The sequence below is a fragment of the Mesomycoplasma dispar genome (genome assembly GCF_000941075.1).
In the GTDB taxonomy this organism is placed as follows: Bacteria; Bacillota_I; Bacilli_A; order Mycoplasmatales; family Metamycoplasmataceae; genus Mesomycoplasma; species Mesomycoplasma dispar.
The window spans coordinates 57,672-173,014 of sequence record NZ_CP007229.1 but is presented as its reverse complement, the minus strand read 5'-3'; the positions used below and the strand labels follow the sequence as shown (position 1 = coordinate 173,014).

The window sequence follows — 115,343 nt, the reverse complement described above, 5'->3', positions numbered from 1 at the left end:
GTATTTTAAAATTAATGATATTTATTTCTCGGTTCAAAGTATCAACGAATATCCTTTTAACCTTCCGCTTGGTTGGGCAGCACAACTTTTTTCGACAAATAGCAGTGTAATTTGGCATCTCAATCGACTAACAACAGCTGAAAAAGAAAATAGTTTCAATAAAGGTGCAAAAAATTTAGAATCAAACCTTAGCGACCAACGAAATGTTGTCCAAAAAACAAAAGCAGAAACAGAACGTGCTGCACTTGAAGAAATAATTAACATCGCTGGTTCATCGCGAGAGGAAATTTTTTATTCAACTTTTATCTTTTTAAATACAGGTGAGACAAAAACCGAACTAAAAGAGATTGAAAGTAAAAATCGGAACAACCTAAGAAACATTGGGGCAACAATTAATCCTTTAAAATACCGTCAATTGCAGGGTTTTGCATCAATTTTCTTTCGTTTTAGCAACTTTTTAAAAGAAGAAATTGAAATGCCAGCTAGCAACATCGCTTTTGGAATTCCGTTTACATCACGAAATTTCAATGACGGAAATTATAATGCGATCGGTATTAGTAAAACTGATTATACTCCAGTTTTCTTTGATATTTTTCTACAAAATCAAGACCGAAAAAATTCAAACTGTTTTATTTTAGGGACATCAGGCGCTGGAAAATCGACGATGACTAAAAAATTGTTAACTTACAATAAAGCAATCGGCAATTCCGTGATAGTTTTGGATCCACAAAATGAGTATTGAAAAATTGGTGATAATTTAGACGCAAATAGTATTAATTTTGGTGGTGGAGTTTTGACAATTTTCAATCCTTTGCAGATTCAAAAAGTTTTTAACCCCCAATCAAAACAGGATGAAAATGAAAACTTTAATAACGCAGAAACAATTGCTCTCCATCTTCAAAATTTAGAAAAATTTTTTGGAATTTTACTTCCTAATTTAGAACATAAAATGCTGATGTCGATTATTGAAACCGTTAATGAAATGTATAAAAATCGCGATTTTTATACATTTTTTGAAGATGTTTGCCTTTTAGAACCAGATAAATTTCCCACTATCACTGATTTAATCGAAAATTATGAAGCAATGAATTTGGACTATATCACTGATTTTGAAAAAACAATCGTTTTATCAACTTTGCGCTATGAATTTAACGAATATGGAAAATTAAATCGACTTTTTAATGGCCATAGCAACAATTTGGACATCAGTCACGGACTTGTAATTTTTAATGTTTCGACACTAATGCACCTTGAAAAACGAATTTATCAATCGGCATTTTTCCTTGTTTTGTCATTTATTGAAGGAAAAATTGCAACTAACTTTTATAAAGATCAAAAAATTGTGCTAGTTGTTGACGAAGCGCACCGTTTTATTGATGAATCAAATACAATTGCTCTTGATTTTTTATTTAAAATTGCAAAAACTATCCGTAAATACAATGGTTCTTTAATAATTACAACACAAAATCCAGGAGATTTTGCAATTAGCGGTGAAGCTGCAAGAAAATCAGAAGCAATTATTGAAAATTGTCAGTATGCTTTCTTTTTTAACTTGAAAAGTAACGACATCGAGAAAGTAGATAAACTTTTTTCTTCATCAGGCGGACTTACAAAAGAAGAAAAAAAATTTATTGCTCTTGCCCAAATTGGTGAATTTATTTTTTCAGCCAACTTAAATGATCGATATATTTGTTCTGGTTATTTCAACAAAATTGAGAAAAAATTATTTTTTGACAAAGGAGATAAATCAAACAAGGAGGAAAATTAATGAAAAGAAAAATGCCATTTTTTTTAATAACAACAATGGTGCCGATACATTTTCTTTCAATGGGATTTCAAAATAATGATTATTTTGAAATCCACAAATCAGCAAATCAAATAACAAAATCAAAATTTGCAAATTTTACAACAGTTATTGAAAACTTTGAGGTTGAGAGACAAACTGATTCGGTTTATTTTGAGTGATTTAAAAACCAAAAAAATGAAGTTCGGAAACTGGAGTCCTATTGGTTTGATAAAGAAATTACAAAAAAAGTATACCATCCAGGCGCTAAACCCGAAATTAATACGGAAAATTATGCCTTTGAATATTGTAAAAACTTGGAAAATTGTCGAAATTGACAATTTTATTGAGAGGAAAAAAAATTCAGGCATTGAAAAGAAGAAACAATTTTCAGTGTTTATGGCGAGTATGATAATTCAGTTTTTGATAAAATTTCCCTAAAAATTGGTTCAAAAAGTCAAAATAACTTTGATGTCACAAAAAGTTTGAACCAATATGCAAAAGAAAAAATTAGTGAACTTGAAAAAAATACAGGTGCAAAAAATTTTAAGATTTCAAATTTAATTTATCGAATTGGTTTCGAAATTACCGATGATAAAATTAAAAACTTTACTATAAATTTACAGTTTAACTACAATTACCAAAAACCAGTCTTAAACTCCAATGTTGAACTTACAGAATATTTAGAAAATTTAAGACAAAAATTTAACAGCGAAGTTCTTAAAAATAATAAAATTATATTGGAAACTAATGATAAAAATGAAAAAGACTATGAAATACGTAACTTTTCATTAAATCAAGGATCAGAAACGCTTGAAAAAATTAAGGAAAAAGCAAAAGAGTTATCAGAAAAATTATTTACAAAATTTAATAACCAAAAAAAATATAATTCATCATTACAATTTAACGTTACAAGTGATACAACAATTGAATTTTTCTTAAATTTTCAACATCCACAAGACAAAAATTACTACAATTTTATTCTAAATCAAAATGTTAATATTAATTTTTCTCCTGAAAAACACAGTAATAAGGACGAATTTTGAAAGAGACTAATAGTAATTCCAGGTCAAATTTACGATCAAAACATTTATGAACCAAAAACTGATGAACCCATTAAAATTCAAACAGAAAAAAAAGAAAATGAAGAAAAAAAGGAAAATATCCGCTATATTTACGGTGGAAAGTGGGAATATCACGATAAAATCAAACTGAATTTCTTTGCAGATGAAAATGAGAATGAAATTTTATACGTAAACGGCAAGCCAATCGATGTTTTAGATCTCAATTTTAACTATGTGCTTGAAGATTTGAGACTAGATAGAAAAAATGAAAAAAATGCAATAAATAACTATAAAATTGAAATAAAAAAATTTGAAAAAAGTGACAAAACACAGGATAATTCTAAATTAATTGCCGTTTATGAAATCGAATTTGTGATTAAATCAGCAAACTCAATAATGGACATCAAGTGATTTGCTTGAGATCCTAAAAATAATAAGGAGCAACAAAAATTAATTGAACCATACTTGAAAGACGCAAATGGTAACCTAATTTACGATCATTTTGGAACTAAAATTAAAAATCCAAAATTTGATCCGTTAATTGATCCCGAAACTGGAACTAAAAAACAAATTTTATGAGTTTCTACTGGGAATAAATTGGATTCGCTGCCAGAAAATAGCAATTTTGCACAACTTCCAAACGAAATTTCACGCCTAAATTTAGGGCTAAAAAGCAATATTGGGTTTATCGCTGAAGGAAGTGTTAGCGGAAAAGGAGCGAATATAACTTTAAATTCTTTAATCGAAAATAAAGAGACTTGATCAAATAGGTATCAAATTAACTCAAATAATAACGAAAATTTCGAAATTTTAAGTAAAAATAGCAAAAAATTTGAAAAATTTGACATTACTAACAGCACAAACAAATACTTTTCGAATTCAGGAATTTGACTTTTTAGTTCGCAATTTGACAAAGGACTTTCTTCGTATAAGATTGTTTCCATTGGAGAAAATTCAAGTTCACAACTTTTTAGTGATATTTTCCCAAATAAATCAATTATTCCATTTTGAGAATCAAAGCCAGGACAAATACTAGCGCAAAGTTTGCTTTCCAAAAAAATGTCTTGAAATGACATTAAAAAACTTTCGTATGAACAAATTTTACTTTATTGACGAAATTTTATCGAAAAATTAGTAAAAAAACAATCATTTAGCAAAATTAACTCTAAACTCGACACAGGTTATTTAATTAAAAATCGTATAATTTCTGCAATAAAAAGAAGAAAAATAGCCAAAAACAGTGAAAATTTAAGAAACACAAGCGTTGACAATGATGCAAGGAATCAAACGGGAAAAACTGATGAAATTTTAGAAATTAACCCTGAAATGAAAGTTGATTTATTAAAAATAATCCTTAATGAGAATGAAAAAATTAATGAAAACCAACTAAAAATTGAAAATGTCGTGAAAAATCACGATGGAACTTTTAATTTTGATGTAAATATAACCAATAAAAAACAAAAAAAACTTAAATTTACAAATATAAAAGTTGAGAAAGAAAATGGCGATGAATCAAAAACAAAAATTAATTTTGATATTGAAAAAATTAATTTGCCAGGCAATGAACATTTTGATAATTTTTCTGAAATAATTAATCATTTATCAACCCAAAAAGATGCAGACAAAGTTGATATTGTTTTAGAAAAAGAAAATGATAAAATTTTTGCAAATTTTAAAATAAAAAATCAGTATAAAAATAAATATTTTGTAGAAAAACCGTTTATTTTACTAAAAAAACTGCCAGAAGCTAGTTTGATTTTTGAAGATCACAAAAATATTTTCGAAGAACTTGATCTTGATAGAATAAATTTAGCAGGAATTTTACACATAGAAAAAGCAAAAAAATTCATTCTAGATGAAATTGACAAAAGTTGAAAAAAAATTAAATATAGATTTAATTTTGATTTTGTAATCGATAACTTTGATGAAACTGTTGAAAAAATTATTAAAAATGTTGAGGAAAACGACCAAATTCCACATAAAGTTTGAAATTTAGAATTAAGAGTTAAAGCAGAATCAACTAAAAATTTTTATGGTTCAAAAGTAATTAAACTAGTTAATATTATTGGAAGTTTAACTGAACCAAAAATTCAAAACTTAAACCAAATTCGAGCGACACAGTTTAACTTTTCTGTTTCAAAACACAGCAATAATTTAGAAAAAGCATTAAAAGAGCACGTATATAACTTGCTTTTACCAGAAGAAATTGACGCTAAAAAATATCTTTACCTTAAAAATTTAGAACAAATTGCACATAATTTTCGACTAAATCCTAATTTAGACCGAGCAACATTAATTTTAGAACCTGGAACGTCGCAATTAAACGGTAAAAAAGAACTTACTGTTTTTAATTCAGATTTTTCACCATTAGGTAATTTAAATGTTTCTAACTTAAATCCAAGTGATAATTCAAAAAATATTTTTAAAAAAGAAACAACTTGATACTGATTAATTCCACTAATTATTTTTATGACACTAGGAGTTTTATTTCTTGGATTTTGAATTTACAATAAATTTATCGCTAAATTCAAACATTAAAGCATAGAAAGCACAGGTTAGAACAAGGAAAAATAAAGAAATTTACTAAACTTAAAAGGATTTCTTTACATAAACAAATAAACAAAAAATGACCAATTAAATGGTAAGTTAGTATAGGAAAATGAGACACATCATTATTTTTAATTATTTTTAAAACAAATTTTTATTATTTTTTATTCTCCAAAATTGTGAAAATTTTTTTGAGCACCAAATTGTTCAAAATGAGAGTTTGGACTCAAATATGAAAGGCAACTTTGCACTCTAGTTTTATTGTATCATTTAACAAATGAGCTGATTTTTTGATGGGCATCTTCAAGGTTTTCAAAAATTTTACCCTCAACATTCAAGTATTCTCTTTGTAAAATAGCATAAAAGTATTCAATCGGGCGGTTTGCAAGCGCGTTTCCTTTTGGCGACATTGATTGTTGAATGTTGTTTTCTTTTAAAAATTGAGCAAATCGGTGGTTAGCATATTCAACTCCATGATCTGAATGGAAAAATTTAGGTGTAATTTTGTGTTTTTTGATTGTTTCTTTTACTAATTTTATTGTTTCTTCTGAAAATCTAGTCTTGGAAATTGAAAAATTTAGCAAATAATTAGATTTTGTTTCAATTATTGAATGCAAAAAATAAAAATCATCGCCAATTCTTATAAATTTAATATCAGCAAATCATTTTTCACCAAAATTTTTAGATTCAAATTGTCCTTTGATATGATCTTCGGCTCAAATCCGCGAAAATTTAGCTTCTTTTGGCGCATTTTTACCTTGTTTTTTGTAAGCAATCGATTTTATCCCTAAATGTTCATAGTGTTTTTGAAAAACATATGTGCTTATATTATTTCCTTGATTTTTGTATACATTATACAAATTATCTCGACCTTTTACTTTTCTGTTAAAATTAAAACTTTCAAGAATTCAATCAAGTAATTCTTTACTGTATACCATTTCTTTTGGTGATTTTTTCACCTTTATTTTGCGATAAATCGATGTGCGATTAATTTTTAAAACACTGCAAAGTCTTGTTGAATTTTCGATTTGATCCTTATCTTTTTCTGCTTCTTGTTTTCGCTTTTTAAGTTCGTCCATTACAATTGCAGGATCAATCCCGTATCTTCTAAGGACGTTTTCCATTATTTCTTGATAAATTCCGCGGTCATTTTCCGAAAGATCGTTAATTGTGTATTGTTTTTTTGACTTACGTGGTGATTTATTTTTACCACGTGTGTTAATTAATCCGTTCATGCCATAATTATAATACTTTTTTTGTCAGTTTCGAATTAAATTATTCGCATATGTCTGTAAAAAACCCTCTTTTTGCGATTTTTTATTAACTGATTTATTTTTATAAATTTCACGAAACTCGTTTGCAAAATGTATAGTCGCACTTTTGAATCCTTGCGATTCAGCGATTTTGATATATTTGATTTTTTCATTAATTGAAAATTTATTTTGTTTCATAAAAAAAACACACCTCTCTTGGTGTGTCTCATTTTTTTCTACTAATTTATGACCAATTAAATGGTCTTTTTATTTATTTGTTATTGCTGTACCGTTTTATACAGTTGTTTTTGTATGTTTATTAACAAATAAATCTAATCTTGAAATTTTTCGAGAAGCTTTGTTTTTGTGAAAAACGCCTTTTGATTTAGCTTTTGCAATTTCTTTATGAGCTTTTGCCACTAGTTCAGATTGATTTTCTGAATTTGTAGTTACTGCAATTTTTGCTTTTTTTATTGCAGTTTTTACACGAGATTTAATTGCATTATTTCTCACTCTTGCTTTTTGCATTTTTGTAATTGATTTAATTTTTGACTTTATATTTGCCATATCTTTTTCCTTAAAAATTTCTTTATTTATATTTTAATTTACAATTTTGTTGAAAAACGCTAGGAAAATTATACCATAAAAGGTATCATTTTTACATAAAAAGTGGTTTTTCTAACCCTAACCAAACACAAAAAAACAAAAATTTATTTGCTAAATTAGTATTCTACTTTAAAAATCATTTTTCTAATTGTGCCGATTTCACCAGTATATTTTGGCAAGTGAGCATCGCCTGGTAGAAAAATTAAAAATTCGCCTTTTAATGGTTTGATTAAATTACGTACCGAATCTTTTCTGTAAAGTGCAACATCATCTTTTTCTGAATAATCGCTAACTTTATTGACTAATTTTTCCGAAAAATCAAAAAAATACTGTTCTTTTTCTTCAACAACTATATGAACATCAGCATATCTTTTATGATATTCATAAAGTGCGTTTGTATCATCAAAACTTGTAACATCAATATGAATTACAAATATTTTATCACCGTCAATTTCTGTTTTACCAACAGGAATTTTGGTTAAATCATTTTCTCTTAAAAAAACTGCCAATTTAGCAAAATTTTTGTTTAAAAATGAATATTTTTCAAAATTTACCAACTTATCATAAATCACTTTTCACCAACTTTTTATAAAAATTTATTATAAATTTTATCAAAAAAAACAAATTTAGCAAATAAAACACTTTTTATTCATTATTTTAATTTTTACTGCTAAATAATGTAAAAATTAAAAAAAACACTGTAATTTATATTATAATTTTTTCTAGTAAACAATATTTTTGAAGGAATAACTATGAAAAGTGGAAACAAAAATTCTTTTTTATCAAGAAAAATTCTCAAAATAACAACATTAACTTTTGCCCCATTTAGTGTTTTTTCAACACTTGTTGCAGCAAGTTGTACTCAAATTAACAGTGAAAATTCGTTATTATCAAAAGTTAATTATTTAGCCATCGGCGATGCAGCAGCAACAGGGATGAGCGAAGAAACTTATCGTGATTTTCAAGGTAAAATGGATGAAGCGGGCAATTTAAGCGGGCAATCCTATCCAGCATTTTTTGCTCATTTTCTTCAGAAACTGAATAAAAATTCGTTAGTTTCCTATGATAATTTAGCAGTGAATGGCACAAGTGTTCAAAATTGACTTTATCTTATTAACCCTAAAAAATATCCAAAAGGTAAATTGTCACAAACATTTCTTAATTCTAATTTAACTAAAAATGATAAATTTAATGAAATTGGTGCAGTTTTTGGCGAACTTGAAAATCAATCATTTCCTAATTTTATTCAAAAAATAAAAAAAGCTAATCTTTTAACTGTATCTCTCGGTTTTGATGAAATTTTTTTTACTATAATGAAAAAAATTTCAATTGTACCATCAAATTTACCTAACATACCTGATGACTTAAAAAAATTGTTAGATCAACACAAAAAAAATATTGAACAAACTGACTCTGTCAAGACAAAAAAAGATTTTAAAGATGAAATAGACGAAAAAATTTCTGAATTAAAAGAAGATTTTGATAATCTAATTAAAGAATTGAAGTCTATAAATTCGCAATTAAAAATAAATTTAATAGGTATTTATTTTTCTCCAAGTTCGTCTATCACAAAATTTTTAAGGTATGTTTTACATAATGATTTCAAATTAGATCTTGATTTTTTTGATAAAAATATTGACAAAACCAATTCAGCAATTAGGGAAATCGCCCTTAAAAATAATGTAAATTATGTTGATGTCTACGATAAAAGTCTCTGAAATGAAAAGGATAGTAAATTTTCAGCAACTAAATTAGGCGTCTATCCAAAACTTAAAGGGCAGAAAAAAATTGCTCACCAACTTCTTTTAAAATTAGCACTCGACCAAAATGAAAATAACAAAAATATAGATGAATTTAAGAAAACAAGCAACTTTAATGATATAGTTGATGGAAAATTAACTTATAAAAACATAATTGATATTAGTCACTTCGCAAAATCCAATCAAGAGTTACTAGAAAAATTAAACCAAGGTGAAAAAACCGCTGAATTCATAGACAAAAATTCTAATTTTGAAAAAGAGCAAGAAGAAAAAATCAAGGATAGCAAATTAACACCAACAGAATTATTTAAAAATTTTATTAGCTCCGATTTTTCTAGTGATATTGATATTAGCAAACTTTTTGGAAATGATCCTTTTTTTAGCCAACTTTTTTCCAACATACCCGATTCTAATTCTAAAACATTTTTGGAGAAAATAAATTTTATAGCAGAGATTTTAAAACCATTGTTTAAAAACAAGGAAACAAACTTTTTTGACGAAATTTTTAAATCATTTTTCGAATTTATTGAATCAATAACCAAACCTGGAAAAGAAGATAAAATCAGCTTGCTCACATTTTCTTTCGAAATTTTGAAAAAGTTTTCCACACTTTTTGTCCCACAAATTGGTGATAAAATTAAAGAAGCGCTAAAACATTTTGAACAGATTTCTAGTAAACCAAAGCAAACTGATGAAAAAAAGGCGAAACTAGCGAAAAAATAAATAGAGATAAATAATAAAACCGTAATTTACAGTATTTTTTACGCTTTTTTTAGGATTTTAGCAATTTTTGCTAAAAGTATAATTTTTTGCTACTTTTGAATAATATAGTCTAATATCCAAATCTTTTTATCATTTTAGGATCATTAAATCATTTTTTTGCAACTGATACTCGATTAATTAGCACGACTTTTTTACCAAAAATTTCTTCAAGTTCTTTACGTGCATCAGTGCCAATTTTACCAAGAACCGAACCTTCTTTACCAACAACAATTGGTAAATGCGACTTTCTGGCGACATAAATTGTTGCTTCAATTCTGACAAAACGGCTATCAGATTCATCAAAACTATCAATTACAACAGCACATTGATGGGGAATTTCGTCTTCGAGATTTAAAAGTATCTGTTTTCTAATGATTTCTTTAGCAAAAAAGCGGGAACTTTGATCAGTGACGTCTAAATTGTTAAAAAAATGATTCGAAGGGTAAGCGAATTTTTCGATTTCTGTTAATAAATCAGTGCGAAAATCGTCTGAATTGGTTGAGTAAGGTAAAATTTTTTCAAAATTTAGTTCCTTAAAATTTTTTTCTTGGCTCTCAAAGTTTAGATCATCGTTTGCTAAGTCAGTTTTTGTGATTATTGCGATTTTATTAGTGTTTTTTGAAACTTTTTCGGCTAATTGCTTTGTATTTTCATCGATTTTTTCATTAACTGGGTGCAAAAAAAGTACTAAATCAATCCCTTCAAGTGTTGAATTGATTGCAAAATTTAGCGAATTACTAAGATTGTTGATCCGATTGTGAAAGCCAGGAGTGTCGACAAAAACAATTTGGAGATTGCCTTTATTGTAAATTGCATTGATTGCATCGCGGGTAGTTTGTGATTTTAAACTTACAATTGAGACTGGAAATTGCACAATTGAATTGATAAGCGAAGATTTACCAACATTGGGGAGCCCAATAATGGCAACAAAGCAGGTTTTTGTATTATCCATAAATTTATTACAAGAAATCCTTTTTGAATTGGTGTGGTAAAAGTTCTTCTAATTTTTTCTCAATAAATTCTGATTTTGAATTGTAAAGAAAAATATTAACATCTTCTGAAAAAAATTCAACAAAAACTTGCAAACACTGGCCGCAAGGAACAATAAATTTTTCAGATTTTGGACTATAAATGTGAATTTCTTTGAAACTTTCTGGTTTAGCACCATTGGCAATTGCCTGAAAAATTGCAGTTCTTTCGGCGCAAATTCCTGCTGGAAAAACTGCATTTTCAACATTAACACCTTGAAATGATTCATTCAAGTTTGTTACTAAAATTGCGGCAACAGCAAAACTTGAATAAGGACAGTAAGCATTTTTGCTTAATTTATCCAATTTTGAAAAAAAATCTTTCATTAACGAGAAATTCCTAAAATTACTAAAATATCTTCAACTTTTTCGTGCATACGCTTATTTGCCTGTTCATCTTGATGGTCAAAACCGAGCAAATGATAGATACTATGAACAAAAAGGTAAGAAAACTCGCGTTCTTCTGAATGTCCATATTCATCTGCCTGTTTTAATATTTTCGTTGGTGTCATAAAAATTTCGCCTAAAAAATGAAAGCTGGAATCACTGTCATTGACAAAAAAATTGCTTGGGAAGGATAGAACATCAGGAATATAGTCTTGCTTTTTAAACTCAAGCGCTAATTTTTGTGCTTTTTGTTCAGTAATTAACATTAAATCTAAATTAATTTCACCTACCAGATTTTCTTTTTCAACTAAAAGTTTAAAAATTTTTCTAAACAACTTTAAATACTTAAATTTAATTTTGCTTTGATTTAGAAAATTAATTGTCGCTTTCATTTAATATAATTTTACTCCTATTTTATAAAAAGATCAAAAAAATTTCCATTATCTTTTAAAAAAAGGACAGCAGGTATTTGTGTTTTAGGCTTTAACAAAAGAGACTTTGTAAATTCAATGATAAATTCGTTTTGTTTTGTGTTGGTAATTTTAACAAGTTCAAGTCTAACATTTCGATCCTGAAATTGAAATTGTGCAAAAGAATCTTTGTTTAGCAAATAGTAAATATCTGAATTTATTTTTGCAAAAGTTTTATGTTTTTCATCGATTTCAAGAACAAAATTAATTGTTTTATATGTTTTTATTTGAAAAAAATAGTAAAGACTAAATCCCATTAAAATCAATAAAATTACGCTAATTAATACTGAAATTTTACTGTTTTGATATATTTTTGATGTCAAGAATCTCTCCTTCCTGATTTACAAACCTTTTTGAATGTGAAATTTCAATAAAAATAGCATTTTTTTGATAATTTACAATAACTTTTTTTAGAAATTCAAAATTTTTTTCATCAATGTTTTCAAAAGCCTCATCAAGCAAAATCAGGTCATAATTTTGTGTTAATAATTGTAAAAGCGCTATTATTTGTTTTTGACCACTTGAAAAATTTGACCCGTTGTTAACAAACTTTGTATCAAGTGAAATTTGCCACTCATAGAGCATTTCTTGAATGTCAAAACGCTGAAAATTGTTTATCAAATTCTGTATTTTTTCAGGATTCTCATTTGTGACAAAAGAAAGAACTGAAATACTCGGAAAATAATTTTGTGATTTTATGTAACAAATTCTTTTCCTTAATTCATTTTGATTATAATATTTCAAATCAAGATTATTAATCAAAAACTCACCATTATAAACAATATCTTGATTTAAAAGTCTCAAAAAAGTGGACTTTCCACTACCATTTTTCCCAATTATACGTAAATTTTGGTTAATTTGCATTTTGTCAATATAAAAAAGTGTCTTATTTTTATAGTAACTCACACTCAAATCTTTTAATTTAATATCAGAAATTTTCTGATGGTATTTGCCATTAACTTCCTTATCGACATTCAGAACAAAATTCAATAACTCTAATTCCTTTAAAAATATCGGCAAATTGGTAACAATATCAACAAAAGAGGAAAGTGGATTAATAAAAAAACTAAAAAAACTTAAAAAAAGCAGTAGTTCCCCTATCGATAATTTTTTATCAAAAATTCAAAAAGATGAAACAAAAACAATTAAAATTGGTGAAATTGAAAAAATAAAATTATTAAAACTTGATAAATAATTTTCTTTTTTCCAAATATTAAATTCTGTTTTTTTGTAACGATAATATTTTTCATCAAATTGTCGTTTTAAATTTTTATACACATCATCACGCTTTAAATTTTCAATGGAAAAAATTAAATCGTTACTTGTTGACAGACTATTTAGTTGATCTTCCATTAAAAATCTGTGATTTTTTGTAATATTTTTACGAACAAATATGCTAACAAAAAGATAAACAACACTAATTGCTATAATTAAGCCAAAAATTTTAACATCGATTCATATAAGAATGAAAAATGAAATCAAAAAAGTGATTAGTTCGTTAAAAATGTGGTAATAAAAACTGGCAGAAAAACTGGCAAAACTAGGAATTAAATTAATCCTTCGAATATAATCGTGATTATCTAGCTTTAAAAGTTGAAAATTTTCCCCAGTTTTTAGAGCGTTAAAAAATCGGTCAAAAATTTCTTTTTCAATTTTAAGTTCGATTTTATGAATATAAGTTTTTTTAAAAACATCCTGTAAAACACGTCAAAAAGCAATTCAAATAAAGAAAACACAGACTTTTACTACAAGAGACATTTCCGTTTGTGGAAAAACCTTGTCGATAATTGTCTTCATAAATAAAGACGAAACAAAATTGCTAACCGCTGTTATGAAAAATAAGAAAAGTAAATATCAATTACTTTTTGCTTCAAGGAAAAATCATCAATTATTTCAAGATTTGTCTTTTCCTTTTGATTTTTTATATTCAAAATCCTTTTGTGCAAAAATCACAACATTTTGAAAGATTTTTTCCATTGTTGCCGTACTAATTTTCATCCTCCCTTTTAGCGGATCGATAATTTCAAATTTTCTTTTTGTGATTTTTGTTAACAAAACATAATGGTTCAAATCGCCAGTTTTAATTAAAATGATAGTCGGTTTTCCAAGATTTAGAGTTTTTAAACTTTCAAATGAGCCTCCATATGAATCAAGAATAATTCCAAAATCCTTTGCTAAACGCTCCAAATTAGCAATATTTATCCCATCATGTGAATAAAAAGCCTTTGTTTTTAAAGTATTTATTGAAATCTTTTTATCATAAAAATGATGATAAATTGATTGGAGAACCGCTAACCCACAATCCCTTAAATCTTTTTGCAAAAATACTTTCATTATCTGTTGAAAATTAATGTAAAATTAGTAAAATTATAAAAAAAGAGAAAAAATTAGGAAATTTGAAAGTGAAAGTATGAAAGAATTTAAATTTAAACGAATTTTTTTAATTGTTACAGACTCGCTCGGGATCGGTGATGATGGTCATCAAAAATTTTTTAACGATGTTGGAGCAAATACTTTATTTTGCGTCTCAAAAACAGGAGAACTAAACATTCCTTTTTGAAAAAAAATGGGAATTGGTAATGTTGCCAAAATTGAAAATTTTGGCAAAAAAAACAAAGAACCACTCGCTTATGTTTCAAAAATAATCGTTAAATCAAGAGCAAAAGACACACTTGCTGGCCACCTTGAAATGATGGGGATCGAAACTACAAATCCTAGTCCCAATTTTGACAACGGTTTTCCCGAAGAATTAATCAAAGAACTAGAAAAAGTCTTTGATAATCGGCAAATTATTGGAAATAAATCGATTAGTGGAACTGTTATTCTTTCTGAATTAGGTCAAAAATCCATCGATGAGGGTAAAATAATTGTTTATACTTCGCCAGATTCAACTTTACAAATTTGTGGGCATGAGGAAAAATTAGGACTTGAAAATCTTTACCGTTATGCAAAGGCGGCAAGAAAAATTTGCAGTTCAAAACCAGAATGAAATGTTGCGCGTGTGATCGCTCGCCCTTATGTTGGTGAAAACGGAAATTTTACCCGCACTTTTAACCGGCATGATTATGCAAATATTCCGCCAAAGTCAATTCTTGATCGTTTACAAAATGCCGGAATTGAAACAATTGGTATTGGAAAAATCGCTGACATTTTTTCAAATCAAGGTCTTGATAAAATTTTTGGACCTAACAGCGATGAAAATAATATGGATATTGCGATTGAAATCGCAACTAAAGCAACAAAAAATCAATTTATTTTTGTAAATTTAGTTGAATTTGACTCAAGTTATGGCCATCGACGTGATGTTATGGGATATTGTCAAAATTTGAATAGTTTTGACATCAAATTAGCTAAATTAGTGAATGCTTTAAAAGAAAATGATTTATTAATAATTTCATCTGATCACGGAAATGACCCTTGTTTTCCAGGCACAAATCATACTCGCGAAGCATTGCCGCTTACAATTTTCTCAAAAAAATTTATCTCAAAAACAAAATTTTTGAAAAACCCAATTTCATCGCTTGCAACAATTGGAAATTTAATTGCTAAAAATTTTGGGGTTGAAATGTCAGAAATTGGTGAAGATATTTTCGATGTTCTGGAATAATTATGGCTAAAATATGCTTATATCATTAAGTTTTTACAAGTAAATCTTATTTTTCAAGGAAAAATTAACTTCTAGAAACTGTCAATGGAAAAAATTCTGGAAGTTAAAGTAAAAAAATACCACATAAATTTTTTTAGATAATTAAAATCTAAAAAATCAAGGTTTTATTTGTAAACATTTGTAAAAAAATTTAGGAAATAACGAATTTTTCTTTGTTTATTAATTTATAATTAATAATTTAAAATGTCAAAATTGAAAAATATGCTAAAATTACCATATTTATAAATATGCATATGAAAGCACTTTAATTTTTACAGCATATAAGATTTGTTTCGTTTGTTTTACTTGAATTTTTAATTCATACAATATGAACGAGTAATTTTATTTGATAAAAATGGGTTAAAAATGAATGAACCAGATAAAAAAAATTTTACTGATAAAAAAAATAGTCATAAAAATACTGATGACGAAAAACCAAATTTTACCGATCAGCAATTGGAAACTTATGAAGAAAAAAAGCAGAAATTTACCGCTGATGAGGATTCAGTAAAAAACAACTTTGAAAATAAAGGTCAAAATGGTTCTGAAGCAAAACAAATCGATGATGAATCTTATAATGAAATTGAATTTGAATTAGATCAGGAACAAATTGCTGATCAAAAAACAAATAAAAAAAGGGCTAAATCAGAAAAAAAACCAGAAGCTGAAACTATTAAATTCTTTAAAAAACCTAATAAATACGCAAGAAGAAACACGCTAAACTACAAAAAAAAAGATGAATCACAAAAAAATATTGATTTAAGCGATCCTGATGGCGAAAAGGAAGTTGAATACCAAAGTTTGACAAAACAGCGCATTAGAAGAATGGCGAATGTTTCCATTATTTACAGTTGACAACTTTTTGATGAAAATATTGATATTGATGAGGTAAAAGAAAAATACTTTGAACTATCAATTGAACAGTTAAAATTGCTTAATTTTATACAAAAAAATTATACTTTTTTGAAAAAAATTATTAGTTTGCAACTAAAATCAAACTGAAGTTGAGAAAGAATTCTGCCACTAATTCGGTCAATTTTACTAGTTGGAGCAGCTGAATTATTTTTTATTCCGCCACGAATTGTTTTTAACGAGGCGATTGAGATAACAAAAATTTTTAGCGTTGCAGGTGATAATGAATTTTGTTTTGTAAATGCTGTTTTGCAAAAAATATACGATTATTATGAAACAAAAAATCTTCTTAGAAATTAAGAACAAACGTGAAATTAAAAGATATATCAAATTTGAAATAAAATATTGAAAATATCGTCATTTATTAAGAAAAAAGTTTAAATTTTTGTTCTACTATTTGTCTAAAATTCTTGAAGTTAATATTTCAAATCAAAGATGTGCAACTCTTGATTTAATGTTAATTAGCAAGATTGAAAGAATGGAAAATTGAATTTTCAGTATGAATCAATTTTTAAGTGGAAATTTATTTATAAATTTCCAAGTTTACAAAAATTTGGCAATTTTTTTGTTCTATAGTTGAAAAATTCACCTACAAAGATTCAAATTTAAACGAAAATTAGTAGATTACGAGGACAAACGGCGTGATGCTTTTAATTCATTATCAATCGAATGAATTAAAGTTGATCCAAAGTTCAACACTAAAATTATTGAAATTTTAAGGAGATGGAAATAAATGAACTTGCTTAATAAGGTTTTAAAAATGGGTTTTGAAAAGGCAGAATCTCTAATTCGTACTGGATATGTAAAAATTAATAACCAAACCTGTTATATCCCAAGTCAAAAAATTTCAAACTTAGATCATATTAGTGTTAATGAAAAATTTCCTTATGTTTCACGCGGTGCTCTAAAATTACTTTCAGCTTATGAGAATTTTGATCTTGACTTCGAAGACAAAATTATTTTGGACATCGGTTCATCAAAAGGGGGGTTTACTCAAATTTGCCTTGAAAAGGGGGCGAAAAAAATTTATGCACTCGATTCAGGAACTAATCAACTTGACTATTCATTAAGAATTAACCCTAAAATTTCAGTTAAAGAAAAAACAAACATTAGACACGTTGACAAAGATTTTTTTGATGAACAAATTGATATAATTGTTTGCGATGTTTCCTTTATTAGTCTTAAAAAAGTTTTGGAGGTGGTAAAAAATCTTTTAAATGAAGGTAAAATTTTCGTTTGTCTGTTAAAACCACAATTCGAAGCTAGTTCAAAATATGTAAAAAAAGGTGGGGTTGTCCCAAAAGAATATCACAAATTTTTAATTGATCGAGTTGTTGAATCTGCTAGTCCAAATTTTGAACTAAAAAATTTAATGGAATCACCAATTAGAGGTTTAAAATCAAAAAATATTGAATATTTTTTGCATTTTGTTAGAAAAAATGGATAATTTTAAGAAATTTTTCCCGTTTGCAAATAAAGTTACTTATTTGGATTCTGCAGCAATGATGCAAAAACCTCTTTCTGTTGTTGAAAAAATTAATGAATTTTATCTAAATTTTGCAGTTAATACTCACTCACAAAATTCAAAAATAAGTTATGAAAGCCTTGAAAAAATCAGAAAAACACGTGAAAAAATAGCTAAATTTATTGATGCAGATCCAAATGAAATTATATTCAATTCAGGAACAACCGAGGCCATTAATTTATTCGCCCATATGGTGAAAAAATTTGTAAAAAATGGTGATGAAATTCTACTATCACCATTTAATCACTCATCAAATTTAATTGTTTGAATCAAAATAGCAGAAGAAATTGGTGCTAAAATTGTTTATAGCGAAAAAATAGTCGATAAAATTTCAGCAAAAACTAAAATTATTGCATTTTCACAGACTAATAATTCAATTTTAGTTGATTTAGATTTGACTGAAATTTGAAAAAAAGCTATAAAATACGATGCTTTTGTTATAAATGATGCCACACAATCAATAAATTACCAAAAAGTTAGTATGAATTTTTCCCACGCGATTGCTTTTAGTTCCAATAAATTTTATGGACCTACTGGTCTTGGTGTGCTCGCGATTAAAAAAATTTTGTTGGATAAACTAGAACCAGTTAAATTTGGTGGTGGCACGATTGTCAAAATGAATTCTGAAAATATAAGTTATCACAATGATTATCGAAAATTTGAAGCAGGTACTTTAAATTTTGCTGCAATTTGGGGGCTTGATGCCGCAATTGATTTTGTAAATAATATCGGAATTAAAAGCATTTGCAAAAATCTTGAGATTTTAAGCTCTTATTTATATGAAAAACTCAAAAAAATTGATGATATTGAAATTTTTTCAAAAAAAGGTGATCATATTATAATTTTTAACATCAAAAACTTTAGCGCTCATGATGTCGCTTCTTATCTTGGAAATAAAAATATTTACGTACGAAGTGGTACTTTTTGCGTGCCTTTTCTCAAAAAATTACTAAAAAAAAACAGTTTTATTCGAGTTTCCCTTGCTTTTTATAACGATTTTAATGATGTCGATAATTTGGTTGAGATTTTGGAAAAAAAGGAGTTTCTGGATTTTGTATAACGATTTTTTAAAAAGACGTGAGATTATTTTAAACTCAAATAACAAATTTAAAGAAAAAAAACGAAATTGCGCTTCGGAAAATAACCAAATTAATGATAATTGTGAAGATAGTGCCGTGCTTGATTTGGAGATTTTTGAAAATAAAATTAAAAAAATCCAATTTTGTGCATCAGGTTGTTCGCTTTTAATTGCGAGTTGTTATTTATTTGAACAAATTTTAATAAATAAAACCGTTGAAGAAGCACTTATTTTACTTGATAAATATGAAAAAATGATAAATTTTCAAAAAATTATTCCCGAACTACAAGATCTTAATGCATTATTTATGGTAAAAAATCATCCAAACCGTCTAATTTGTGTTGGATTATCGCTTAATTTGCTAAAATTTACAATTAAAAACAATGAAAAAAATCAGAATTCATAAATTTTTATCTGAAATGGGTATCAGTTCCCGTCGAAATTCAGAAAAACTAATTTTAGAAAACCGTGTAAAAATAAATGGAAAAATTGCAAAAATTGGACAAACTGTCACAAATAGCGACATAATTGAATTAGATGGAAATAAAATTACAAAAAAACCTAATATTCATTGATACGCGCTTAATAAACCAAAAAATTACATTACAACTCGATTTGATCCTGAAAATCGACCGACAATAATGGAATTTTTTGATAAAAATACTTATCTTTTTCCTGTTGGTAGACTAGATTTTCAGACGACTGGTTTAATTTTAGTAACAAACGATGGTGAACTTTGCAACAAATTGTTACATCCAAGTTTTAAAATTGAAAGAAAATACTTTGTAGAAACAAACTTTAGTCTTAACGATGAAGAAATTAACTTTTTAAATCAAAATAAAATTGAATTGGATAATGTCAAATCAATTCAGAAAATTAAAAAAATTAGTTCGCGAAAATACATTGCAACTGTATGGCAAGGTTCTAATCATCATATTAAAAAAATTTTTGGAACTATCAATAAAAAAGTAGTAAAACTTAAAAGAATAAGTTTTGCAAACATTGAACTTGGTGAACTAAAACCTGGTAAATGACGTAAATTAAGTGAAAAAGAGATTGAAATGTTAAAAAAACTTGTTGAATAAGGCTTAGATTTTCTGTATAAATTTAGTTTTACTAAAAAATTTAACAAATTTTTTTCTTCTTTTTTTGGTACAATTTAATGATCTTTTAATCTTGTAATATAATATTTGTTTGGCTATCAATTATTGTTAAAGAAATAAACTTTTAACATAAAAAGCAAACACTAATAAATAAAAGGAGAATAAAATGAAAGATAGACCAAATAAACCAAAATTTACAAAATTTGATGCAGAATTTAAAAAAGGTTTGGTCAAAAGATGAGTTGAACAATTAGATAATGAAGAATTTATTATTGTTTACTTTCATCTAAAATACGATAGAAGACTCGATTTGTCTTCAGAAAATGTTGACCCAAACGGTTTTCCTTTAAGCGAAAGACAAGTAGTTGCAAAAGTTATTTATAGAGAACTTTATGAAGAACATAAAGTTGAAAATTTTGAAGCTATTATTACTAAATTAAGACACAGAAAAGTTTCTAAATAACTTTTTTTATTTGTAAGTTTTTTTTTGACTTTTAGATTTTAATACAAAAAAAGATGCTATTTTATACAGTAAGTTAGTATAGGAAAATGAGACACATCATTATTTTTAATTATTTTTAAAACAAATTTTTATTATTTTTTATTCTCCAAAATTGTGAAAATTTTTTTGAGCACCAAATTGTTCAAAATGAGAGTTTGGACTCAAATATGAAAGGCAACTTTGCACTCTAGTTTTATTGTATCATTTAACAAATGAGCTGATTTTTTGATGGGCATCTTCAAGGTTTTCAAAAATTTTACCCTCAACATTCAAGTATTCTCTTTGTAAAATAGCATAAAAGTATTCAATCGGGCGGTTTGCAAGCGCGTTTCCTTTTGGCGACATTGATTGTTGAATGTTGTTTTCTTTTAAAAATTGAGCAAATCGGTGGTTAGCATATTCAACTCCATGATCTGAATGGAAAAATTTAGGTGTAATTTTGTGTTTTTTGATTGTTTCTTTTACTAATTTTATTGTTTCTTCTGAAAATCTAGTCTTGGAAATTGAAAAATTTAGCAAATAATTAGATTTTGTTTCAATTATTGAATGCAAAAAATAAAAATCATCGCCAATTCTTATAAATTTAATATCAGCAAATCATTTTTCACCAAAATTTTTAGATTCAAATTGTCCTTTGATATGATCTTCGGCTCAAATCCGCGAAAATTTAGCTTCTTTTGGCGCATTTTTACCTTGTTTTTTGTAAGCAATCGATTTTATCCCTAAATGTTCATAGTGTTTTTGAAAAACATATGTGCTTATATTATTTCCTTGATTTTTGTATACATTATACAAATTATCTCGACCTTTTACTTTTCTGTTAAAATTAAAACTTTCAAGAATTCAATCAAGTAATTCTTTACTGTATACCATTTCTTTTGGTGATTTTTTCACCTTTATTTTGCGATAAATGGATGTGCGATTAATTTTTAAAACACTGCAAAGTCTTGTTGAATTTTCGATTTGATCCTTATCTTTTTCTGCTTCTTGTTTTCGCTTTTTAAGTTCGTCCATTACAATTGCAGGATCAATCCCGTATCTTCTAAGGACGTTTTCCATTATTTCTTGATAAATTCCGCGGTCATTTTCCGAAAGATCGTTAATTGTGTATTGTTTTTTTGACTTACGTGGTGATTTATTTTTACCACGTGTGTTAATTAATCCGTTCATGCCATAATTATAATACTTTTTTTGTCAGTTTCGAATTAAATTATTCGCATATGTCTGTAAAAAACCCTCTTTTTGCGATTTTTTATTAACTGATTTATTTTTATAAATTTCACGAAACTCGTTTGCAAAATGTATAGTCGCACTTTTGAATCCTTGCGATTCAGCGATTTTGATATATTTGATTTTTTCATTAATTGAAAATTTATTTTGTTTCATAAAAAAACACACCTCTCTTGATGTGTCTCATTTTTTTCTACTAATTTATGCTATTTTATACAGCGTATTTTTTTGTATTCAATTTATAACAAAAATTTATTTAACTTTTAAGTTATACCAATAAACTTGCTTACTTTTATTTTTTAAGAAAATAAAAGTAAGCATAAAATTGCGGTTTTTTAACAACTCAATTGATAAAATGTGGGAAAATCCTAGAAAAAATTATAAAAAAAATTCTTTTTTCTAAAAAATATGGGATAATTCATACAGTTTATAAATTAAAAAGTGAAGTTTCAAACTATAAAATTAAAAATTTGAGCGATTTCTAATTACAGTTTCGTGAATTTTTCAATTTTTATTAATAAAATTGGCTTAAAAACGATTTTTCTTTTATCTTTAAGGTCAAAAATTGAAAGATTAAGTTGAAATTTATCAAATCAAACAAACTTAAAACTCAATGAATAAATAAAAATTTCTTTGACACTGTTAAAAAAAGGGGGGATTATGGAAATAGAACAATGGGCGACTGGCACGTGTCAAGGGTCTAAAAAACCTTCTTTCTAAAAAATTAAAATAAAACCTTGAAAAACATTAGAACGAATTGAAAAATAAAATTTTATTTATAAATTTAATAAATGTTAGTATTTGTACTTTTTCACAAAAAAAAAAAAAAAAAACTAACCACGTAATAAGAGATGATTATGGAAGAAACTAGTCGAAAAAACAATCCAAAAAAATATGAGACTACAGTTATTTTTGATAGTTTGCACAGGCCAATAAACGCAAATCCGTTATTATTTCTTCACGATGAAATTAGAGGCGTTTATTATTATTTAAAATCACAAACTATAAGCAAAGAAGAAATTGCTAAAAAACATAAAAATACTGAAGTTTTAATACCAAAACTAACCGAAACTGGAACTTGATTTAATTACTACTCACTTGTTGACGGATCGCAAATTTTTAGAATTGACGAAAAGGATTTTAGAGATTTTCAATCAAGCAATCCTGAAGTTGAAATTGAAAAAATTTGAAAACTTGACTATCATCTTGCAATGACAATTTTTGATAAAATTGAAAAATGTCTAAAACAGAAAATGCCTTTTATTTCTTATTCTGCCGTTAGATATAGCGAGAGTTCTAATCAGGCGACACCAAAAACATTATATGCAAGTTTTGAACATTATGCGAATGATTTAGTTGAAAGCCTTGCTTTAGGTCTGATTGACAATGAAGAATGTCAAAGAAAATTGCAATCAATAGAACAAGAAAAATTTTCAGAACTGGAAAAAAAGCAGCGTATTCCTTACTATTTTAATGTTATTAATTCCATTTTAAAATCAGCAAAGGAATATTATCTTGATTTAAAAATTAATTATCCATTAACAAAATGGATTAATGAAAACGAAAGAATTACTCCGGATGCCGAAAAATCAAGGTGAACTTCTAGTCTAATTTTAAAACATATTAACGAATTATACGAAAAAAGTGTAATAGACCATAAAATAAGACCAGTTACTATATATCCAGCAAATCGTGATAATATTGCAAAAGGTTTGATAGATTTAGGAAACGAAAAGTTATTAAAAGAAATTTGGAAACGTGATTTCCATTATATGCTGAACTGATTTGAGAAAATAATTTGCCTGAAACAAGAATGTCATTTTTAAAATTTGTAAAACAAATGGTAAAAGATGGGAATGAAAATTATTTCTTTTTTGACAAACTAGAAAAAAATCTATCTAATAGGATCATAATAAATAGAATCAAAGAAAATCAAATTAAAAATTTTTTTGAATCTATTATACAATCAAAGAAAATCACACATCTAGATAAAGAAAAAGCACGGATATTATTAGAAGAATTTATTGAAAAATTGAAAGAACAAGAAGGTCAACGACAAAAACAGGAAGAAGAAGAGCGGAAAGCAGAAAATAAAGAAGAAGATGGAGACGGTGATTTAAATTAAATTAATTTAGACAAAAATGGAAAATATTTAAGCAACTCTATCTTTTTAAATTGTCTAATTTTTACACCCTTGACTGAAAAATTCGTAGTTTTTGTTATTTTTATAAACCTTCATTCTAATTATTTGTTGATTCGGTGTTTTCAAAAAAATGTTTTTCAACAAAAATATTATTAAGTAAATTGTATTCACTTATTTTTGCATAAGTGATTTTAAATCCGTCTAAAAAAACTTGCATATTTGAAATGATGTTATTCTTATTTTTATGAATATATTCATAAAGTTGCTTACGAATAAATTCATCTTTAATTTTAAGAACGAAAATTGCTGGTGAAACAAAGAAAAAATCGTCAGAAATTGCGATTTTGTCCTTATTTGGTAAACTTGAAATTAGAAGATCGCCTGGAACTGCAATTTTTTGTGTAAGTTAGTATAGGAAAATGAGACACATCATTATTTTTAATTATTTTTAAAACAAATTTTTATTATTTTTTATTCTCCAAAATTGTGAAAATTTTTTTGAGCACCAAATTGTTCAAAATGAGAATTTGGACTCAAATATGAAAGGCAACTTTGCACTCTAGTTTTATTGTATCATTTAACAAATGAGCTGATTTTTTGATGGGCATCTTCAAGGTTTTCAAAAATTTTACCCTCAACATTCAAGTATTCTCTTTGTAAAATAGCATAAAAGTATTCAATCGGGCGGTTTGCAAGCGCGTTTCCTTTTGGCGACATTGATTGTTGAATGTTGTTTTCTTTTAAAAATTGAGCAAATCGGTGGTTAGCATATTCAACTCCATGATCTGAATGGAAAAATTTAGGTGTAATTTTGTGTTTTTTGATTGTTTCTTTTACTAATTTTATTGTTTCTTCTGAAAATCTAGTCTTGGAAATTGAAAAATTTAGCAAATAATTAGATTTTGTTTCAATTATTGAATGCAAAAAATAAAAATCATCGCCAATTCTTATAAATTTAATATCAGCAAATCATTTTTCACCAAAATTTTTAGATTCAAATTGTCCTTTGATATGATCTTCGGCTCAAATCCGCGAAAATTTAGCTTCTTTTGGCGCATTTTTACCTTGTTTTTTGTAAGCAATCGATTTTATCCCTAAATGTTCATAGTGTTTTTGAAAAACATATGTGCTTATATTATTTCCTTGATTTTTGTATACATTATACAAATTATCTCGACCTTTTACTTTTCTGTTAAAATTAAAACTTTCAAGAATTCAATCAAGTAATTCTTTACTGTATACCATTTCTTTTGGTGATTTTTTCACCTTTATTTTGCGATAAATCGATGTGCGATTAACTTTTAAAACGCTGCAAAGTCTTGTTGAATTTTCGATTTGATCCTTATCTTTTTCTGCTTCTTGTTTTCGCTTTTTAAGTTCGTCCATTACAATTGCAGGATCAATCCCGTATCTTCTAAGGACGTTTTCCATTATTTCTTGATAAATTCCGCGGTCATTTTCCGAAAGATCGTTAATTGTGTATTGTTTTTTTGACTTACGTGGTGATTTATTTTTACCACGTGTGCTAATTAATCCGTTCATACCATAATTATAATACTTTTTTTGTCAGTTTCGAATTAAATTATTCGCATATGTCTGTAAAAAACCCTCTTTTTGCGATTTTTTATTAACTGATTTATTTTTATAAATTTCACGAAACTCGTTTGCAAAATGTATAGTCGCACTTTTGAATCCTTGCGATTCAGCGATTTTGATATATTTGATTTTTTCATTAATTGAAAATTTATTTTGTTTCATAAAAAAACACACCTCTCTTGGTGTGTCTCATTTTTTTCTACTAATTTACTGCAATTTTTTGTGTTTTTTTAATCTTTTTTCCGATTTTTTCATTTTTAATTTTAATTAATCCTTTTTCTAAATCAGAAATTTCAAGATAATGAATTTTGTCCTTTTTACTTTCAGGTATCTGATTTTTTGGATTAATTTCATCGATTAATTTGCCAAGTTGAATAAAATCATCCCCTGGTTTTTTATAGCGAGGAACAATTGTTGTTATGTTTTTTTCCCAATTTTTAATTAAAATTTTAGAAATATTAACAGTAAAAGCGTAATTTTCCAATTTTTTCGGTTTTGAATTAAGGAAAAATTCACGAACTAATGGTGAATATTTCTCCGCTAAATTATAATGTTTAATTTCAATCCCCAACTTGTTACGGTTAGAGCTAAATTGATAACCTAAAAATTCTTTTTCTTTTTCATTTGATTGAAAAATAATTTTCGGAGAATTAATCACTAAGAAATCATAGTCTGACTTTGTTTTCATTTTTTGCAAAAATAAAATTATTGGCGAAGTCGTTGTTCCACTAAAAGTTATATCGCCTGATTCAAAAAGAGCTATGATTTTAAAGCTTTTTAAAATAAATTTACGCAATTTTTCGTATTTTGAACTTGTCAAAATTGAACGCGGCAACACTATTGCGCCAATTCCGGTTTCACTTTTTAATAAATGTTCCATTCTTTCTACAAACAGAACTTCAATTTCACTTGAGTTTTGATTCAATGATTTTAATAAGGTAAAATCTGATTCATCAATGTTATTATTTCCAATGTTTTTTAGAAAACCTGAAACTGAATAAGGGGGATTTGCAATTACAAAATCAAAAATTTCATTTTTTTTACTTTTGGTATCCAAAATTGTCCCTTTATAATCATCAGAACTAAATTTATTAATTCCGTCACCATTAACAATGGTTGCTCAACCATCGCCGTTTAAAAAAGTCGCAATTTTTGTTGTTTTAGCAAGTCGATAATCCTTTTCAATTCCAAAAACAGAATCTCTTGCTCAAGAAAAAGGGTAATTTTTGTATGCTTCAAGTTTGTTTTTGATATCTTTTGTGCCCTTAATTTCTAATGAATTAAAATATTTTTGCACATAATCCATATAAGAAATTAAAAAATGACCGCTTCCACTTGCATAATCGATCATTTTAGGAACAATTTCCGCTTTTGAATTAATAATATTTTGTTCAATTTTTTCTTGAATTGGTAGAGATTTGACCATAAATTCAACAAGTGGAAGTGGTGTAAAAAATTGACCTTGTTCTTGTTTTAAAGAAGTATTTAGTAATTCTTCGAAAAAATCACCCAAAAACTGATGTTTATTATTATATTTAAATTTATAAACTTGAATTAATTTTACAACCTGTTTTAAAATCAGATTGTTCTGATGGAAACTTTGATCATCAAAAACTTCAATAAACCAGAAGGCGTTGTTCTTTTTAAGTCTTAAATTATCAAAAATCTCCTTTATTTTCGAGTAGTTTCTACTTTCATCATCTAAATAGAAATCGATAGTTTTGTCATCATAGTCAATAATTTGCTTCCGCATATATTCGTTCATTCCCACACGATACAAGTCATTAATTCTTTTTAAAAAGGAGATATCATCATCAATTCCTTCAATGTATTGGAATTTTAATCCACTAAAGTCTTGGAAATTAACGCTAAAGTTTCTATTTTCCTGAATTTCATCACAAACTTTAGCGATTAGCAAGTTGATCATTTTATCAAATGCATTTGATTTATCAGAAACGCTATGTTGCCTTAAAATTGTTAGAAATTGCTGAAAAATTAGTTTCGAAGCATTATAGTCAATCTTTTTCAACTCTTCAAATTGAATTGGTCTAGTTTTGAAGTCAAATTTTTGATTTTTAAGAATAAACGGGGTAGTATCTCGATTTTTATTTCAATTTTCAAAAAGTTCATCAATAGAATTGGCACTAATTTTTTGATCTTTTGTAACAAAGTTGAAAAAAAGGTCTGTTTTTGAAAGAAAATTAAAACTGTAAAAACTGGCAACTTTGATATTTTTGTCTTGTCATAAATAGCTAAAAAGTTGTTTTGTCTTATTTGAAAACTTGCAAGAAACAAAATTATTAATTTGTAAAATATCTTTGACTTCAAAAACATAAACAGGAAGACCGTTTTTTAGCACGACAACATCAGCATAACCTGAATTATTGTGTCCTAATTTTCAACTTTTTTCTAGATAAAGTTCTTGCTTTTTGTAACCTTTTTGCAAAAGTTTAGCAATTAAGACAATAACAGAAAAGTTTTCTGTTAATTCTAGTGAAAAAATTCTTTGATGATCAAATTTAACACCTTTTAATGATCATCTTTTTGTAATTTTGTCGATTATTATCTCTTCGTTTTTAATCTTAATTACGAATTTTTCTTCATTTTCAAAAAAATTATCACTAAAAATTTCTTTAAAAACCAATAAATAACTTTCCAATTTACTAATTTCCATCTTTACCTTAAAATAAATAACAATAAAAACAACTCGATTTTAATTTATTATTATACCATTTAACAAAAATGATTACGGCTGGAAAGTATGAAGTTTCAAGAAAAAATCACTAAAAATTTACATTTTAGCGCAAACTTAAAAAATTAAAGAGACTAACAAGTTAGTTCAAACTGGGATTTTGGAGATAATTTTGATTTGTTATGTTAAAACACTCATATCGGATTCTGTTGTTAATTTTTCATTTTCTTCAACTTGTTTTTTTAGTTCCTCTTTATTATTAAAATTTTTTTCAAAGTCAATTTGAACTGTAACGGGTGCATGATTGGAAATTTTTTCAACAACAGACCAATTTTTAGAATTGCTTTCAGAAGTTTTTCGATTTCCTCGCGTGCTCCCGCTAGATTCGCTGAATTCATCAAATGCTTTTTTTAATGATCCCTCTTCCTTTGGACCAAAATCGGATCCTTTTGTATAGTTTTCTAAATTTAGCCAGTCAACTCGTTCTGCAAGATTAGGTTTTCATTTGCCATCGTAAAACACGCTATTCATTGGATCAACATAACCTTTATTTTTATGGATTTTTGTCGGGTTTTTGGTTGTAAGAAGTTGAGAATATGATTTTAAAAGGTCATCAAACGCGTTTGCAAAACTTTTTTCTTTAATATTTGTTGTCCCAGCAAATAAAATATTTTCAATTTTAGATTCACTTTTTACTTTTTCAAGTACGCTTTTTAGTCCGTGTGCTTCGGTTATTTCTTGTTCACCCTGACTTGGAAATTTAGATAAATCTATTTTTTGAGATTTAGGAGAAGTTTCTGCTGAACTAGATACCGAATTAGATGATTCACTATTTAGATCAACTTCTGAATTAGAATTAGAACGTCCACGTCCTCTTTTTCTTTTTGATTTTGAACTTTGACCACTTGATGAATCAAAATCATCGTAGTGATTTTTTTCATTTTGGTTACCATCACTATCAAAACTACCCAAAACAAAATTAATTTTCTTTTCATCGTTGTTTTGGCCTTTTAGCTTTAATTTAATGCCAACTGGTTTGTTTACCCATTTTCTGTTTGTATTTTCAATGGATTCATTCGCTACAATGAATGGATTATTTTTAGTAGTTTGACCATCTGAAATTAGTTCTCAAATTGAAGAATCAAACAAGAAAAGGAATGCGCGTTTACTTGATCATTTTTTCTCTTTTTGTTTTCCAGTCGAACTTCTTGAAGAATTATAACTTTTTCTTGTACTTCTTCTAGACGATCTTTTTGTCCCAGAAGCACTATTTTCTTGATTTTCATCAGACTCATCAGCAAGGTTTTCATCAACTTGTGTTGCTGAATTAGCGGTTTCATTTTCCTCGTATAATTTATATTTTCATCTAGTTGTTGAATTAGTTTGTTCAATTGTTTCAACATCTGAAACTGGTTGACTTAACGTTTGAGAGCTGCCATTATTTTCTAGATTATTTTTAATTTCATCTAATTTTTTAACGATTGCACCAGCGGCACTTTCAACATTTTGTTTTGTGCTACCATCCTTGATAACTAAACCAACAATAGTTGAATCCATTTTTTTAATAACTTCGGAAATTAAGTTAAGGCTAGAATTTTCGCTTAAGTCATTTTCGCTTTTTTTATTAGTTTTACTTCCGAAAGTAAATTTATCAATATTTCAGAAACCAAAACGCACTAAATTAGACTTTTCAGTTTTTTCACTATTTTCAGGAGTTGGTGGTGGAACAACTTTTTCTTTTGATTCTTCTTCATTTTTTTTCGGTTCGGTTTCTTCTATAATAGGCGGAATATTCTGAGATTGTGGTTGCTCTACTTCTGGTTTTTTTAAAGGATTTTTGTGATCAGTTTCAGGTTTATTTTCTGAGTCGTTTTCAGGTACAGGACTAATTTCAGGTTCGGTTTCAACTTGTAAATTATTTAACTTTTTATCTTCGCCTTTATTTTCAGTTCTAATTTCATCTCATTCATCTTTTGGCAGTTTTTTTAGTTTTTTAAGTGCAACTTCCTCCGATGTTAAGCTAATTTTATCTTCAGAATAAAGCCCAGTTTGAACATCAATTAGCATTGGAAAACCAAGGTTAATTTGTTTATCAGCAACAGTTTTCACCATATTTTTAGTGCTAGTTAACATTCCGTTTACTTTAGAGTTAACTTTAGAAATTAAAGAACTATATTCGGAACCGCCAAGACCCTTTCCTAATTTTTCATTTTCACTACGTGAAGTTAGGAAAATCACTTCATTAATTCCCGATTTGTTCTTAAATTCATCAATTATTTCATTTAATTGTTTTTCAGATTTTACTTTTGATCTTTGTATTGTTAGATCATTAAAATTCGGGATTTTTTGTTCTAAAGATTCGTTAAAATTAGACTTTTTATAGAAAAAATTCAAACTTTTTATATCAAAATTCTGATGATCGTTATCTGAATCATTAAAATAAACGGGACTTTCAATGTAATTAGTTTTTTCTTTTTGTTTTTCAACTTTTTTTGAAATTGTTTTTTCTTCAGTTTCTGAATTTTCTTCTTGAGATTTTTCAGTTATTTTTTCTTCTTCGTTGACTTTAGAATTTTGCTGTGAATTATCGGAATTTTTCATAAAATTTCCCATAATTACCAAAAATTCTTTGTTATTGTTGACTGCTTTAAAGCCAACAGCGATTGGAAAAGTGCCATTAATTTCTTGATCAGAAACTAAAAAAGGGTTTGAATCTCCCTTTTTTAAATGTTTTCCAGTAAGACTCAATTCATTTTTTTTATAGAAAATACTGTATTTTTTTGTTTCATCCAGTTTATTTTTGTTATCTTCAAAGTTTAATTTTTCCCACTTTTCTTTTTCACTGTTCAGTTTTACAAGAATTTGGTCACTATCAAAATCAGAAACTTTTTGGTCTGAAAGCCCCATTATTGCCGACTGTGATTCTAGAATTATTTTTGCTAAATTATCGACTGATTGTTGTTTCTGTTCGAAATTAACTAAATTTCAATAACCAATTCGTACATTTTGCACAATCTGTTCAGGGTTTCCTGTAACACGATTTCAATATCTTCCAGGATGAACAATTTTGTCATAAAGATAATTATAACCAGGTTTTTTTGGTTGAGATTTATAATTCCACTGAATTGGACCAGGTTTTAGAAAGCCAGGTTTAATTTTTTGTTTATTTTTATCATCAGTTTTTATTTTCAATGGTTCAAAAACGGTTGGTGAATTTTTTATTTCTTCTTGGTTAAAAATTTTTTTAGTATTAAAAATTTTAATGTTATTGTTTGAGTCAAAAAAGATTTGGTTAGAGTTTAAATCAAAGTTGATAATTTGGGGATTTTTTGAAGTTTTTTCTATGAAATTTTGGTGTTTTTCAACATTTTTGGTTGTTGATAATAAGATTGGACTTAAAATGAGACTAGACAACAAAACTGAAGTTAGAATACTCTTCCGAACTTTTTTATTAATTGGTGATTTCAGGGACATTTTTGTATTTAAATAATTAAAATAGTTGTTTTTTAGAGCTGATTTAACTAGAAAGTGTCACAAAAACTTCAAAAAATAAATTCGTATAAAATACTTTTTTAGATAATTTTACTTTTTTTTCGAATTTTTGTTGAAAAATTTTTTAAAATTTTTCATATTTATTCAAAGATGATGAAAAGTCATAGTATTTTTACTAAAATTTTACTTTTTTTTGCAAGAAAAACTAAAAATATTTAACTTTAATTAGTAATTGTTCTAAATTTTTTAAAGGAGATTTTTTTTTTTTTTTTAAAAAAAAAAAAAAAAACCGTTAGAAGCAAAATTCTAACGGTGTTGAAAAGATAATTTTATTAAAAATTTTCTAGTTAATTTGCTTGGTTTTAATAGGAAATTTCTATTTTTTCCTAATTGTTTTCGTTGTTAGTTTTTGAATCAATGGAAGAATTTTCGCTTTTACCAACTAAAAGTGGTAAGAAATCAATTCTTTGTGGCTCGATAGCGAATTTAAAATCTTTTTGTTTTGACTCATGAAGGACAACAACGATGACATCTGTGTTTGTAATTCCAGAATTTGTTAAATAATCAAGGTCAACAGTTGCAACTTTATCCCCAGCCTGAATTTCTTGTCCTGCATCAACAAAAACTTCAATTCCGTGACCCTCAAGTTCAACAGTATCTACTCCAATATGCATTAAAATTTGTGTTTTTCCATCAAGTGATGAAAATCCAAGTGCGTGTTTTGTGGCAAAAACCATCCGTACTTGTCCAGTAATTGGTGAAAAAATATCTTTTTTTCCAGCTTTTCCAATACGAATAGCAAAACCTTGTCCTAATTTAGACTCAGAAAATACTCCATCGTTAACCTGTGCAAGTTCGATTAGTTCTCCAGTTGCAGGTGCAAAAACTTCGTGTGGTGTGTTGCAATCACAAGTTTCACCACAATTACATTGATTTTCAACACTAATTTGAACCTTTTTTGGCTTATTTTGGAGAATTTCGTTGATTTCTGATTCAGAAAGCGATTTAATTAGCTCACGTTGTGAGTTAATTTTTGCATTCATTTGTTCGGCGATTGGACCTAAAATTGCTTGTACGTGATGTTGTCCTTCAACTTTAATTGCAACAACGCCAGCTGATTTTAGTTTTTGTTCATCAACAAGTGATAAATCTTTAACATCGTAACGAAGTCGAGATGCACAATTATTGAAAATTGTGATATTGTCAATTCCGCCATAACCCTGAACAATTGCAAGTACTTGGGGATCAACATTTTTGCCTTTTGATTGGTCTTTACGTGCTAAATAGTCGGATTTGGTGAATAATTTTGTGTTTTCCCCTCTTCCTGGAGTTTCAAGATTTTTTCATTTGATAAAGAAAAGGAAAACAAAGTAATAAATTGGTGCATAAGCAAGTCCAACTACTAAAACTCACCAGAAATTAGTTCCTTTTTGAACTGGAATTGCCCCATAAATTAATAAGTCGAGAACTCCACCTGAGAAAACCATTGGCACATGAACTCCAGCTAAGTTTGCAAACATAAAGGAAAACGCCATCATTAATGCGTGAAATCCTCAGAAAAGCAATGGAGATAAGAATAAGAAGGTAAATTCAATTGGTTCAGTAACACCAGTTACAAAAGAAGTTGCCGCTGCGGGAATTACAGTTCCAGATGCAACTTTACGGTTTTCTTTTGGCGCTGCCATAATCATTGCGGCTGCCGCTGCGGGAAGCCCGAACATCATTCCGGAGAATTTACCATCAGCGAATCTTCCAACTTTAAAGCCGTTATTTTCTAAAAATTTAAAGAGTGGAATTGAAAATTCTTTCCCATCTTTTGTATAATCGATTGTGTTTGCAAATCTTAGGAGGTAAGTTGAAGCGGTTGAATCACCAACAAATTTATCTTTATTTTTGGCAATGTCAATTAGTAATGTTTTAAGTGATTCGCCTGGTTCTATTGGGTTTATTGCTCCTGCTTTTTTAACAACTTCAAAGTCACCAGCACCTTTAGAAACAACTTCGATTCCTTCTTTCAGCGCTCATTCTGTTATTGTTGCTCCTGCATCTCCACCAGCTTGTGAATATCAAAGTGGTGCGTAGAAAACATGGTGAAGTCCAAAAGGAATTAGTGATCTTTCAATGTAACCAAAAATAAATGATTCAATTCCAAAAGGAACTTTTGCTAGCGAAGCCCCAAAAAGGTTTAAAGCTATTCCCACTCAAGGTCAAAAAATTAAGAAAACAAAGGCTAAAAGTGCCATTGCTGGAATTGTAATAAGTGAGACAAAACGTTTTCCACCAAAGAATGAAATCATTTGTGGTAATTGAATTGTGTGGAAACGGTTATATAAAAATTGAACGGTAAGTCCGACCGCGATTCCACCAAAAACGGAAGTTTGCAATGATCTAAATCCTAGTGAACTACCAACAAGTCTAGACAATCCTTCTGGATCTCGTCCAGCCCCACTAAATAAAATTTGGACACCTTTTGTTTCTTTTACTTTTTTTATTAATTCTGTACTAATTTCATTTTTTTTAGCATCAAGAATTTTTTTGATAATTTCAGCGGTCAAGTCTTTTTTTTCGTCAATCCCAAGACTTTTAGTGTCAATAACTTTTTCAACAACTTTCTTGACAGTATCATTTTCAACATCAGAAATGAAAACTGACTGAATTGCAATAAAGACAAGAAAGCCAATTATTGCAGAAAAAACAGCAACACCAGCCTCGTCGGTGAAAGCGATGACGAAAGCGGCAGCAAATAAAAGTGGAAGCGCTGCAAAAACTGGTTCACCGAGCATTTGGATGAATGACCCAAATCTTTTTAGGTGAATGTTTACTTCAGTAATACCTTTTACTACATCATAAGATTCGGCATTATTAGCGATTGCAGCACCAATTCCTAAAAGCAATCCAGCAATCGACATTACCGAGATGGGGAGCATGAATGCGCCAGATAATTTTGACAAAATTTTACGCATTTTGCTCGCACCAGAGTTATTGGCGCTTTTTTTCTGCTTTTCACTAAAAATTGATTTAAGTGAAATAGACATTTTTTCTCCTTTCTTTTGTTTTTTTGTGTTTTTATAAATAAAAATAATTAACTTAATTTGTTTGCATCGATTGCAAAAAACCAGTTAATTAATTAAATTTTACAATAATTTAAAGAAGTTGAAGATAAATAATTAAAAAACTATATTTTTTTATAATTTTTCAAATTATGGTGAAATTTTGTTATCAAAAAATAAAAAACCCGTAAAATACGGGTTTTTGAGTTAATTAATGAGATATAAAATTATTCGAGAATTAATTTTTCAGCAATTATCAAGTCTTTGATTGCTTTAGCGGCTTCGTTTTCGTCTTCACCAGTTATCTCGAAACGAAAATCGGCACCAGATTTTATTCCTAATGCCATTATGTTCATTATTGACTTTGCATTACCTGATTTTTCACCAGTGAAAATTTTAACTTCAGATTTGAATTCAGCAGCTAACTTTGCAACTTTTGAAGCAGGACGGGCATGAAAACCTAATTTGTCAATTACTGTTCCAGAAAATGTTACCATTGTTCTCCTTTTGGATTTAAAATGACAGTATAATTTTATACTATTTTTACGGAAATTGTATGTTATTTTTTAAAAAAAAGCGTCTTTAAACGCTTCCTTTGAGTGTATAAAGTGGTCAAAAAGATATGGAGCAAGTGAAGGGAATCGAACCCTCACAGTCAGCTTGGAAGGCTGAAGTTCTGCCATTAAACTACACTTGCACTACCAAAAAGATATTATACCATAACAAATAATTTTTTTAACTAAAAAAAAAAAAAAATTATAAATTATGGCAAGCGCGACATCTTGCTTCGTATTCGGCTTGATCGCCGATTAAAGTTTGGGCATCGATTTTTACTCTGCGGGCTGAAGTTGTCGCTGCGCGTTTACAAAGTGCGCAAACTGCTTGTAATTTAGTGACATTTTCGGCCATCGCCATTAAATTTGGTAAACTACCAAACGGTTTACGGCGAAAATCCTGATCAAGACCAGAAACAATCACTCTAACTCCTTTGTTGGCAATTTCATCAAGAAAAAGAACAATATCTTCGTCGAAAAATTGAATCTCGTCGATTGCAATTGCTTGGTAATTATCTTTGGCAAATAAATTTTTAATTTCTTCTGTTGTTTTGGCGGTAAAAGTGGGAATACGAAGTCCTGAACGCGAAACAATTTCGCACTCGGAAAAACGACTATCGATTCAAGGTTTTATTACTAAAGTTTTAATATCAGCGTAGCTTAAAATTCTGATTCGCTTAATTAATTCATCAGATTTACCAGAAAACATTGGACCTGTGATTACTTCGATAATACCATCAAAAAATTTTTTATACATAATAAAAATCTCCGAGTGCGATAAATTAAAACGGTCTATTATCATATTTTATAAATAATAAATAATAAGTAAATCTATTTTAGTGATTTATCATAAGGAATCCCGAGCGCTTTTGGCGCTAAATCTTTTTTAGAAGTAAGAGCGAGAATGATAATGGTAAATAAATAAGGAGCGGCTTCAACAATTGGTAGGAAATCTCCGAAATTTCCTGCTAAATTTACTGATAATGTGTATAAAAACGGGAAAATTAGCCCAGAAATTACAATAAAGACAATCTTTCAACGCCCCATAATCAAAATTGTCAGTGATAAAAATCCAAGTCCCTGAACATTGCCTCTAAATGATGAACCTGCATATTGGAAATAAAAAGCGCCAGCAATCCCTGCGATTATTCCTGATAGGAAAACTCCCAACCATTTTAGTCCATTAACATTAATTCCTGCCGCCGCGGCAGCGTGTGGATTTTCACCAACTGCTGAAATTCTAAGTCCTAATTTTGTTTTTGAAAAAACAAATCAAGTGAGAACGATTAAACCAATTACAATAAATAATTTAAGGGAAAAAATGTTTAGAAATTCCTTGTTTTGTCCAAAAGCAAGTTCATTAACAACTGATTCAAAACGGTTGCTTTTTCCGTAAATTTTTAGCAAAACAAACGCGATTGCCGGGGCAAGAATATTAAGAGCCACCCCAGAAATTATATGATTTCCTTTTAATTTTATCGTGATAAACCCATGTAATAGTGCAAAAAGACCCGAAAAAAGTGCTGCTAGTGGGATAAGTAGTAATTGAATCGCCATATTCGAAACCCCGATTAAAATCGAGAAAAGTCCATAAGTTGTAGCGCCAATAATCATAATTCCGTTAATTGCAATGTTAACAATTCCAGTTTTTTCACTATATAATCCAGCAATTGAACCTGTAGTTATTATTGAAAAGAAGAGAAAAAAGAGCGTTAAAATCGGAATAATTGTATCTAAAGTCATTATTTTTTCTCCTTAATCTTTTTAGATTTTATTTTTTTTCTAGATCTAAAATCTTTAATAATCTCCGATTTTAGAGTCCGAAATTGCAAATGTTGTTCGATAAACTGCTGTTTAAATGCAGTAAAATTATTTTTAAGATCATAATATCCCAATGAATTTAGTTCTTGATTTGCAACACGCTTTTTTTCTGCAACTAATTCGAAAAAAGCCAGTTTTTCGTCTAAACTTTTGTTTTTAAAATTAGAATCTAGTCCAAAATCGTTTTTAATATCTAGTTTAATTTTTTTTCAAACTAAAGTATTGTTAGCGTTTTTTATTTTTAATGACTGTCTTTTCAAAAAATATAATTTAATATTTATTTTTTGAATATTCCGATAAAATGAAAAAATGTTGATTTTATCGTATAAAAACACGTGTAAATATTCGATTCGTCTGTTTTCAAAATAAGTAATTTCATCGTCAAGAGTTTTGATTTTTTCCGTTTCAATTTCTTTCAAACCGATTAAATTCAAAATGCTAAATTTTGATTTTTTCAACTGTGAAACTTTAGATTTTCTTATCTTTGAACCAAAAAATTGTTTCGAACGCAATAAAAATCAAAAATTCAACATTCACCTTATTGGTCTAAAATTAATAAAAATAACCGAAATTGCCGATAAATAAATAATAATTCCGATTACAATTTGCATAGTTTCTTGATTTAATGAAATCGAATGACTTTCCAGTGCGCCAGCACCAATTGATATTGCTGAATAAAAAAATGAAGTCGGAATTACGCCAAAAGGTGAATTAAATGCTAAAAGTGCAACTAAAATTGCATCAAAACCTTCGCGAGGCATGCCGCTACTGAGTGTGAGCGAGCGTTTATAAAAAATGTACCAAACAAAACCAGCAATTCCAGCAATTGCGCCTGATAGCGTCATTACTGAAACGGTCATAATTTTGTTATTAATTCCTGCATATGTTGCGACATTTTTGTTTTGTCCAATAATTTTTACTCGTAATCCAATTGTTGTTTTTTGCATCACAAATCATATTAAAAATGCAAAAAACAAACCTAAAAATAGCATAATAATTGCAAAATTTCTAGTTAGAAATATCGAACTTAAAAAACTAACTTCACTTATACTTTGAGTTGTAAGTGGCGAATTTGAGTTAAATCCAATTTTTAGACTTGTAGAAGTGAGAAAAAATTTAATTATATAAAAAATAATTCAATTTAATAAGATAGTGGAAATAACTTCATTAATCTTTAAAAACGATTTTAAAATACCAACCAAAAAACCGACAACCGCGCTAGCGATAATTCCCAAAAACGCGGCTAAAAGTAGACGAGAATAAATATCAATTGATTTTAAATTCAAAAAAATCATTAATGAAATCGCACCAGAAATCATCATTTGACCTGGAACACCGATGTTAAGCAAACCTGCTTTAAAAGGAATTGCAATTGCAATACTTGCGAAAATAAAAATCGACGTAATTAAAAGTAAGTTTCGGATCTGATTTTTGGCAAAAGCAATTTTGATAATCATTGTATGATAAACTTTAAGAGGATCATAACCAAACGATCAAATGAAAATAAAAGAGAATAAAATTCCGAAAAGAATTGCTCAAAGGGTTGAAAAAATTTTTTCCGATGAGCTTTTAGCACTGATTTTATCAATTCTTTTTCAAAAAAATTGAAATGGGTGAAGCAGTTTTTTAATCATTTTTTAATCCCCCCATTAATTCACCAATTTTATACCGATCGATTTCATTTCGAAAGAATTTTTTTGAAAGTTGCCCTTTGTTAAGAACGCAAATTGTGTCAGCAAGCGCTAAAACTTCATCAAGTTCATAAGAAATTAATAAAATTGCTTTATTTTTCTGTTTTTGTTCCAAAATTATTTGATGGACTAAATTAATTGCACCAATATCAAGTCCGCGAGTTGGCTGAACAATCAAAAGTACTTCGTGTGGAGTTAGAATTTCACGACCTAAAACAAACTTTTGTTGGTTTCCACCTGATAAAAGACGGGAATTTCTTCGACCAATAAGATCGCCTCGAACATCGAAATTTTCAACAATTTTTGAATATAATTCTTGCACTTTTCGGGATTTTATATAGGTTTTTTCGACAAAATTTTGATTTCTTAAGTTTCGAATAATTGAATTATCTAAATTTGGCAAATCAAGAACAATTGCATACTTATGCCGATCACTAGGGACATAGGAAATTAGCCCAAAACGCGATAAAACTCCTAAATTAGTAAGATCTACTGCCTTATTTTCTTTATCATAGACAATAATTTTTCCTGTTGAGTGAATCAAACCTGAAATTGCAAGTTCAAGTTCTAATTGCCCATTTCCTTCAATTCCAGCAATTGCTAAAATTTCACCTTTGTGAATTTCAAGATTTAAATCAATTATTTGCTTATCAGTTTTAGCAGAAAGACCTTCAACTTTAAGTCCTAATTGCGAAAATTGATTTTCACTATTATTTTTAGGTACAACAACAGTTTTTCCGACCATTGCGGCTGTCATTTCGGCGATAGTGATGTTTTCGAGATTTTCAAAGTCAGCTACAACTTTTCCGTGTCGTAAAACAGTGGCAGAATTTGCAACTTCTTTAATTTCTGATAATTTATGTGAAATAAAAATGATAGTTTTGCCATTTTTGACAAAAAATTTCAAAATTTCTAAAAAAGAGTCAATTTCCTGCGGTGATAAAATTGCTGTTGGTTCATCAAAAATTAAAATATCGGAATCACGGTATAAAATTTTAATTATTTCAATCTTTTGCTTAATAACAACAGAAGCATCGCCAGTTTTTTGGTCTAAATCAAAGTCAATATTGTACTTTTCTTGCAAAATTTTGATTTTTTGTCTTGCCGTTTCACGGCTTAAAATTCCGTAACGACTAAATTCTTGCCCTAAAATAATATTTTCAAAATTAGAATAAACATCAACTAATTTAAAATGCTGATGTACCATTCCGATTCCGAAATCGGCAGCACGGTTAGGGTTATCAATAAAAGATTGTTTTCCGTTAATTTTAATTTGACCTTCATCGGGGGTATAAATTCCGAAAAGCGTTGACATAAGCGTGGATTTTCCGGCACCATTTTCGCCAATTAGTGCGTGAATTGTGTTCTTTTTTACTTTAAAATCAATTTTTTGGTTGGCATAAAAATTGCCAAATTTTTTGGAAACATTAATAAATTCAATTGCATAATCTTGTTTTGCCATTTTAATAAATATTACCAAAAAAAGAAAAATCCGGACAAATTTTATTCCGGATTTTTTCTAATTTTAAATTTAGATTTTAAGAGAAGCGATTTGTAAGAAAATTGGTTTAATTAAACTATGAAGTTTTGTTAATTTCTGTTACAAGTTTGTTTAATTCTTCTTGCTGTTTGTCGTCCATACTTGGAATTCCTAGTGTTGAACGAATTTGTTCAGCAGAAACTGATTTAGTTTTTGTTTCAAATTCTTTTTTAGCCTCTGAAATTGCTTCGGTTGCGTGATTTTTATCTTCACCTTGTAATGAAGTTTCAGCAACATCAACGAAATTATCTTTAAATCCTAATTTTACAGTAGCACTTTTTTTACCCAATTCAAATCCACCTAAATTTTTTGAATCTGATTTTTTAGTATATAAATCGCTAAGAACAGTAAATACTGAACGACCTAAATTTTTCAAAATTGAGGTGAAAAATTTATTTTTAGTTTTTGTATAAACTAAAGATTGGTCAGTGTCAACTCCAATTAGATAACGATTTGATTGGCTTGCAATTGCATCTGAAAAAATTTCAGTAAGCGGACCGCCAACTGCTAACAATGTTGTTGGTGAATCTTTTTTTGCAAGTCCTTCAAGAGTTTCTTTTGAAGTTGTATTAACTTCAAAACCAACATTAATTTTGATTTCATTATCGGTAATTTTTGTTTTTTTATCTGGATTTTTGTCATTAAATGCTTTAATTCCCGCTAAATAACCAGCGATAAAATCGGTTACGGAAGCAAAAGCACCACCACCTACAGTGATTGCTGATCTTTTATTTGCATCATTTGGGAATTTTTTTGCCATAAATGAAGCATTTGCATACCCTGCAAGTCATCCAGATTCTTCAGTTTTGTATGTTAAACTAATAAAATGTCCAGCAGGAATTACCTTTTTGAAATCAACTCAATCAATACCGATAACAAGAATTTTTTTATTAGTAAAAGCGGTTTTGTTTTCAGGTTCAGCTAATCATTTTGCCAATTCATCACCGTGTTGAAATCCAGAAAGAAGTCAAACATTTTTGTTGGTGTTGACTAGCGCGCTATATTTAGCGCCTAATTCAGAAGTTTTACTATCAACTGAAGTTTTTTCACCACCGGTGATTGCTGAAAGTTGCTGAACCGCTTCTCAACTTGATTGGTTGAATGAATTATCATTAACTGTTCCATCAGCAGTCACAATTGCCATATTCATTGCAAAATGTTTGCTTGCATCAGCTTTTGCAGTGGTAATTTCGGATTTACGTGAATCAACTACGCCTGAAATTTTTGAAACATCAGTGATTTTTTTAGTTTGTGTGTCTCCAGTTCCAGGAGTTTGTTTTTGATCATTACCAGGTTTTTGCTCTTCTTCGCTTTTTTCCCCGCAAGCGGCTGCTATCCCCATAACTCAAACAGGGGAAAGCAATCCTAATCCGAGGAATTTATTTCATTTTATCTTTTTTTTCATAACCTCTCCTAATTTGACTAATTATTTAAAAATTTACTTAAAATGGGTCTTTTTTGATTACTTTTTGATAAATTAACGAATATTTTATGCCTCTTATTATAACATAAAAAGTTCAAATTCCATTAATTTTTGCTAACGGATAGATATTAATTTCATTTTTTTAATTAATTTTCAAAAAAATAAAAAAACCAAACAAAATTTAAATTTTGTTTGGTTTTTTTGATGAACATTAATTTTTTCTTAATTTATTTTTGGTATTTTTCAGGAAATTTTTCTTGCATTAATTTCAAAAAATCAGATTTTGCTAGATTCTTGTATTTTTCAAATAGTTCTAAACAAGTTTGATATTCTTCAACTGATTTTTTAAAGTCAATAAATTTTGAAACTTTAGTAATGCCAATTCTTTTTCAATTTTTGTAATTACTAAAAAAGTAATGAATTGAATCTAGTCATTCGCGAGGTAAATCATCAAGTGAATTTATATGTTCAAAACGATAGTCATCATGATGAACACCGATTAATTTTGTATCAATTTCGCCATCATCAATCATTTCAAGGGCACCTAAAAGTCGAGCATTTAGTTGTGAACCAGGAAGAAATTCTTGATTTGAATAAACTAAAATATCAAGAGCATCGCCATCTCAATCTAAAGTTTTTGGGATGCTGCCATAATTTGCGGGGTAGACGAAATCACCACGTAAAATTCGATCAACAACTAATTTTCCCGTTTTTGGATCAAGTTCGTATTTGATATTTGAACCTTTGCTAATCTCAATATCAACTAAAATTATTTTTTTATCCATTTGTAAAAACCTTTAAATAAATTTTAAAAATTACTATTTTCCTAATATTTTTTTGATTTTATTTTAAAATCTTGAATTTAAAAGTCTTATTATGAATAAAATTAAACGGATAAATGAAACATATAAAGTTAGCGCGTTTCAAATCGCAATTCTTATAAAAACACGTTTGATTTCGGCTTCATCATCGTAAAAAGCAAGAATTTGACTTGATTGGTTACGGATTAGTCAGAATTGATACCCGATCATTCCTAAAGTGACAGTAATTCCGGTTAGTGAATATAAAACTTCTAAAACTGAAGAGAAAATAAAATATGTTGCAATTCCAAGTGCAAGTTCGATTAGAAAACCAATCATTAGTAAAGGTAAAATTTTTCCAAAATTAATAACTTTAAAATGTCCAAGCAAACCAATTAAAGTCATTAATCCACCAGCACCACCGATTGCAATCATTATGTAGTGAGAATTACCAAGTCATATTTGAAAGGTAAAAAACATTGGCAATAAAGAGGAATTTGCAAGTACAAAAACTAAAAAAAGAAAAAATAAAAAAAATGTTGATGGCTTTTCTGCTAATGCTCTCTTGCTAATATAATGCGATATTCCTCAATTTATTCCAATTAATAACAAAACAGAAGCAATAATTGTTACTGCATTTGATGTAATTGAAAGCGCAATTCTGAGATAAAAACTAAAAAGTGGTTCAATTGACAAAATTGCAAAGGTGATTAAACCAATAAAAAGTATTGCAACACCTAATCAAAGTAAAGAAAAAGATAACAATCTATTTGTTTGTTTTTGAATGTAAATTGTAGATCTACTATAAGCCTTGAAATCACGTTCATTGTAGGTAATTTTCTTATTTTCCATTTTTTGCCTCCTCTATTTGTTCTCTATTAATAAATTTTTAATTAATATCTTGTCTACTTTAGAAAGTCAATAATTTAAACCGGGTTTTGTTATACTAATATTATACTTCTTTTTTAAAATTTGGGAAATTTCTTGCAAACTTAATTCGGGATTTTCCTTCCTTGTAAGAAAAAAAGTTATTTGTTTTTCACTAAAAAATGAAACTAATTTATTTTCTTGAATTAAATTTCATTTTTTAATGAAATTGGCTGAAGAATCACTTATTTTTTTAGCATTCTTTATATCAAAGTTAGTTATCCGATTCGCGTTAAGATAATGATCACGTTCAATTCTTAAAATTTCTAGACGCGTTGCTTGCTCAAGCGCGCCAATTGCCATTAAAAAATAAACAATTTCATTAACTTTTTTTAAATAGAGTTTAAAACGCTTACGATGAAAAATTTGCCGAAAAGTAAATTCTAGTTGATTTTGGTTTAAAATACTTAATACTTTTTCACATTTTTCTTTTTCCAAAAAAGAAATTTCTAAATGATAAGTTTTTGATTCAAGTGGCGAAATTGAACCGCCACCAATAAAAATCCCAGCAAAAAAATATTGGATATTTTTTGGTGTTTTTTCAATTTTTAATAATTTTTTTTCAACACAAATTCAATTTTTATTTAATTTAGAATTAGAAAAATCTAATTTATAAAAAGTAAAAATTTCACGTAATTTTGTTGAAATCTCAATTTTATTGATTCTAATGGTAAAAAAATTTGGATCATCAAATTTTGAAGCGCTAAAAATTAAACCTTTTAATAATGAATAAAATTTTTGGCGCGATAAACGGTTTGCAAGAATTTCGAGTTTAGTTTTTTGACTAAAAGTCATTTCTTTTTTATCTTTTTTCACTGTTTTCTTTTTTTCAAGATAATAAAAAAAGAGTAACTCCCTATTTTCCTATTTCTAGTATCTTCGGCGTAAAAAGGCTTAACTACTGAGTTCGGAATGGTATCAGGTGATCCCTTTTGCTATTGTTACTCTTATGTTTAATATTATATCACAAAAAAATAAATTTGTAAAAAATATTTTTTTTTTTTTTTTCAAAAAAAAAAAAAAAAACTTTAAGGTTATTGTTTGATATCTAAATTACAATTATCTATAGTAAAAAAGATTTATTTTTTATTTTTAAAATGTCTAATAAAATTATCAGTCAATTTATTAACAGTTTCCCGGTCTTTAATAATCTCTTCAGAGTCATAGACTGCAAAACCAGAAGCGACTATTAATGGTGGAGGTCCGGATGGCACGTAAGATGGGAAGGAGTTGGGCATTGATAAAGATTGAACATTATGAGACATATCATGTGAACTAAATGGAGTTGATTCTTCTATTATTCTTGGGGTTGGGGTTGGTCCTAGAAAACTTCAATCAAGATCATAAGCATAAGATCCTTTATAAGCTTCTAAATTTAATTTTGATGTTATTTTTTGCAGTTCGTAATTAGATTTTTCAGAACTTAAAGAAAATTCGTATTTGTCTCCATCGCGAAAAATTGATAAAAATAATAAATCGCCTTCTTTTATTAAGTCAAAATTTTTTGGTTGACTAGTTAAACTGATATTTTTTTGACTAAAAGTTTCAAAATCAATTGGAGAATTTTTATCGTTTTCCACTTTTCCTTTTTGGAGATCAATATTATAAAGCCCTGACGCGGTTCCTTGAAAACCTGAGATTAAACCTACAACTCCGTTTTCAGTAGATTGCCCGTATTGATCAAGTCCAATCATAATTTTTTGTTGCGAATCAAGGTTGGTTTTAACAATAAATAAGCCTTTTCCTTGTTTTGAAGAAAGTAAATAATGTTTTTGATTATTATTAAGACGAGGGATAGTAAACGCAAGTAAAATAAGGCCTTTTTTAAGTGATTTTTGCTTACCTTCACCAAATTTTATTGCCTTATTAATAACAACTCCTTCAGGAGTCAAAATATTAGGGTTAGCTGTGAAATCGAAAGAGTTACCAGGTCAAGATCCTTCGGGTGATTCGCTTTCATTTTTTGGATTAACATCAATTTTAATTTTTTCGCTATTAAGCGAAGAAATTTTTTTGGCTGTTAAGTTTTTTGTCCTAAAATCAAAAAACACAACTGGATTATGTTTCATTAAGAAGTCAAAACCTTGGTCATCAACTAATTTTTTAACTGAAAACACTGCTTTTCCAACCGGAGTTGAATCTTTTTGATTAATATTGAGTTCAACATCAATTTGTTCATTTGATTTTTGACTAACATTATAAGTTATATCCACATTTCCAAAATCAGAGGAATAGTTAGATTTTTGTAGGAAACTTCAAAGTTTTAATCCCAAACCTTCAGAAGATGAATCTGATTTTTTATCAATTGAATCTTTTTTAGTTGTTTCTTTAGTATCAGCAAATTTAGTCACAACTGCTGATGAAGAAGTTGTTTGTGCAGTAGTTGCTGCAGGTTGTTGTGGTGCTGGAGATTGAGTGCTTTGTGTGCCAGGATTTTGTGATCCATTTTCCGAAGAAACAGGAGGTTTTGCAGTTTCTTCAGTTGGTTTTGTTTCTTTTTCAGTTTGACTTTTGAATTTATCAGCATGAAGTTTTTTATATTTATCAAGTTCTTCTAAATCTCGAGGGTGTTTACCTGAATCTAAAAAGAATAATTTTCTTGCAACATCTTCAAAAGTTTTATTTTTTTTTGCATCGTTAACAATTTCTTCTATTAAAGATTTAACGCGACCTAATGTTAATTTTTCGCCATTAGGATTTTTCTTAAATTCAACAGTTGTTATTAAAGGATTAAACTCTTTAAATTCAGGATCTTTTAGATTAATTTTATCTAAATTAGGAAGATCGACATTCGGATTTTGTTTAAGTGCAACTTCCAAAAGTTTTCTTTCGTATTTGTTATAATCAACTTGAACTTTAATATTGGTTTTAAAACTTCCTAAATCAAGTAAAACTAATTTGGAATTATTACCTTTTCCAATTTTTGTGACTGATGTTTTTAAAACTGGAGAATAATTTGATTTAACGAATTCGCTTTCAAGATAAGGTGCTTGAATATCAAGTTGTTTTTTTATACTAAAATTAACATCAAGTGAAACTTGATGATCTTTTAAAAGTTTATCTTTTTCTTCTTGACTTAAATTTTTGGCAAAATCCACTGAAGATATTTCAACAAAATAACCTTTAAATTCGGGAATCTCAATTAATTTTGATTTAAGTTCAAAAAAACTTGAAAAATCTTCGCGATTTATTTCAACTTTTTCAGTTTCAGCAGATTTTCCAGGTGTTTTTGTTTCACTATCAGTTTTAGGTTTTTCTTTTTCTTTTTGTTCTTCAGTTTGCCCAGTTGAAGTTCCAGAATTATTATCAGAACCACCTGTTTGACCATTATCCTGGAAATTTTTTACTGAAACAGGAGTTTTTTCTGATTTTGGTGTTTCAGTTTTAGCTGATTTTGCTAAAACTTTAGCTAAATTTGTTGGATTATTGTCAGTTTTATAAACTGTTTCGGCTAAAGATAAATTATCACGAACTAAAGCGATTTGCACAAAAGGTTTGACTTGGACAAATTCTTTAACTTTTGCAAGAATATCTTTTTCAGCTTTTTCAACATCGTATTCTAATTTTTTGATTCCGGTGATCGGAAAATCGAATTCTTTGATTAATTTTCCAGATGGATCAAACAATTCAAAAGTTATTGAAAGTGTTCCATTTTTATCATCAAGGTTTTTGAAAACCAAATTCTGAACCTTTAAAAGTTTTTCAACTCTTTTGTTATCTTCTTCGCCAATTTTTACCAGTTTTTCTTGTTTAGCTTTTTCATTTACTGAAGTTTTTGGTGCTAAAACATAACCTTTTTCCAAAATTGTTGGAAGTCCTAAATTGTTAACTAAATTATAACTTAATCCATTTTCAAGCGAAGCATCGGAAAAAGCTTGTGAAAGTGAACGAGTTTTTTTGTAAGCGGTTTGAAAGTCATTATCAACTTTAAAAGCAACCTCAGATGCAGTTAAATTTGCGCTTTTTGAACCAGAAACACTTAAACTTGACTTTGCAAGGTCAATTTGGAAATTAACTAAATTTCCATCAGAAGCATCACTTGCAGCAAAACCTTTAAGGTCAGTTTTTTTTGAATAAGTCAGTTTTAACTGATCTGAGTGCGCAAAAACAACAACATTTTTCACTTCTGAACCAGAAACTGAAGCGTTTTCGATGTTCAAAACTACACGGAATCTGTGTTTTGTTATTGGTGAAAAATCAAAAGCCTGTAAAAAGTTGAAAGAATACGAAGGGTTTTTTGCTAAAGCCAGTGCCGTTTTTGCTGATAAATTTTTGTATTTATCAAAAATTTTCAAATTATTAACAGCGTTAATAAAATCTTCTTCAGAAAAAGTTGCCTCTGTTTTTAAATTAACAACTTGATTTTTATCAACATTTCCGTAAACTTGAGATCCATAAGATCTTTCAAAAATTGTAAGACCAATTGGAACAGCAATAATTGTGGTGACAATTGCAGTAATTGAAAATCCCAACGACACAATTGACTTGGGATTTTTTATCTTTTCATTATTTGTTTCCATATTTGCTCCTTTCATAAATTAACGTGACGGTAGTTGTGGCGGTTGCGGCAATGATGGTACACCTGGTCCTGGTAACATTTCTCCTGGTTTTAATAGCAACTTCATTCTTTCTTTTAATTGATCTTCTAAAGTTCGATTTCCATCATCTTCTTTGATAGTAGCTTTCTTTTCAATTAACTCAACTCTAATTTTGAATTTTAATAAAGATTGTCCCTCTGAACCACTAGTATCAGATGAATCAGTAGCTTCACCCCCGGAACTTACTTGAAGTAAAATTATTTTTACTTTTTCAGGATTGAAACTGTCTTTTTCTTCAGATTTAACAGAAACTTTTAATTTAGGGTCAAATTTTTTAACAATCTCTTGAATTTCTTTAAATTCTTTTCTTTCTTCAAAGGCTTTTTTGTTAGAAGAAGAATTTGATTCGCTTTGTTCTATATTTAGTTTATCAAATTCTTTTTTTTCTAGTTGAATTACTGAATATGAAGGTGGAATTCTCAAAATTGCTTCATTTAGTTTATTTTTTTCTTCAGTATTTTTAAAACTTCCTTCTTTTTGAACTAAAAGTGTTAAAGTTGTTTTAGGGCTTGAATATTCTTCTTTTTTAGATTTTTTATCAGTAATTTTGTAATAATATGTAAGTTTGTAATTTTCGGCATCACTAGGAACATCAAGTCCATTGCTATCATTATTTGAACCTGTTTCTTTTTCAAAAACAAGTTGATAATCTAAATCCTCACTAATTTTTGCTCAAGGACGGAAATTGTTTAATTCTTTAGCTTTTACATAAAAAGCAAGCATTAAATCTCTTAGATTAGATAGTTTATGAGCATTGGCTGTATAAAATTTTTTAACAGATTCACTAATTGGTGGTTCTGGTTGCTGTTGTTGTTGTTGCCCAGAAGATGGTGTCTCAATTTTTAGAATCCCATTGTTTTCAACTTTTTTTAAACTATCTTCAATTTTTTTAGCAGCTTCACGAATTTCTTTATATAAATCATTATTATCTGTGCCGCCGCCACTTCCGCCTGAAGAACCTGCTGCACCTGATTCTTCAGTAATTTTCGCTTCTTTTATTGTATTAATTTTCTCAAAAATTTCACTATCAGTTTCTTTTTTAGTGAATTTTTCAGCAATTTTCTTTGGTAAAAATAGGTTAGAAAATCAACCTCTTTTTTCAAAAGATTTTATATGACCATTAAAGTCTAAACCATAAACATCGCTTGATTTATTAAATTCAATACTTGATGCAGCATTAAATACATCACCTTCGCTAACATTTTTCAAATCTAATTTCTGAGATTCAGAAATTAGATTTGCTGATTTTGCAATTTCAAAAAGATATTGAAGTACTTCGGCAGGTTCGAGATTAGCTAAATATGCATAAAAAGCAGCAACATCTGATTCTGTTGCAAAAAATTTATCAGAATTTAAAGATTTAACTTTATATTCTGATTCAATTTCTTTATTTTCTTTAAATTCAGCTAAATCAGCTAAACTAGGAAATTTTTGTTTCCCAACTCAAGCATTAAGCATCGAATCAGTAGGTTTAAAATCATAACCATATTGAAAACGATTAGATAAAATATCCTTTATTTCTTGGTGAGAACTATCGTCAATTAATTTTTCAAGTTCAGCTTTTGAAATATATCCAGTTGTTGAAACAATTTTTTCTTCGCGTTTTTTTTCAGTAACAGTTGCTTGAGCATCAACATTGACCGCAACTGCTTTAATTTCTGGCGAATTTTCTGGAAGTGAATTAACAAAGAAAAACTCTTTACGTTTTTTATCTAATTCTTGTTTTTGTTCCTGATTTTCAGCAGTTGATCCAGATTCTGCTTTAAACCACGGAATTTCTAGTTTATCTTTTCTAGATTTTAGAAATTTATTACTTGAATCACCAAAAAAACTTGAATAAAGATTAATATCTACAGGAATTTCTAGTTTAGTTTTATTTACTTTTGCATTTGTAATATCTAAAGAAAATTCAACACCTTGCGGGTTAGTTTCTGGAAAATATTGCTTTAATTCACCAAAATCAAGTGAAAGTGGTTTTATTAAAAGTTCTTCATTAATTTTATCCGCAACAGCTTTTGCACGCCCGCGTTTTGAACTATAAAGTTTTTCATTTAAAGTATCAAGAAATTCATTAGCAGTTTTAGTTTTAACGGTAAGTTTATTTGCAAGTTCTTCAAATTTAGCCTCTGCATCTTTTTCTTTAGGTGCGGCAGGAGATTCTGCTGTTTCAGAATCGGTTGTTCCAGAACTTTGTGACGCTTCAGAACCATTTCCGCCACTCGGCGCTGAACTTTCAGCGCCTGGAGAAGAAGATTCTGTACTTTCTGCTTGCTGCGGCTCTTGAAATTGAGTAGAACTTACTTGCTGAATTATTGGAGTTTCTTCTGGGGTTGTTGAAACAGCCACACTTGCTGCTGCTTGTGCGGCAGGAGTTGTATCCCCTGGGGCAACTTTAAAGTCAGTAAATGTTAGTTTTCTTATTGATATTTTGGCTAAAATATCGTCTAAATTAGCAAAATAACTTGCTTTTTTTGCTTCAGTTTTGCTATCTTTATTCTCTTTATCAGCTTCAGTTTGTTCAGTTTGCCCTGGTGTTTTTTCAGTTTCTTGTTGTTGATCTTTGTTAGAATCTGTATTGGTTTTTTCAGTTGTAGGAACTAAATTGATTTTTTCAAGCATTTGAACTTGCTGGATGTTTAGGCCTTTAAGTTCAAATTTTGCTTCGTTTGTAAGTTCAGCTTTTACTAAAAAACTTGGTTCAGAATTTGCATTAAGAGCAATGAAATCATTAGTTCCGGTATGTCTTTCTAAACTAAAGTTAAAAATTTTACCTTTTCGAAAAGGTAAATTGTTATTTCGATCATCATTTAGTTCGTAAATAATTTTTTGAAAATCAGGAAAATATTGGGAAATTTTTTCTACCGCTTCTTCTTGTGTCCCAGATTTGTTAATATCACTTGCAAAATCTTCAACGCGCGTAAGTGAAGGAATTTTTTGACTAACTATTGAAATATTTTGACTTGCAAAATTTCTAGTCAAATCTTTTTTACGTAAGTTTTGAATGTTTTGTTTAAAACTTTCAGTGATTTTCTCTAAATTTGCGTTAAAATCGGCAAGCGCAAATTGTGAACGCTGGGCAAAAGTAATTTTTTTACTTAAAATGGTTGAATAAGCGGTGTAATTGTTATCAAGTTGGTGTTTTGCGCGAAATTGAAGCTCAAAACTTTGGTCTTCATCGTTTGGAATTAAGTTGACAAATTCAAAAAATGGCTTATTTGGCGTAAAAGTAACATCAAATTTACGAATTTTTGAATTATATGTCGTATAAAACGAAATAAATTTATTTAAGTCAATTCCAGGTAATAATTTTCCATTTTCGTCAAAAAGTTTTGCTTTTATCTGTTTGTACGTGGCAGAATTGTCAAAAACATCAGATTTAAAAGCAACATTTTTAACACGGGAAACTAGATTTTCTAGTTCCGCCCGTGGATTTTCGCCTGTATAGCGAATTCGAGTTACAAGACCAATAGTTGTTGCAAATAAAATAACTCCAACAACTCCGGTCGAAACTCCGGCAATTAAATTCTTTTTTTTCACCATTGTAATCCTTAATTTTTTTAAAACCAATACATTAAATATTATAACAATTAATTTAATAATTTTCAAAATTTTTTCAAGTTTTTTGCCGGCAAACTCAAGCAAAATTTTGCATAAAAATTTTAATTTTTCTAATTTTATAAAAAATTCCTTGAAAATCTGGTATAATATATTAATAATTTTTTATATAGTATATTATATACAAGGTGTTTTAATTTTTAAATTCCTTGAAAAATCAAGGAAGATCGTATTCAAGTGGGCTTTTTGCGTTTAGTCGCATAATCATTCCAGCAAGACTAAATTTATTTTTAAGGTCAAGTGGATTTTCATTTTTTCAATTGATTCCAAAATAATTATGATTTTGTGAAGAATAAGTCCAACTTTGTAAATACCAAAACGGCGATCCGGCATTTAAAGTTGAAATATATTCGTTTTCAAACCCTTGCACACCAGTTCCGGAGTTTCCGCTATTAAAGAAAATTGGGGTGTAGCCGTTTTGTCTTCAAAGCAAAATATTTGCTGGTTTTGAGTTGGTACGGTTGACAATATAACCACTTTGTTTTCCATAAGGAAAGCCGTTAACTCCAAAATGTTTTAAATTTGGTCCAAAAAAAGTTAAATCACTTGCACCATTTGTATTTAATTTTAAATTTGGTAATTGAAATCAATTTTGAAGTCAGGCTGCTTTTAAAAACTCACCGGCTTCTTTTGCAGCTTTAATTAACGGATTGATATCAACAATTAAGACAGTAACATCAACAAATTGTTGCCCTTGACCGTTTAAATCTGGTTGTTTTGTTCCAGTTCAGACTAGTCAAGTAGGAACATTTTTGACACTATATTGCCCTTGTCAGTATCCATAACCACCATCAATTGAATTAGAATAAAGTTTTCCGGCTATTGCTATATAACGACTTGCGGAGAGAAATTTTGTCAAATCTTCCCCTAAAAGCGTGCTTAAATCGAATTTTCCCCCACCTTCAACGTGATTGTTAGTAATTATGTAAAACCTTCCGTCATTAGGATCTTTGTTTACTTTTGCAAGCATTGTTGCAGTTCCGCGTGTGAATCCGAAAGTTCTTGCTCAAAGATTTTTCGCTAGTGTAAAACTTTCAGGGTTTCATCCTTTATGTAGAAATTCAAAATCTTGGAGATAACCGTTATGAAGTTTATAAGAAACATTCTGATTTGGGTTATAATTGTCTAAATTATAAGCTTTTTGTTCGCTAAAAAACGTAATCGGTTGTTCTTCACGGGTAAAATCAATGTTTTTATAGTCAAACTGGTTAGTTTTAATACCAAAATTTTCATTTTCAACATTATTTGTATACTGAATGTGAATTCTTGCTCCAGCTTTATGTAAAAGAAAGGCTTTTTTTGGATCAAAACTATCAAATTCAGGACTAGAATAAAATTTTGCACCTTTGCCAACATGATTAGTTGCATCATCGACAACTAATCCGTATTTTGGATCTTTTAGTCAAAATTGAAATTCAATTCCTTGATTTTTAATATATTTTGCTGTCAAAACAAAGGCAATATCATCAAGTTTTTTCTTTGTTTTTTCAAAAAACACGTCTTTTGTTGTTGAATTTATTGTAATTAGTTCACCTTTTACTAACTTTTCAAAGTCAAAATCGAAGTCAAAACCACCTTTTATTTCCCGTTTATGCCTTTTATCTCATTCACCTTTGATTCGAATTAGTCTTTCTGAATTTTGAACAAGAGCATTTCCAAAAAGTTGGATTTTCAGTTTACGATTTTGCGCATTATTTTTCAAAAAAGTTTCTTTTATGTATTTTTCCTTTAAAATTCAAGAGGCTTTTCTTGTTTCTGGATCATAATTTCAGTATAAATCTTTATAATAAGGTTCAATTTCACGACTACGAATTACACTGTTTTCTGATTCAAAAACAGTAATTAGTGGATCTTTTGTGTCTAAATCAAGTTGATTTTCGAAACTTTTACTTTCAGAATTCCCTAAAAAGTATCAAGTTGAACCTTTAAATTCAGTTTTTCCATCTTTGTATTTCAAACGGAAAAAGTCTTTATCTCCTAAAGTTTTTATCTCTAAAAATTTAATTGAATCCTTTTTAATTTTAAAGTGATTATAATTTAATGCCGCTTCCTTTATGTCAAAGAAATTGCTAAAAGTACTATCATTTAGGGCATCTTTTGAAATTTGATTTTGATTTTTTCGAATTAAATCACTAAATTTAATACGATTCAAAATTACTTCAGGGTACAATTTTGTTTTATAATCATTTTCAAGATTCTGTAATTTAATAGTTTTTTTGCTACTATAACGAATGTTTGTATTTTGTTTGTTAATGAATCCAAGTTTAAAAGTCATTTCACCTGGAATATTTGTTGTTTTTACATCATAATAGTAAATAAAATAATTTTTTACTATTTTATCAGTGTCAATTGAAATTTTGGGATCAGAATCTAAAAATATCTGTTTTTCAATAATTTTTGGCAAAATTTCATCAGTATCATCAATTTTTTTATCCTCTTCATCAATTTCAGGTTTTACCTGTTTTTCATCAAAAAGATTCTCATTTTCCTTATTAATTTCCACTTTGTTTTGTAAATTTAGTACATAATTTAGAAACAATTCCGCATTTTGCTCGACAATATCTGCCGGATCGACAAGTCGATATTTAATATGTTTACGATTTTTCCGATATCATTCCGCATTTACTTTGCGATATTCAAAATGGCGACTGTTAATTTGATTAATTATTTGCTTATCTTCATCAGAAATTACGTTGGTTTTTATAGTACTTTCGCCATTTCGGGGCAAAATTTCAGTGTTAGAAATTGGCAGAAAATCTTCGTCACTAAATTTTATTCCGTTTTTCGGTTTAATATCTTGATATCTTGCTGGTAGTCAATGAGAAAATCTAATCGCTTTATCTCTTTTAAAAAGTGGAACTCTTTTAAATCCATCAGTGATAATTGGTGCTTCGATTCCATCTTTTTTGTACCAGAAGAAAATTTGTGCCTGACCTTTTAGGTTATCTTTTGAAATTAATTCTTTTGCAAAAATTTCGTATTTACCAATTTTTGCAAAAGAATAAAGACTATTTAATTTTGCAATTATTTCCTCATTTGTTTTACCAACTAAAGAAACTTCGCCGTGAGTGTGTTTAATATCCTTAATTTGTGTATTTTTTAATAATTTTTTCCCACTTTTATCATTTAGAATTTCTAAAATTAGATCTAAATCTGTCTTGTCTTTTTCAGTTTGAATCCCCTGGATGAATTTTTCAGGACCAAAATCTATGCTTATTTCACGACTTAGCTGACCTTTTTTAAATAGTAATTTTAAAGTAATTGTCTGTCTTGCGGCCGAGGTTGCAACTCTTCTAACTTCGCGGTTAATTTTAAAATTTGCAAGTTCAACTGTTGTTCCCTCAGGAACTTGATAGTCAAAAAACTCTTTGTTTTTAAGGATCTTTTCAAAAATTTTATCAAGATCAGATTTACTTAATTCATCAGATTTTTTTGGTTTTTCCTGACCTAAATAGGAAACACGCACCACTTTTGGGTGTCTGTCAAGAGTTTTAAATTTCTTGTTTTGATCAATTTGTCCGGATTTTTGCAGTTCCTCAAGTGCTGGTTTTAACAAGAATTTATAAAATCAGTAATTCCCGACACCACCACCGCCAACAGGTTCTTCAACTTGTCAGAAATAATCTAGTTCATTTTTTGATCTGCTAAAATCATAATCAGCATAATTTGGGTCAGTTCAGTAAGTTTCTTTAAACAAACTTGAATTTTTAAAAGCTTCAGTATATCTAATTTTAACAGGAAAAGTATCAATTTGTTTAAAATTTAACTGATTTTTTGATTTAACTTTAATTTTTTTGATAATTTGATTGTTAAATTTGATGTTTAAATCTAAAAATAATTTATTATCATTACTAAATTCAAGACGATTTTTATTTGCAAGTTCGACTGTGAAATAATTTTTTAAAACTGACTTAATTTGGACAAGATTTTTACTAATAAAATCAAGTAGATTATTTTTTTCAAAAAAATTCTTCTCAAATTCACGAAATGCTATATAGTTTATCTCAAAATAATCATCAAGGGAATCGATTTTTAAACTAGAAACAAGCGAATTAATATCGATATTATTATTTTTAACTAAAAGGTTTTTAGTTAAAAATACTGTTTTTGAAGGGTCTTTTTTTGATTTTGCACGATATTCTAAAATTAAATTGTTCTTATCCTTTTCGTCTAATTTTAAATCTGTTAAGGTAAAATCAATGTCAGAATTTTCTGTCTCTTTTAGTCAAAGCTTAGCATTTTCAAGCGTAAAAGATGCTGAACTTAAGTATTTTTTAATGCTATAGCGATCAAGTCTTTCATTATCTAGACTAACTTTTAGTTGTTGTTCAGCTTCGGATTTAAATTGAACTAAATTTGGATCTAATTTTTTTGGAGTTATTTTTTCGGCTAGAACATCGTTTTCAGATTTTACTTTTGAAATCAAATTAGAAAATAAACTAACTTGTTGAGCAAATTCTGAAGATGAAACTGCTAAATTTTTATAGTCAATTTTATCCAATTTATGATAATTATCCAATTTTTGTTTAATTAAGTTATTGTTTGCATCAAGTAAATTTTTATTTTCTTGGGTGGTAAGTGAATTTTGTTTTAAAAATTCAAAATTTTTTAACTCTAGTTTATAAGTATCAAGTGAATCGGCTAGTTTTAGAATTTCAGAACCAATTTCTTGAATTCCAGAAACTAAAGTTTTTGAATCGGCTAGTTTATTAATGTTAATTAAAAAATTTTGGCTAAATTTATCAGTTTTTAACTGATAATTTAGTCGATTTTTGGCAACTTTTAGTCTTTGATTACCATTTAATCGCCTTAATTCAGATTCGATATTATCTTTTCTAGTTAGCATACTTGAAAGAAAAAAGTACTTGTTTTTAGCGACTAAATTATCATTAACAAGTTTATTCTCAAGATTTAAAACGCTAGATAAGTCCATAAAATCATCAAGAATTTGTTTGTTTTCCGAATTTAGATAATTAGGATTGCTGTTTAATGTTATTTTTTTAACCTTCAATTTTGCAAAATAATCACTTAATTCGTTAAGATTTGTTGAAATTCCTTTGATTTGATTAACCTGAAATTCTGTTAGCGAATTGTTGACTAAATTTCCCAATTCTTGAATAATCCCATTTGATAAATTGGAAAATTTTTTAACTTCTTCACTAGTTTTTTTCTTTAAATTAATTAATTTTGTGTTTTTTTTGCTTTCGGGAGTAATAATTTTATCTAATCCTGATTTAATTTTTTCAAATTCTTTAATTGAATTTGAAAAATCATTGACAAGATTGTTAGATTTTAACTTTGAATCAAATTCAGAGACTAAATTAGTAAAATTTTGTGTTTTTACTTTGGAATATTCAGTTTTTATTGATTTTATTTCTTTAATTAAACTTTCAAGTGATACTAATTCTGAAGCAAAATCGCTTGTGTTAGCATCTTTTGCATAAAGGGAATTAAAAATTTTGAGAATTTCTGACTTTTTCGATCCTAAATTATCAAGATTTGCGTATTTGATAATTTTGTTAAATTGACTAAATTTTAATAGTTCAAATTTATAATTTTGTACTATTTTTTGAAATTCTTGTAAAATTTCAAAAATTTCACTAGAAAATTTATCTAAATCTTGGTTTAAATTAGTGGATTTTAAAATTCCAAGATTTAAATTTGTAAATTTAGTCTTTAAATCCTCATACTTTTTGCTATTTTTAGCAAGAAATTCATTAAAATTATCTTTTTTGATATTAACATCGAATTTACTAGATAAAATAAAAGTTGAATCATAATTTTGTACAAAATTAGCAACTTTGGCAAAATAAACTTCAGTACTAAATTGTTGAACTGTTAAATTCAAGTTTTTGCGAAATGCACTTCTAATTTTTTCAGGAAAAGTAGGAAACTGCGCAAAAAGATTTTCTAATTGAATTTTACCTTTCATTGCATCAGTTCTAACATAATTAAGGGTTTCGGTTGTGCAAGAAATTGTTATGAGCGGAAGAAAGCTAGCAGAAAGTAAAAAAAGTGCATTAGTTTTCAGTTTTTTAGTTTTAATGATAGCCTCCCTATTAGGAAAAAGTAATACTTTTTTACTAAATTATAATACAAAATTCTAACTTTGAGGCGGATTGGTGAAAGGTTTGAAAATTAATTATTCTAGAAAAAATTATAATTTATTAAAAGGTGACCCACAACTTTATTTAAACCTGTTTTTAGTTTTTCCTTTTGTTTTCATATTAGCACATCTTTTGGATTTTAGAATTTTTTTATAAAGTTGTTAGTGTATTTCCGAAAGCAAAAACAAAACCGCCTACAAGGAAAACAAGACATAAAATTATGTGCAGATTATATTTGGCTCGTTGTCAGGCAGGCAAATACATTCCGGTTTTTTCATAACTCAAATGCTTTTTAGTTGGATTTTCTTTTCTCCAGTCCTCCATTTGTAATTCTTTATATTCTTTAATTTTTTTTCTTGTATATTTATGAAAAGAAATTGAAATTATTGCAAGAACAAAAAATATAACCGAGAGCGAAATTAAAACTGACTGAGGAAGATCAATAACTCTAATCCCTGAATAAAATGGACTTGTTTTCATATTATTTTTACTTTAAAGGCACAAAACTTCACTATTTAATAGTGCATAATTTCTTTTCTTCTTCAGTGTGCTCTTTAATTTTTATTGGATATTCATTCCCTAGTTCATCAAGATGAATTAGATCATAATGTTTAAAAATCTTATCTGTAACTCGTTTAGAAGCTACTGTATCTTTGCTTATTTCAATAAATCGTAATGTAAATCTGGTATCTATATTTTTGCCACATTCCTTTGAGATTCCAGAAATAAAAAAATACCTTCCATTTTCTTCTGTTTCTGTAAAATCATCTTGGATTTCATAGTTTTTTTTCTTGAGAATAACACCCTTTTTAATTGCTATAATTGGTTTGCAACCTGTTGGAATAGGTTTTGTAAAATCATTCTTATAAAGCAATAAGTTCTGGCTATTATAATTATTTTCATCTAATAAATCATTGTTATTAGAACCAAATTTAGTAAGCGCTGAATTCACTGGAATAGATTTATAAGTTTCTTTTCCTTTTTCATATACTTTGTATACAAGCGAGTAAAGTGAGCGTAGATCGTCCTTATAAGATTTTCCTCCATCGTGTTTGCTAAGCATTTTAAATTGAATTGGGATTGAATCATATTTAATTATTCGAATATTTTTATAGTATTTTTTAACAATTTTTGGCTCACCATAAAAGGTTTGTTGGTTTAAAGGCTCAAGTTTATAATATAAAATTTTCCCAATTGCTTTTGCTGCATCAATTTCATCAATTAGTTCAGGTTCTTTTTTTTTTAAATCATCTATATATTTGGCAAAAGCATCGCCTTTTTCCTTATATTTAAAAAAAATCTCTTTTAGTCTTTCAAATTCAACCTTATGTGATTCAGCCATTAAAACTTTATATTTACTTTCTTCCGTACCAAACGGGTTTATGAAATATTTTTCTAATTCTTCGTTGGTAGAATTTAGTAGATTTATTTTATTAATCTTAAAATATTTGTTTTGATTCTCATCAAATTTAAAACCACATAAATTTTCATTAGAAATCTGACAATTTAAAATAGTGCGTAATTTACGTGAAAATTTAATAGGAATCTCATTTTTTGCAATAGTACATTGTTCTAAAATTTTGTTTTTTAGTTCATCAATTTTAGCAAATTTTTCGATTTCAAACTTTGGTTTTCTAACAATTTCACCTGTACGAACATTAAGTTTATGATCTTCATCATAGTTCTCAAATGAATTATCAGAAATAGTTAAAAGATTGGCAAGTTGCCGATTTTCATTTCCAATAATTGCAACAATTGCGGCATCAACAGCGTGATGTTCGTTATTTTCCCGTCTTTTTTTGATGACTTTTTTGTGAGTACTTTCATCTTCTTTTGCATTATTTTCAAAAATTTCGTCTTTGGAATAACCAGTTTTTCCACGGAAATATCTAGTAACATGCCCTTTAATTGTTGCAACTTTTACTTTATGAATTTGAGATTTTTCATCTAAATATTCAAAATGTTCATTATTTTGGAAATGGTCACGGAGTGCATGATAGAATAATTTTGTCGAATATCTTGTATCATTTAAGTTTCGTGCGATAAATTCTGCATGATATTGATCAAAATCTTCTAATGTTAATAAACGATATTTTTTTTTTGAAGAATCTTTATCTAAATCGACATAATCAGTGTTATTTTTAGATTTAATACTATCAATAAATAATTCCTTAACTTTTTCTAAATATTTCTTAAAATATTCTTCTCCTTTTTTTCTGGCATATTTACTTGCAATTTCTTTTCTTTTTTCTCCATTTTTAGCTCTTAATGTAAGAATTTTATTTGCCTGGGAGTTGTCATAAGACATTGAATAGGGAATTATGTGGTCAATTTCGTAATTTTGACTTTTTTCAATAAGGTCATTAATTTTAATTTCTCCTTCATCAGACGAATCAAGGTCATAAAGATCAAGTTTTTCTTGTTGATAGTAAAGTCTTAATTTGTCAAATAGTGATTTAGATTTTGATTTTAGTTGCTCGAAAGTATAACCCTCTTCTTTTAAATTAAGGGCTTCAAATAATTTCTTATCTTTTTCTTTTGATTCTTTGATAGCTTTATTTATCTTGTAAGTAGTTTTTTTATCATTTTTTGTGCGTGGACTTTCGATAATTATTGCATCAATTTGATAGTCTTTTGAGTATTTTTTAATGATTTGATTTAGAACTAAAATTGCTTGTTCAAAGGTGTTTTTAGTTCCTGGGGATATAATTTCATCTTCAAAAATTCGTGGATTTAGGTACTTGGATTTTTTATTCACCTTTTTAATTTTATTTTTTTCTTCTTCTCATGTTTGTCTAGTTTCTAAATCGTTTCATTTTAAAAATTCAGAATTTTTATTTTGACTAATCATTTTAGGAAGAAAAAAATGAATTGCTTTTAGGGATAAATTTCCAATTTTTTTAAAATTTAATTTTTCTTTAAATAGTGAGTCTAGGAATTTTTCCTGTTTTTCCGGTATTATTTGAAATTTGCTGAAAATACCTTTTTCTTCTAGTTTTTTTAATACTTCATTTTTTTCACGAGCTTTATCGTGATCGACTATTGCACAAATTTTGTCTAAAAAGGGCAAAAATTCTACTAAATTATTAGATTTTACTTGTTTAGCATTTGATGAATGCGAATAAATTATTTTTAGTAATTTATTTGTTGTTTCTAATTTAGTTGTTGGTTTTGCTTTAATAATGTCTCTTCCTTGAATAGAATCATCATTAGTGATATCAGTTTTTTCAAGACCAAAATCCGCAAGGATAATTTTTATAATATCATCTTCAATTGAAGCATCTTTATTTTTTTTATTTTTTCTTGCTTCTAATAATTTATCAAGTAGAAAATCGCGATCTTTTGTTTTTAATTGCCAATTCTTCCCGTTTTCTAATTTTAGTTCTGAACTTAAATTAATTAATTGATTCAGAAGATTAAAAATTTCATATGATGGATAATTACTTGAAACTCTACTTTCTTGAACAAAAAACGAACACTTTCCAATAGTTTTATCCCAGATGTTTTCATATTCAACAACTTTTCCGGTCTCATCTATTTCAAAAACACCATATTTACTGATACTATTTTTTGATCCTGGCCCTTTTGCATAATCTCGGACTGAACTAAAAATATCTAAAAATTTTTTACCAAATTCGTAATCTATCTCTTGAATTTCAAAAAGTTTACTAATTTCATTTCTCCAGTGAAGATTGGAAAAATTATATCCATATTCACTCACTAAACCATAAGAATTAAAAAACCCATTTTTCTTGAAAAATCTGTCTAATAAAATACTTGGAAACTCACTTCCCTTATATTTTGAGGCAAATTTTTTATTTTTTTTCTTTTCTTCTTCGCTATTTTGTTCTATATCATAAAAAAAACCACGATTTTCGAGATAGTCATGCAAAATTCAAACTAACTCTAATTTTTCAATTTTAGAATTAAGAGCTTTTATTTTCAAATCGAGAATATTCGGATATTTATTCGCACAGTTTCTATAAATTTCAGTAAATTTTTCCTCGATCTTCTTATAATTTTCAACATCTTTTTTATCAATTCTGCTAATTTGACTAGTATTTTCAAGTCCAAAAAGTTCTTTATATTTCAAAATCAAGTTCATAAATTTTTGATTTCGATATGCTTTTCGTCGAATATTCCTCCTAGTTGAACGGTGTCCACGCCTTTTTTGTGCTGTTTTTCTTTCTTCAAATAGCCGCGATCCTCAATTAAGAATTTTACTAGTATCACTTTCGATAATTGCTCATCCAACAGATGCAATTCCAAGGTCAAAACCGATAGTTATATGTTTTTTGCCCATAATTTTCCTTAAATTTATTAATTTTTTAATTATTTTTAAAGGTAGTTTTAAAATTATATTAGATAAATTTTACCAAAAATTGAACATTTTTTTTATTTTTTACAAATAAAAATAAAAAAAATTATTGAAAAAAGTTAAATTTAAATAATTTTAGCAAAAAAATTTATTTTTTTTCAAAAAATAAAAAAACCCCACAAAGTGGGGAAATTCGACAGCATAATGCGTCTTATTTTTGTGCGACAATTTCTTATTAGAGTAAAATTTTATTCGCATACTAACGTATGCAAAATAAATTATACTATATTTTTTAGTTTTTTTCAAAAAAAAAAAAAAAAGCGAGCTCTTTATGAAAAAAATCATTGAAATTAGCGAATCTGAGTATGTCTATCTTTTTCTAAATAACATTATTATCAAAAAGGATAGTGAAAAATTTGTTTTCCCAATTGATTCAATTGATGTGTTAATCTTTGAAAACGACAGGACAACACTGTCAATTCCCGTAATTAACGAACTTGTTGAAAAAAAGGTTAACATTATCATTTGCAAAAACCACCTACCGCAGTCACTAATCATTCCATATAACGGCTATTATAATAATAAGGTGTTCCAAGAGCAAATAAAATGAGATATTAGTTATAAAACTAAAACTTGACAGGAAATAATTAAGCTAAAAATTCAAAGATCACTAAATCTTTTAAAAGCAATTAAGAAAATTAGTTTTGAAGATGAGACAAAAATGCAAGAGTATTTTCACGAAGTTCAACCTTATGATATAAATAACCGCGAAGGCCACGCTGCTAAATTGTATTTCAAAATTTTATTTGGTAAAAATTTTATCCGCGATCATGATGGCAGCGATAAAATCAACATTTTACTAAATTATGGCTATATGGTCTTGCTAAGTTATGTTGCAAGGATTCTTTGTGGCAAAGGACTTGATAATCGGCTTGGAATTTATCATAAAAGTTTTAATAACAATTTTCCACTTGCCTGTGATTTAATGGAACCTTATCGTTATTGAGTTGATCATATTGTCTATAATCATATTAATGCTGAATTTCTTAGCTTTCAAGATTTTAAGGAAACACTTTTTAAATCATTTGCCCAACATATTGAATATAAAGGAAAACAAATTAAATTTAGTAAATATATTGAATTTGAAATTATGGACATTCTTAATTTAAAAGAAAATCAAAAGGAAAATACTGCAGAAAGTGATCAAAGTCAATACTAGAGAAATGCGGATTTTACTGATGTATGACATTTACTATGAAAATGAAGAAGATAATAAACTTTATAATAAATTTATTAAAGAACTTTATAAACTTGGATATATTAGATTGCAATATTCAATTTATTCAAAAGTAATTCCGACTCACTTGCAATATAATAGCGAAAAAAAGAAATTATTAAGAATTATCCCCAAAAATTCTAATGTCAGAATTGTGATGCTAACTGAAAAACAGTACCAAAACATCGAAATTCTTAACGGCACAAAGTCTAAAAACGAAATTTATAATTTAGAAGAGGATTATATTAAATTATAATGCTAAAATTTTTTAATAACCTTAATAACATAGTCGAACTTAAAACTAATATAAAAATTATTGAAACTGAGAATACTGACCTATTTTTAGCCGATCTTTTTAAATACGAATACGAAGCCGGGGCTAAAGTTTTTGAACTAAACTCAAAAACTATTTCAATAAAAGATGTAATTTTAATTTCTAATTTAACAAAATTTTCCGATTTTTTTAGTCTTAGCACTAAAAATTGACTTGGTGATTCAATAATTAATAATGAATATTGAGCTGAGAGTCTCTTTTTTAGAAACGAAAATATTGACAAAATTGTTGCTAATATCAATGAAAAGCTAGGGTTTCCATTCCTAAATTACGAAATTGATAATACTAAATTGATCAAGGCAGTTTTTAGTGTTGAAACTGACATCTTAATAAATCAGCATAACTTTGAAAATTTAATTAATATTATTTTTAGCACTATGAAACATACGCTTATAATTTTAAAAGATCTTGACTATATAAAATTAGATAAACTTTTTAAATATTCAAGTCTAACTTTTTTAATATTAACTAATGATTTTACAAAATATATTTCAAAATTTAGTGAACTTGAACTGATTTCATTTTATTCAAATAAAACAGTTGTAGATGTTATTGATAATTTACCGATAATTCGCTACTTTGAAAATATTAAAAATAGTCCAATTGATGAAAATGAGTTGATTTATAATTCTGAAGAGGAAAAATTAGTTGCAAAATTGGATTTTTACAAGATAAAAACTAGTTTTTTCAAGTAACCACATCTTTCTGAAGTGATTTTTGGCTTAAAAAAAGAAAAAAAATTACCTTTTTTCTTGTAAATGAGGTTTTTGTGCTGTACAATTTCTTACTAGAGTAAAACCAAACCCCCAACCTAATCTTAACAGCTTTAGTTTTTGTGCTGTACAATTTCTTACTAGAGTAAAACAAACATATCACCTTTTACCGTAAACAATTTGTTTTTGTGCTGTACAATTTCTTACTAGAGTAAAACTAAAAGTTAATGAATATAATATTGGTATTAGTTTTTGTGCTGTACAATTTCTTACTAGAGTAAAACCTATTAAATACAGTAACGATAATAGCGGTAGTTTTTGTGCTGTACAATTTCTTACTAGAGTAAAACAATGTTTATGACTTAAACAAAAAAACTTTTGTTTTTGTGCTGTACAATTTCTTACTAGAGTAAAACAATGTTTATGACTTAAACAAAAAAACTTTTGTTTTTGTGCTGTACAATTTCTTACTAGAGTAAAACTTACCTCCGCCCAGATGGACACACTTGTTAGTTTTTGTGCTGTACAATTTCTTACTAGAGTAAAACAGGTAATAACAAAATAAGTTTTGTAACCCTGTTTTTGTGCTGTACAATTTCTTACTAGAGTAAAACTTATCCGAGTTTTTATATAGTTTTATCAATGTTTTTGTGCTGTACAATTTCTTACTAGAGTAAAACTATAATCATATTGATATTGATAAATTTATTGTTTTTGTGCTGTACAATTTCTTACTAGAGTAAAACATACTATCAAATTCTTATGTTGAGTATTTAGTTTTTGTGCTGTACAATTTCTTACTAGAGTAAAACTAAACATTTCCCCTTTTACCGAAAATAATTTGTTTTTGTGCTGTACAATTTCTTACTAGAGTAAAACTAAAAGCGCAGAACGAAACTGGTGCGGTGAGTTTTTGTGCTGTACAATTTCTTACTAGAGTAAAACGCAATAAAATCTGGGTACACCTGCTTAATAGTTTTTGTGCTGTACAATTTCTTACTAGAGTAAAACTAAATGGTTTCAGAATCTATTTCACTCCCCGTTTTTGTGCTGTACAATTTCTTACTAGAGTAAAACAATTCAGAATTATGATAACTTTGCTGTTATGTTTTTGTGCTGTACAATTTCTTACTAGAGTAAAACTAATTGTTTTAAATATTCGATTACTTCATTGTTTTTGTGCTGTACAATTTCTTACTAGAGTAAAACCGTGAAATTGAGTCTATGTTAGACCCAGATGTTTTTGTGCTGTACAATCCTGAATTTCCCAGTTACAAACGCATAATTATAAAAGACCTCCTAATTTAGGTGATCTTTTTAGAACTTAACGTTATTTCATAACAATTTTTTCGACTTATAACCCGGATTTTTGTCAAACATTACTAGCAAAATACATTTCTAGTCGCTTTTTATTTTTGATTAGAGGTTATTATGCATTTACAAATCAGGTTTTTTACTATAAAACTAAAAAAGAACAACTTTTTTAACATTTTTATTATTAAAATAATTACATCATAATTGTTATGAAAGGTTAGTACTTTTTTCTTATTATTTTTTAAAACAAATCCTTATTTGTTAGTGTTTTTTGATATTTACAAATTAATTATACCACTAACTGGGAAACTCAGGTACAATTTCTTACTAGAGTAAAACCGTGAAATTGAGTCTATGTTAGACCCAGATGTTTTTGTGCTGTACAATTTCTTACTAGAGTAAAACCTTGGTCTAAAAATGTTCTCTTCAAAAGACGTTTTTGTGCTGTACAATTTCTTACTAGAGTAAAACGAACGTCGTGAGACAGTTCGGTCCCTATCTGTTTTTGTGCTGTACAATTTCTTACTAGAGTAAAACCCTAGTGGTTATGAAATTCCAACTGATTCTGTTTTTGTGCTGTACAATTTCTTACTAGAGTAAAACTCCAGATTTAAGACCAAATTTAATGATTGTGTTTTTGTGCTGTACAATTTCTTACTAGAGTAAAACTTTATCTAAATTAGAATAAAGGAGCAAATAGTTTTTGTGCTGTACAATTTCTTACTAGAGTAAAACACTGACAGAAAATATCAAATCCCGGAATATGTTTTTGTGCTGTACAATTTCTTACTAGAGTAAAACGAAAACTGCTGGACAAAACAGCGCATACCCGTTTTTGTGCTGTACAATTTCTTACTAGAGTAAAACCAGTATTTCAAAGACTTTTTTAGCATGATGGTTTTTGTGCTGTACAATTTCTTACTAGAGTAAAACCCCTACAGACTGCAGGTATAAACTCTTATTGTTTTTGTGCTGTACAATTTCTTACTAGAGTAAAACTTTGGTTTTAATGAAAAGTTTTTAAAACTAGTTTTTGTGCTGTACAATTTCTTACTAGAGTAAAACTTTTAAAGACCATAAAAAACCAGGTGACTATGTTTTTGTGCTGTACAATTTCTTACTAGAGTAAAACAAGTATAATTATTTCCTGTTGGAATTTCACGTTTTTGTGCTGTACAATTTCTTACTAGAGTAAAACTCCGGCGATAAAGGAAAATTCCGCCAATTCGTTTTTGTGCTGTACAATTTCTTACTAGAGTAAAACTTGAGCAGCGCTTTATTACGACCCGGGGACGTTTTTGTGCTGTACAATTTTTTACTAGAGTAAAACGAAGTCATAAGTTTTAATAATTTACGAAAATATTTTTCTTTTTATTAATTTTTGGTATAATTTTAACGCAATACATAGAGATAATAACTGTCATTTTTTTGACTTAATTTGTTATTTGAATGTATCTTTCAAGTATTGCCCCTATTTTTAAAAGAAAGGAGAGCAAAATTGAATAGTTTTCGTAAGAAAAAAGTTGAAACTGTTGCTGAAATTGAAAAGTTACTGACTGATTCTTCTTCGCTTGCGATTGTTGAATACCGTGGACTTACTGTCGCTGAATTACAACAACTACGTCAAGAGTTTAAATCTTCTGGCGTTTTTTCTAAAGTATACAAAAATCGTCTTTTCAAAATTGCAGCTGAAAATTCAGGGTATTCAAATCTTAAAAGCGATTTAATTGGTCCAAATTTATTCGCTTTTGGAACAACAGATCCGATTGCGCCTGCAAAAATAATTGCAAAAAACGCAAAAGAACAACCACTTTTAATTCTCAAAGGTGGAATTTATGAAAAAGCAGTTGTTTCTAGCGAAGAAAATACTGTTATCGCATCACTTCCAAACTATACAGAAGCAATTACAATGCTAGCTTCTGCGCTCCAAAGTCCATTAAAACAATTGGCTTTTGGTCTTAAATTATTAATCGATGAGCAAAAAATAACCGCCTAAGAAAGGGATAGAAATGGCTAAAATTACAAAAGAACAATTTATTGAATCATTAAAAGAGATGTCAATTAAAGAAGTTATGGAATTTGTTGATGCTCTTAAAGAAGAATTTGGTGTTGATCCGTCTGCCGTTGCCGTTGCCGCCGCTCCAACCGCTGCAGCCGAAGTAAAAACCGAAGTTAAATTAACATTAAAATCAGCTGGACAACAAAAAGTTGCCGTAATTAAAGTAGTTAAAGACTTGTTAGGATTAAGTTTAATGGAAGCTAAAAAACTTGTTGATGCTGCTCCTTCCGTAATTAAAGAGGCAATCAAACCCGAAGAAGCTGAAGAATACAAAACTAAACTAGTTGAAGCTGGGGCAGAAGTTTCTATTGACTAATTTTTTGTCAAAAAAAATTGCAAATTAACATAAAAAAGGTGTGTAAACACCATTTTTATTTATTTTCTTATTAGAAATAAGAAAATATCCCAGTCAACTTTTTCCTTATTTTTTTAAAAGTTATTAAAAAAATTTCTGTTTTTTCTCTTTTCTAATATAATTTAAAAACTTATGGAAAAAATTAAAAAGGGGTGAAAAAATGAACCACTTATACAATTTAAGATCATATGGAATCGGCACTGACCGACGTTTTTATGGTAAAACAAACAACACTTTGGAAACTCCAGATTTTCTAGATTCACTCCGTGATTCTTTTGATTGATTTATTTATTCAGGAATTCCGCAGGCTTTTGAGAAAATTTTTCCAATTGTTTCTTCAAATGGGAAATTAGAAATTAAATTTCGCCCTGATTCACTTCGGGTTGAAAAACCTGAAAACGAATATTTAGCGATCCGTGAAGCAAAAATTAAAGGAAAAACATACGCTGCCAGAGTTTATGTTACTTTAGTTAAAATTCAAGTCGAAGATGGAGAAATGGAAGAGCAAGAAATTTTGCTTTCCGAGTTTCCATTTATGACTCAAGGCGGAACTTTTATCATAAATGGCTTTGAAAAAGTTATTGTTTCACAATTAATCCGTTCACCAGGTGTTTGTTTTCGTGAAAATGTGCGGAATCGACAAGCCGATGATCTTTTTAACAAAGTGGAAATTATTCCGCAATTAGGTTCATGAATGGAAATTTTCCATAAAGTTACAGGGAATCAAGTTGATACTGTTAAATTTCGTGTTGATAAACATAAAAATATTCCGTTGATTGCGTTTTTAAAAGCGCTTGGATTCACTAACGAAACAATTCGTAAATATTTTGGTAGTTCAGTTGAACTTCAAGAATCAATTCGAAAACACAAAATTGATTCAATTGAGGACAATTTAGAACTAATCTACCGAATTATTCGCAAAGATGACCGTGTAACCGAAGAGGGACTGAAAAATTTAATTCCGTCAATTATTTTCAATGAAAGACGTTATAATTTATCGGCAACTGGGCGTTATATGCTCAATTCTAAACTTAATTTAATTGACCGAATTTCACAATCCTACCTTGCCGAAGATATTGTTAACAAAAAAAAGCAAACTTTATACAAAAAAGGTACTTATATTACTCGTAAAATTGCGCTTGAAATTCAAGAAAAATTCAATAACTCTGAAATTGAACTTTCAAAAATTGAAGGTGTTGATTCATCAATTTATGCTCGCCAATTACAAATTAGTCGTAATCAAAATTTAGGCGAAAGAATCTATGTCGCAATTGTAAAAGTTTGACCAAACAAAAAAGCAATGTTGCAAGATAGCGAACCTATTAATGTTATTGCAACTGATCCAAATTTAACTGAAACAACTTTGGTTTTATCAGATATTATTGCAATTGTTTCTTATTATTTCAATTTATTACACAATTTAGGAAAAAACGACGACCCTGATTCGCTAATTAACAAACGAATTGTAAGTGTTGGCGAACTTTTACAGAACCAATTTTTAATTGCTTTAACTAAAATTGAAAAAAATAGTAAAGAAAGAATTTCATCAAAATCTGACCTTTCACAGTTAACAGTAAAATCTGTTATTAATAACAAACCGATTTATAACCAATTTAAAAATTTTTTCAACTCATCAAAACTATCACAATTTATGGATCAAATTAATCCTCTTGGTGAAATGGCAAACAAAAGAAGAGTTACTTCTCTTGGTCCTGGAGGTCTAAATCGTGATACCGCCCAATTTGAGGTTCGGGATGTGCACTCAACTCACTACGGTCGAATTTGTCCTGTTGAAACTCCTGAAGGTCAAAACATCGGTTTAATTCTTAATTTTTCTGTTTTTTCAAAAATCAATAAATACGGTTTTATTATCACCCCTTATTATAAAGTAACAAATCGCGTTGTCGATTTTAAACAAGTTCATTGACTTACAGCCGCGGAAGAATACGGACTAAGTTTTGCCCAATCTTCAATCGAAATTGACAAAAAAAATAGAATTGTTGCTGATAAATTAACAGTTCGAAAAAATCAAACTTACCTTGTTCTTGACTCAGAACAAGTCGATTATATCGATGTTTCTTCAATGCAAATGACTTCAATTTCAGCATCAGCAATTCCTTTTTTGGAAAATAACGATGCTAACCGTGCGCTTATGGGTTCAAACATGCAACGTCAAGCAGTGCCGCTTATTAAATCAGAAGCACCGCTTGTTGCAACTGGAATTGAATCTGATATTGCCCGCTTTTCAGCAACCAATTTACGCGCAACCGTTAGTGGAAAAGTAGTTTTTGTCGATTCAAAAAAAGTCATTATTAACGATGGCGAATCACAAAAAATTCATTATTTACGTGCTTTTGAAAAGTCCAACCAAGAAACACTAATTTTACAAAAACCAACAGTTAAAGTTGGTGATGTTGTCAAAAAAGGACAACTAATTTGCGATGGTCCTTCAACTGACAACGGTGAACTTGCCCTTGGAAAAAATGTTCTTGTTGCTTTCAGCACTTGATATGGTTATAATTACGAAGATGCCATCATTTTAAGCGAAAAGCTCGTAAAAGACGATGTTTTTACCTCAATTCACATTCAGGAACAAACTATTAAATTCCGTTCTTCAAAAGCAGGAAACGATGTTCTAACTGCCGAAGTTCCTAATGCTTCGACAAAATCACGCGCCCATCTTGATGCTAACGGAATCGTAATCGTTGGTTCAGAAGTTGATACTGGTGATATTTTAGTCGGAAGAACATCGCCAAAAGGAGAAGATAATCCAACCGCTGAAGAAAAATTAATGGCGGCAATTTGGGGTAAAAAAGCACTTGCACAAAAAGACACTTCACTTCGTGTTAAAAATGGTGAAGGCGGAACCGTTATCGATGTTCAAATTCTTTCTCGCGATCAAGGTGACAATCTCGAAGAAGGTGTCGGAATGCTTGTTAAAATCTTGATCGCCCAAAAAAGAAAGGTTAAAGTTGGCGACAAAATGGCAGGTCGGCACGGAAATAAAGGTGTTGTTTCGATAGTTCTTCCAGTTGAAGATATGCCGTTTTTAGAAGACGGAACTCCCGTTGATGTCGTCCTAAACCCGCAAGGTGTGCCTTCGCGGATGAATATCGGTCAAGTTTTAGAATTGCACCTTGGAATGGCAGCAAAAAGATTAAATACAAAATTTGTCACCCCAGTTTTTGACGGAATTAAAATTGATACTATCAAAAGTTTGTTTGCCGAGGCAAATATTCCTGAATCAGGAAAATTCAAATTATTTGACGGAATTACTGGTCAAGCTTTTGAGAATCCAGTTTCTGTTGGTTATATGTATATGCTGAAATTACAACATATGGTTGATGATAAAATGCATGCAAGATCAATCGGACCTTATTCACTAACAACACAGCAACCTTTAGGTGGAAAATCACAAAATGGTGGGCAAAGATTCGGGGAAATGGAAACTTGAGCGCTCGAATCTTTTGGTGCAACTTCAGTTTTATCAGAACTTCTAACCTACAAATCAGATAACATTCAAGGTCGTAATTTGCTTTATAATAACATAATTTCTGGTGGAAAAATCCCTCGCCCTGGAACTCCAGAGTCATTCAATGTTTTAGCTTACGAACTCCGTGGTCTTTTAATCAAACTTGAAGTTCACAAAAAAGATCAACCTGAAGAACAAGAAGAGGAAGAAAAAGTAGCAATAGACTTTACAGAAATTCCTGTTGATTTCATTGACGAATTTGACAACGAGGGTCGTATACAACTTGAAAAAGTTGATGACCAATTCGAATTTGACGAAGAAAATGTTGATTTTGATTAAAATAAATTTCATTCTTGACAAAAAAAGAAATTGTTCCCGTTTTTAAAGGAGAATTTAAAAAATGAACACAAAAGTTTCACGACAATACGCGAAAATTTATGAAAATTCAATCGAAAAAATTTCGCTTGCTTTGGCGACACCACAAGATGTGCTTGATTGATCACGTGGTGAAGTTTATAAACCAGAAACAATCAATTACAAAACTTTCAAACCAGAGCGTGGCGGACTTTTCGATGAATTAATTTTTGGTCCACTTGTTGATTTTAAATGTTCAATTTGTGGTCGAAAATACCGAAAAGCAAACGAAAATCAACTTTGTATTACCACTAAAGAATGTCAAGTTTCAAAATCACAGATAATGTCAAAATTATCACGTCGTTACGCAATGGGACATATTTCGCTTAATGCACCGATTCTCCATTTTTGATTTTTCAAAATTGACCATTCTATTGTTGCTAAATTGCTAGGACTAAAAGTTTTTGAAGGCGACAAAATCACTTCCAACATCACTAAATCCGCGCTCGAACAAATAATTTACTATAAATCACATATAGTTTTAGAAACGGGCGGGCTAAAATCACTCCAAAAAAACAAAATTATCGACATTTCTGAAGCAGGTCTTATTTATAAAAACGCCCTTGTTGAAATTCTTGAATCCTACACCCCTGGAACCGATGAATACGAAGCAGTCGCAGATGCTTTATCCGAACTTACTGAAGTCGCATCAAGTAAAATCGGCCGTGAATACGGGATTGATTATTACGAACTAAACGAAATAATTGAAGAATTTTCACAGGCAAAAATTGCTACTGGAACTGCTGCAATCGAATATTTACTTGATAAATTAGACTTGCAAGCTGAAAAAGCTGAAGTCGAAGCCGAACTTGCAATTTTGCAAAAGCAAATTATTCATAACAAAAAAGTGGTTATCAAAAACCAAAAACGGGACAAACTCTATAAAAGATTACAGGTAATTAATGCTTTTATCAACTCAGGTCAAGATCCAAAAGCAATGATTATTAAAAATTTACCAGTAATTCCCGCAGATTTACGCCCACTTGTCCAACTTGATGGTTCCCGTCATTCTACAAGTGATTGCAACGAATTATACCGCCGAATCATTATCAGAAATAATCGGCTAAAAAGATGAAAAGATGCAGAAGCTCCTGTTATCATTATTCAAAACGAAATGCGTATGCTCCAAGAAGCAATTGATGCCCTAATTGATAACCAGAAAAAGACAAGTAACCAAGTGACAACCAAAGAAAATCGTCCTTTGAAATCAATTTCCGATTCCTTAACTGGAAAAAAAGGAAGATTTCGTCAAAATCTTCTCGGAAAAAGGGTTGATTATTCTGGTAGATCAGTTATTGTTGTCGGTCCAAAACTAAAAATGCACCAGGCGGGATTGCCGCGGAAAATGGCAGCGGTACTTTTTGAACCTTGAATTATCCGTAATTTAATTCAAGAAAAAAAGGTTGCCTCAATTAAATCAGCACGAAAAATGATTGAAGAAGAAAATCCAATCATTTGACCACACGTGGCAAAAGTCATCGAAAATAAGCCAATTATTTTAAATAGGGCACCAACTTTGCACCGACTTTCAATTCAAGCTTTTGAACCTGTACTTGTGCGTGCAAAAGCGATTCAATTACACCCGCTTGTTACCGCAGGATTTAACGCCGACTTTGACGGTGACCAAATGGCGGTTCACATTCCAATTTCCCCTGAAGCTGTTCGCGAAACTAAAGAACTAATGTTTGCTGATAAAAACATTTTAGGGCCAAAAGATGGCGAACCAATCGTTAATCCATCGCAAGATATGGTGCTCGGACTTTACTATCTTTCCCAGGAAAAAGCAGGGGCAAAAGGTGAAGGTTCTTTCTTTTCTACTTACGAAGAAATGCTAAAAGCCTATGAATTCCGATCAGTTGAACTTCACGCTCGGGTTGTTCTACCTTTTGAATCGGTTAAACCGCTTGTAGCCAAAAACATTCGTGGGCATATAATTTCAACAGTGGGGAAATTCATTCTCAACAGAATTTTCCCCGATAATTTCCCTTTCATTTTTGACCAAAAAGTTGATGAACTAGAAATTACCTACCGCGCCCAAATTAAAAAATACGTCCTTCCTTATGGAACAAATTTCCGTGAGTATATTAAAAATTTAAAAATTAACGAGCCTTTAAATAAAAAGACAATTGCCAAAATTGTTAGACAAATTTTTGATACTTACGACGGCGTTCTTGCCAAAGAAGATATTGCTCTCGTTATTGATCAACTTGATTTTGGAAATTACGAAAATTGCATTCTCATGTACGAAAAACTTCGTGATTACAAAGGTGAAAAACTTCCAATTTCACACCTTAGCAAATTAGCTGAATTTACAATTTTTGAATTCAGCCAACTTTTTAAACGTCAACAACAATCAGGCAAAACTGAAACTTACCGTGTTTTTGAAGACTATGAAAAAGTTGATCTTCTTGAAAAAATTTGGTTCAACTATAACAACATGGTGCCTTCAATTCTTGATAAAATTAAAGATTTAGGATTTCACTATTCAACTTTATCAGGAACTTCAATTGCAATTTCTGATATCAAAATCGCGCCAAAAAAACACGAATTTATCGCTGAAGGTGAAGATTATATCAATAAATTAAACACTTTTTATAATCAAGGTTTAATCACCGATGATGAAAGATATGTGCTTGCAATTGCCAAATGAACCCAAATTAAAAACGACATTCAAGAAGATCTTAGCAATTCCGTCACAAACGACAATCAAAATTCACTAGTAATGATGATGAAGTCAGGGGCAAGGGGAAATATTTCCAACTTCGTCCAACTCGCTGGAATGCGTGGATTAATGGCAAATAACGTTAAAGCACTTAAAGTCGATGCCGAAAACGAACGTGTTGTTCGTTCAATTGTTGAAGTTCCAGTTAAGTCTTCTTTCCTTGAAGGTCTAACCTCTTTTGAATTCTACTCATCCACTCACGGAGCTCGAAAAGGACTAACTGATACCGCGCTTAACACCGCAAAATCTGGTTATCTCACTCGTCGTCTTGTCGATGTTGCCCAAAACATCGTTGTAACTGCCGATGATTGCTTCTCTGATTTTGGTTTTGTGGTCAAAGATATTATTGACACAAAAACAAATACAATAATTGTGCCTTTAATCGAAAGAATTGAAGGTCGCTTTTTGAACAAAGATGTCTATGATTCTAAAGGAATTAAACTCGCAAGTGCGGGAACATTAATTAATTTACAAACTGCCAAAAAAATTGTTAGTTCTGGTGTTAAAAAAGTTGAAATCCGTTCAATTTTATCTTGTCATATCAAAAATAGTGTCTGCAAAAAGTGTTATGGTAAAGATTTAGCGACAAATCGACTCGTTTCAATCGGTGAAGCCGTCGGAATTATCGCCGCCCAATCAATCGGTGAACCTGGAACACAACTTACAATGCGTACTTTCCATACTGGAGGGGTTGCTAACGTTGAAGACATCACTGGCGGATTTACGCGTCTAATCGAACTAATCGACTCACACGAGCATCCTTGAGGTCGTCCAGCCAAAATTTCGCCTTATTATGGAACAATCACCAAAATTTCTGATCTAGCCGAAAAAAACGCGGCAAACAAAGGGTTTTTAATCTCAATTGAATACAAAACTTCACAAAACGAAAGAGCCGAACATATCGTTCGTGTCGAGCAAAGTCAGAAACTTCGTGTCCAAGTTGGTGATAAAGTTATCCCAGGACAAAAACTAGTCGAAGGTCCAATCATTCTTAAAGAATTACTGGCGATTTCTGATGCTCGAACTTTACAAAACTACCTTCTAAAAGAAATTCAAAGAATTTACCGTATGCAAGGAATTACAATTTCTGATAAGTATATCGAAATCATTATTCGCCAAATGCTTTCAAAAATTCAAATTATCGAAAACGGTGATTCTAATTTCTTCATCGGCTCAATTGTTGACATTAGTGAATACCAAGAAGTTAATGGTCAATTAATTTCTGAAGGTAAAAACCCAGCTTTTGGAAACATTATCGTCAAAGGTGCAAAACAAATTCCGCTCCTTTCTAACTCATTTTTAGCCGCTGCAAGTTACCAAGAAACTTCGAAAATCCTTGTTCATTCGGTAATTTCTTCACAAATCGACAAACTTGAAGGTCTAAAAGAAAACATTATCGTTGGACACAAAATTCCCGCTGGGACTAACTCAAATTATGAGTCAAAGTCAAAATTTGACATCCGTGATCCGTTTAGTTTCTTTATGAAAACAACCTCTCGTCAATAATAGTTTTCTAAAAACTGTATAAAAGTTAAAAAACACTGTATGAATTGGGAAAATTTAAGTAAAAATTACCTTTTTTGTAACAAAATAATCTCCAAAACCTCTTTAGATTTGGAGATTATTTTTGCAAAAATAATCGAAAAAAACGTTCAATTTATCTACTTAACCGGTTCTTACGGTTCAGGAAAAACTGATTTTGTCAAAAAATTTGCCGAAAAAATCGGTATAAAAACTAAAATCACATCTCCTTCTTTTAACTTTATGTTCTTACACGAAAAATTAGTCCACATCGATCTTGACAATTACCCTGGTGAACTTGATGAATTTCAAGACTATTTCAGTGAAAACTTCGTTTTCATCGAATGAGCAAACAAATTAAGCAAATTTGCAAAAAACTCAATTCTAATTAATTTTGAAATTCTTAATCTAGAAACAAGACAGGTTAAATTTTGTTGAAACTAATCTCAAAAAAAACCAAAAACACTCTATGTTTTCATAGAGTTTTTCTTCTTAAAAACGAAAAAACAGCAATTTCTTCTTGAAAAATATTTTTTTAATAAAAAAAATATTTAAATTCAATTATTTAAAATAAACTTTTTTATTAAACTAAAGTGCTAAAACTCACGTTTATAAACGTGAGTTTTTAATTTTGACTTTTTATTTCTAATTTAGTCTTTTAAAAATCAATTTCATATTCAAATTCCTAATTTTTTTCATTTGTTTGTGACATTTTTCTATCTATTTAATCATAAAAATAAAAATTTCAATTCTACAACAGAAGCAACAAACAGAATTATATGGTATAATTATAGTTTGCACAAGTCAATCGCAGGTATAATTAAAATAACTTTAGTTTTATAATTCTATTTTATTTATATTTGAGGAAAGTCCGCGCTAGCACTACCTGTGATGGTAGTAGTGTTCATGTTGGGTCTAATAAACCCAAGCTTAGACGACAAGTGCCACAGAGACGAGTTTATTTATTAATTTTTTATCTGTTTATATTAAATAATTGTCTAAAATTTTAAAAAATTAATAAATAAGGTGAAACGCGGTAAACTCCATGAGCTAGAAACCTAAATTTTGGTGAGGGAACCCAATTTCGGGAAATGAACTTCGATTGGGAAATTTTTTAAATACTTTTAGTTTAAAAAATTTAGACAAATGGTTGACTGATACAGAACGCGGCTTATTAGTGCAAAAAAACAGCGACTTTTACGCTGTTTTTTTTTTTTTTTTAAACAGTAAACATCTCAAAAATAAACGTTTTCATCAAAAATTGTATTTTTTTCCTTTCCTAATTATTTAAGAATTAATAATTAGGAAAGGAAGGCTAATTGATAAAAGGATTAATCCAATTAAAAAACCTAAAAAAATTGGCAAAAGGGAAAGTTCCTTTTGCTTTTTTTTAATAAAAGCATAGTCAATTTTTTGTTTTTCTGGTTTAAACCCACGTTTTTCTAGCAATTTATTTTGCGATTGGATTCTTCATCTATGATATGAAAGCGAAAAACTGCTAAACAAACCAAGTCTTAGTACAGTTGCAAGTGCAGAAATTGAAATTGCAATAAGGCCAACAATCGAAACCGCATCATATCAAGGCTTTTTTTGAACAAAAATAATGACTATCGCAACAATAATCAAAAAAATCATTCAAAATATAAAAGCCAAAATTGAACGCTTTTGTATTTTGCGACGAAAAATCGCATTAAAGAAAAATGACAAACTAAATCTCATAAAATAACCAAGGTTAACTTAAAAATAAATAGAGTTTTTAATACAATAATTATATATTAAAAACTCTATTTTTAGGTTAAGAATAGTTAAAATTAATAATTAGAAAATTAAAGCACTAATCGATATATTCTTTCCTAAATTTTTCAAAAAAAGCATTATAATCATTAACGTTTTCAGGTTTATCAAACAAAGCAAGCCCTTTGAAAGTTATACCTAAAAACTCTCTCGATGCATTTTCTTGCTTGTCAATCAAGCCTTGACGTAAAGATTTTGTAGTCCCAATTGTTAAACTTTTTGATAAATCTCAAACAAAATCATCTGGAATAGTTTCGCTCCATTTAAAAAGTTCTTTTCTACCTTTGTCTTCTTCGCTTGAATAGAAAGAAAAATTAATCACCGATTTTTTATCATCATTTTCTGTAACATTAACCGCTAAAATTATTGTTGCATTAGGATTGTTTAGAAAATCTTGTTCTTGTAAAAGTGGGTTTTTTGGGGTTTTTTTGGTAAGAATTTCAGTTTTATTTTCATTGTAAAAAAATTTCATACCACCGTTGTAAGTTGACTGTGTAAATTTAACAGTTGTAGCAACACCTTCAGAATTTCCGTTTTTTTTAGTTACTTCTTTTTGAAAATCAGCATTTATAACATTGGTTCCTTTTGCTAAAAAATGCGGCAAAATTATTAAACCTAAATTTTTATGATCTTCTTGTTCCGTTTTTAACAAAAAGTACTTCAAAAGTGGGTTTTTTGATAATTTTGTCGGTTTAAAAGCATAAAAAAGCGTTTTACCTTTGTCTAATTTTAGTTGTTTTGTTGAATCAGAATCCGTTTCAGGTTTTTCTAAACTAATTCCACCTTCAGCCAAATAAATTCCTTGATTTTTTGAATCTAAAAAAACTTTTTGACTAGATTTTTTTGATGGATCTTCATTTACTTTAAACTTTAAAGTCGGATTATTAACTGCAGTAATCGAAGTTAAAATCTCTTTCTTTTTTCCACCTTCATCTTCTTCTTTTACTTCAAAATTTGTTTTTCAATCTAAAAATAAATGCATTTTTACACTTTCCGCTAATGTTTTATATGCTGGATTATCTTTAGAAACATTATCAATTTTTGCTTCTAATTCTTCTTTTGTGATTCCTTCAGTTTTAATTTCCAATTTTAAAGTGTATTTATCTTTGAAAAAAGATGAAAGAAAAAGTGAAGTATGTGGTGGAAAATTAGTTTTTTCTAAATTTTCAAAAAGAGATTTTAAATAATTTCCCGCATTTTCTGATTTTTTAGAATTAGAACCAGTCAAAGAAACTGAATTTTTTTCAGATTCTACCGAATCTTGAAATAAAGTCGCAGAAACTTCTGTTGTTTTTGCTTCACTAGCAACTAAATTATCTTTTTTGTTAGCTGAAAAATTCAATAAATCAAAAAGTGGTGCTGCTGTTTTTGAAATATTTTTTAAATCAAGCGGTTTATTGAAAAGATGTTTGATTGTATTATCAATTGTTGATGCAAAAATTGTAACTGGTAAATCTTTTTTGATTTCAAAGTTTAAATTTTTAAGATTTTCTGCTGTTTTTGCATCAAAATTTTCAATTGCGTTTCTGAAATAACCAGAATAAACTGACTCAGTTGCATCAAATTCAAAGTCAAAATTGTAACTATATTGATTATTTTCCCCTAAATTTAGACCTAACGGTAGTTCGTCTTGGTTTTTAAAGCTACCATCAACTTTTAAAACAACAAAAACTGTATTTTCATTTTTAAGATCTTTTTTCGGTTTTTTAACAGAAAAAGTAACTTTTTTTGGCTCAAAATCAGGTATTAATGTCTTAATTTCTTCTAAAAATTTATTATTAGCATCTTGTTTTTCAGTAAATCAAGAACTAAATTGAGACAAATTAAGACTATCTAAACTAGAAGTATTAGCAAATAATTTAGCAACACTAGAGTTATTTTTTGCTAAATGTTTTGAAATTACGCTGTTAAATTCGTAGTTTTTCTTAAAGATTTCCAAAAATTTGTTTTCATATTTTTGATTTGTTTTTGGCAAATCAACAAAATTTAAACTAAATTTTTCAGTTTTTTTAGTTAACTTATCAAATAAAATCATACTTAAAATGATTTTATTCTCTTCATCGTTTACTTCAGTGAACATTATTTTTTCTGTTTGCAATTCTGGTTTTATTTCAAAATTTGAAGGCAAAAGAAAAATTGGTTCTGAATTTAATTTAAATGAAATTCCACCAAATTCTGAGAAAGTTTTATAAATTGCTTTTGTTGCATCTTTTTCAGTTTCACTAAAATTTTTAGCAAAAGATTTGTTAAATAAAATTGCAATTTCAGTTGCGGTTTTGCCCTGTAATGAATCTAATTTTGAAAGACTAATTGATGCTTCTAAATTTTCTGGAGAAAATTGAAACGATTTTTCCTGTTTTGAAAAATCAAGGTCAAATTTTGTAGTATAATTTACTGATTTACTTGAATTTGAAACATTAATTCCTAGATCTTTAAGTTTATTATCTTTTATTTGAACATCATTTTTGTTTGATGGTAAAACTATTTTAAACGTAAAATTAGGATATTTTTCACTTAATTGACTTAAATCAACTGCTTGATTTAAGTCAAAATTATAAGCTGCATCAAAATGCAAATTTAGTGCATCAAAGGCATTCAATCTTTTAGCAAATTTCTCTTTAGGTTTTAAATTAGTAACTAATTTATCAAATTCGGCACTGCTAAATTCAGTAGCACTTGATAAAATACTTGCATTTTTTGCATTTTTGTCAAAAGTTTTTAACTTTAAATTAAAATTTTCAGTTTGCACTGAAAGTCCATACGGAATTGAAACTGAAGCGCTAACAATTGCACTAATTCCAACAATTGCAAAAATTATATGCTTAAACTTTATCCTTTTCATAGTTATTTTTATCCTTTTATGAAGCAAATAGTGATTCTGGACTTTCGATTATAATAATTTTAATCGGTCTTGTCGAAATAATTTCTGGATGTTTTTTGTCATAAACATATAAAAATAAATTATACCTATCCTGATTTCCGATTTCTGCAGGAGAATTTTCAATTATTCCTGGGATTTCGGTAGGTTGAGTTGTTTCTTGTGATTTTTGTGCATCAGGTTTTTGACTATTTTTTGGTTTGTCCTTTTTAGCATAAAGCCCATAATTTTCGTAATTAAATTCAAAAAAACGACTAAATGGCAATCTTTTTATTTCATTATCAACTTTAAAAGGTTTGTTTTCAGATTGTTTTGTAGCCGCAAGTTGTAGTTGATTTAAAAAATCAGTATAATCAGATTTTTTCAAAAAAACAAACTGATCTGATGTCGGAAATTCTTTTGCAATTTCATCTAATTTTTCAACATTTTCAGATAATAATTTATTTTCATCATTAAGCGCAAGATCAAGTGTTTGTTTTCCAGTTTGGTGAACAACTGAAATTAAATTACCATTTTGATCAACAGGGCCAATATTGTATCAGTATTTCAATTTTAATTGATTTTTTTGCGATCCAAGCGCATCAACATTTGCTAAAACTGGCGTATTCTCAAGTTCAAATTGAATTTTATAATTAAAATTTTCACCTAAAGATTCTGTAAAAAGTCCTTGATCTTTTGTATAAACTAACGAATAAAATGCAGCTAAAAAATCAGTTAAACTTGTGATTTTATTTTTCTTTTTTTCAGTTAAAAAGTCGCCTTTTTTAATTGTCGAAGCCAATTGCTTAATTTGGTCAACAAAAAATTTAGCACCTAATTCGGTGTTAGTTTTCATTAAAGAAAGTGTGTTTTTAAGATTTGAATGAACATAAAAACTGTTTTCAAGTTTTTCATTTGTTATTAAATAGTCGTTATTAAATGAAAAAAGTCAGAAATCATGATTGTTTTTTTGACTTTCATCAGTTTTTTCTGAGTCAACAATTTTAATTTCAGCTAATTTTTTGAAAAAATCATTAGATTTTATATCGTCTGGCCATTGAGTTTTTTCTTTGTCAATTAATTTAAAATAACTAAGGAAGTCATACCAAAATTTGGCAACAAACTCAATATCTTTTTTTGCTAAAACTGCTAAAAAACGGTTAATTTCTTGACTATTTTCTAGAGTTCTGTTCCAAATACTTACAATACCTTCTGATTTTTTATCAGGAATTATTGTGGATTTAGCAAATTCTTCAGCGGTTGGCAATTTATAGTTATCAACCATTAATTTTAGACGGTCTTCGTTGAATCGATAACCATAATAACGTGTGTTTTCAAGCACTTTTTTCAATTTATCAAACTTATTTGACTGAAGTAAACTTAAAATTTCTTCTTTTGGAATTCCTTTATGATTTGAAATTCACTTTTCTGCTTTTGGTTCAAATTCAAACTTGGTTTTTTTAATTTGATCAGCAAATTTATCATCGTTTTTTGCTAATAATTCAAGGTTTTCAACATTTTGTGAAAAATCTTTTTCAGCAATAACTTCGTCTTTTTGATTTTTTACTTGGATTTTTCCAGCAATTTTAGCAACAATTTTGTTTTTGTCAATCGCTAATTTTGTTGAATCAGCGTCTAATTTCACGTCTAATTTTAAATATTTGGAAATTTGTGAATAATCCAGACCGGATAATTTATCATCAAATTCCACTTTTGACAAAATTGGAGTTTTAACAATTTTTGAAACTAGTGAACCTAAAAAATCTTCTCTTTCTTTTTCCGTTGCAAAAACTTGATTATTATAATAATTTAGAAAATCTCATCCGTTAACTGAATTAGCAGAATTTTGACTTGAATTTGTAGTTGGAAAATAGTCGTTTTCGGAAAATTGAGATATTTTAATATTTTTGGTAATTGATTTATCAAGGAAGATATTGTTTAAATCTAGCGCGATTCCAAAATGATATTTTGCGTTTTTAGTAAAATCTGCAGCGATTTCTTTAGCAAAATTTGGTGTAAAAGTTGCATAAAACGTTAATTTATAAACACCACGTTGTCCAGTTTTTGCAAGGTAATTCTCACCTAAAATCTGATCTTTTGTTAGTTTAATTTCATAGCGAGATTTTCGAAGACCACTTTCATCAACGAAAGCAAAACTTTCATCGTTAAGAATTTCGCCAATAATTTCTTCTAAATTGAAATATTTGTTAATGATATTTCTTGCTTCATCAGCGTTTTTTGCTGCATTTACCTTATTTTCAAAATCCTCAATTGGAATTAGTTTTGTTAATTCTTTTTTAGTTGAAAAGCGAAATTCCTGATTTGAATAAGGTCTTAATTTCTTTAATTTTTCTTCAGAAAAAGTTGCAAAATTGGAAAGTGAATAATCAGGAACGAAACTATAAGCAACTTTTTGCTTGTAAAGATCTGAAGTCGCAACTTTATTATTTGACAAATCTTGCAAAAGTCGGTAGTAAATTTCAAAAGATTGTTCTTGATCTAAAGGTTTTAAGTCAAGAATATCAAGTTTAAATCGCTTTCAGTCATAATCAGTTGCAAAATTGATCGGCAAATTAGCGTTATTTCTTTGATAAAAATCAAAAAACTGGCTAAAATCAACGCCAGTTTTTTTGGTATTGTCTTCGTTAAAAAGTTGTTTTTTTACATCAAAATAACTCGAATTTGCTGTTTGATATTGATCTTTGAGACTAATATTAGAGATCAATTTTGCCTGATTTTGAACTTGAAGTAATGGATTTGCGGTTTTTAAATTCGCAACAGTAACAAGTGGAATTGCAATTATTGCTGTAGCACCAAAAAAAGTTAGAACTAATGCAAAGATATTTTTCTTTGTCAAGATAAGATTTTTTCTAGTTCTAGTTTTATAGTTTTGCTTCATATCTATAATTTAAAATAAACTCCAAAAAAACAAAAAACACACTTAAAATGAAGGTGCGTTTTTTAAAATTATAACATAAAAAGCAGTTAGACTATTTAAACTTGAAAAAGTAATTATTCAATGTATTGTTTTCTGAATTTTTCAAAAACATCATTATATTCTTGATCAGTTTTTGGTTTTTCAAATAGAGCAAAACCTTTGAAAGTTATTCCGGTGAATGAACGAACTAATCTTTGGTTTTCGTCGATCTTTTTTTGATTATCAGATTTTGTAGTTCCAAATGTTAAAGATTTTGAAAAATCTCATTGAATGTCGGAAGGAATTTCTCGTTCTCATATAAATCTCGGAACTTTTCCTTTCTCGTATTCGCTTGAATAAAATTTTAGTTCCAAAACTGATTTTCCATTTTTTTCAACAACATTAGCAGCTAAAATTATAGTTGCATTCGCATCATTAAGAAAATCATGAAAAGCATTAAGATTATTTTTTACTTTTAAATCAACTTCGAGAGAAATTTGACCATTACTAAATTTAGGTTCTAATTTATATTCTCCATTAAATGTGTTTTGAAATCCTGCTTTTTTATGGTTAAAATTAAGAAAATTATTTTGAGGTTGTTTATTTTTCTCCTCGAAATCAGCGCCAATTTTATTAAATTGATCCATGCCTAATTCTGGTTCAATAATTAAATTAAACTTATTACCGTCATTATTAGCTTGAAGTAAAAAATATTGAATTACCATCATCCGCGACAATTTTGTTGGCTTGAATGCATAAAAAAGTGTTTTACCCTTTTCTAACTTAAGATTTTCAGTTTCTTTTTTATCTTTAGGTGTGTTTTCAAGAGAAATCCCACCTTCAGCTAAATAAATTCCTTGATTTTCGGGGTCAAGATAGACTTTTTGTTTAGACTTTTCTGATGGTTCTTTATTTACGTTAAACTTCAAATTAGGATTATTAACCGCTGTTATCGAAGTTAAAACCTGTTTTTGGCCTTTGCCTTCACCCTCGCTTTTGGTTTCAACATTTGTTCTTCAATCTAAAAATAAGTGCATTTTTACGCTATCTACAAGTGATTTATATGCGTTATTATCTTTAGAAACTTTATCAATTTCGATTTCTAATTCTTCTTTTGTAATTCCATCGGTTTTAATTTCTAATTTTAAAGTGTATTTATCTTTGAAAAATGTTGAAAGAAAAAGTGAAGTATTTGGTGGAAATTTTACCTTTTCTAAATTTTCAAAAAGGGTTTTTAAATAATTTCCCGCATCTTGTGATGATGCAGGTTTAGGAATATTAGTTGATAAAGTTGAACTTTCTGAATTTTGACTCGCCCCATTTTCTCCTGTATCCTGGAATAAAGTTGTTGAAACTTCGGCTTGTTTTGGGCTTAAAACTTCTTTGCGATTGGCGGAAAAATTAAGGAAATCGAAAAGCGATGCGGCTGTTTTTGTAATATTTTTCAAATCAAGTGGCTTATTTAAAAGATGTTTAATTCGATTGTCAATTGTTGATGCAAAAATTGTAACTGGTAAGTCTTTTTTAATTTCAAAACTTAAATTTTCAAGATTTTCGGCCGTTTTTGTATCAAAAGTTTCAATTGCATTTCTGAAATAACCAGAATAAATTGACTCTGTTGTATCAAAATTGAACTCAAAATTGTAACTATATTCGTTATTTTCACCTAATTTCAGCCCAGCAGGAAGTTGATCTTGATTCTTAAAGTTTCCATCAACTTTTAAAGCAACAGTAACTAAATTGTCCTTTTCAGCTGATTTTTCAGCTTTTTTAACAGAAAAAGTAACGTTTTTTGGTTCAAAGTTAGGAATTAATGTCTTAATTTCATTTAAAAAATTAGCATCAGCATTTGATTTTGCTTTGAATCAGGCGCTAAATTCTGACAAATTAAGATTTTTTAATTCTGTAGTTTTATCGAATAATTTCGCAACATTAGAGTTATTTTTTGCTAAATATTTTGAAATTACACTGTTAAATTCGTAGTTTTTCTTAAAAATTTCCAAAAATTTAGCTCCGTATTCTTGACTTGCCTTTGGCAAATCAAGAAATTTAAGTGGAAATTTATGTTCTTTTTTAGTTAATTTTTCAAGTAAAACTAAATTCAGAATAATTTCATTTTGCCCATCATTAACTGAATTAAAAGATAATTTTTCAGTTTGTATTTCTGGTCTTATTTCAAAATTAGACGGTAGAACAAAAAGCGGGTCTGAATTTAGACTAAAAGAAACTCCGCCAAATTGTGAAAAAGTTTTATACAAAGCTTTTGTTTCATTGTTAGTCTCACTAAAGTTTTTTTGAAAATTTTTATTAAACAAAATTGCTGTTTCAGTTGCAGTTTTACCTTCTAAAAATTTTAGTTTAGAAAGACTAATTGAAGCAGAGAAATTTTCTGGAGAAAATTGAAAGGATTTTTCCTGTTTTGAAAAATCTAAATCAAATTTTGTGGTATAATTTATCGATTTAGTAGCATTTGAAACGTTAATTCCAAGGTTTTTAAGCACATTTTGCTTAATTTCAATAGCAGATTTGCTCTCTGGTAAAACCAATTTAAACAATAAATCAGGGTATTTTTTGCTTAATTCACTAAAATCAACTGCATCATTTAAGTCAAAATTATAAACATTGTCAAAATGCAAATTTAGAGCATCATAAGCGTTTAATCGCTTTGCAAATTTTTCTTTAGGTTTTATTTGAGTAACTAATTTATCAAATTCAGCACTATTAAACTGAGTTGTGCTTGCTAAACTTTTTGCACTAGATGCATCTTTGGTAAATATTTTTAATTGTGAATTGAAATTTTCTGTTTGCACTGAAAGTGCATACGGAATTGTTGCGCCAATACTTGCAATCGCGCTAATTCCAATAATTGAGAAAATTATATGCCTAAATTTTATTTTTTTCATTATTTGCGCGCTCTCTTTTAAACTAAACTGTTGTGTTAAGCAATGACTGTGGACTTTCAATTATAACAACTCTAATTGGTGCTGTTGATCTAACGTTTGGATTTTGTTTATTATAAACATACAAAGATAATCTGTATCTATCTTGATTTCCAAGTTCTGCAGGTCAATTTTCGATAATTCCTGGGATTTCTTCAGGTTGAGTTGACTGCGGTTTAGTCACAGTTTCTTCAGTAATTTTTTTCTCTTTTACTGCATAAAGTCCATAATTTTCGTAATTATATTTGAAAAAGAGACTAAATGGTAATTTTTTAATTTCGTTGTCAATGTTAACGTTTGTTCCTTCTGGATGTTTGTTAACCGCAACTTGTATTTGTTTTAAAATATTTGTATAATCTTCTCTAGTTAAAAACACAAACTGGTCTGAAGTTGGAAAAGATTTAGCAATTTCATCTAATTTTTCAACACTTTCAGTTAATAATTTATTTGTTTCATTAACTGGAAGAGTGAGGGTTTCTTTTTTAGTTTCATGAACAACAGAAATTAAATCACCATTTTTATCAATTGGCCCAATATTGTATCAATATTTTAATTTTAATTGATTTTTTTGTGTTCCAAGCCCATCAACATTTGCTAAAACTGGTGTTTCATCTAGTTCAAATTGAATTTTATAACCAAAATTTTCACCAAGAGATTCGGTGAAAAGTCCTTGATCTTTTGAATAAACTAATGAATAAAATGCGACTAAAAAAGATGTTAAGTCTTTAATTTTGTTATTTTTAGCTTTTGAATTATCTGAAAAATCTTTTGGTTGAATAGTTTTAGAAAGTTGGCGAATTTGGTCAACAAAAAAATTTGCACTTAATTCGGTGTTAGTTTTCATTAATGACAAAGTGTTTTTAAAATTTGAATGGAGATAGAAACTGTTTTTCAAATAGTCATTGGAAATTAAATAATCATTATTGATTGAAAAAAGTCAGAAATTTGGTTCGTTTTGATTTGCAGTTTGCCCGTTAGTTTCAGGTTTTACTGAATCAACAAGGTTGATTTTACCTAATTTTTGAAATAAATCTTTTGTTGTATACTCTTCAGGTCAAGGAGTTTTTTCCTTGTCAATTAAATTGAACTGACTAAGAAGATCGAATCAAAATTTAGCAACAAATTCAACATCTTTTTTTGCTAAAGTAGCAAAAAAACGGTTAATTTCTTGTGTGTTTTTTAGCGAACTATTTCAAATACTTACAATTCCTTCTGGTTTTTTTTCAGGAATTATTGTGGATTTAGCAAATTCTTCAGCAGTTGGCAATTTGTAATTATCAACCATTAACTTTAGACGGTCTTCGTTAAATCGATAACCATAATAACGTGTGTTTTCAAGCACTTTTTTCAATTTATCAAATTTATTTGACTGAACTAAACTTAAAATTTCTGCTCTTGGAATTCCTTGATGTTCTGTGATTCACTTTTCTGCTTTTGGTTCAAATTCAAACTTGGTTTTTTTGATTTCATCAGCAAATTTATCATCGTTTTTTGCTAATAATTCAAGATTTTCAACATTTTGTGAAAAATCTTTTTCAGCAATAACTTCGTCTTTTTGATTTTTTACTTGGATTTTTCCAGCAATTTTAGCAACAATTTTGTTTTTATCAATCGCTAATTTTGTTAAATCAGGATCTAATTTCACGTCTAATTTTAAATATTTGGAAATTTGCGAATAATCAAGACCAGCTAATTGTTCTCCAAATTCCACTTTTGACAAAATTGGTGTTTTAACAATTTTTGAAATTAGTGAACCTAAAAATTCTTCTCTTTCTTTTTCCGTTGCAAAAATTTGGTTGTTATAGTAATTTAAAAAATGTCAACCATTTACTGAATTACTTGAATTTTGACTTTGATTTGTAGTTGAAAAATAGTCATTTTCGGAAAATTGAGATATTTTAATATTTTCCGTGATTGATTTATCAAGGAAAATATTGTTTAAATCTAGCGCGATTCCAAAGTGATATTTTGCATTTTTTGTAAGATCAGCACCAATTTCTTTTGCAAAACTAGGTGTAAAAGATGCATAAAATGTCAATTTATAGACACCGCGTTGTCCTGTTTTTGCAAGGTAGTCCTGACCCAAAATTTGGTCTTTTGTTAGTTCGATTTGATAACGAGAATTTTTAAGACCATTATCACCAACAAATGAAAAGCTGTCGTTATTAAGAATTTCGCCAATAATTTCTTCTAAATTAAAGTATTTATTAATAACTTTTCTTGCCTCAGAAGCGTTTTTGGCTGAATTAACTGCGTTTTCAAAATCCTCAATTGGAATTAGTTTTGTTAATTCTTTTTTAGTTGAAAAGCGAAATTCCTGATTTGAATAAGGTCTTAATTTCTTTAATTTTTCTTCAGAAAAAGTTGCAAAATTGGAAAGTGAATAATCAGGAACAAAACTATAAGCAACTTTTTGCTTATAAAGATCTGAAGTTGCAACTTTATTATTTGGTAAATCTTGCAAAAGTCGGTAGTAAATTTCAAAAGATTGTTCTTGATCTAAGGGTTTTAAGTCAAGAATATCAAGTTTAAATCGCTTTCAGTCATAATCGGTTGCAAAATTAATCGGCAAATTAGCGTTACTTTTTTGGTAAAAATCAAAAAACTGGCTAAAATCAACGCCAGTTTTTTTAGTATTATCTTCGTTAAAAAGTTGTTTTTTTACATCAAAATAACTTGAATTTGCTGTTTGATATTGATCTTTGAGATTAATATTAGAGATCAATTTTGCCTGATTTTGAACTTGAAGCAATGGATTTGCGGTTTTTAAATTCGCAACAGTTACAAGTGGAATTGCAATTATTGCTGTTGCAGCAAAAAAAGCAAAACCTAAAGCGAAGATGTTCTTTCTCGATAGGTTAACTTTTTTTTTTTTTTTGTTGTGTTGTTATTTAAATAATTTTGCTTCATACTAGTAACTCAAAACAGCCTTTCAAAATAATAAAAAATCTAATCTAAAATTAGAATGTATTATATAGACTAGATAATTTAATTATAGCATATAAGTTAATATATCCTAAACTAAAAAATTTATTTTTATTAGTAGGTAAAAATAAAGAAATTAACCTAAATTAAACCTTTTCTTTTGCCAATTTTGCGTAAAATTAGGAAAATAATTACTGTAAAAAACGCTCAAAGCAAATGACGGCGAAAACGAATTTTAGCTACGTCAACATTTCGATGATAAATATGACCAAAAATTGCTTCAATATTTGACAAACGACGGCGAAGACTTAAGTCATAAATTAACATTATTATAAATAAAGCGCCGTTTATTGACATTGCACTAATGTATTCAGCAGAATTTTGGATGTTTTTTTCAGGAAAATATTTTAATAACATCCAATAACTAAGTCCCATCATTATTGTGGAAAATAAAGTAAATATGCTGAGTCAAATTGCATTCACCTCTTTTTGGTTCACTTTTTTAACAAGTCACGGAATCATTGGCGGCATTTCTAGACGATTTGCATTATTTCGAAGTTGTGAACGGAAATAATCAACTGATTTTTTTATTGCCTTATAGTCTAAAAGTGTTTTTATGAATAAAAAGAGCAAAATTGCCCCAACGATTGCTGGAATTATTAATAAAGGCAAATATTTTTTGTGATAAGTCCAACTTGGAATTAGTTCTTGACTTCAAAGCACAGAAACAATTGCAACTGCAATTAGAGCTGAAAGTCAAAAAAACGCTTTTAAAGGTAAAAAAATTAACTCTAAACCAAAAATTTTACGGACTTCTTTCGAAATAAAAGCATTTGCTTCTTCCTGAATCCACTTTTGTTCCATTGAATCTTGGTAGTTTTGCTCAATTAATTGATCTTGATAAAACTGACGTGAATTTTTGTATTTTGGGTGGTAATAAGGTTTTTCTTCATAATATTCATCGTTTTCATCGGCATAATTTTCGGGTTCATAACTTTGTTCTTGAAAATTACGGCGACGACGTGAAAAATTTTGATTTCTTTCAGAATAGTTCGGAAAATTAGGTCGATTTTGTGGTCGTTGATAACGTGAGTTTTCAAAATTTTGTCTGTTTTTCATAGTTTCAAAAATAAAATAATAAAATAATTTCTAACTGTTTTTCTACTAGTTAGAAATTATACACTATTTTTCGTTGATATTTGTTTTCAAAATGGCTAAAAATGCTTCTTGAGGAACATCGACGACCCCGAAAGATTTCATCCGTTTTTTCCCAGCTTTTTGTTTTTCTAACAATTTTTTCCGCCTTGTGACATCGCCGCCATATAATTTTGCCGTAACATCTTTTCGATAAGCTTTAATTGTTTCGCGAGCGATAACTTTCGAACCAATAACGGCCTGAACTGGCACTTCAAATGAATGGCGAGGAATAATTTCTTTCAATTTTTGCGTTAAATCACGCGCTTTTGGATAAGCAAAATCTTTGTGAACTATCATTGAAAGAGCATCAATTTTTTGTCCGTTTAACAAAATGTCCATTTTTACAAGTTTAGAAACTTGATAGTCAATTATCTCGTATTCAAAAGAAGCATAACCTTTAGAAAGCGACTTTAATTTATCAAAAAAGTCAAAAATCACTTCAACTAACGGTAATTTGTAAATCAAACGGCGACGAAAATCGTCAATATATTCAAGATCGACATAAATTCCACGTCGATCTTGACAAAGTCCCATTATCGATCCTAAAAATTCATCAGGTAGAAAAATTTTCGCTAAAATAAAAGGTTCTTTAATTTCACTAATAAAATTAGGCTCGGGAAACAAACTTGGATTGGAAATTCTTTGAATTTCACCGTTTGTTCTTGTAATTTCGAATTCTACAGATGGCGCAGTTGCAATTATTGCAAGATTGAACTCTCTTTCAAGTCTTTCTTGCAAAATTTCCATATGTAAAAGTCCCAAAAAACCGATTCGGAACCCAAAACCAAGCGCTTTTGATGACTCGGGCTCGTAAATTATTGACGAATCAGAAAGGGAAATTTTCTCTAGCGAATCTTTTAAAAGGTTATATTGCTGCGAGTCGACTGGATAAAATCCTGTATACATCACTGGCACCATTTTTTTATAACCTGGAAGCGGAATTTCGGCAGGATTTTCAACTAAAGTTATTGTATCACCAACTTCAACATCTTTTGCGTTGCGAATTGAAGCCGCAACTCAACCGACTTCACCAGCGACGAGACAATCTTTTTTGACTTGATTTGGGTTGGAAATTCCTAGTTCGATTACAGAAAATTTCAAATTATTTGCCATAAATTTGAAAGTGTTTCCAACACAAATTTTTCCTGTAACCACACGGACAAAAATTATTACCCCACGATAAATATCGAAATAAGAGTCAAAAACCAAAGCTTTTAAAGGATCTTTTTCATCCGAATATTCCGGCGGCGGGATAAATTTGACAATTGCATCTAAAACATCTTGGATTCCGATTCCATTTTTTGCTGAAATTAAAATGGCATTTTGCGCTGAAATTCCAATTGTGTTTTCAATTTCCTCTTTAACTTTTTCGACGTTTGCCGAAGGCAAATCAATTTTATTGATAATTGGGATAATTTCAAGATTGTTTTCAAGCGCTAAATAAACGTTCGCTAAAGTTTGTGCTTGAATTCCTTGACTTGCATCTACTAAAAGTAGCGCGCCTTCTGTTGCGGCTAATGATCGCGAAACCTCGTATGTGAAGTCCACGTGTCCGGGGGTGTCAATTAAGTGAAAAATGTAAGAATCGTAGCGAATTTGCACAGCATTAAGTTTGATCGTGATTCCGCGTTCTTTTTCGAGATCCATCGAATCAAGATGTTGTTCTTTTAGATCTCTTTTTGAAACTGTGTTTGTAAATTCGAGAATTCTATCAGCTAAAGTAGATTTACCGTGATCGATGTGAGCGATAATGGCAAAATTACGAATTTTTTTGTTATCCATTTAACTTCGACTAACTATTTCTTGTAAATTGTTTCCACTACCGGCAAAATAAAAAATAAGAAAAACAAGAGTTAAAATAAGACCAACAACAACTACGAGCAAAAGAATAATTAGCGCGACTCTTTTACCATATTTGATTTCTTTGAGTTTTTGCAAAACAACATTGCCATAAACGACTTGATTTGCAGTTTTATACTTAAATTTAGGTTTTTTTTGTTTTTTTTTGAACATTTAAAACCTTTTTAGGCAATAAAATCTTTTAGAACTTTTGAAGGTTTAAATTTCATTGTTGTTTTTGCATTGACAGTAATCTGTGTTTTTGTAAGTGGGTTAAATGCAGATGAGGCAGGTTTGAAAACTCCCTGGAATGTCCCAAAAGAATTAATAACTAACTTTCCTTGCTTTTTCACAACTTCAGCTGTTATCCCAAAAAATTGATTTAAAACTAATTCAACATTTTTGTGTGGTAAATTTGTTTCGTTAGCAATTTGTTCGATTAGTTCTTTTTTGTTCATTTTTATTTCTCCGTTCATATCTAATTTTCTTAAATTTTACTTTATTTTACCATTTTTATTAATATTTTTGTAAATAATTTTGATTGGACATCCAAAAAAATCAAAATATTTGCGCATTTGGTTCTCAATATAACGCTGATAAGAAAAATGGACCAAATTTTTGTCGCTTACAAAAAATACAAAACTGGGAATTTTTGCATTAATTTGACTTGCAAAGTTAAAATAAACCTTTCTTCCGTTCACATTTGGATGCGGTTGAATCATTTGAATTTCCATTAGAAATTGGTTCAGTGCACTTGTGGAAATTTTTTTATTAAGGTTATTTTTCACTTGAAAAATAACCTCGGAAAGTTTGTGTACTTTTTCCCCAGTTTTTGCCGAAATGAAAACAGTGGGCGCTCAATCAAGAAATTTAAATTTTTGTCTAATTTTTTTAAGATACTCAACTTGAGTATTTGTTGCTTTTTCAATTAAGTCTCACTTATTTATCGCTAAAATTATTGGCTTATTTCTTTCTCAAGCATATCCACCAATTCGAAGGTCAAAATGATGAAAATCTTGCGTTGCATCGATCAAAATTAAGGTGATATCTGCTTCATCAAGTGAGCGAAAAGCGCGTAAAAATGCGTAAAAATCGATTGATTCGATTAATTTTGATTTTCTTCTAATTCCAGCAGTGTCAATTATCTCAAAAATTTCCGAATTAACTTTTCAAAAACCAGAAATCGAATCTCTTGTTGTGCCAGGAATATCAGAAATAATTGAACGATTTTCTCCTAAAAGTCGATTTAGAAGACTAGATTTTCCAGCATTTGGACGTCCTATTATTGCTAATTTGAAAAAATTTTCCTTTTTAACTTCAGTTTCAGTTAAATTATTCACAAGATGATCTAAAAGATCGCCAATTCCGTGCCCGTGTAAGGCTGAAATTGGGAAAATTTTTTCAAAACCTAACTCATAAAAACTCATATCAAAAGTTTTGCTATTTTCTAATTTATTCGCTACTAAAATCAACTTTTTTTGCGATTTTCGCAATAAATTCAGTACAAAATGGTCTTCTGAATCAATTGATTTTGTACCATCGAGAACTCAAATTAAAATTTGAGCTTCCTCAATTGCGATTTGCACTTGGATTCTAATTAAATCTTGAAAATTCTGTGTTTCAATTTGGATTCCACCAGTGTCAATTAGGACAAAATCACGGTGATTTCAACTTGTATGTTGATAAATTCGGTCACGCGTTACTCCTGGAGTTGAGTCGGTTATTGAAATTTTTTTACCAATAATTCGGTTAAAAAGAGTGGATTTTCCGACGTTTGACTTTCCAACAAGTGCAACTAAATTTTTCATAATATAAATTTTATTTTCTAAATTAAGGCTGATTTTGTTCAATTTTACGAAAAACCAGTTTTACAATCTGTTCAACAATTTGGTCTTCGTTAAAATTTGTTGTATCAAGAAAAAGCGAATCAATTGTTTTTTTAAGTGGATTCACTTTTCTGTTCATATCTAAATAATCACGGTGCTCGATTGATTTTAAAATTTCTGGAAAATCGGTTTCTAAATTCAAAAAAGCGTTCTGTTTACAACGTCTTTCAGCTCTAGTTTGCGCATCTGCTCATAAAAAAATTTTTAAATCGGCATTTGGCATAACGTTGTAAGTCGTGTCTCTGCCTTCCATCACAATTCCTTTATGATTTTTTTGAAAATTTTGCAAAATTTCAGTGATAATTTGGCGAATTAAAGGAAATTGTGCAATCACAGCAGCATTTTTTGAGATTGAATCATCTCGTAAAAAAGTAGAAACATTTTGACCTTCAAGTCAAACGTTACCGTCTAAATCAAGTGATAAAGAATTTCGCGGCAAATTTTCGATTATTTTCTTTTCGTTTCGTATACTAATTTGCTTTTTTTGACAAAAAAAGGCAATTGCACGGTACAATGAACCAGTGTTTATAAATAAATAATTGAATTTTAAGGCAATTTTCTTTGCAATGCTTGATTTACCAACTCCAGATGGTCCATCGATTGCGATATTAATCTTTTTAAAAGGCATTTAAACTTTATATCCAAAAAAAACTTTTATACAATATTATAAAGTATTTTTAAAATTATTGAAACTCTTTTAGCCATTTCGCCTTTGTTTTGTCAGTAATTTGTTCAAATACTTGATTTAATTCAGTTTTTTGTTTCTGATTTAGTTCAGGAATATAAAACATTAATTGAACTCGAAGATCGCCAACAACTCTTGGATTTTTAGGGTCTGGCGAACCTGCTCGCGAAACATTTACAATTTGCCCTGATTTATAATGACTATAAAGTTGCAGTTTTTTCATTCCTGTTGGACTTGGAACATCAACAATATTTTCGTTAATAATGTCAACAATTGAAACTGGCATTTTAATGTGGATGTCATTTCCTGATCTTGTAAAATGTTTGTGTTCCCGAACATTAACCTCTAGATGCAAATCTCCAGATGGTCCGCCTTTGTGCCCAGCGCCACCAAATCCAGCTAAACGAATGAACATTCCATCGTGAATTCCAGCGGGAATTTTAATGGTAACTTCTTCTTTTGTTTCAATTATCGTTTTTCCACGGCACTTTTTGCAACTTTTTGCAACTGTTTTTCCAGACCCAGAACAAACTGAACAAGTAGATTTGTTCTGGATTTTTCCAAGGCCAGGAATGCTTATTGTTTCAGTTTGCATTCCATAACCATGGCAATTGTGACAAGTTTTAATATCAGCTTCTGAATTTGCGCCCGAACCTTTACAGTGATCGCACTGGGAATATTTGGTTAATTTTTGGCTTATTTCTTTACCTAAAATCGATTCGATAAAGGTGATGTAGATTTTTGCTTGAAAATTTTCACCTTTTAAAGGTCGATTATACCTTTCGGAACGCGAACTTCCAAAACCAAAACCTGATGTAAAACTAGAAAAAATATCCGAAAAATCGAAACCTGAAAAACCACCGCCGCCGCCCATTTGTTGATCAAAAGCGGCATGACCGTATTTATCGTACTGATTCCGTTTTGAATCATCTGATAAAATCTCGTATGCCTCTTGAATTTCTTTAAATTTTGCTTCAGCCTGCTTTTGTTCTTCAGGTGATTTTTTGGTGTTTTTGTCAGGATGGTAAATATTAACTAAATTACGGTAAGCTTTTTTAATTTCACTTAAAGATGCCGATTTCCCAATGCCCAAAACTTTGTAGTAATCTTGTTTTGCCATATAATTATACCTTTTTTTCTTTTTTTAGTAACTAAATTTTCCCAATTTTTTAAAAAATTTATTTTTGGGAAAATTTAAGGAATTTGAGAGTGAAAATTCCGCTTCAGTGTTTTTATTTTTTAGTAATTTAACTAAAAAATATACATAAATATAAAAAAGACACACTTGCTTAAAATAGCGAGTGTGTTTTTTATTTTTTAACTAAAAATTAATTTTCTTTGATTTCAGCATCAATTGTGTTTGAATCATCGGCATTTGCATCAGAATCTGATGTGCTAGCTTGTTGCGCGCTTGCCTGTGCAAAAGATTGTGCCGCTGCCTCAATTTGGTCTAATTTTATTTTTAATTCGTCAGTTTTTTCTTCTTTTAGAAGATCTTTTAATTCTTGAATTTGTTTTTCAAGTAATTCTTTTTGTTTTGGATCAATTTTATCACCTTGATCAGTTATTGACTTTTCAAGTTGATTAATAAGTCCCTCTGCACGAACTGTTGTTTCAATTTTGTCTTTTTTAAGTGCATCAGCTTCACGATTTTCTTCAGCTTCTTGAATCATTTTGTTAATTTCATCTTCTGATAAAGTTGAAGTGTTTTTAATTGTAATTGTTTGTTCTTTTCCAGTTTTTTTATCTTTTGCCGAAACAGTCGTAATTCCGTTGACATCAATTGAAAAACTTACTTCAATTTGTGGAAGACCACGTGGAGCGGCTTCGATTCCTGATAAATTAAATCTTCCTAACATTTTATTATCAGCCGCAAGTTGTCTTTCACCTTGAACAACTGAAATTGTTACTTCGGTTTGGTTATCTTCTGCAGTTGAGAAAATTTGTGATTTTGTTACCGGAATTGTGGTATTTCTTGGGATTAAAGGTGTGGAAATTCCTCCTAAAGTCTCAATTCCAAGAGTTAAAGGTGTTACATCTAAAAGTAAAACATCACTAATTTCACCAGCAAGAACTCCACCTTGAATTGCGGCTCCAATCGCAACAACTTCATCTGGATTGATTGAACGATTTGGTTTTTTATTTAAAGTGTGTTCAATCATTGTTTGCACGGCAGGCATTCTGGTTGAACCACCAACTAGAAGAACTTCGTCTAAATCTGATGCTTCAATTTTTGCTTGTTTTAAAGCATCAACGATTGGTTTGCGAGTTCTGTCGATTAAATGAGCAGTCATTTTTTCAAATTCTGATCTTTTAAGTTCAACTTCAACGTTGATAGGTCCAGATTTTCCCATTCCTAAAAATGGTAGTGAAACTGTTGAAACACTTTGATTTGAAAGATTAATTTTGGTTTTTTCAGCTTCTTCTTTAAGTCTTGTAAGTGCCATTTTGTCACTTTTTGCATCAAAGTCGTACTCATCTTTGATTTTTTTAGCTAGTCAATTTACAATTTCATTATCTCAGTCATCACCACCTAAATGGTTATCACCACTTGTTGATAAAACTTCAAAAGTTCCACCAGATAATTCTAAAACTGAAACGTCAAAAGTTCCACCACCTAAATCGTAAACAAGAACTTTCATTTCCTTTTCAGTTTTATCAAGACCGAAAGCAAGAGCAGCCGCGGTTGGTTCGTTAATGATTCTCTCTACTTGCAATCCCGCGATTTTTCCAGCATTTTTAGTAGCTTCACGTTGAGCGTTGTCAAAGTAAGCAGGAACTGTAATAACAGCTTTTGTAACTTTATGTCCAATTTTTTTCTCAGCATATTCTTTCAAATAGGCAAGAATTTTTGCTGAAATTTCCTCAGGTTTGTAATTTCTTTCGTTTGCACGAACAGTTTGGTCGGTTCCCATCAATCTTTTAATTGAGGCGATTGCTTCTGGGTTAGTTTCTAATTGACGTTTGGCTGCATCACCAACAATTTCTTCGTTGTTTTTAAAAGCAACAACTGAAGGAGTTGTTCTTTTTCCATTTGGATTTTCAAGAACAACTGGTTTTTGATTTTCAATAATCGCAACAACTGAATTTGTTGTTCCCAAGTCAATCCCTAAAATGATTTCTTTTGCCATTTTTGATTTCCTTTCATTTTAAAGTTTTAAATTTTTGTCTTATTTTCCTAGACGTTCAATAGTATACCACATTTTTGGCACTCACAAGTAAAAAGTGCCAGAATTTATGAAAAACGTTCCTAATTTTAGCTAGTATATCTGTTATTCTATAATTTTTTATATTTTTATCTAAAAAATTATAGTTCTTCAAGTTGAGTTTCAATATTTTGCTCAACCTTTTTCATTGCCCTAATTTTATAAATTCCAATTCCAAAAGAAACAAAAAAAGCAACGCTAATTACAAGGCATAACAAACTAATTGACAATCAAGTTGAGTCAATAAAATCGTTTGAAAAACCGGTGCCATTTTGCATAACTAAATAAAAAGTGAGTAAAGCAATGAAAAAAAGAAAAAAAATGATTCCTACTACTAAAAAAATTTTATTAACCTTTTTAATTTGCTTTATTTTAGGAACCGAAGTTCGTTTATAAGCTTCAAAATCCACGACAAACCCTCACTCTAGTTTTTATTTAACCTTAAAAATTAATTATAACAATTTTTTGTTAAAATTATTATTAATTATATAAGAATTTATTTATAATTCTATCTGATAAATTTAGCGCTTTCTTATGAAAAAATTTCAAGAATTGGTCAAAAAAATATCTCCACCAAAACAAGTCGGCGTTTATCGTTTTTACGATGAAAAAAACACACTTTTATATGTTGGAAAAGCAAAAAATTTGAATTCACGAATGAATCAATACGCAAATGGCTCAACAAATTCGTATAAAACTGAACTTTTAATTAAAAAAACAACGGAAATTAAGTACGATATTGTCGGCAACGAAATTGAAGCTCTAGTTTTAGAGAAAAAAATTATCGGCGAATCACAGCCTGTTTACAATATTAAACTTAAGGATGACCAAAATTATCCTTATATAAAATTAGAGTTGCAAAAAAAGTTGAACATTTCGTTAGTTTATAAAATTTCTCGTAGAGAAAAAACAAAAAACACCTTTTTTTACGGTCCTTTTCTTAATAAAAACAGTGCTTTTGCACTTAAAAAATTACTTGAAAGTATTGCTTTATATGAAAAAGGTGAACCAATCGAACTATCAGAACCGGAAATTTTAAGTGAAAAGTTCCTTTTATGTAAAAAAATACTTCAAGAACGAAAATCAGTCGCTTTTTATGAAAAAAAGCTAGAAAATGCTAAAAAAAATCTTCAATTTGAACTTGCAATCGAATACCACAAAGCGATTATTGCCCTAAAAAATTCGAAGGTTGAACAACAAAATATTGACCTTAATAATTCAAAAAATCTTGATTTTATTTATTTCAGTAAAATTAACGAAAATAACTTAATAATCAGTTTTGTTTTTTACCGAAACGGCGTTTTTCTTTCTAACAAAAATTTTAATGTTGAAATTATTCTCAATTATCTTGAGGTTTTAATTAATTTTTTAAATAATTACTATAAAGTCAATATTTATCCTGATGAATTAATTGTTCCAGATTTTTGACCTAAAAACGTTGGTTTTTTAGACAATAAAATCAAAACCAAAATTGGAACAAGTCTAAAATATAAGCAGATTTTGGAAACTTTAAAGAAAAATCATTTAGATTTTATTGAACACAACTTTAGTCAAGAGCTTCAAAAAAAGTTTGAAAATGAGAAAATTTTGAGCTCAATTAAAGAAAATTTGAAAATTGAAAGTGCAGAAAAAATTATGGCAATTGACAATTCAAATTTAGAAACAAACTTCCCAACAACTGGAGTTATTTTTTATATTGATGGAAATTATGAACCAAATTACAACCGTTTTTTCAATTATTGTGGTTCAAAAAAAGGCGATGCCAATTATATGAGTCAGGGTTTTGAAAAATATATTAAAAACTCAAAGTTTATTAAGCCAGATTTAATTCTAGTTGATGGCGGAATTCAGCAAGTTAATTCTGTTTTAAAAATTTTAAGAAAAAATCATTTTTCTATCCCTGTTTTCGGAATGGTAAAAAATGATCGCCATAAAACTGAACAAATTATAGACAAAAAAGGCGCAAAAGTCCAACTTGAACAACATGTTTTTAACTTTTTTGCACGAATCCAAGATAATGTTGACTTATTTGTTAAATCAAAAATGAAGAAAAAGCAAATAAAAAGTTTATTTGTTGATCAAAAATAGATAACCTAAATTTCTTGATTTTAAAAGACCTCGTATTTTACAGCATCTTTTTGATTTTTGTTGCGAATAAATTATTCGCTTTTAATGTTAAAAAGTTTTTTGAGACTTAAAAAACTTCGTAATTCATTGCGTTTTTTAAGTAAAGCAGCTGAATCACTTGAATTTTCAGCTTTTTGTATTTTATTGTTAATTTCATCAATTTTTTGATTATAATCGTTAGTTAGTTCTTTAATTTTTGCAAAAAAACCATTAGAAAGTTCAAGAATTTTCTTTTCCTTGTCTGAACCAGAATTTGATACATTATTCTGCAAACTATCAGTATTTAATTTAACAACTTTTGAAAAAATTGAAATGATAGCGTCTAAAACTTTTGAATCACTTTTTTTGTGTTCGATAAATTCAGTTAAAGCATGATTCAATAATTCAGAATTATTATTTATAAAATTAAAAATTATCCCATTAAAATCTAAACTATTACGATATTTATAATTATTTATAATAAAAAAGTCATCAAGAAATCCGCTAATTATTTTATTAAATCAATTGAAATTATCTTTTGAAGCAAATTGAATAAAGGAGTTAAAAATTAAATTTAAGTCGCTGTAGTTTGGGTCTTTTTCATCAACAAAAGTATTAAGTTGAATTTTTGCAATAAAAGGTAAAAATTTATTTACTAATGATTTAACGGACTCTAACTGTTTAACAGAAGGATCAAAAGCTAAAACATCTTGGAACAAATTATAAATATTATGTTTTTCTTTAAAGAATTTCTGCACTTTTGTTGATAAATTTGTTAAAATTTTTCCGAAAAACGACCAATCACCGTCTTTTTTGGCGGTTTGAACTTTTAAATTAAGAACAATTTCGCTAGCAACTAAGTCAACTAAATTTTTGAAAGTTTTTGTTTTAGTCAAAATATCGCTAACACTTACAATTAAGGTAATTAAAGATTTTTGGTCTTCTTTTTCAATTTTAAAACCGAGTGTTTCAGAAACTAATTCAAAAACAGAATTTAGGAAAACTGGTTTTTTAAGTGCTTCGATAACAAAATTCTTAATAAAAGTGATTGATTTATGATAATTATTCGAATTTTGTAAAAATAAACGCAAAAAATCTCTAAACGATTCAACGGTTGAATAATCACTATTATTTTGAATTAATTCTGTTATTATGAAAGTTACAAATTTTTCTACTGATTGAAAACTTAAAACTTGCGATACAATGTTTTGATAATTAGAATTATCTGAAAAAGAACCAACAATTAATTCGGAAATTGTTGACTGACGAAAAAGCAAACTATAAAATAAATTAATCGCTTCTGATTGATGTTTTTGAACATAAGGACTGGAAGTAATTTCCCTTAAAAGTTCAACGATTGCTTTTTCATTCAGTGCTTTTTCCTTTAAAAAAGTTAATAAATCAGCAGGTTTTTCGCTGTTTTTTGGGTTTTTCTCTTGATTATTTACACCAACTTTTTCTTTATTTTCGCTAGGATCAAGTGAATTAACTATGTATTCTTGAGCGAATTGGATTACATTGGAAAAAAACTTGCTTTTAAAGATAGTTTCAACAATATTATTAAATGCTGTAAAATTAGGATTATTTTTATCTCCAAAAGTTTCAATTAATTGCTTGATTATTCTAACAAACTGATTTTCTTGCGAACCCAAAAACCCTGTAATTTTTTCCAAAACACTACCAGAATATGAACTATTTTTTTCATCTTCTGGTTTAGTGTGTAATTGTCTTATACTTTTTTCCTCAAAATTTGAATTAGCGTTAATAAAATTCGCTAACGAACCATTTAAAGTTAATTTTTCTAAAATTTGACTATTAGAACCTAGATAAATTTGTTGAAATTCACTTGGATCAACAGAAAAATCGGTTTTTATAATTTGGTTTTGTTCTGTTTTTTTAGAACTTTTAGAAGTATTTGGCTCAAGAGTTAGAGATAAAATTAAATTTTGAGCAATTTGTTTGTTTCCTTTTATTTGAGGTCTAAAATTCATTTGTGCGTCAAAAAAAAGATCACGGTTTTCGTGTCATTTTTTATGAGCAAAAGGATTTACAAAATTAACATCTGTTGATTCAGCGACTTTTTCAATTTCCTTGTTTAACCTTTCGATCGAAAGAGTTTGATCGTTAAGATCTAACAAGTAATTTTTCGCTAAATCATCTAAAAATTTTCGAATTTTAGGCTGATCTGGATGATAACCAATTAAATTTATGTAAGCTTTAGGGTTGATTTTCTTGATATCAACTATCAGTTTTCTTAAATTTTTAGTGATTTTTGCAAAAACACTATTAACTTTAGCTTTAAAATTTGCTTGTTTTTTGTTTTCCTCAAAATTAACGGAATTAAGACTATCAAAAAATTTACTATTAAAATTATCAAGAAAATCTTTGAAACCAACAGAAAGACTTATTAAATTTGCTTTTTTAATTTCGTCTATTAATTTGGGAAATTCGCCATCAAAAGTGCCAAAAACGGATCTAATTGTTTCAGCAAAATTAGATTTATTGTAAACTTGCGACTTAAAATTTGATAAATTTTCTTTACTAATGTAATTATTTTTTGGATCCAAAAGATAAATTCAATCACGAGTGCTCGAGTCATTTAATGCCAAATTTTTAAATGATTTTACGGAATCTGGCTGAATACTTTGGGCGAAATTAGCGAAAAAAGCGGGAAAAGAAATCCCACTAATCGAACCATCAACCATATTTCCACGGCCATCTAGGTTGTTGTTTCAATCAAAACCCGTGCTCAAAAAGTCACCTAATGCCAAATAATTAATTTCTTTTAACAATGGTTTTTTGACTTTTTTTGAAAAATCAGTAGCAATATTAGCGTCTTTTCTAGGTTGAAGAAAAACGCCCATTGTTGCTATTCCTGATAAAACAACAATAGGAGTGCTAGTTTGCAAAAAAATTTTTAAAGCTTTATTCATCTCTTCTAAACCTCGCCAATTGCCTAAATTATACTACAAAACGGTGTTTTATGTTCTATATTAATTCTATATAAATTAAGTAAAACTGGTCTTTTTTTTGTTTTTTAGGAAAAAAATGAAAAAAATACTGTTAATTTTTTAAAATTAAAGCACCGTATTTATCGACAAAAATTATTTTTTCACTAACCAATTTTTCGACACAACGATTAAGATAATCAATTGTTTTGCTTTGGAAATTAGAAAAATCTGTAATTTCCAGAATTAAGTCGTATAAATCTTCCTTTGTGATTGATTTTGTTTGTTTAATTATTTTAATAATTAAGTCTTTTATTTCAAAGTAGTGAATCTCTTTGATTGGTCTTTTTGGTTGAAGAAAAAAATTGTATGAAGATGTGTTTTTTAGTAAATAATGTCATTGTGATTCAAAAATTATATTATTTTTTATTAGTTCGTTTGCAATTTTGCCGGCTTCTTGTCTAGTTAAAATGGTAATTTTTGTTTTTCCATCAAGTCAAGCAATGATTTTTTGAAACTCATTTTTGTGTAAAATTTTCACTTTCTTAAGAATTTGAAGGAGAAAATCAGACTTATCGTTAATTTCGTTATACAAACTCATTAAATTTTGGAAACTTAATTCAAAACGTGACTGAAATACTGATTTAAAGTCAGTTTTCGGTTTTTCGGTTACTAAAGTTAAACTTTCGGCGTTTTTTTTGCTTGATTTTTTAGGATTTTCGGTCTGCAATTCTTTAGGTAAATTTTTTGGACTTTCTTTTTCCTTTTGTTTTGTTTTTTCTTTTAATTTTTCTTTTTCAGTTAGGGCAAGTTTAATTTGCTCTTTTATTTTTCTAATTTGTTGTTTTGGATTTTGGAATCAATCAATTGATCAAATTCTGAAAATTTTTCAGCCACGTGCTTTAAGGACATTTTTTCGTAAAATATCACGATCACGGGCGTTTTTTAATTTTGAAAAAATAGAACCATCACATTCAATTCCAAGAAGAAATTCATTTTCGTTTTTAGGGTCAACAACGGCTAAATCGATTTTATAATTTGAACAACCGACATTTTTTACAACTTTATAACCTAATTTTATGAGTTCATCGTAAATATTATTCTCAAAAGTAACCTCTGTGGCTGAAATATTTTGCGTTTTTGTTACTGATTGTGAACCATATTTTGCAATTTCTAAATATTTTTTAAGGAAATTAACACCTCGTGATTTAGTTTTTGTCAAATCAATTTGCTCTGGATCAATTGAAGAGACAATAACTGTTGAATATTTAGCACGTGTAAACGCCACATTTAGTCGACGATAGCCGTTTTTTTGGTTGATTGTTCCAAAATTAATTGAAAATTTGCCTTCTTCGTTAGGGCCGAAATTTAACGAAAAAATAATTATATCACGTTCATCTCCTTGAACAGATTCGATATTTTTAACAAAAAGTTCACCTCTCGTTTCATCTGATAAAAATTCAGAATAATGTGGACTTTTTGCTTTAAATTTTTCGATCTTTGAACTAACTAGTTTTTCCTGTTCTAAATTTGTAGTAACAATTCCGATTGTGAATTGATTCCCGTGTTTTTTAAGAATTTCTGCTACTATTTCCACTACTTTTTCAGCTTCTTTTTCGTTTTTACGGTCTTTATAAACCGCTTTTTCCACTTTGACGAACTTAATTCCTTGAAATTCCTGTGGTTTTTTGTTAGTTGGAAAAGTTACTAAATCGTTGTTGTAAATTTCAATGTTCGAAGGTTGAATTAACTCCTCAAATTTAGAGCGATAATGTCACTTGAGTCTATATGATTTTAAAAACGTTTGGCTAACATCAAGAATCGAAAGATAATCTGAAACGTTAAATTCAGCAAGATTTTCACTTTCATCACTGTCTTCAGATAAAGTATCGAAAAAACTTGTTGGCGGCATTTGCTCTTTGTCACCCGCGATTATATATTGTTTCCCACGAACAATTGCTCCAATTGCGCTTTCAGGTTTTAATTGCGAGGCTTCATCGAAAATTACAAGATCAAATTCAATATCGCTATTTTTAAAATATGAACTTACAGAAAGTGGCGACATCATTAGACAAGGTTTTAATTTTTTTAACAAATTGGGAATTCTGACAAAAAGTTCGTGAAACGGCATCAAACGGCGAGATTTGTTTGCTTCTTGTTTTAAAATTCTGATTTCAGAATTTTTATCCGAAAAAGAATCGATTTGTGGAATTTTTTCAAGCAAAATTGAATCAACTTTTTTACGAGTTAGCAAATCTAAATTTTTTTGTGCTTCTTCAAACTTGCTTTGATTTAAGTTTAAAGTTTGCCAATCAAAATTATCAAATTCAGAGTGAATTGTTTGATCAATTAGTAGTTTATAAAATTTTTTCGCAAAAATTTTATAAAAATTTTGCTGTAAATTATCATCAATTGCTTTTTTTACAAAATCATAAACACCTAAATTAATTAGTGCGTAAATATCGTTATTAATTCGGGAAATGTCATAAATTTGGTCAATTTTATTAAGTTTAAGTTGTAAATTTTCTTCGATTTTTTTCTTTTCAAGAAAGGTAAAATCAAACTGCTCAAAATCAAGATAAGAACTAAATTGTTGTCAAATTTGCATAAATTTTTCAACTGGCGAGAATATTTTTTTGTTCAAAAGTTCTCTTGTATACTTTGAATCAAGAAAAAAATCGACAAATTCTTTTTCCTGAACCTTAATTTTTGTTGAATTATTCAAAAATTTTAATTTTTCATAAAATTTTAGTTGTTCAAAATTGTTTTGGATTGACTGATCAGAATTATCAACTAATTTAAATTTAAGTGTCGGGATTAGCTTGGTAAGTGCAACTTTTTTCTGAATTAATAAGTGGATTGAAGGAAAAGTCTCAAGAAAAGTCTCAATTTGCACATTTTCTTTAAGATAATTTGATAGTGTTTTTTTAATTTTTTTGTACTTAAAATCTAAAAATTTAACCTTGTTTTTTTGATGAGCTTCGATAATTTCTTTAAATTCAAAAATTGGAACATTTAATGGAATAACTTTAAAATGAACTTTGAGAGTAGTTTCTAATTTTTTTATATCCGATTTAATCTGTTGAATTTGTGTATATTTTTCAAGTTCAAAAGTTAAATTTTCTACCTCTTGCAACTTAACCAAATCAATATTATTCAAATTATTAAGCGACTTTAAAAAATCATATAAATTATGAATGTTATCTAAATGTTGGTCAGAATGCATTAAAAAGAACTTAAATTCTTTAATATTTTCAAAAATAATTCCACTTAAGTTGATTAATTCTAAAATTCAAGACTTGAATTTTTCCTTTTTAAACTCATCAACAGTCGCATCTTTAAAACCATATCAAGGATGTTTTTTTAAATTAAAGTTAATATTCTTAATTTTTTGAAATAAATTATTAAGCGATCATTCAATTTTTTGAAGGTTTACATAATCAATTTTTTTTATTGTTTCTTCAGGAAGCGGAAAATCAAAACTGGGAAAATTTGCAAGATTTTCATATTCTGCAATTAATTGATAAAGACTTTTTGACAATTGAGTGCGAACTAATGTTAGTTTTTCCCCGTAATTGTTCAATTTTGTTTGAAATTCTAAATAAGTATTTTCAATTAAATTGCTTTCAGCCCTGTTTATTAAAATCGAATTATCTCCTTTTTCTAAAGTGTTTAAAAGATCGTTAATTATTTCTTTTCTGTTGATATTTTCGTTATGAATTGCGATAACCGAATCGGCTAACCCGATTCTTTTTAGGTTGGAGTAAACAACCTTAAGTGCCGCTAATTTCTCTGCGACAAACAAAACAGTCTTATTTCTAGCTAAAAATTCATTAATTATGTTGGTGATTGTTTGTGATTTTCCAGTTCCAGGAGGCCCATCAAGAATGAAATTTTCTCCTCTAACTGCGGCTTGAATGGCCGCTTCTTGCGTTGAATCTGCCTCTAAAATGTGAAAATAGTCTCTTGGATTAATATTATTGAATTCATCGACAGTTTTTTTCTTTTCAACTTCATTAAAAGTGTTTGTATTGTTTTTTATGCCATCAATTTGACCGTTAATTTCGTTGTAAAAGCTATTTTTTAATATTTTTTTTTCATTTTCGACCAAATCAGTGTAAATTTCGATTTTACTATAGTCAAAAATACTTAACTGAATTGTGTCGATCATTTCTCAATTTGATAGTTTATTACCTTCGTTAAATAATTTTTTAAAATTATTGTAATTTTCTTTAATTGACAACGAATTATCAATGTTAAATTTAGAAAGTTTGGTATCTAATTCTAACATTTGCAGTTTTTTTAGAAGGGTTAAATTTGTGCTCAAAAAGGCGTTATCTAAAAATTCTAAAGAAATTGTTTCACGACCTTGGAAAATTGTGCGATTTATTTGCACTGGAAATAAAAAAATCGGACTATAAATAGGCGTATTTTCTTCACCTTTTTCGAATCATTTGAGAAAACCTATCCCTAAATAAAGGATGTTTATGGATTTTTCTTCCTTATAATTTTTAGATTTTTGGTATAAATTTTTAACGACTAAATATTCTTGCTCCAAAGATAAATCAGAAAAAATTATTTTTGGATTAATTTTTGAATTTTTTATTTCTGCCTGTATTTTTTCGAGCGTTAAAGGTGTAAAATCCTTACTTTTATCGGTGTTTTTTTTAGATTTTTTCTTCGATTCATCAGGAACACGAAAAAATAAAGTTGTTCGACTTTCGATAATACTATCAAGAAATTTGTTAAAATCAGGTAGAAGAATCCCTAGTTTTAGCGGTGTTGTTTTAGTTGGTTTGAATAAATTAAAGTTAATTAAACGATTTTGTTTCGAAACATCTAATAATTTACTTTGTCAACTTTTAAGATTCTCATAAACACGGTCAACTTCCATAATTTCCTTAAAAAAATTTAAATTTATTAATAAATATTATAATTGTTTTTTAGAAAGCACGCTAAATAATTTCAATTATAAAAAAATGTTTTTTCCCTTTTTTTATTAAAAATAGATTATTTTCATCTTTGAGTTCAATAGATATTTCTTTCGGATCTAAAATTTTTTTACCGTTAATTTCAAGAGCTTTATGGGAAATAAATTCATTTAATTCACGTTTTGAACTAAAAATTCCCGAGCTGATTAATTGATCAGTTTCAAAAAAAGATGCTGTAAAATACGGTAAGATTTTTTTTAATTCTAATTTATCATCAAATGTTATTTTTGAATAGTCTAACTTTTGAAATAAAATTTCTGTTATTTTTTTAGCAACGTTCAAACCATCCTCGCCGTGAATATTAAAAACAATTTCATCAGCCAAATTCTTCTGTAAAATACGGTCTTTTTTATTTTTTTTGTGTTCAGAAATTAAATTGTAAATAGTATTTAAGTCCAAAAAAGACAGTCAGAGCAAGATTTTTTCAGCTTGCTCATCGCTTTGATTCAGCAAAAACTGGTATAAACTAAAAGGTGAATACATTTTTTTATCAAGCCAAATTGGTTCGCCTAGACTTTTACCAAATTTTTGCCCGTTTTCATCAGTTAATAAATTTGTTGTAAAAACAAAAACATCATCTTTCTGTTCAAAGTTTGATTTTTTAATAAAATCAAGACCAGTGACCATATTTCCTCATTGATCCGAACCACCAGCTTGACCAATTATTCCGTAATTTTCGGCTAAATATTTAAAGTCTCAACCTTGAATTAGTTGGTAGGAGAATTCTGTAAATGAAAGTCCAACTTCGATGCGCGATGAAACTGAATCTTTTGCTAAAAGATAAGCTATATTAATGTTTTTCCCGACATCGCGCAAAAAATCTAAAATGTTCATATCCTTATAAATTTCAAAATTGTCAAAAACTGGTAAATTAAAAGACTCGAGTTGCTTTTTTATTTTATTTTTATTTTTGTTAAGCGTTTCAAAGTCAAGTAATTTTCTTTCTTTTGGGTTAAAAGATGGATCGCCAATCATTCCAGTGGCGCCACCGACAACCGCAAGAACTTTGATTCCTATTTTTTGCAATCTTTGTAGCAAATTGATTGAAATATAATTTCCTAAATGCAAAGAACTGGCTGTTGGATCAAATCCGATGTAAATTCCTTGATTTGGTTTTAGGTTAAAAAATTTTTCAGCATTGCTAATGTCTTTTAAAATGTTTCTTTTTTTCAATTCTTCAAGAAATTCAGTGTTTTTTTGAGTGGACATAAGGAAAACTCCAAAAATTATTTAGACTTTTTCAAGTAAAAGTGCTATTTCTTCGTCATAAATCGGCTTTCCGTCGACATAAGGAGTCTCAAGAATCATCGGAATATTATCAAAAAGCGGATCATGAACAATTTTTTTAAGAGTTTCAAGACCAATAAAACCTTTGCCAATGTTTGCATGGCGATCTTTTCGTGAACCCAAAGGGCTTAATGAATCATTTAAATGGATCACTTTTAGGTAATTAATAATTCTAGATTTTGTTAATTTATCACGGAATTCACTGTATTTTTTAAGATTATAACCAGCATCTCAAACATGACAAGTGTCGATGCAAACGCCGACTCTTGGAGAGTTTACAGCCTCGATTATTTCGACAATTTCGTCGAAATTAGCGCACATTTCCGTACCTTTTCCAGACATTGTCTCGAGTAATAAAGTAACATTTTTGGTTTTTTCCAAAATTGTTTTCAGCGATAAAATTAGTTGATTTTTTGCTTCATTCGGAGAAAAAGTCGTGAAAAAACCAGGGTGTAAAACTAAAAATTTTGCACCGATGTAGTTCATTTTTTCAATTTCTTTTATTAAAAAGTCATTAGAAAATGAAGCTTTTAGCGGGTTTGCAGGATTTATAATATAAGGAGCATGAACAATAATATCTTCAGGTGAAATTTTTGTGGAAAATTGACGCTTATATTCTTCGAATTTGTAATTTTCTGGTTTGGTTCGCAAAGTTGACTGTGGCGGTCCTAGAAAAATCATCGCTGTATTTGCGTTATTTTTTAGTGATTCTTGAATTGCTCCAAAAAGATAATTAGGTTTTTTAAAAGGAACATGTGAACCAATTTTTATCATGATAATTTAACCTCTTTTAAAATTTCTGGCAACTGGAATTTAAAAGTTTCGATATCAGTGAATTTTGTTTTCAAAATCTCTTCGATTTCGAAAACAAAAACTTGCTCAATAAGATGAGGGATTTCTAAAACTTTAATTTTATGATGGGATAAAGTAATTTGGTCGGATCATTTAAGGTCTGAAGTGATAACAAGATTTGCTTTTTGTTTTTTTGCTAAAAGACAAGCTAAAATTCCTCCTGACCCTGGAAGTATTGCTATTTTTTTTGGCAAAAAATTTTCTTGAAAATTACTTCGAAAAGTTGTCAAACCGGTTTTTAAAGAAATTTTCTGTAAAATTTCTTTAAAATTTAGCTTATCATTCTCGATTAAAAGATTGAATTTATCGATCTTTTTAATTTTCGAAGTTTCAAATCCGCATTTTTTTATTATTGAAAATGCGGTCTGATTTTCACTACCATCAAAATTAGTGTGAAGAGAAATTACGCTAATTGAACTTTTCCGTATTGATGTTGCAAGTCTTTTTTTGTAAGGAGAATATGCAAATTCTTCTTTTTTTGTCGGATAAAAGAAAAAAGGATGGTGAGAAATTATTAAGTTATATTCATTTTTTATTGCAAAGTCAACAACTTTTTTTGTAACATCAAGACAAATCAGCGCTTTTGAAAACTCAGTGTCAAAAAGAAAATTTCAACCACAGTTGTCTCAATTTTCGCAGTTTTCTAAAGGGAACTTTTCAAGTAAAAAATCACCAATCTCTTTTGTTTTCATAGCTTTAATTAAAATCACGAATAGAAAAACGACGTTGTGGTGTTCTTAATTTTTTAAGAATTTTAGCTTCGATTTGGCGCACTCGTTCTTTAGTTACTCGTCTCATTGCTGCAAGTTCATCGAAAGTATGTGCTTGATATGGCACTCCATTTTCATCGGTGCCAACACCATAACGACGTTTGATGAAATCTTTTTCGTCATAATCAAGCGTTGTATCAATTATTTCAAGCAAAACTTTTGCCTTTTCTTCACGGACAGCAAAATCTATTGGTGAAATTACGTTTTCATCTTTAATGAAATCAGAAAATGAACTATCTTCCTCCTTTCCAATCGCTTTATCAAGTGAAATTGGGTCAACGTTAATTTTTTTGATGTAACGAACTTTGTCAGGGGTAAAATCGCTACCTAAACGTTCAGCAATTTCCTCGGCAGTTGGATTTAGCCCTCTTTCCTGCTGTAATTCTCGCTCCGCTTTGTTAATTTTGTTAATTGTTTCGACCATATGAACAGGAATTCGGATTAATCTTGCCTGATCAGCGACGGCTCTTGTGATTGCTTGGCGAATTCATCATGTTGCATAAGTGGAAAATTTAAAACCTTTTGTGCGATCATATTTTGAAACAGCTTTAATGATTCCTAAATTTCCTTCAGAAATTAAGTCAATAAATCCAAGACCACGGTTTTTATAGCGTTTTGCACTGTTTACAACTAAACGTAAGTTTCGTTTTATCAATGTATCACGGGCTTTTTTTCCAATTCTACCTTTGATTTCCATTTTACGGGCTAATTCTTGTTCTTCTTCAGAACTTAAAAGTTTTCCATATTTTCCGATTCAACGCATGTACCATTTGATCATATCGTTTGTGTCCGTAAGTTTGTTTCGATAAACATCGTCGCTGTAAATTTTTGGCTTACGGAATTCGCTTGAATTATCATCGGTCATATAATCAAGATCGTCAATATCTTGGATTTTTAGGGAATCATCGACTGAATGACCAAAGTCAAGATCTGAATCATCGTGATCATCGGCGTCGTCAAAATCTTGATGCTCAAAATCTGCTAAATCTTGATCAAATTCAGATTTTTGTTTTTTTTGCCTTGTTTGTGTTTTTTTTGAGATACTTTTTTTGTCAATTTGTTTTACAAAATCAGTGGTTGTTACATTTTCAAGGTCTTCTTTATCAACTTCATCTTTAATTATTTTTCTTTTAATTAAAATTTGGAAAAATTCATCAAGTTCATCTTCGTCGATTGCAAGGTTTAATTTTTCGATATACTTATGAATTTCTTCGTGAGTTAAAAATACAGTAGAATCCGTTGAATTTTGGGTTTTTTTGCTATTTTTTTTGCGTTTTTTTTCTAATGTTTCTTCTAACCTTTTTATAATAAAATTATACTGTGGGTTAGCGTCAACAGAGAGAGAATTTTCTTCAAAATTTGCTTTTTCAGATAAAAACTCTGTGTTTTTAGGTGGTTTTTTATTTTTTACTATTGAACTCGAAGTAGTTTTAGATTTTGCTGTTGTTTTTCTAATTTTACTTGAATTTGATTTAGTGGAGTTAGTACTTTTTCTTGTCTTTTTCTCTATTTTTTCTATATTTGGTACTTGTTCTGTTTGTTTTGTTTTTTCTAAATTTTCAATTATTTCAGGTTTTGTTTTAGTTCTGGATCCGGTATTTTTTTCACCTATTTTTTTAATTACATTTGTGGAACTAAAGTTTTTAGAGAGTTGTGCAAGTGTTTTTGCTCGAAATTGCTCTAAACTTTTTAAAAAATCTGACTGATGTTTTGAGGTTTTTATGACATTAAAGAAATTCTCAATTTGCTCATAAGAGTTTTTTCTTTTTTCTTTAAGTAAAGACTTATTTATATTTGTCAATTTGACAGTTTTGCCCTTATTTTTCATATCCCTATTTAAACTTTTAGAACCGGTTTTCGCTGTTGAGATTGTTTTCTTTTTTGCCTTTTTATCAACTTCATTGTTTTCACTAGAGAAAAAGTTAAGAAAATTGCTAGAGTTTTCAGTTTTATTTCCCTTAATTGATTTCAAATTTGCTCCGTTTTTCATTATCTCGTCCCCTTACATAAATTACTAATAAAATTGTCATCCATTTCTTTTCCGTTTTCTAATCAATACCTTATTTTGTTTACTCTGTCTTTTTGTTCTCTGCGTCTTTTTACATTTTCTATGAAATCGGCAAATTCATCAATTGTTATGTTGGCTTTTAAATTCGGATCTAAAATAACTTTTATTGCCTCGCTCGCGATGTAACTTACCATTTCTTCTGTGATTTCCTTGATTTTTTTCAAAACTTCATCATAAATTGACGGTTCATTATTGTTAGAAATGGCAATTTTTTCGATAAACTTATTGTTTATAGGATCCAAAAATTTGTAATTAGTCGTTTTAAAATACTCAAATTTTTTCCTATCGCCATAAAGAAAGTCGTATAAAATTATTTCCAAAATTTTCAGATCAAAATGTTCAGGTTTAAAATTTTTTGATTTTTTGTTATCGCTAATTTTCCGATGTGTGTTATCTAAAAAATCGACGTTGTTTTCAAGTTCGTAATCTTGTTGGTAATAAGGTTGCCTTTTTTCTCTAAAAAATTTAAAACTATGTTGAGAAACACCAAAATCATCTTTAATTTTTTTAAAAAAAGTATCTGATAATTGCAAGTCATAATGATATAAAGCTTCTAAAAATGGACTAAATTTTTCTAGGAAAATTTTTATTTCTTCACCAGAATTATTTTTCATCTCACTTTTGTAAAAATCATAGGCAAAATCATAGCTATTTTTGCGGTCATTAAGTTTGTCAACAAGAGAAATAGGGCCAAAACTATTAAAATATTCATCTGGATCTTTGCCATCAAAACCTTTTAAAATATAGGTTTTTATTCTATTTTGTCCAAGACTTAGTGCCGATTTTAAACTTGCATCAATTCCGGCTTTGTCACTATCAAGTGCGATTATGACTGTAAAATTTTTGAGTAAATCACAGTGTTTTTTGCTTAAAGTTGTTCCCATTAACGCGACCGTGTTTTTGATTCCGGCTTTGTAGAAAGCGATTACATCAAAAAAACCTTCTGTGATTATTATTTCTTTCGGATTTTCTTGAATTGCGTTAAAATAATTGTAAAGAATTTCAGATTTTTGGAATAAACTGTTTGAAGGTGAGTTTAAATATTTTGGTTCACACTTTAATCCATCAATGCAGCGACCTGAAAATCCGACAGTTTTTCCTTCAGAATTCTCAATTGGAAAAACAATTCTATTTTGAAAAAAGTCATATCCGTTTGCGTTTAAAAGCGAATAATTTTTTAAAACATCTTCGTCAAACAACTTTGAGTCAAGCAAAACTCTCCTTAAAATTGAATTTATAGCAAGTCCAATTTTGAACTTTTCAATGATTTTACGGTCGATTCCGCGTGAATTAAGGAAATTAATAACGCTTACAACGGTTTGTTTTTGTGAGGAAACAACTTTCATAAGTTCAATTAAATAAATTGAAACCGCGTTTTCGAAGGCTCTTAATGCTTGAAGTTCGTTTTTTGAATAAATTTTTTCAGGGGTTGTAGTATAATTAAAATCAAGTTTTAGGTTATATTCTTTATTCAAAAAATCTAAAGCCTGTCCAAAGTTTAGATTTTTTGATAACATCACAAAAGTTATAATATTTCCTGCTTTTTGGCAGGAAAAGCATTTAAAAATTTGCTTTGAAATCGAAACAGACAAAGAAGGGTTTGTGTCATCGTGAAAAGGGCAAAGTCCAACAAATGAGTTTCTCCCATTTTGTTTTAGAGTAATACTTTGCGAAATTAATGCATAAATATCGGTGTTTTTCACAATATAACTTGTGATTTCTTGTTTATTCATTGCAAGAGTTTCCCTTGATAAATTCGATTATTTCTTCAACTTTTACTCTTTTTTGTTCAGTTGTATCACGAAATCTTATTGTCACAATTTGATCTTCAATTGTGTTATGATCGATTGTAATGCAAAAATAAGTTCCTATC

Annotated in this window: 71 protein-coding genes, 1 tRNA gene, 1 rRNA gene, 1 other RNA gene and 2 CRISPR repeat arrays (2 of these 76 cut by a window edge); of the genes, 23 read left to right on the top strand and 51 right to left on the bottom strand. The window is 28.7% G+C overall.

The window, feature by feature from the left end:
• Together MDIS_RS00620 and MDIS_RS00615 are read left to right on the top strand one after the other, a co-directional pair.
• Window positions 1-1,768 carry the 3' portion of an Mbov_0397 family ICE element conjugal transfer ATPase gene (locus tag MDIS_RS00620; protein WP_044635197.1) on the top strand. The gene continues 875 nt to the left of window position 1, outside the view, so 1,768 of the gene's 2,643 nt are visible here — the last part of the coding sequence; its start codon lies off the left edge, out of view; the stop codon is at window positions 1,766-1,768.
• Complete coding sequence (locus MDIS_RS00615) at window positions 1,768-5,385, top strand: Mbov_0399 family ICE element protein (protein ID WP_044635196.1); 3,618 nt, start codon at window positions 1,768-1,770, stop codon at window positions 5,383-5,385. The genes MDIS_RS00620 and MDIS_RS00615 overlap by 1 nt, the downstream gene beginning before the upstream one ends.
• 173 nt (window positions 5,386-5,558) lie before the next feature.
• Here the strand turns inward: MDIS_RS00615 and MDIS_RS00610 are convergent, their stop codons facing one another.
• From MDIS_RS00610 to MDIS_RS00600, 3 genes are all read right to left on the bottom strand, one after another.
• Window positions 5,559-6,845 (bottom strand): IS3 family transposase, encoded by a 1,287-nt coding sequence (locus MDIS_RS00610; RefSeq protein WP_044635183.1) that lies wholly within the window; start codon window positions 6,843-6,845, stop codon window positions 5,559-5,561.
• A gap of 96 nt (window positions 6,846-6,941) precedes the next feature.
• Window positions 6,942-7,214: a 30S ribosomal protein S20 gene (gene rpsT, locus MDIS_RS00605; protein ID WP_044635195.1), complete on the bottom strand. Its 273-nt coding sequence runs from the start codon at window positions 7,212-7,214 to the stop codon at window positions 6,942-6,944.
• Between the two features lie 155 nt (window positions 7,215-7,369).
• The gene (locus tag MDIS_RS00600; protein WP_044635194.1) at window positions 7,370-7,825 is read right to left on the bottom strand and encodes a YhcH/YjgK/YiaL family protein; all 456 of its coding nucleotides are present in this window, start codon (window positions 7,823-7,825) and stop codon (window positions 7,370-7,372) included.
• A gap of 180 nt (window positions 7,826-8,005) precedes the next feature.
• Here MDIS_RS00600 and MDIS_RS00595 point away from each other — a divergent pair, with 180 nt between their 5' ends.
• Window positions 8,006-9,736, top strand: a complete 1,731-nt coding sequence (locus MDIS_RS00595) for an SGNH/GDSL hydrolase family protein (RefSeq protein WP_052506190.1) — start codon at window positions 8,006-8,008, stop codon at window positions 9,734-9,736.
• A gap of 109 nt (window positions 9,737-9,845) precedes the next feature.
• On the opposite strand, the gene era is transcribed toward MDIS_RS00595, so the two are convergent.
• Genes era through MDIS_RS00570 form a run of 5 tightly spaced genes read right to left on the bottom strand, consistent with a single transcriptional unit; the run spans window position 9,846 to window position 13,994 of the window.
• Window positions 9,846-10,727: a GTPase Era gene (gene era / locus MDIS_RS00590; protein ID WP_044635193.1), complete on the bottom strand. Its 882-nt coding sequence runs from the start codon at window positions 10,725-10,727 to the stop codon at window positions 9,846-9,848.
• Window positions 10,728-10,734: 7 nt separating this feature from the next.
• A complete protein-coding gene (gene cdd, locus MDIS_RS00585) occupies window positions 10,735-11,130 on the bottom strand; it encodes a cytidine deaminase (RefSeq protein ID WP_044635192.1) in 396 nt (131 codons plus the stop codon).
• Window positions 11,130-11,582, bottom strand: a complete 453-nt coding sequence (gene ybeY, locus MDIS_RS00580) for an rRNA maturation RNase YbeY (RefSeq protein WP_044635191.1) — start codon at window positions 11,580-11,582, stop codon at window positions 11,130-11,132. Before ybeY ends, cdd begins: the two co-directional genes overlap by 1 nt.
• Window positions 11,583-11,599: 17 nt before the next feature.
• On the bottom strand, window positions 11,600-11,983 hold the full coding sequence (locus MDIS_RS00575) for an MAG1140 family protein (RefSeq protein WP_232034181.1): 384 nt from the start codon (window positions 11,981-11,983) through the stop codon (window positions 11,600-11,602).
• Entirely contained in the window at window positions 11,955-13,994 is a 2,040-nt protein-coding gene (locus tag MDIS_RS00570) for an Mbov_0121 family peptidase domain-containing ABC transporter (RefSeq protein WP_044635190.1), read from the bottom strand. The genes MDIS_RS00575 and MDIS_RS00570 overlap by 29 nt, the downstream gene beginning before the upstream one ends.
• Window positions 13,995-14,070: 76 nt before the next feature.
• Here MDIS_RS00570 and MDIS_RS00565 point away from each other — a divergent pair, with 76 nt between their 5' ends.
• The 8 genes from MDIS_RS00565 to MDIS_RS00530 all read left to right on the top strand — a co-directional run bounded on the left by MDIS_RS00565 (window position 14,071) and on the right by MDIS_RS00530 (window position 20,387).
• Entirely contained in the window at window positions 14,071-15,267 is a 1,197-nt protein-coding gene (locus tag MDIS_RS00565) for a phosphopentomutase (RefSeq protein ID WP_044635189.1), read from the top strand.
• A gap of 405 nt (window positions 15,268-15,672) precedes the next feature.
• Window positions 15,673-16,518 carry a transcription antitermination protein NusB gene (locus tag MDIS_RS03920; RefSeq protein ID WP_052506189.1) on the top strand — a complete coding sequence of 282 codons (846 nt, stop codon included), beginning with the start codon at window positions 15,673-15,675 and terminating at the stop codon, window positions 16,516-16,518.
• The gene (locus MDIS_RS00555; protein WP_044635188.1) at window positions 16,490-16,951 is read left to right on the top strand and encodes a hypothetical protein; all 462 of its coding nucleotides are present in this window, start codon (window positions 16,490-16,492) and stop codon (window positions 16,949-16,951) included. Before MDIS_RS03920 ends, MDIS_RS00555 begins: the two co-directional genes overlap by 29 nt.
• Window positions 16,952-17,665, top strand: a complete 714-nt coding sequence (locus MDIS_RS00550; RefSeq protein WP_044635187.1) for a TlyA family RNA methyltransferase — start codon at window positions 16,952-16,954, stop codon at window positions 17,663-17,665.
• On the top strand, window positions 17,658-18,803 hold the full coding sequence (locus MDIS_RS00545; RefSeq protein WP_044635733.1) for an aminotransferase class V-fold PLP-dependent enzyme: 1,146 nt from the start codon (window positions 17,658-17,660) through the stop codon (window positions 18,801-18,803). Before MDIS_RS00550 ends, MDIS_RS00545 begins: the two co-directional genes overlap by 8 nt.
• Window positions 18,796-19,227: an iron-sulfur cluster assembly scaffold protein gene (locus MDIS_RS00540; RefSeq protein ID WP_044635186.1), complete on the top strand. Its 432-nt coding sequence runs from the start codon at window positions 18,796-18,798 to the stop codon at window positions 19,225-19,227. Before MDIS_RS00545 ends, MDIS_RS00540 begins: the two co-directional genes overlap by 8 nt.
• Window positions 19,205-19,906, top strand: a complete 702-nt coding sequence (locus MDIS_RS00535) for a pseudouridine synthase (protein WP_044635185.1) — start codon at window positions 19,205-19,207, stop codon at window positions 19,904-19,906. Before MDIS_RS00540 ends, MDIS_RS00535 begins: the two co-directional genes overlap by 23 nt.
• 184 nt (window positions 19,907-20,090) lie before the next feature.
• The gene (locus MDIS_RS00530) at window positions 20,091-20,387 is read left to right on the top strand and encodes a hypothetical protein (protein WP_044635184.1); all 297 of its coding nucleotides are present in this window, start codon (window positions 20,091-20,093) and stop codon (window positions 20,385-20,387) included.
• Window positions 20,388-20,525: 138 nt separating this feature from the next.
• On the opposite strand, the gene MDIS_RS00525 is transcribed toward MDIS_RS00530, so the two are convergent.
• Window positions 20,526-21,812: an IS3 family transposase gene (locus MDIS_RS00525; protein ID WP_044635183.1), complete on the bottom strand. Its 1,287-nt coding sequence runs from the start codon at window positions 21,810-21,812 to the stop codon at window positions 20,526-20,528.
• A gap of 701 nt (window positions 21,813-22,513) precedes the next feature.
• Here MDIS_RS00525 and MDIS_RS00520 point away from each other — a divergent pair.
• Together MDIS_RS00520 and MDIS_RS00515 are read left to right on the top strand one after the other, a co-directional pair.
• On the top strand, window positions 22,514-23,482 hold the full coding sequence (locus tag MDIS_RS00520) for an Mbov_0400 family ICE element protein (RefSeq protein ID WP_044635182.1): 969 nt from the start codon (window positions 22,514-22,516) through the stop codon (window positions 23,480-23,482).
• Window positions 23,470-23,781 (top strand): hypothetical protein, encoded by a 312-nt coding sequence (locus MDIS_RS00515; RefSeq protein ID WP_044635181.1) that lies wholly within the window; start codon window positions 23,470-23,472, stop codon window positions 23,779-23,781. Before MDIS_RS00520 ends, MDIS_RS00515 begins: the two co-directional genes overlap by 13 nt.
• 489 nt (window positions 23,782-24,270) lie before the next feature.
• Here MDIS_RS00515 and MDIS_RS00510 read toward each other — a convergent pair whose 3' ends face one another.
• The 20 genes from MDIS_RS00510 to cas9 all read right to left on the bottom strand — a co-directional run bounded on the left by MDIS_RS00510 (window position 24,271) and on the right by cas9 (window position 62,008).
• On the bottom strand, window positions 24,271-25,557 hold the full coding sequence (locus MDIS_RS00510) for an IS3 family transposase (protein WP_044635134.1): 1,287 nt from the start codon (window positions 25,555-25,557) through the stop codon (window positions 24,271-24,273).
• A 40-nt stretch (window positions 25,558-25,597) separates the two neighbouring features.
• Window positions 25,598-28,069, bottom strand: a complete 2,472-nt coding sequence (locus MDIS_RS00505) for an HsdM family class I SAM-dependent methyltransferase (protein WP_044635180.1) — start codon at window positions 28,067-28,069, stop codon at window positions 25,598-25,600.
• A gap of 198 nt (window positions 28,070-28,267) precedes the next feature.
• Window positions 28,268-31,561 carry an exonuclease/endonuclease/phosphatase family protein gene (locus MDIS_RS00500; RefSeq protein WP_129640131.1) on the bottom strand — a complete coding sequence of 1,098 codons (3,294 nt, stop codon included), beginning with the start codon at window positions 31,559-31,561 and terminating at the stop codon, window positions 28,268-28,270.
• A 404-nt stretch (window positions 31,562-31,965) separates the two neighbouring features.
• Entirely contained in the window at window positions 31,966-34,614 is a 2,649-nt protein-coding gene (locus tag MDIS_RS00495; protein ID WP_044635178.1) for a PTS transporter subunit IIABC, read from the bottom strand.
• A gap of 242 nt (window positions 34,615-34,856) precedes the next feature.
• Window positions 34,857-35,126 carry an HPr family phosphocarrier protein gene (locus MDIS_RS00490; protein ID WP_044635177.1) on the bottom strand — a complete coding sequence of 90 codons (270 nt, stop codon included), beginning with the start codon at window positions 35,124-35,126 and terminating at the stop codon, window positions 34,857-34,859.
• Window positions 35,127-35,252: 126 nt separating this feature from the next.
• Window positions 35,253-35,326: transfer RNA gene (locus MDIS_RS00485), tRNA-Gly, on the bottom strand.
• A 59-nt stretch (window positions 35,327-35,385) separates the two neighbouring features.
• On the bottom strand, window positions 35,386-35,940 hold the full coding sequence (locus MDIS_RS00480) for a thymidine kinase (RefSeq protein ID WP_044635176.1): 555 nt from the start codon (window positions 35,938-35,940) through the stop codon (window positions 35,386-35,388).
• 74 nt (window positions 35,941-36,014) lie between these two features.
• Window positions 36,015-36,926, bottom strand: a complete 912-nt coding sequence (locus tag MDIS_RS00475) for an ABC transporter permease (protein WP_044635175.1) — start codon at window positions 36,924-36,926, stop codon at window positions 36,015-36,017.
• Entirely contained in the window at window positions 36,926-38,638 is a 1,713-nt protein-coding gene (locus MDIS_RS00470) for an ABC transporter permease (RefSeq protein WP_044635174.1), read from the bottom strand. The genes MDIS_RS00475 and MDIS_RS00470 overlap by 1 nt, the downstream gene beginning before the upstream one ends.
• Window positions 38,631-40,157, bottom strand: a complete 1,527-nt coding sequence (locus tag MDIS_RS00465; RefSeq protein ID WP_044635173.1) for an ABC transporter ATP-binding protein — start codon at window positions 40,155-40,157, stop codon at window positions 38,631-38,633. The genes MDIS_RS00470 and MDIS_RS00465 overlap by 8 nt, the downstream gene beginning before the upstream one ends.
• Before the next feature lie 115 nt (window positions 40,158-40,272).
• Window positions 40,273-41,640: a BMP family ABC transporter substrate-binding protein gene (locus MDIS_RS00460; protein WP_044635172.1), complete on the bottom strand. Its 1,368-nt coding sequence runs from the start codon at window positions 41,638-41,640 to the stop codon at window positions 40,273-40,275.
• A 245-nt stretch (window positions 41,641-41,885) separates the two neighbouring features.
• On the bottom strand, window positions 41,886-42,443 hold the full coding sequence (locus MDIS_RS00455; protein ID WP_044635171.1) for an inorganic diphosphatase: 558 nt from the start codon (window positions 42,441-42,443) through the stop codon (window positions 41,886-41,888).
• 63 nt (window positions 42,444-42,506) lie between these two features.
• A complete protein-coding gene (locus MDIS_RS00450) occupies window positions 42,507-43,310 on the bottom strand; it encodes an MAG0110 family membrane protein (RefSeq protein ID WP_044635170.1) in 804 nt (267 codons plus the stop codon).
• Between the two features lie 12 nt (window positions 43,311-43,322).
• Window positions 43,323-44,201, bottom strand: a complete 879-nt coding sequence (gene whiA, locus MDIS_RS00445; RefSeq protein ID WP_232034180.1) for a DNA-binding protein WhiA — start codon at window positions 44,199-44,201, stop codon at window positions 43,323-43,325.
• Between the two features lie 27 nt (window positions 44,202-44,228).
• Window positions 44,229-44,334: ribosomal RNA gene (gene rrf, locus MDIS_RS00440) — 5S ribosomal RNA — on the bottom strand.
• Between the two features lie 130 nt (window positions 44,335-44,464).
• Window positions 44,465-47,905, bottom strand: coding sequence for a P110/LppT family adhesin N-terminal domain (locus MDIS_RS03915; protein WP_052506188.1), 3,441 nt, complete (start codon window positions 47,903-47,905; stop codon window positions 44,465-44,467).
• 18 nt (window positions 47,906-47,923) lie between these two features.
• Window positions 47,924-51,523 (bottom strand): P97 family adhesin, encoded by a 3,600-nt coding sequence (locus MDIS_RS00430; protein WP_197722418.1) that lies wholly within the window; start codon window positions 51,521-51,523, stop codon window positions 47,924-47,926.
• Window positions 51,524-51,731: 208 nt separating this feature from the next.
• Window positions 51,732-57,530, bottom strand: a complete 5,799-nt coding sequence (locus tag MDIS_RS00425; RefSeq protein ID WP_232034179.1) for an MGA_1079 family surface serine endopeptidase — start codon at window positions 57,528-57,530, stop codon at window positions 51,732-51,734.
• 325 nt (window positions 57,531-57,855) lie between these two features.
• Window positions 57,856-58,185 (bottom strand): hypothetical protein, encoded by a 330-nt coding sequence (locus MDIS_RS00420; RefSeq protein ID WP_044635169.1) that lies wholly within the window; start codon window positions 58,183-58,185, stop codon window positions 57,856-57,858.
• A 31-nt stretch (window positions 58,186-58,216) separates the two neighbouring features.
• Window positions 58,217-62,008 carry a type II CRISPR RNA-guided endonuclease Cas9 gene (gene cas9, locus MDIS_RS00415; RefSeq protein WP_044635168.1) on the bottom strand — a complete coding sequence of 1,264 codons (3,792 nt, stop codon included), beginning with the start codon at window positions 62,006-62,008 and terminating at the stop codon, window positions 58,217-58,219.
• Between the two features lie 346 nt (window positions 62,009-62,354).
• On the opposite strand from cas9, the gene cas1 reads away from it, so the two are divergent.
• The 9 genes from cas1 (at window position 62,355) to rnpB (ending at window position 77,382) form a co-directional block, all read left to right on the top strand.
• Window positions 62,355-63,242 carry a type II CRISPR-associated endonuclease Cas1 gene (cas1, locus tag MDIS_RS00410; RefSeq protein WP_044635167.1) on the top strand — a complete coding sequence of 296 codons (888 nt, stop codon included), beginning with the start codon at window positions 62,355-62,357 and terminating at the stop codon, window positions 63,240-63,242.
• A gap of 19 nt (window positions 63,243-63,261) precedes the next feature.
• On the top strand, window positions 63,262-63,555 hold the full coding sequence (gene cas2 / locus MDIS_RS00405) for a CRISPR-associated endonuclease Cas2 (protein ID WP_232510562.1): 294 nt from the start codon (window positions 63,262-63,264) through the stop codon (window positions 63,553-63,555).
• The gene (locus MDIS_RS00400; protein ID WP_044635165.1) at window positions 63,555-64,328 is read left to right on the top strand and encodes a hypothetical protein; all 774 of its coding nucleotides are present in this window, start codon (window positions 63,555-63,557) and stop codon (window positions 64,326-64,328) included. The genes cas2 and MDIS_RS00400 overlap by 1 nt, the downstream gene beginning before the upstream one ends.
• Window positions 64,329-64,396: 68 nt before the next feature.
• Window positions 64,397-65,555: direct repeats of the CRISPR family, unit length 36 nt; unit sequence GTTTTTGTGCTGTACAATTTCTTACTAGAGTAAAAC.
• A gap of 473 nt (window positions 65,556-66,028) precedes the next feature.
• A CRISPR array of direct repeats spans window positions 66,029-66,990; the repeat unit is 36 nt; unit sequence GTTTTTGTGCTGTACAATTTCTTACTAGAGTAAAAC.
• Window positions 66,991-67,158: 168 nt separating this feature from the next.
• Window positions 67,159-67,656: a 50S ribosomal protein L10 gene (gene rplJ, locus MDIS_RS00395; RefSeq protein ID WP_044635164.1), complete on the top strand. Its 498-nt coding sequence runs from the start codon at window positions 67,159-67,161 to the stop codon at window positions 67,654-67,656.
• 13 nt (window positions 67,657-67,669) lie between these two features.
• Window positions 67,670-68,035, top strand: a complete 366-nt coding sequence (gene rplL, locus MDIS_RS00390) for a 50S ribosomal protein L7/L12 (RefSeq protein ID WP_044635163.1) — start codon at window positions 67,670-67,672, stop codon at window positions 68,033-68,035.
• A 199-nt stretch (window positions 68,036-68,234) separates the two neighbouring features.
• On the top strand, window positions 68,235-71,885 hold the full coding sequence (gene rpoB / locus MDIS_RS00385) for a DNA-directed RNA polymerase subunit beta (protein WP_044635162.1): 3,651 nt from the start codon (window positions 68,235-68,237) through the stop codon (window positions 71,883-71,885).
• 61 nt (window positions 71,886-71,946) lie between these two features.
• Window positions 71,947-76,188, top strand: a complete 4,242-nt coding sequence (locus MDIS_RS00380) for a DNA-directed RNA polymerase subunit beta' (RefSeq protein WP_044635161.1) — start codon at window positions 71,947-71,949, stop codon at window positions 76,186-76,188.
• Between the two features lie 108 nt (window positions 76,189-76,296).
• Window positions 76,297-76,647, top strand: a complete 351-nt coding sequence (locus MDIS_RS00375; protein WP_232034177.1) for a tRNA (adenosine(37)-N6)-threonylcarbamoyltransferase complex ATPase subunit type 1 TsaE — start codon at window positions 76,297-76,299, stop codon at window positions 76,645-76,647.
• A gap of 397 nt (window positions 76,648-77,044) precedes the next feature.
• Window positions 77,045-77,382: RNase P RNA component class B (gene rnpB, locus MDIS_RS04035), an RNA gene on the top strand.
• A 108-nt stretch (window positions 77,383-77,490) separates the two neighbouring features.
• On the opposite strand, the gene MDIS_RS00365 is transcribed toward rnpB, so the two are convergent.
• The 14 genes from MDIS_RS00365 to MDIS_RS00300 form a co-directional block, all read right to left on the bottom strand.
• A complete protein-coding gene (locus MDIS_RS00365) occupies window positions 77,491-77,922 on the bottom strand; it encodes a DUF3899 domain-containing protein (RefSeq protein ID WP_044635158.1) in 432 nt (143 codons plus the stop codon).
• A 115-nt stretch (window positions 77,923-78,037) separates the two neighbouring features.
• Window positions 78,038-80,839, bottom strand: coding sequence for a P110/LppT family adhesin N-terminal domain (locus MDIS_RS00360; RefSeq protein WP_044635157.1), 2,802 nt, complete (start codon window positions 80,837-80,839; stop codon window positions 78,038-78,040).
• Window positions 80,840-80,855: 16 nt separating this feature from the next.
• Window positions 80,856-83,753, bottom strand: a complete 2,898-nt coding sequence (locus MDIS_RS00355) for a P97 family adhesin (RefSeq protein ID WP_044635156.1) — start codon at window positions 83,751-83,753, stop codon at window positions 80,856-80,858.
• Between the two features lie 113 nt (window positions 83,754-83,866).
• Window positions 83,867-86,674, bottom strand: coding sequence for a P110/LppT family adhesin N-terminal domain (locus tag MDIS_RS00350; RefSeq protein ID WP_044635155.1), 2,808 nt, complete (start codon window positions 86,672-86,674; stop codon window positions 83,867-83,869).
• Between the two features lie 22 nt (window positions 86,675-86,696).
• Window positions 86,697-89,504 carry a P97 family adhesin gene (locus tag MDIS_RS00345; protein WP_408605785.1) on the bottom strand — a complete coding sequence of 936 codons (2,808 nt, stop codon included), beginning with the start codon at window positions 89,502-89,504 and terminating at the stop codon, window positions 86,697-86,699.
• 272 nt (window positions 89,505-89,776) lie between these two features.
• Complete coding sequence (locus MDIS_RS00340) at window positions 89,777-90,754, bottom strand: MSC_0882 family membrane protein (RefSeq protein WP_044635153.1); 978 nt, start codon at window positions 90,752-90,754, stop codon at window positions 89,777-89,779.
• A gap of 63 nt (window positions 90,755-90,817) precedes the next feature.
• Window positions 90,818-92,614, bottom strand: coding sequence for a translation elongation factor 4 (lepA, locus tag MDIS_RS00335; RefSeq protein WP_044635152.1), 1,797 nt, complete (start codon window positions 92,612-92,614; stop codon window positions 90,818-90,820).
• On the bottom strand, window positions 92,615-92,845 hold the full coding sequence (locus MDIS_RS00330) for a hypothetical protein (RefSeq protein WP_044635151.1): 231 nt from the start codon (window positions 92,843-92,845) through the stop codon (window positions 92,615-92,617).
• 11 nt (window positions 92,846-92,856) lie between these two features.
• On the bottom strand, window positions 92,857-93,129 hold the full coding sequence (locus MDIS_RS00325; protein WP_044635150.1) for an HU family DNA-binding protein: 273 nt from the start codon (window positions 93,127-93,129) through the stop codon (window positions 92,857-92,859).
• A gap of 36 nt (window positions 93,130-93,165) precedes the next feature.
• Window positions 93,166-94,479 carry a ribosome biogenesis GTPase Der gene (der, locus tag MDIS_RS00320; RefSeq protein WP_044635728.1) on the bottom strand — a complete coding sequence of 438 codons (1,314 nt, stop codon included), beginning with the start codon at window positions 94,477-94,479 and terminating at the stop codon, window positions 93,166-93,168.
• A 22-nt stretch (window positions 94,480-94,501) separates the two neighbouring features.
• On the bottom strand, window positions 94,502-95,185 hold the full coding sequence (cmk, locus tag MDIS_RS00315) for a (d)CMP kinase (RefSeq protein ID WP_044635149.1): 684 nt from the start codon (window positions 95,183-95,185) through the stop codon (window positions 94,502-94,504).
• A gap of 55 nt (window positions 95,186-95,240) precedes the next feature.
• Window positions 95,241-96,362: a DnaJ C-terminal domain-containing protein gene (locus MDIS_RS00310; RefSeq protein ID WP_044635148.1), complete on the bottom strand. Its 1,122-nt coding sequence runs from the start codon at window positions 96,360-96,362 to the stop codon at window positions 95,241-95,243.
• A gap of 208 nt (window positions 96,363-96,570) precedes the next feature.
• Window positions 96,571-98,373 (bottom strand): molecular chaperone DnaK, encoded by a 1,803-nt coding sequence (dnaK, locus tag MDIS_RS00305; RefSeq protein ID WP_044635147.1) that lies wholly within the window; start codon window positions 98,371-98,373, stop codon window positions 96,571-96,573.
• 176 nt (window positions 98,374-98,549) lie between these two features.
• Complete coding sequence (locus tag MDIS_RS00300; protein ID WP_044635146.1) at window positions 98,550-98,858, bottom strand: hypothetical protein; 309 nt, start codon at window positions 98,856-98,858, stop codon at window positions 98,550-98,552.
• Window positions 98,859-98,982: 124 nt separating this feature from the next.
• On the opposite strand from MDIS_RS00300, the gene MDIS_RS00295 reads away from it, so the two are divergent.
• Window positions 98,983-100,536 (top strand): GIY-YIG nuclease family protein, encoded by a 1,554-nt coding sequence (locus MDIS_RS00295; RefSeq protein ID WP_044635145.1) that lies wholly within the window; start codon window positions 98,983-98,985, stop codon window positions 100,534-100,536.
• 71 nt (window positions 100,537-100,607) lie between these two features.
• On the opposite strand, the gene MDIS_RS00290 is transcribed toward MDIS_RS00295, so the two are convergent.
• The 8 genes from MDIS_RS00290 to MDIS_RS00255 all read right to left on the bottom strand — a co-directional run.
• Complete coding sequence (locus MDIS_RS00290) at window positions 100,608-103,487, bottom strand: SGNH/GDSL hydrolase family protein (RefSeq protein ID WP_044635144.1); 2,880 nt, start codon at window positions 103,485-103,487, stop codon at window positions 100,608-100,610.
• A gap of 130 nt (window positions 103,488-103,617) precedes the next feature.
• On the bottom strand, window positions 103,618-108,396 hold the full coding sequence (locus MDIS_RS00285; protein WP_044635143.1) for a DUF4011 domain-containing protein: 4,779 nt from the start codon (window positions 108,394-108,396) through the stop codon (window positions 103,618-103,620).
• A 61-nt stretch (window positions 108,397-108,457) separates the two neighbouring features.
• Window positions 108,458-109,702, bottom strand: a complete 1,245-nt coding sequence (tyrS, locus tag MDIS_RS00280) for a tyrosine--tRNA ligase (RefSeq protein WP_044635142.1) — start codon at window positions 109,700-109,702, stop codon at window positions 108,458-108,460.
• 21 nt (window positions 109,703-109,723) lie between these two features.
• Window positions 109,724-110,554, bottom strand: a complete 831-nt coding sequence (locus MDIS_RS00275) for a deoxyribonuclease IV (RefSeq protein WP_044635141.1) — start codon at window positions 110,552-110,554, stop codon at window positions 109,724-109,726.
• Window positions 110,548-111,324 carry a Nif3-like dinuclear metal center hexameric protein gene (locus MDIS_RS00270; protein ID WP_044635727.1) on the bottom strand — a complete coding sequence of 259 codons (777 nt, stop codon included), beginning with the start codon at window positions 111,322-111,324 and terminating at the stop codon, window positions 110,548-110,550. The genes MDIS_RS00275 and MDIS_RS00270 overlap by 7 nt, the downstream gene beginning before the upstream one ends.
• Window positions 111,325-111,328: 4 nt before the next feature.
• Entirely contained in the window at window positions 111,329-112,777 is a 1,449-nt protein-coding gene (locus tag MDIS_RS00265) for an RNA polymerase sigma factor (protein ID WP_408605784.1), read from the bottom strand.
• 614 nt (window positions 112,778-113,391) lie between these two features.
• The gene (dnaG, locus tag MDIS_RS00260; protein ID WP_044635140.1) at window positions 113,392-115,203 is read right to left on the bottom strand and encodes a DNA primase; all 1,812 of its coding nucleotides are present in this window, start codon (window positions 115,201-115,203) and stop codon (window positions 113,392-113,394) included.
• A protein-coding gene (locus MDIS_RS00255) for a glycine--tRNA ligase (protein ID WP_044635139.1) crosses the window boundary here: on the bottom strand, window positions 115,196-115,343 show its end. The gene runs 1,220 nt beyond the window's last position; only the last 148 of its 1,368 coding nucleotides appear in the window; its start codon lies beyond the right edge, outside the window; its stop codon occupies window positions 115,196-115,198. Before MDIS_RS00255 ends, dnaG begins: the two co-directional genes overlap by 8 nt.